General features: G+C 61.8%; 101 protein-coding genes and 2 pseudogenes (2 of these 103 cut by a window edge). 49 read left to right on the forward strand and 54 right to left on the reverse strand.

The window, feature by feature from the left end; all coding sequences use genetic code 11:
* On the forward strand, window positions 1–678 hold the end of the coding sequence (locus JOD78_RS25805; RefSeq protein WP_121037427.1) for a methyl-accepting chemotaxis protein. The gene continues 1020 nt to the left of window position 1, outside the view; only the last 678 of its 1698 coding nucleotides appear in the window; the start codon falls outside the window, past its left edge; the stop codon is at window positions 676–678.
* A 72-nt stretch (window positions 679–750) separates the two neighbouring features.
* Here the strand turns inward: JOD78_RS25805 and JOD78_RS25810 are convergent, their stop codons facing one another.
* Window positions 751–1407 (reverse strand): HD domain-containing protein, encoded by a 657-nt coding sequence (locus JOD78_RS25810; RefSeq protein ID WP_134137676.1) that lies wholly within the window; start codon window positions 1405–1407, stop codon window positions 751–753.
* A 371-nt stretch (window positions 1408–1778) separates the two neighbouring features.
* Between JOD78_RS25810 and JOD78_RS25815 the strand changes: the two genes are divergently transcribed.
* Entirely contained in the window at window positions 1779–3635 is a 1857-nt protein-coding gene (locus JOD78_RS25815; RefSeq protein ID WP_209569988.1) for an ABC transporter ATP-binding protein, read from the forward strand.
* Between the two features lie 120 nt (window positions 3636–3755).
* On the opposite strand, the gene bglX is transcribed toward JOD78_RS25815, so the two are convergent.
* Window positions 3756–6110 (reverse strand): beta-glucosidase BglX, encoded by a 2355-nt coding sequence (gene bglX, locus JOD78_RS25820; protein ID WP_209569986.1) that lies wholly within the window; start codon window positions 6108–6110, stop codon window positions 3756–3758.
* Window positions 6111–6369: 259 nt separating this feature from the next.
* Between bglX and JOD78_RS25825 the strand changes: the two genes are divergently transcribed.
* On the forward strand, window positions 6370–7926 hold the full coding sequence (locus JOD78_RS25825; protein ID WP_209570022.1) for a glucan biosynthesis protein G: 1557 nt from the start codon (window positions 6370–6372) through the stop codon (window positions 7924–7926).
* Between the two features lie 87 nt (window positions 7927–8013).
* On the opposite strand, the gene JOD78_RS25830 is transcribed toward JOD78_RS25825, so the two are convergent.
* From JOD78_RS25830 to JOD78_RS25895, 14 genes are all read right to left on the reverse strand, one after another.
* Window positions 8014–8925, reverse strand: a complete 912-nt coding sequence (locus JOD78_RS25830; RefSeq protein ID WP_034335237.1) for a ParB/RepB/Spo0J family partition protein — start codon at window positions 8923–8925, stop codon at window positions 8014–8016.
* Between the two features lie 124 nt (window positions 8926–9049).
* Entirely contained in the window at window positions 9050–9820 is a 771-nt protein-coding gene (locus tag JOD78_RS25835) for a ParA family protein (protein WP_039789186.1), read from the reverse strand.
* Between the two features lie 20 nt (window positions 9821–9840).
* The gene (gene leuE / locus JOD78_RS25840) at window positions 9841–10473 is read right to left on the reverse strand and encodes a leucine efflux protein LeuE (protein WP_039789187.1); all 633 of its coding nucleotides are present in this window, start codon (window positions 10471–10473) and stop codon (window positions 9841–9843) included.
* Window positions 10474–10542: 69 nt separating this feature from the next.
* Complete coding sequence (locus tag JOD78_RS25845) at window positions 10543–11094, reverse strand: lipocalin family protein (RefSeq protein ID WP_121037416.1); 552 nt, start codon at window positions 11092–11094, stop codon at window positions 10543–10545.
* Window positions 11094–11756: a 16S rRNA (guanine(527)-N(7))-methyltransferase RsmG gene (rsmG, locus tag JOD78_RS25850; protein WP_121037413.1), complete on the reverse strand. Its 663-nt coding sequence runs from the start codon at window positions 11754–11756 to the stop codon at window positions 11094–11096. Before rsmG ends, JOD78_RS25845 begins: the two co-directional genes overlap by 1 nt.
* Before the next feature lie 52 nt (window positions 11757–11808).
* Window positions 11809–13737, reverse strand: coding sequence for a tRNA uridine-5-carboxymethylaminomethyl(34) synthesis enzyme MnmG (mnmG, locus tag JOD78_RS25855; RefSeq protein ID WP_209569984.1), 1929 nt, complete (start codon window positions 13735–13737; stop codon window positions 11809–11811).
* 306 nt (window positions 13738–14043) lie between these two features.
* Window positions 14044–14805, reverse strand: coding sequence for a TSUP family transporter (locus JOD78_RS25860; RefSeq protein WP_039782929.1), 762 nt, complete (start codon window positions 14803–14805; stop codon window positions 14044–14046).
* A gap of 298 nt (window positions 14806–15103) precedes the next feature.
* The gene (locus JOD78_RS25865) at window positions 15104–16084 is read right to left on the reverse strand and encodes a branched-chain amino acid ABC transporter permease (protein ID WP_121037407.1); all 981 of its coding nucleotides are present in this window, start codon (window positions 16082–16084) and stop codon (window positions 15104–15106) included.
* Between the two features lie 12 nt (window positions 16085–16096).
* Complete coding sequence (locus JOD78_RS25870) at window positions 16097–16981, reverse strand: branched-chain amino acid ABC transporter permease (RefSeq protein ID WP_034335261.1); 885 nt, start codon at window positions 16979–16981, stop codon at window positions 16097–16099.
* Between the two features lie 140 nt (window positions 16982–17121).
* A complete protein-coding gene (locus JOD78_RS25875; protein WP_121037405.1) occupies window positions 17122–18330 on the reverse strand; it encodes an ABC transporter substrate-binding protein in 1209 nt (402 codons plus the stop codon).
* Between the two features lie 184 nt (window positions 18331–18514).
* Window positions 18515–19243, reverse strand: a complete 729-nt coding sequence (locus JOD78_RS25880) for an ABC transporter ATP-binding protein (RefSeq protein ID WP_034335281.1) — start codon at window positions 19241–19243, stop codon at window positions 18515–18517.
* Window positions 19244–19272: 29 nt separating this feature from the next.
* Window positions 19273–20043 (reverse strand): ABC transporter ATP-binding protein, encoded by a 771-nt coding sequence (locus JOD78_RS25885; RefSeq protein WP_209569982.1) that lies wholly within the window; start codon window positions 20041–20043, stop codon window positions 19273–19275.
* A 211-nt stretch (window positions 20044–20254) separates the two neighbouring features.
* Window positions 20255–21874, reverse strand: coding sequence for a GMC family oxidoreductase N-terminal domain-containing protein (locus JOD78_RS25890; RefSeq protein WP_209569980.1), 1620 nt, complete (start codon window positions 21872–21874; stop codon window positions 20255–20257).
* A gap of 80 nt (window positions 21875–21954) precedes the next feature.
* A complete protein-coding gene (locus tag JOD78_RS25895) occupies window positions 21955–23466 on the reverse strand; it encodes a CoA-acylating methylmalonate-semialdehyde dehydrogenase (RefSeq protein WP_204726318.1) in 1512 nt (503 codons plus the stop codon).
* 293 nt (window positions 23467–23759) lie between these two features.
* Here JOD78_RS25895 and JOD78_RS25900 point away from each other — a divergent pair, with 293 nt between their 5' ends.
* The gene (locus JOD78_RS25900; RefSeq protein WP_121037532.1) at window positions 23760–24644 is read left to right on the forward strand and encodes a LysR family transcriptional regulator; all 885 of its coding nucleotides are present in this window, start codon (window positions 23760–23762) and stop codon (window positions 24642–24644) included.
* Between the two features lie 449 nt (window positions 24645–25093).
* Complete coding sequence (locus tag JOD78_RS25905; RefSeq protein WP_134137672.1) at window positions 25094–25396, forward strand: 2Fe-2S iron-sulfur cluster-binding protein; 303 nt, start codon at window positions 25094–25096, stop codon at window positions 25394–25396.
* Between the two features lie 829 nt (window positions 25397–26225).
* On the opposite strand, the gene JOD78_RS25910 is transcribed toward JOD78_RS25905, so the two are convergent.
* Window positions 26226–28262 carry an AsmA family protein gene (locus JOD78_RS25910; RefSeq protein WP_209569978.1) on the reverse strand — a complete coding sequence of 679 codons (2037 nt, stop codon included), beginning with the start codon at window positions 28260–28262 and terminating at the stop codon, window positions 26226–26228.
* 129 nt (window positions 28263–28391) lie between these two features.
* Entirely contained in the window at window positions 28392–29351 is a 960-nt protein-coding gene (locus JOD78_RS25915) for a LysR family transcriptional regulator (RefSeq protein ID WP_034330421.1), read from the reverse strand.
* A 168-nt stretch (window positions 29352–29519) separates the two neighbouring features.
* On the opposite strand from JOD78_RS25915, the gene JOD78_RS25920 reads away from it, so the two are divergent.
* From JOD78_RS25920 to gyrB, 7 genes are all read left to right on the forward strand, one after another.
* The gene (locus JOD78_RS25920; protein ID WP_034330420.1) at window positions 29520–29753 is read left to right on the forward strand and encodes a hypothetical protein; all 234 of its coding nucleotides are present in this window, start codon (window positions 29520–29522) and stop codon (window positions 29751–29753) included.
* Between the two features lie 641 nt (window positions 29754–30394).
* On the forward strand, window positions 30395–30712 hold the full coding sequence (locus tag JOD78_RS25925; RefSeq protein WP_209569976.1) for a hypothetical protein: 318 nt from the start codon (window positions 30395–30397) through the stop codon (window positions 30710–30712).
* A gap of 220 nt (window positions 30713–30932) precedes the next feature.
* A complete protein-coding gene (locus JOD78_RS25930) occupies window positions 30933–31700 on the forward strand; it encodes a class II glutamine amidotransferase (RefSeq protein ID WP_209569974.1) in 768 nt (255 codons plus the stop codon).
* 397 nt (window positions 31701–32097) lie between these two features.
* The gene (gene dnaA, locus JOD78_RS25935) at window positions 32098–33498 is read left to right on the forward strand and encodes a chromosomal replication initiator protein DnaA (RefSeq protein ID WP_039782909.1); all 1401 of its coding nucleotides are present in this window, start codon (window positions 32098–32100) and stop codon (window positions 33496–33498) included.
* 97 nt (window positions 33499–33595) lie between these two features.
* Window positions 33596–34042, forward strand: coding sequence for a hypothetical protein (locus JOD78_RS25940; RefSeq protein ID WP_134040104.1), 447 nt, complete (start codon window positions 33596–33598; stop codon window positions 34040–34042).
* A gap of 137 nt (window positions 34043–34179) precedes the next feature.
* Complete coding sequence (gene dnaN / locus JOD78_RS25945; RefSeq protein WP_039782907.1) at window positions 34180–35286, forward strand: DNA polymerase III subunit beta; 1107 nt, start codon at window positions 34180–34182, stop codon at window positions 35284–35286.
* Between the two features lie 136 nt (window positions 35287–35422).
* Window positions 35423–37921, forward strand: coding sequence for a DNA topoisomerase (ATP-hydrolyzing) subunit B (gene gyrB / locus JOD78_RS25950; protein ID WP_121037393.1), 2499 nt, complete (start codon window positions 35423–35425; stop codon window positions 37919–37921).
* A gap of 938 nt (window positions 37922–38859) precedes the next feature.
* Here the strand turns inward: gyrB and JOD78_RS28155 are convergent.
* From JOD78_RS28155 to JOD78_RS25985, 7 genes and pseudogenes are all read right to left on the reverse strand, one after another.
* Window positions 38860–39183, reverse strand: a pseudogene (locus tag JOD78_RS28155) (helix-turn-helix domain-containing protein); the annotation flags it as partial.
* A gap of 106 nt (window positions 39184–39289) precedes the next feature.
* Window positions 39290–39687: pseudogene (locus JOD78_RS25960) on the reverse strand (recombinase family protein); the annotation flags it as partial.
* 714 nt (window positions 39688–40401) lie between these two features.
* Complete coding sequence (locus tag JOD78_RS25965) at window positions 40402–41019, reverse strand: YitT family protein (RefSeq protein ID WP_134137670.1); 618 nt, start codon at window positions 41017–41019, stop codon at window positions 40402–40404.
* 52 nt (window positions 41020–41071) lie between these two features.
* Complete coding sequence (locus JOD78_RS25970; RefSeq protein ID WP_134137669.1) at window positions 41072–41524, reverse strand: RidA family protein; 453 nt, start codon at window positions 41522–41524, stop codon at window positions 41072–41074.
* A gap of 56 nt (window positions 41525–41580) precedes the next feature.
* Window positions 41581–42501, reverse strand: a complete 921-nt coding sequence (locus JOD78_RS25975; protein WP_209569909.1) for a pyridoxal-phosphate dependent enzyme — start codon at window positions 42499–42501, stop codon at window positions 41581–41583.
* A gap of 6 nt (window positions 42502–42507) precedes the next feature.
* Window positions 42508–43845, reverse strand: coding sequence for an MFS transporter (locus JOD78_RS25980; protein WP_209569911.1), 1338 nt, complete (start codon window positions 43843–43845; stop codon window positions 42508–42510).
* 27 nt (window positions 43846–43872) lie between these two features.
* The gene (locus JOD78_RS25985; protein WP_209569913.1) at window positions 43873–44934 is read right to left on the reverse strand and encodes a succinylglutamate desuccinylase/aspartoacylase family protein; all 1062 of its coding nucleotides are present in this window, start codon (window positions 44932–44934) and stop codon (window positions 43873–43875) included.
* 144 nt (window positions 44935–45078) lie between these two features.
* Between JOD78_RS25985 and JOD78_RS25990 the strand changes: the two genes are divergently transcribed.
* From JOD78_RS25990 to JOD78_RS26000, 3 genes are all read left to right on the forward strand, one after another.
* A complete protein-coding gene (locus JOD78_RS25990; protein ID WP_166675621.1) occupies window positions 45079–45966 on the forward strand; it encodes a LysR family transcriptional regulator in 888 nt (295 codons plus the stop codon).
* Window positions 45967–46461: 495 nt separating this feature from the next.
* Window positions 46462–47319, forward strand: a complete 858-nt coding sequence (locus JOD78_RS25995; RefSeq protein ID WP_245202307.1) for a hypothetical protein — start codon at window positions 46462–46464, stop codon at window positions 47317–47319.
* Window positions 47320–47364: 45 nt separating this feature from the next.
* Complete coding sequence (locus JOD78_RS26000; RefSeq protein ID WP_209569917.1) at window positions 47365–49698, forward strand: EAL domain-containing protein; 2334 nt, start codon at window positions 47365–47367, stop codon at window positions 49696–49698.
* A 22-nt stretch (window positions 49699–49720) separates the two neighbouring features.
* On the opposite strand, the gene JOD78_RS26005 is transcribed toward JOD78_RS26000, so the two are convergent.
* Window positions 49721–50011 carry a DUF4148 domain-containing protein gene (locus JOD78_RS26005; RefSeq protein ID WP_039784135.1) on the reverse strand — a complete coding sequence of 97 codons (291 nt, stop codon included), beginning with the start codon at window positions 50009–50011 and terminating at the stop codon, window positions 49721–49723.
* A 218-nt stretch (window positions 50012–50229) separates the two neighbouring features.
* Between JOD78_RS26005 and JOD78_RS26010 the strand changes: the two genes are divergently transcribed.
* Together JOD78_RS26010 and JOD78_RS26015 are read left to right on the forward strand one after the other, a co-directional pair.
* A complete protein-coding gene (locus JOD78_RS26010) occupies window positions 50230–50901 on the forward strand; it encodes a heavy metal response regulator transcription factor (RefSeq protein WP_034331353.1) in 672 nt (223 codons plus the stop codon).
* Window positions 50898–52313, forward strand: a complete 1416-nt coding sequence (locus JOD78_RS26015) for a heavy metal sensor histidine kinase (RefSeq protein WP_209569919.1) — start codon at window positions 50898–50900, stop codon at window positions 52311–52313. Before JOD78_RS26010 ends, JOD78_RS26015 begins: the two co-directional genes overlap by 4 nt.
* A gap of 193 nt (window positions 52314–52506) precedes the next feature.
* Here the strand turns inward: JOD78_RS26015 and JOD78_RS26020 are convergent, their stop codons facing one another.
* Complete coding sequence (locus JOD78_RS26020; protein ID WP_121037375.1) at window positions 52507–52767, reverse strand: helix-turn-helix transcriptional regulator; 261 nt, start codon at window positions 52765–52767, stop codon at window positions 52507–52509.
* Between the two features lie 258 nt (window positions 52768–53025).
* On the opposite strand from JOD78_RS26020, the gene JOD78_RS26025 reads away from it, so the two are divergent.
* Complete coding sequence (locus JOD78_RS26025) at window positions 53026–54303, forward strand: DUF445 family protein (RefSeq protein WP_209569921.1); 1278 nt, start codon at window positions 53026–53028, stop codon at window positions 54301–54303.
* Window positions 54304–54309: 6 nt separating this feature from the next.
* Here the strand turns inward: JOD78_RS26025 and JOD78_RS26030 are convergent, their stop codons facing one another.
* Window positions 54310–55968: an acyl-CoA synthetase gene (locus JOD78_RS26030; RefSeq protein ID WP_209569924.1), complete on the reverse strand. Its 1659-nt coding sequence runs from the start codon at window positions 55966–55968 to the stop codon at window positions 54310–54312.
* A gap of 374 nt (window positions 55969–56342) precedes the next feature.
* Between JOD78_RS26030 and JOD78_RS26035 the strand changes: the two genes are divergently transcribed.
* From JOD78_RS26035 to JOD78_RS26060, 6 genes are all read left to right on the forward strand, one after another.
* Window positions 56343–59009, forward strand: a complete 2667-nt coding sequence (locus JOD78_RS26035) for a type VI secretion system Vgr family protein (protein ID WP_245202308.1) — start codon at window positions 56343–56345, stop codon at window positions 59007–59009.
* A gap of 3 nt (window positions 59010–59012) precedes the next feature.
* Window positions 59013–60767 carry an alpha/beta hydrolase gene (locus JOD78_RS26040; protein WP_134137653.1) on the forward strand — a complete coding sequence of 585 codons (1755 nt, stop codon included), beginning with the start codon at window positions 59013–59015 and terminating at the stop codon, window positions 60765–60767.
* Between the two features lie 92 nt (window positions 60768–60859).
* Window positions 60860–61834, forward strand: a complete 975-nt coding sequence (locus JOD78_RS26045) for a T6SS immunity protein Tli4 family protein (protein WP_227022840.1) — start codon at window positions 60860–60862, stop codon at window positions 61832–61834.
* Window positions 61831–63552 (forward strand): alpha/beta hydrolase, encoded by a 1722-nt coding sequence (locus JOD78_RS26050; protein ID WP_209569928.1) that lies wholly within the window; start codon window positions 61831–61833, stop codon window positions 63550–63552. The genes JOD78_RS26045 and JOD78_RS26050 overlap by 4 nt, the downstream gene beginning before the upstream one ends.
* Window positions 63553–63560: 8 nt before the next feature.
* Window positions 63561–64649 (forward strand): T6SS immunity protein Tli4 family protein, encoded by a 1089-nt coding sequence (locus JOD78_RS26055; RefSeq protein WP_209569930.1) that lies wholly within the window; start codon window positions 63561–63563, stop codon window positions 64647–64649.
* Between the two features lie 85 nt (window positions 64650–64734).
* Window positions 64735–65001 (forward strand): PAAR domain-containing protein, encoded by a 267-nt coding sequence (locus JOD78_RS26060; protein WP_121037351.1) that lies wholly within the window; start codon window positions 64735–64737, stop codon window positions 64999–65001.
* 35 nt (window positions 65002–65036) lie between these two features.
* On the opposite strand, the gene JOD78_RS26065 is transcribed toward JOD78_RS26060, so the two are convergent.
* From JOD78_RS26065 to JOD78_RS26080, 4 genes are all read right to left on the reverse strand, one after another.
* Window positions 65037–66641 (reverse strand): methyl-accepting chemotaxis protein, encoded by a 1605-nt coding sequence (locus tag JOD78_RS26065; RefSeq protein ID WP_121037348.1) that lies wholly within the window; start codon window positions 66639–66641, stop codon window positions 65037–65039.
* A gap of 169 nt (window positions 66642–66810) precedes the next feature.
* The gene (gene rtcA, locus JOD78_RS26070; RefSeq protein WP_121037345.1) at window positions 66811–67842 is read right to left on the reverse strand and encodes an RNA 3'-terminal phosphate cyclase; all 1032 of its coding nucleotides are present in this window, start codon (window positions 67840–67842) and stop codon (window positions 66811–66813) included.
* 103 nt (window positions 67843–67945) lie between these two features.
* Window positions 67946–69199, reverse strand: coding sequence for an RtcB family protein (locus JOD78_RS26075; protein WP_209569932.1), 1254 nt, complete (start codon window positions 69197–69199; stop codon window positions 67946–67948).
* 349 nt (window positions 69200–69548) lie between these two features.
* The gene (locus JOD78_RS26080) at window positions 69549–71102 is read right to left on the reverse strand and encodes a TROVE domain-containing protein (protein WP_134137645.1); all 1554 of its coding nucleotides are present in this window, start codon (window positions 71100–71102) and stop codon (window positions 69549–69551) included.
* A gap of 198 nt (window positions 71103–71300) precedes the next feature.
* On the opposite strand from JOD78_RS26080, the gene rtcR reads away from it, so the two are divergent.
* Entirely contained in the window at window positions 71301–72902 is a 1602-nt protein-coding gene (gene rtcR, locus JOD78_RS26085; protein WP_121037338.1) for an RNA repair transcriptional activator RtcR, read from the forward strand.
* Between the two features lie 21 nt (window positions 72903–72923).
* A complete protein-coding gene (locus JOD78_RS26090) occupies window positions 72924–73376 on the forward strand; it encodes a GNAT family N-acetyltransferase (RefSeq protein WP_121037335.1) in 453 nt (150 codons plus the stop codon).
* Between the two features lies 1 nt (window position 73377).
* On the opposite strand, the gene JOD78_RS26095 is transcribed toward JOD78_RS26090, so the two are convergent.
* The 4 genes from JOD78_RS26095 to JOD78_RS26110 form a co-directional block, all read right to left on the reverse strand.
* Window positions 73378–73551: a hypothetical protein gene (locus tag JOD78_RS26095; protein ID WP_209569934.1), complete on the reverse strand. Its 174-nt coding sequence runs from the start codon at window positions 73549–73551 to the stop codon at window positions 73378–73380.
* A 58-nt stretch (window positions 73552–73609) separates the two neighbouring features.
* Complete coding sequence (locus JOD78_RS26100; RefSeq protein WP_134137644.1) at window positions 73610–74248, reverse strand: ATP-binding cassette domain-containing protein; 639 nt, start codon at window positions 74246–74248, stop codon at window positions 73610–73612.
* A 41-nt stretch (window positions 74249–74289) separates the two neighbouring features.
* Entirely contained in the window at window positions 74290–74541 is a 252-nt protein-coding gene (locus JOD78_RS26105; RefSeq protein WP_034333872.1) for a hypothetical protein, read from the reverse strand.
* Window positions 74542–74794: 253 nt separating this feature from the next.
* Window positions 74795–76030: an MFS transporter gene (locus JOD78_RS26110; protein ID WP_209569935.1), complete on the reverse strand. Its 1236-nt coding sequence runs from the start codon at window positions 76028–76030 to the stop codon at window positions 74795–74797.
* A gap of 134 nt (window positions 76031–76164) precedes the next feature.
* Here JOD78_RS26110 and JOD78_RS26115 point away from each other — a divergent pair, with 134 nt between their 5' ends.
* The 3 genes from JOD78_RS26115 to JOD78_RS26125 all read left to right on the forward strand — a co-directional run bounded on the left by JOD78_RS26115 (window position 76165) and on the right by JOD78_RS26125 (window position 79497).
* Window positions 76165–77139: a LysR family transcriptional regulator gene (locus JOD78_RS26115; RefSeq protein ID WP_134220984.1), complete on the forward strand. Its 975-nt coding sequence runs from the start codon at window positions 76165–76167 to the stop codon at window positions 77137–77139.
* A 245-nt stretch (window positions 77140–77384) separates the two neighbouring features.
* Window positions 77385–77582: a hypothetical protein gene (locus JOD78_RS26120; protein WP_245202309.1), complete on the forward strand. Its 198-nt coding sequence runs from the start codon at window positions 77385–77387 to the stop codon at window positions 77580–77582.
* A gap of 175 nt (window positions 77583–77757) precedes the next feature.
* Window positions 77758–79497, forward strand: coding sequence for a methyl-accepting chemotaxis protein (locus JOD78_RS26125; protein ID WP_245202310.1), 1740 nt, complete (start codon window positions 77758–77760; stop codon window positions 79495–79497).
* Between the two features lie 86 nt (window positions 79498–79583).
* Here JOD78_RS26125 and JOD78_RS26130 read toward each other — a convergent pair whose 3' ends face one another.
* Window positions 79584–81086, reverse strand: a complete 1503-nt coding sequence (locus tag JOD78_RS26130; RefSeq protein WP_209569939.1) for an acetyl-CoA hydrolase/transferase family protein — start codon at window positions 81084–81086, stop codon at window positions 79584–79586.
* A gap of 183 nt (window positions 81087–81269) precedes the next feature.
* Between JOD78_RS26130 and JOD78_RS26135 the strand changes: the two genes are divergently transcribed.
* From JOD78_RS26135 to JOD78_RS26145, 3 genes are all read left to right on the forward strand, one after another.
* Window positions 81270–82169, forward strand: coding sequence for a LysR substrate-binding domain-containing protein (locus tag JOD78_RS26135; protein ID WP_039788456.1), 900 nt, complete (start codon window positions 81270–81272; stop codon window positions 82167–82169).
* A gap of 176 nt (window positions 82170–82345) precedes the next feature.
* Window positions 82346–84589 (forward strand): FUSC family protein, encoded by a 2244-nt coding sequence (locus JOD78_RS26140; protein ID WP_348534286.1) that lies wholly within the window; start codon window positions 82346–82348, stop codon window positions 84587–84589.
* Between the two features lie 87 nt (window positions 84590–84676).
* On the forward strand, window positions 84677–85804 hold the full coding sequence (locus JOD78_RS26145; protein WP_121037321.1) for a mechanosensitive ion channel domain-containing protein: 1128 nt from the start codon (window positions 84677–84679) through the stop codon (window positions 85802–85804).
* 92 nt (window positions 85805–85896) lie between these two features.
* On the opposite strand, the gene JOD78_RS26150 is transcribed toward JOD78_RS26145, so the two are convergent.
* The 3 genes from JOD78_RS26150 to JOD78_RS26160 form a co-directional block, all read right to left on the reverse strand.
* Window positions 85897–86187, reverse strand: a complete 291-nt coding sequence (locus JOD78_RS26150) for a DUF4148 domain-containing protein (protein WP_121037318.1) — start codon at window positions 86185–86187, stop codon at window positions 85897–85899.
* Window positions 86188–86684: 497 nt separating this feature from the next.
* Window positions 86685–86975: a DUF4148 domain-containing protein gene (locus tag JOD78_RS26155; RefSeq protein WP_034332278.1), complete on the reverse strand. Its 291-nt coding sequence runs from the start codon at window positions 86973–86975 to the stop codon at window positions 86685–86687.
* Between the two features lie 563 nt (window positions 86976–87538).
* Window positions 87539–87943: a DUF4148 domain-containing protein gene (locus JOD78_RS26160; RefSeq protein WP_204726266.1), complete on the reverse strand. Its 405-nt coding sequence runs from the start codon at window positions 87941–87943 to the stop codon at window positions 87539–87541.
* A gap of 481 nt (window positions 87944–88424) precedes the next feature.
* On the opposite strand from JOD78_RS26160, the gene JOD78_RS26165 reads away from it, so the two are divergent.
* Entirely contained in the window at window positions 88425–89168 is a 744-nt protein-coding gene (locus tag JOD78_RS26165; protein WP_209569941.1) for a glutamine amidotransferase, read from the forward strand.
* Between the two features lie 4 nt (window positions 89169–89172).
* Here the strand turns inward: JOD78_RS26165 and JOD78_RS26170 are convergent, their stop codons facing one another.
* A complete protein-coding gene (locus JOD78_RS26170) occupies window positions 89173–90099 on the reverse strand; it encodes a LysR family transcriptional regulator (protein WP_209569942.1) in 927 nt (308 codons plus the stop codon).
* A gap of 150 nt (window positions 90100–90249) precedes the next feature.
* On the opposite strand from JOD78_RS26170, the gene JOD78_RS26175 reads away from it, so the two are divergent.
* Both JOD78_RS26175 and JOD78_RS26180 read left to right on the forward strand, forming a co-directional pair.
* Complete coding sequence (locus JOD78_RS26175; RefSeq protein WP_209569944.1) at window positions 90250–91269, forward strand: NAD(P)-dependent alcohol dehydrogenase; 1020 nt, start codon at window positions 90250–90252, stop codon at window positions 91267–91269.
* A gap of 344 nt (window positions 91270–91613) precedes the next feature.
* The gene (locus JOD78_RS26180) at window positions 91614–91970 is read left to right on the forward strand and encodes a hypothetical protein (RefSeq protein ID WP_034332285.1); all 357 of its coding nucleotides are present in this window, start codon (window positions 91614–91616) and stop codon (window positions 91968–91970) included.
* 83 nt (window positions 91971–92053) lie between these two features.
* On the opposite strand, the gene JOD78_RS26185 is transcribed toward JOD78_RS26180, so the two are convergent.
* Window positions 92054–93322 (reverse strand): MFS transporter, encoded by a 1269-nt coding sequence (locus JOD78_RS26185; protein ID WP_204726353.1) that lies wholly within the window; start codon window positions 93320–93322, stop codon window positions 92054–92056.
* A gap of 149 nt (window positions 93323–93471) precedes the next feature.
* Here JOD78_RS26185 and JOD78_RS26190 point away from each other — a divergent pair, with 149 nt between their 5' ends.
* A complete protein-coding gene (locus JOD78_RS26190) occupies window positions 93472–94371 on the forward strand; it encodes a LysR family transcriptional regulator (RefSeq protein WP_209534901.1) in 900 nt (299 codons plus the stop codon).
* Between the two features lie 14 nt (window positions 94372–94385).
* On the opposite strand, the gene JOD78_RS26195 is transcribed toward JOD78_RS26190, so the two are convergent.
* On the reverse strand, window positions 94386–94862 hold the full coding sequence (locus JOD78_RS26195; RefSeq protein WP_209569946.1) for a hypothetical protein: 477 nt from the start codon (window positions 94860–94862) through the stop codon (window positions 94386–94388).
* A 248-nt stretch (window positions 94863–95110) separates the two neighbouring features.
* Here JOD78_RS26195 and JOD78_RS26200 point away from each other — a divergent pair, with 248 nt between their 5' ends.
* The 4 genes from JOD78_RS26200 to JOD78_RS26215 are packed head-to-tail and all read left to right on the forward strand — an operon-like array spanning window position 95111 to window position 97696.
* A complete protein-coding gene (locus JOD78_RS26200) occupies window positions 95111–95296 on the forward strand; it encodes a hypothetical protein (RefSeq protein ID WP_209569948.1) in 186 nt (61 codons plus the stop codon).
* Window positions 95297–95343: 47 nt separating this feature from the next.
* Complete coding sequence (locus JOD78_RS26205; RefSeq protein WP_034332290.1) at window positions 95344–95589, forward strand: ferrous iron transport protein A; 246 nt, start codon at window positions 95344–95346, stop codon at window positions 95587–95589.
* Entirely contained in the window at window positions 95586–97412 is a 1827-nt protein-coding gene (locus tag JOD78_RS26210) for a ferrous iron transporter B (RefSeq protein ID WP_209569950.1), read from the forward strand. The genes JOD78_RS26205 and JOD78_RS26210 overlap by 4 nt, the downstream gene beginning before the upstream one ends.
* Complete coding sequence (locus JOD78_RS26215; protein WP_209569952.1) at window positions 97409–97696, forward strand: DUF6587 family protein; 288 nt, start codon at window positions 97409–97411, stop codon at window positions 97694–97696. The genes JOD78_RS26210 and JOD78_RS26215 overlap by 4 nt, the downstream gene beginning before the upstream one ends.
* 33 nt (window positions 97697–97729) lie before the next feature.
* On the opposite strand, the gene JOD78_RS26220 is transcribed toward JOD78_RS26215, so the two are convergent.
* A complete protein-coding gene (locus JOD78_RS26220; protein WP_034332296.1) occupies window positions 97730–98935 on the reverse strand; it encodes a threonine ammonia-lyase in 1206 nt (401 codons plus the stop codon).
* Window positions 98936–99295: 360 nt separating this feature from the next.
* Here JOD78_RS26220 and JOD78_RS26225 point away from each other — a divergent pair, with 360 nt between their 5' ends.
* Window positions 99296–99652: a hypothetical protein gene (locus JOD78_RS26225; RefSeq protein ID WP_039782899.1), complete on the forward strand. Its 357-nt coding sequence runs from the start codon at window positions 99296–99298 to the stop codon at window positions 99650–99652.
* A gap of 126 nt (window positions 99653–99778) precedes the next feature.
* Complete coding sequence (locus JOD78_RS26230; protein WP_034332298.1) at window positions 99779–100351, forward strand: methylated-DNA--[protein]-cysteine S-methyltransferase; 573 nt, start codon at window positions 99779–99781, stop codon at window positions 100349–100351.
* Window positions 100352–100404: 53 nt separating this feature from the next.
* Here the strand turns inward: JOD78_RS26230 and JOD78_RS26235 are convergent, their stop codons facing one another.
* Genes JOD78_RS26235 through JOD78_RS26250 form a run of 4 tightly spaced genes read right to left on the reverse strand, consistent with a single transcriptional unit; the run spans window position 100405 to window position 104186 of the window.
* Window positions 100405–101271 (reverse strand): ABC transporter permease, encoded by an 867-nt coding sequence (locus JOD78_RS26235; RefSeq protein WP_039782903.1) that lies wholly within the window; start codon window positions 101269–101271, stop codon window positions 100405–100407.
* Between the two features lie 15 nt (window positions 101272–101286).
* Entirely contained in the window at window positions 101287–102159 is an 873-nt protein-coding gene (locus tag JOD78_RS26240; protein WP_121037285.1) for an ABC transporter ATP-binding protein, read from the reverse strand.
* The gene (locus JOD78_RS26245) at window positions 102140–103117 is read right to left on the reverse strand and encodes an ABC transporter substrate-binding protein (RefSeq protein ID WP_209569954.1); all 978 of its coding nucleotides are present in this window, start codon (window positions 103115–103117) and stop codon (window positions 102140–102142) included. The genes JOD78_RS26240 and JOD78_RS26245 overlap by 20 nt, the downstream gene beginning before the upstream one ends.
* A gap of 40 nt (window positions 103118–103157) precedes the next feature.
* Window positions 103158–104186 carry an ABC transporter substrate-binding protein gene (locus JOD78_RS26250; RefSeq protein ID WP_121037278.1) on the reverse strand — a complete coding sequence of 343 codons (1029 nt, stop codon included), beginning with the start codon at window positions 104184–104186 and terminating at the stop codon, window positions 103158–103160.
* A 460-nt stretch (window positions 104187–104646) separates the two neighbouring features.
* Between JOD78_RS26250 and JOD78_RS26255 the strand changes: the two genes are divergently transcribed.
* A complete protein-coding gene (locus JOD78_RS26255; protein ID WP_121037275.1) occupies window positions 104647–106548 on the forward strand; it encodes a potassium transporter Kup in 1902 nt (633 codons plus the stop codon).
* A 79-nt stretch (window positions 106549–106627) separates the two neighbouring features.
* Here the strand turns inward: JOD78_RS26255 and JOD78_RS26260 are convergent, their stop codons facing one another.
* On the reverse strand, window positions 106628–107104 hold the full coding sequence (locus JOD78_RS26260) for an Lrp/AsnC family transcriptional regulator (RefSeq protein ID WP_039790529.1): 477 nt from the start codon (window positions 107102–107104) through the stop codon (window positions 106628–106630).
* Window positions 107105–107234: 130 nt separating this feature from the next.
* Here JOD78_RS26260 and JOD78_RS26265 point away from each other — a divergent pair, with 130 nt between their 5' ends.
* From JOD78_RS26265 to JOD78_RS26285, 5 genes are all read left to right on the forward strand, one after another.
* Window positions 107235–108278 (forward strand): ornithine cyclodeaminase, encoded by a 1044-nt coding sequence (locus tag JOD78_RS26265; protein ID WP_209569955.1) that lies wholly within the window; start codon window positions 107235–107237, stop codon window positions 108276–108278.
* Window positions 108275–109183: an arginase gene (gene rocF, locus JOD78_RS26270; RefSeq protein ID WP_209569957.1), complete on the forward strand. Its 909-nt coding sequence runs from the start codon at window positions 108275–108277 to the stop codon at window positions 109181–109183. The genes JOD78_RS26265 and rocF overlap by 4 nt, the downstream gene beginning before the upstream one ends.
* 212 nt (window positions 109184–109395) lie before the next feature.
* Window positions 109396–110175 carry a basic amino acid ABC transporter substrate-binding protein gene (locus JOD78_RS26275; protein WP_034332167.1) on the forward strand — a complete coding sequence of 260 codons (780 nt, stop codon included), beginning with the start codon at window positions 109396–109398 and terminating at the stop codon, window positions 110173–110175.
* Window positions 110176–110339: 164 nt separating this feature from the next.
* Window positions 110340–111092, forward strand: coding sequence for an amino acid ABC transporter permease (locus JOD78_RS26280; RefSeq protein ID WP_034332175.1), 753 nt, complete (start codon window positions 110340–110342; stop codon window positions 111090–111092).
* A gap of 5 nt (window positions 111093–111097) precedes the next feature.
* On the forward strand, window positions 111098–111820 hold the full coding sequence (locus tag JOD78_RS26285; protein WP_034332173.1) for an amino acid ABC transporter ATP-binding protein: 723 nt from the start codon (window positions 111098–111100) through the stop codon (window positions 111818–111820).
* Between the two features lie 64 nt (window positions 111821–111884).
* Here JOD78_RS26285 and JOD78_RS26290 read toward each other — a convergent pair whose 3' ends face one another.
* From JOD78_RS26290 to JOD78_RS26300, 3 genes are all read right to left on the reverse strand, one after another.
* Entirely contained in the window at window positions 111885–112730 is an 846-nt protein-coding gene (locus tag JOD78_RS26290; protein ID WP_209569959.1) for a DMT family transporter, read from the reverse strand.
* Window positions 112727–113422 (reverse strand): methyltransferase domain-containing protein, encoded by a 696-nt coding sequence (locus tag JOD78_RS26295; RefSeq protein WP_209569961.1) that lies wholly within the window; start codon window positions 113420–113422, stop codon window positions 112727–112729. Before JOD78_RS26295 ends, JOD78_RS26290 begins: the two co-directional genes overlap by 4 nt.
* Before the next feature lie 135 nt (window positions 113423–113557).
* Window positions 113558–113815: a DUF3567 domain-containing protein gene (locus JOD78_RS26300; RefSeq protein ID WP_034332163.1), complete on the reverse strand. Its 258-nt coding sequence runs from the start codon at window positions 113813–113815 to the stop codon at window positions 113558–113560.
* An 89-nt stretch (window positions 113816–113904) separates the two neighbouring features.
* Here JOD78_RS26300 and JOD78_RS26305 point away from each other — a divergent pair, with 89 nt between their 5' ends.
* The gene (locus tag JOD78_RS26305) at window positions 113905–114234 is read left to right on the forward strand and encodes a hypothetical protein (RefSeq protein WP_204726254.1); all 330 of its coding nucleotides are present in this window, start codon (window positions 113905–113907) and stop codon (window positions 114232–114234) included.
* Window positions 114235–114300: 66 nt separating this feature from the next.
* Here JOD78_RS26305 and JOD78_RS26310 read toward each other — a convergent pair whose 3' ends face one another.
* On the reverse strand, window positions 114301–115050 hold the full coding sequence (locus JOD78_RS26310; protein ID WP_134137614.1) for a response regulator: 750 nt from the start codon (window positions 115048–115050) through the stop codon (window positions 114301–114303).
* A gap of 167 nt (window positions 115051–115217) precedes the next feature.
* Window positions 115218–115343 carry the 3' end of an ATP-binding protein gene (locus JOD78_RS26315; protein ID WP_209569963.1) on the reverse strand. The gene runs 2151 nt beyond the window's last position, so 126 of the gene's 2277 nt are visible here — the last part of the coding sequence; its start codon lies off the right edge, out of view; the stop codon is at window positions 115218–115220.

Here is a 115343-nt window from a genome sequence, read left to right on the forward strand (position 1 = left end):
CGCAACGCCTCCGACATCGCCAAACAGGGCGGTGCCATCGTGGAAGAAGTGGTCGATACCATGGCGGCCATCAACAGCTCCTCGCGCAAGATCGTCGACATCATCGGCGTGATCGACAGCATCGCTTTCCAGACCAACATCCTGGCCCTGAATGCCGCCGTGGAAGCGGCCCGCGCCGGCGAACAGGGACGCGGCTTCGCGGTGGTGGCCACCGAAGTGCGCAACCTGGCCCAGCGCAGTGCCGCCGCCGCCAAGGAGATCAAGCAGTTGATCGATACCTCGGTCGGCAATGTGGACACCGGTACCCGCCTGGTGGAACGCGCTGGCGAGACCATGGAACAGATCGTGGCCAGCGTGCAGCAGGTCACCGATGTGATGGGCGAAATCTCGGCGGCCAGCCACGAGCAGAGCCTGGGCATCGAGGAAGTCAACAAGGCCATCGCGCTGATGGATCAGGTGACCCAGCACAATGCAGCGCTGGTGGAAGAAGCCACTGCCGCAGTGGCTACGCTGCAGGAGCAGGCCGTGAACCTGACGCGCGCAGTCGGTGTGTTCCAACTGGACGCGCCCGATGCAACCGGCGTGGTGGCAACCCCGGCACTCGCGCCCGTGCTCAACACCGTGCAGGTTCCGCTGCGCGTGGTGCCCAAGCTGGAAGTGGTGCGCAAGGCCGCGTGATCCAAAGCAGCAGTCAGCGTGATTCGTCGCACGGCGCAAGCAGGCTGACTGCACAACGGGCGAGGCTCTACATTACAGCTCGCCCAGGAATTGCTCCACAAACCCGCGCATCTTCTCCTGACGCGCCTGCGCCATGGCGGCACCGGCAGCCGTCTGGAATCCTTCCTGCAAACGGAACAACTTGGCAGGGAAATGATCCAGCGCATAGCGCGTATCCTGCAGCGGCCGTTGCTGCGCCTGCGGATCGAGCGCTTCATAGAGGCTCGATCCCATCCTCCCCGCTACATAGAAACAGCGCGCCACGCCGATGGCCCCGATGGCGTCCAGCCGGTCGGCATCCTGCACGATCTTCGCCTCCAGCGTCAGCGGCGTGATCTGCGCCGAATAGCTGTGGGCCTGTACGGCATGGGCCACGCGCTGTGCCTCCTCCTGCGTCCACCCCAGGGACAACAGGATCTCCTGCGCACGTTGGGCAGAGAGCGTGGACGCCTGGCTGCGCAGCGGTGAATTCTTCTCCACCCGCACGCAGTCATGCAGAATGACGGCCGCCAGCAGAATGCGCAGGTCGCCGCCCTCCTCGGCCTGCAGGCGGCGGGCGTTGTTCCATACGCGCAAGAGATGCGAGAGATCATGCGAGCCATCGCCGGCGTCATCCTCGACCTGCGGCAACAATTGCGCGGCCAGCGTGTCGAAGGGGCGGAAGGCGGCGGCAACCTGGGAAAGATTCATGATTCAAACAGATACAAGGGTGACAATTCATCAGTATCGCAGATCAATCGCAAGGGCCGGAAAACGCGGCCTGGTTTACCATTCCGATTTTCCGACAAGTGTTTTCCCAGGGCTCTGCTACACGCAAGCCAGTCGCATGTGAGATGATGCGGCTTCCATCAATTTCGCGGCCTGCCCCGGGATCACGATAGCGGCCCTGCTGCCGCAGCGATCTGCCCGCCGCGCATGAACGGCGTACCGCCACGCGCAATATTCCCTTCCGGTATGCCACAGTAACAACGCCCGACCGCGCCGCTACGCTGGTGGCTGCCTCGCTGGCAGTCTGGCTGTCGCACCGCCGTCGGCCCTGATCCGATTTTTGGAGTTCCCTGATGTTCAGCTGGTTTGAAAAACTGGTCCACCCCTACCCCGAGTCGCAGCCGATGCCGCCGCCGCGCGGCTTCATGCGCTTCATCTGGTTCTGTACCAAGGGCGTGCGGCCCTACATCGCCGCCATGACCTTGACGACGGCCATCATCGGCATCTTCGAGGCACTGCTCTTTGCTGCGCTCGGCCGCATCGTCGACTGGCTGTCCAAGATCGAGCCGGCGCAGCTGTGGGCGCAGGAAGGCCATACCCTGGTGTGGCTGGTGGTGATCCTGGCGGCCAGTCCGCTGCTGATCGCGCTGCAGACCATGTACAAGCACCAGACCCTGGCGGGCAATTTCCCCATGCTGCTGCGCTGGAATTTCCATCGCCTCATGTTGAGCCAGAGCATGAGTTTCTATCAGAACGAGTTCGCCGGACGTGTCGCCACCAAGGTCATGCAAAGCGCGCTGGCGGTGCGCGACTTCTGCATGATCGTGGGCGACATCCTGGTCTTCATCGCCATCTACTTCGCTACCCTGATCGGTGTGGTCGGCAGCTTCGACATGTGGATGCTGGCCCCCTTCTTCATCTGGCTGGCGGCCTTCGCGGTGGCCTTGCGCTACTTCGTGCCGCGCCTGTCGGCAGTGGCACGCAACCAGGCCGATGCGCGCTCGCTGATGACCGGGCGCATCACCGATGCCTATACCAACATCGCCACCGTGAAGCTGTTCTCGCATGCCGGGCGCGAGGCCGATTACGCCCGCAGCGCCATGCGCGAATTCCTCACCACGGTCAATCGCCAGATGCGTCTGGTGTCGGGCTTCGAGGTGGTCAATCACATCCTGAACATGGTGCTCATCATCGGTGCCACCGGGGTCTCGCTGTATCTCTGGACCCAGGGCAAGGTCGGTGTCGGTGCGGTGGCAGCCAGCACGGCGATGGCGCTGCGCCTGAACGGCATCGCGCACTGGGTGATGTGGGAAATGTCCTCGCTGTTCGAACACGTGGGTACCGTGCAGGATGGCATCAACACCCTGGCGCGTGCGCACGAGGTCAAGGATGCAGCCGATGCCAAACCCATCAAGGTCAGCCAGGGCGAACTGCGCTTTGAGGGCGTCAGCTTCAGCTATGGCGGCTCGGCCCCGCGCCCGGTGGTGGACAAGCTGGACCTGGTGATTCGCCCCGGCGAAAAGATCGGCCTGGTGGGCCGCTCCGGTGCCGGCAAATCGACCATCGTCAACCTGCTGCTGCGCTTCTACGATATCGAGGGCGGCCGCATCACCATCGATGGCCAGGACATCGCCCATGTCACGCAGGACAGCCTGCGCGCGCAGATCGGCATGGTCACGCAGGATACTTCCCTGCTGCATCGCTCGGTGCGGGAGAACATCACCTATGGCCGTCCCGATGCCAGCGATGCCGAGATGATCCACGCCGCTGAACGGGCCGAGGCGCATGACTTCATCGGTACCCTGGCCGATGCCAAGGGCCGCACCTGTTACGATGCGCATGTGGGCGAGCGCGGCGTGAAGCTTTCCGGTGGCCAGCGCCAGCGTATCGCCATTGCCCGCGTGATGTTGAAGGATGCCCCCATCCTGCTGCTGGATGAAGCCACCAGTGCGCTCGATTCGGAAGTGGAAGCAGCCATCCAGACCTCGCTCTACAAGCTCATGGAAGGCAAGACCGTGGTGGCCATTGCGCACCGCCTCTCGACCATTGCGGCGATGGACAGGCTCATCGTGCTGGACCAGGGCCGTATCGTGGAGCAAGGCACGCACGCTGAATTGCTGGCCGCCGGTGGTTTGTATGCGCGCTTGTGGTCGCATCAGAGTGGCGGCTTCCTCGGTGAGGAGGAAGAGGATGCAGCCGTGATGGCGTGATGGCGTGATGCCGCAAAGGCGTAACGCCTGATTTTTATAAATGATTTAGATCATTTTTGGCTGCTGCAAAAAAAAATGGGCGCACTGTCGAGTGCGCCCATTTTTCTTTTCTGTCCGGCTTTATTGCAGATTGAACGATGCCGTTTTCACGTCCTTGGAGTCCAGCCCGATCTGCACCTGGAATTCGCCCGGCTCGGCCACGTATTCCAGCTTGGCGTTGTAGAAGGACAGCGCCTTGCGGTCGATGCTGAACTGCACCTCTTTCTCTTCACCCGGCTGCAGCATCACCTTGCGGAAATCCTTCAACTCCTTGACCGGACGCACCACTGACGCGGCCACATCGCGGATGTACAACTGCACTACAGTCGCACCCGCACGGCGGCCCGTGTTCTTCACCGTCACGCTGGCCTGCACCTTGCCATCCGCCGTCATGGTCGGCTGCGACAGGCGCACTTCGGAGAGCTTGAACTCGGTATAGCTCAGACCGTATCCGAACGGATATAGCGGGCCATTCGGCTCATCAAAGTACTGCGAGGTGTAGTTGCCCGGCTTGCCTTCGGTATAGGGACGGCCCACGCGCGGATGGTTGTAGTAACTCGGGATCTGGCCAACCGAACGCGGGAAGGTGATGGGCAGCTTGCCGGAAGGATTGACGTCACCGAAGAGCAGGTCGGCAATCGCATTGCCGCCCTCGGTACCGGTGTACCAGGTTTCCAGAATCGCCGAGGCATTCTCGCGCGCCCAGTTCAGATCCAGCGGCCGGCCATTCATCAGCACCAGCACCAGCGGCTTGCCGGTGGCCTTCAATGCCTTGAGCAGATCCAGCTGGCTCTGCGGCAGCGACAGCGAAGTACGGCTGGAAGATTCATGCGACATGCCGCGCGATTCGCCCACGGCGGCCACGATCACCTCCGCATTGCGCGCCGCCTTGACGGCCTCATCGATCATGGCCTTGGGGCTGCGCTTGTCCTGCACCACTTCCGGATCATCCCAGTTCAGGAAGTTGAGGTAATCGACGATGTGCTTGTCTTCGGTGATGTTGGCACCGCGTGCGTAGACCAGCTTGCCCTGCCCTCCCATCGCCGCCTGCAAACCTTGGCGCAGCGTGATGGTCTGCTTGTCCTTGCCGGCGGCGGACCAGCTGCCCAGCATGTCGATGTGCGAATCAGCCAGCGGGCCGACGAGCGCGATGCGTGCGTTCTTCTTCAGCGGCAGCGCAGCGTTGCGGTTCTCCAGCAGCACCATGGACTGCTGCGCCACTTCGCGCGCATCGCGGCGATGCAGGCGGCTGTCGGCATAGACGTCGGCCGGATCATCGGCCGCACGGCCGATGCGCACATACGGATCCTTGAACAGGCCCAGGTCGTACTTGGCTCCGAGGATGTCGCGCACGGCGTTGTCCAGCTCCTGCTGCGAGACCTTGCCCGAGCGCACCAGCTCCGGCAATTGCTTGATGTAGACCTGGTCGGCCATGCTCATGTCGGTGCCGGCCTTCATGGACAGGCGCGCGGCTTCGGCATCGTTCTGTGCCACGCCATGATTGACCAGTTCGGTGATGGCACCGTGGTCAGATACGGTCAGGCCCTTGAAGCCCCAATCCTTGCGCAAGAGGTCCTGCAGCAGCCAGGTGTTGGAGGTGGCCGGTGCGCCGTTGATGGAATTGAGTGCCACCATGACGGCCCCCGCGCCTGCATCGATGGCGGCGCGATACGGCGGCAGGTAGTCGTTGTACATGCGCTGCGGATCCATGTTGACGACGTTGTAGTCACGTCCGCCTTCGACCGCACCGTACAGCGCAAAATGCTTCACGCTGGCCATGACGCGATTGGCGGCGATGGGCTTGGTGTCGCCCTGCAGGGCGCGCACCGAGACCTCGGCAATGCGCGAGACCAGGTAAGGATCTTCACCAAAGCCTTCAGACGTGCGGCCCCAGCGCGGATCGCGGCTGATGTCGACCATGGGTGCAAAGGTCATGTCGATGCTGTCGGCCGCGGCTTCCTCGGCGGAGATGCGCATGGCGCGTCCGACGATGTCCATGTCCCAGCTGGAGGCCAGCCCCAGGCCGATGGGGAAGGTGGTGCGGTGGCCATGGATGACGTCATAGGCGAAGAACATCGGGATCTTCAGCCGCGAGCGCATGGCCCCGTCCTGCAAAGGACGGTTCTCGGGACGGGTCACGGAATTGAAGGTGCCGCCGACGCGCCCGGCGGCCAGTTCCTCGGCCAGTTTCTTGGCGGGCATGTCAGGACCGATGCTGATCAGGCGCAACTGCCCGATCTTTTCTTCCAGCGTCATCTGGCGCAGCAGGTCGTCGATGAAGGCAGTCTTGTCGCCGAGCAAGGCGGGATTGGCTTGCGCGTGGGCGGCCGGGCCGGTGAGCGCGGCGCTGCAGGCCAGCGCGCACAGGGTCATGGCCAGGGCCAGGCGGGGACGGCGCGCGGACGCGGCTTGCCGCTCGGTAAGCTTGTGGGACACGGGTTTCCTCTCTCTTTTTTAAACTTTGGCGGCAGTCTGCCCTCTACTCTGTGACCTGCACAAGCGGGACAGCAGCCGGAGCGGCGGGAGCAATTATTGCTAGCGTTGTTTGATGCTTAGCCAGCCGGACGGTTCGCTATATTATTCTGTTTTGATGCCTGCGGGACACGCAGGCGCATGGCGGCGACCCGGGTTCCAACGTCCGCGCGCCGCTTCTTCATGGAGAAATGCATTGATCAGACATGGATTGAAATGGCCCCTGCTGCAGGGCCTGGTACTCGCGGCATCCCTGCTGACGGCCTCGGTACAGGCACAGAGCGCGCAGGGCTTCGACCTCAACCAGGCGGTGGCACGCGCGAAGGAACTGGCCGCCAAGCCCTATCAGAAACCGGTGAGCAATCTCTCGCCGACCTTCGCGGCGATGCAGTTCGCCGATTACATGAAGATCCAGCCCAAGAGCGAGAAGTTCGAATGGCGCGACCAGAAGACGCCCTTCAAGCTGGCCTTCTATCACCAGGGCATGCAATTCAATGCCCCCGTAGCCATCCACGAAATCATCGATGGCCGCGTGCAGGACGTGGGCTACAGCACCGACCGCTTCAACTTCGGTGACCTGGCGCTGGCCAAGGACAGCACGGCACACCTGGGCTATGCGGGCTTCCGCGTGGTCTATCCCCTCAATCGCGATGACAAGGAAGACGAAGTCATGAGCGTGCTGGGCGCGAGCTACTTCCGCGTGATCGGCAAGGGACAGGTGTACGGACTCTCGGCACGTGGACTGGCGATCGATACCGCCATGATGAGCGGCGAAGAATTCCCGCATTTCACCGAGTTCTGGATACAGCGTCCGGCCCCGGGCGAAAAGCAGCTGACCTTCTACGCGCTGCTGGATTCGCCGCGTGCGACCGGCGCCTACAAGTTCACGCTCACGCCCGGCAAGGATGCCCTGCTCGATGTGCAGGCCCGCGTGTTCCTGCGCGCCGAGGTGGGCCGTCTGGGCATTGCGCCGCTGACCAGCATGTTCCTGTTCGGACCGAACCAGCAATCCTCGCGCCGCAACTTCCGTCCGGCCATTCATGATTCCAATGGCCTGGCGATCCATACGGGCAATGGCGAGTGGCTGTGGCGTCCGCTGAACGATCCGCAGAACGTGGAAGTGAGTTCCTTCGAGGTCACCAATCCGCGCGGCTTTGGCCTCCTGCAGCGTGGCCGCGAATTCTCTTCCTATGAAGACCTGAAGGACCGCTACGACCTGCGTCCCTCGGCCTGGATCGAACCCAAGGGCGACTGGGGCAAGGGTGCCGTACAACTGGTTGAAATCCCGACCGCCGACGAGACCAATGACAACATCGTGGCCTACTGGGTGCCTGCACAACAACCGGCACGCGGCACGCCGCTGGCTTATGACTATCGCATCCACTGGACCATGGATGAACCCTCCATCCTCAACAATGAAGTGGGCTGGGTGAAGCAGACCTTCCATACCGATGGCGAACTCACGCAAGCCAACCTGATCCGCGCCTTTGATGGCACCACGGCCTTGCTGGTGGACTTCACCGGTGGGCCGCTGGGTTCCCTGCCCGCAGGGACAGCGGTACAGCCGCAGGTGAATGTTTCCAACAATGGCGAACTGATCGATGCCCAGCTGCAGCCCAATCCGGCCATCAATGGCTGGCGCCTGACGCTGCGGGTGAAGATCCGCAACGTGGCGCAGGCAGTGGAATTGCGCGCAGCGCTCACGGCCAACGGCAAGCCGCTCACCGAGACCTGGAGCTATCAGCTGCCGCCGCGTTCGGATGTGCAGCGGACTTTCTGATGTCGGCGTAAATTATTTATATCAATAAAAAAGGGGCTGCTCCGAATGGAGCAGCCCCTTTTGCTTTGATGCGCAAAGCCGATGCGATCAGCTCTCCACCGACTCCCCGCGCAGGCGTGCGATGACACCATCGAGCGCATCGAGGTCGTTGAAGTTGATGATCAACTGGCCCTTGTTGCGGGCACCGGTCTTGATGCTGACCTGGGTGGCCAGCAGGTCCGAGAGTTCTTCTTCCAGGCGCGCGATATCGCGCGACTTGTCCTTGGCTTCGCGCGGCTTGGCGGCCTGCTCGGCGCTGGCGCGGGTGACCAGTTTCTCGGCATCACGTACCGACATGCGCTTGGCCACGATCTGGTTGGCCAGCTGGATCTGGGTCGCGGAATCGACGGCCAGCAGCGCACGGGCATGGCCCATGTCGATGTCGCCGGCCATGAGCATGGTCTGCACCGGCTTGGCCAGGTTCAACAGGCGCAGCAGGTTGGAGACCGCACTGCGCGAACGTCCCACGGCCAGTGCCGCCTGCTCGTGGGTGAAGGCGAAATCGGTGATGAGGCGATGGATGCCCTGGGCTTCTTCCAGGGGATTCAAATCCTCGCGCTGCATGTTTTCGATCAGCGCCATGGCGGCCGTGGTCTGGTCGTCCACGTTCTTGACCAGCACCGGCACCTCGGTCAGCCCGGCGATCTTGGCCGCGCGGAAGCGGCGTTCGCCGGCGATGATCTCGTAGGTATCTTTCCCGTTCTTCTGGCCGATGGCGCGGATCAGGATGGGCTGCAGCAAACCCTGTTCCTTGATCGAGGCCGCCAGTTCATTGAGCGCGCCTTCATCCATGCGGGTACGCGGCTGGTACTTGCCGGCCTGCAGTTCGGTCACGGCCATCACCGTGGGCAGGCCCTGCGCGGCTTGCGCCTGGGCTTCTTCAGTGATGTCGGAGGAGCCGCCGAGAAGCGCGTCCAGTCCGCGTCCCAGACCCTTGGATTTTTTCGGTAAAGTTGCCATGCGATTGCCTGATGAAAACGATGCGTGATTACGGCGTTGGGAGGTGCTGCCATTGGAGCGTGAATTCAAGCGTCAATTCGCGTATGAATTCACGCCTGAATTCGCGCTGTGATCAGCGCCTGAATTACAGCGTCTTGATGCGTTCAACCATTTCCGCGCCGAAGGCGATGTAAGCCTGTGCGCCCTTGGACGAAGGATCGAAGGTCACCCCCGGCAAACCATACGAAGGCGCTTCAGCCAGTCGCACATTGCGCGGGATGACGGTCTTGAAGACCTTGTCGCCGAAGTGCTGTTCCAGCTGGTCCGAGACCTGCTGCGACAGCGTCATGCGCGGATCGAACATCACGCGCAACAGGCCGATGACTTTCAGCTCCGGGTTCAGCTTGGCGTGCACCTTCTTGATGGTGTTGACCAGGTCCGACAAGCCTTCGAGCGCGTAGTACTCGCACTGCATCGGGATGATGACGCCATGCGCCGAGCACAGCCCGTTCAGGGTCAGCATCGACAGCGCAGGCGGGCAGTCGATGAGGATGAAGTCATAGTCCTCGGCGACGGCGGCGAAGGCGATCTTCAGGCGCGCTTCGCGCTGTTCCAGCTCCACCATTTCCACTTCGGCACCGGCCAGTTCGCGGTTGGCGGGCAGCACGTCGAAGCCGCCGGCTTCGGAACGCTTGCGTACGGCGCGGATGTCGGACATGCCCAGCAGCACTTCATAGATCGAGCCTTCCAGCGTCGACTTGTTGATCCCCGCCCCCATGGTGGCATTGCCCTGCGGATCGAGGTCGGCCAGCAATACGCGCTGGTTCAGTTGTGCCAGTCCAGCCGCGAGATTGACTGCGGTAGTGGTCTTGCCTACGCCACCTTTCTGGTTGGCGACACAAAATATTTTTGCCATAGTTCGTTCTTATGAGTGCGTTATTGCGTGGTCAACTTGATGCCGAAACCGATCAGGAACACGCCGGCTGCCCGTGAGGCCAGCTTGGCGATGGTGCGATTGCGGGCCATGCGGCGCGCGGCGGCATTGCCGACGATGACCAGCAAGCTGCCATACAGGAGGGTGCAGCTGCTGATGACTGCGCCCATCGTGAAGAAGGTCAGCGCGCCTTGCTGCGTGGCCGGATCCAGGAACAGCGGGAAGAAGGCCATGTAGAACACGATGGCTTTCGGGTTGAACAAGGTGACCAAAAAGCCGCGCCGGAAATCTGCGGCATTGGAAAAGGGTACGACTGTACCACCGCCCTCGCCTCTTGCAAACAGGAGACGTCCGCCCAGGTAGGCCAGATAGGCCGCGCCCAGGTATTGCAGGCCATGGAACAGCAAGGGATTGGCATGCAGCAAAGCGGCCACGCCGGCTGCAGCCAGGAACATCAGCACGATGTCGCCCAGCATGAGACCCGCCTGCGCCATGAAGCCGCCGCGCAAGCCGCCCTTGGCCGCGCAGGTGAGCACGCAGAAGGTACCGGGACCAGGCAGGAGCAGGAACACCATGGTGGCCGCAATCAATTGCCAGATGTCGGTGATGCCGAGGGAATGAAAGATCGCCTGCATGGTGGGTCTCCTTGAATGTGAGCGGCCCGGGTTGCTGCCCGGGCCGCTCGCCTGATGTGAGGTACCGTGTTACGGCTTGCTCTTGACCACCCGCGCGGTATCGAACCCTTGCTTGGTGGCGTTGTTGAGTGCGTTCTCGTATTGCTCGTCACTGATGGTGGGCGTGCGCGAGAGGATCCACAGGTATTCGCGCGAGGGGCTGCCCACGGTGGCCAGGGTGTATTGATCGTCCAGGTCCATGATCCAGTAGTCACCCCACACCATCGGGATCCAGGACAGCCAGGCCGGCGCAAAGCGCACTTCCAGCTTGCTGTTGTTGCTGCCCGGGACCACCCGCGCCACGCCCTTGGCTTCCTCCGTGCCATCGGCCGTCTTGCAGCGGTTGACGACATCGATCATGCCATCATCGCGCGCGGAATACTCTGCGCTGGTGCCGGAAATGCATTTTTTCTGGAAGCTGTTGGGAATCTTGGCGATTTCGTACCACTTGCCGGCGTAACGCTTCAGGTCCACCGAAGGGACCGTCTTGACCTCCTGAGCAGAGGCGGATGCCATGCCCAGGCCGCCATAGGCTGCCATCGAGACCATGGTGGCCACCAGGGCCAGTTTAAGTTTGTTCATCAGGTCGTTCTTTCCATGAAGATGAGATGCCGTTCGGCATCCAGGCCCGGTACCTGCAGGGGCTGCACTTGCTGCACCTTCCACCCCGCCGGCAACCGGTCGATTTCCTCTTGCGGCAGCACGCCCTTGAGCGCGATGTACTTGCCACCTTGTTGCAGGAGGTGGTTCGACCATGTGACGAAGTCCTTCAGTTCCGCAAAAGCACGTGAAGTGATGACATCGTATTGTTGCTCGACAGGCAACTGCTCGACCCGCGCATGCAGCACCGTCACATTGCCCAGGTGCAATTGGGCCTTCACCTGATTGAGGAAAGCGGTTTTCTTCGAAACCGTATCGACCAGGGTAATCTGCATCTGCGGCTGCGCCTCGGCCGCCCAGATGGCCAGCACGATGCCCGGCAGGCCGCCACCGGCACCCACATCCAGCACACGCTGGGCACCCGCGAAGGCCGACACTGCCGAGAGCGAATCCAGCAAGTGGTGCGTCACCATCTGCGCCGGATCACGCAAGGCCGTCAGGTTGTAGACCTTGTTCCACTTGGCCAGCAGAGCCTGGTATGCCATCAGCTTGTCGATCTGGGCAGCGGAGAGCGCCAGGCCCATGGCCTGGGCGCCTTCCTTCAGGGTGCGGGTCAGATTGTTCAGGTCTGCAGTGTTGCTCATCCGTGATGCCTTGGTATTGATCTGGTTCGGGACGGGTGTCCGGTATTTTTCTTCACGCCGCTTGGTTGTCAGCGCCAGTAGCCTGTTTCAGGCCCCCCTTCTTCAGGTGCACCAGCAGCAGCGACAGCGCCGCCGGGGTCACGCCGGAAATGCGGGAAGCCTGGCCCAGGGTTTCCGGGCGATGCTTGTTGAGCTTCTGGCGCACTTCGATGGAGAGTGCCTTGACGTCCATGTAGTCGAGGTCGGCCGGCAGCTTCAGGTTTTCATTGTGATCCTGACGGCTGATCTCGTTGGCCTGGCGCGCGATGTAACCGGCGTACTTGACCTGGATCTCGACCTGTTCACGCACCGGGCCCTCTTCGATGCCGGGGCCGGCCAGCGCCTGGCCTTCGGTGCCGGTCAGGCCCATGAGGCTGTCATAAGTCACGTTGGGACGGCGCAGCAGGTCCAGCAGGTTGTATTCGCGCTCGATGGCCTTGCCCAGCACGCGCTCGGCTTCCGCTGCGGCCAGGATGCGCGGGTTCACCCAGGTCGACTTCAGGCGTTCCATTTCACGTGAAACGGCTTCACGCTTGCGCTCGAAGGCTTCCCATTGCGCATCGCCGACGCAGCCGAGTTCGCGGCCGATTTCGGTCAGGCGCAGGTCGGCATTGTCTTCGCGCAGCGAAAGGCGGTATTCGGCGCGGCTGGTGAACATGCGGTACGGCTCCTGCACGCCTTGGGTGACCAGGTCGTCGACCAGCACCCCGAGGTAGGCTTCATCGCGGCGCGGGGTCCAGGCTTCACGGCCCTGGGTCTGCAGGGCGGCGTTGATGCCGGCCAGCATGCCTTGGGCGGCCGCTTCTTCATAGCCGGTGGTGCCGTTGATCTGGCCAGCGAAGAACAGGCCCTGGACCTGGCGGGTTTCCAGCGAAGACTTCAGGCCGCGCGGATCGTAATAGTCATATTCGATGGCATAGCCGGGACGCAGGATGTGGGCGTTTTCCATGCCCTTCATCGAGCGCACCAGTTCCAGCTGCACGTCGAATGGCAGGCTGGTGGAGATGCCATTGGGGTAGAACTCGTGGGTGGTCAGGCCCTCGGGTTCCAGGTAGATCTGGTGCGAATCCTTGCTGGCGAAGCGATGGATCTTGTCTTCGATGGAGGGGCAGTAACGCGGGCCCACACCTTCGATGACGCCGGTGTACATCGGGCTGCGATCCAGCCCGCCACGGATGATGTCGTGGGTGCGGCTGTTGGTATGGGTGATCCAGCACGGCATCTGGCGCGGGTGCATGGCGGCATTGCCCATGACGGAGAACACCGGAACCGGATCGAGATCGCCCGGCTGCTCTTCCAGAATCGCCAGGTTGATGGTGCGGCCATCGATGCGCGGCGGGGTGCCGGTCTTCAGGCGACCCTGCGGCAGCTTCAATTCCTTCAGGCGTGCCGACAGCGAGACCGCAGGCGGATCACCGGCACGGCCACCGGAATAATTGTTCAGGCCAACGTGGATCTTCCCGTCCAGGAAAGTACCGGCGGTCAGCACCACGGCGTGGCCGGCAAAGCGGATACCGGCCTGGGTAATGGCACCGACGACGCGGTCGCCTTCGAGCATCAGGTCATCCACGGCCTGCTGGAACAGCCACAGATTGGGCTGGTTTTCGAGGCGCGAGCGGATCGCCGCCTTGTACAGGATACGGTCGGCCTGGGCGCGGGTGGCACGCACGGCCGGGCCCTTGGAGGAATTCAGGATGCGGAACTGGATGCCCGCCTCGTCGGTGGCAATCGCCATCGCCCCACCCATGGCATCGACTTCCTTGACCAGATGGCCCTTGCCGATCCCGCCGATGGAGGGATTGCAGGACATCTGGCCCAGGGTTTCGATGTTGTGCGTCAGGAGCAGGGTTTTCTGGCCCATGCGTGCTGCGGCCAGTGCAGCTTCGGTGCCGGCGTGACCGCCGCCAACGACGATGACGTCAAATTGTGTGGGGAATAGCATGATGCGGGCCTCGCGTAGAGGTGAGAACAGAGGCGAGATTATAAGACCTTTTATCTGGCGGGGTCCGAGGTGGGGTCGGTAGCTGTTGGTTTACCGCACTTCCCTGCCCTGCCAGACACTATCGGCCGACCGATTCGATAGTCTTGGCTGATCAATGAAACATCGATGGGGATTGTTTCACGTGAAACAGCGGGCTGGATTTTGTGGCTGAAGCAGGAATATGAATGAAAAAACGGAGCATCGCGCTCCGTCTTTTGGGTCGGGGGTCGGATGTTTCACGTGAAACACCCGGTGAAGTTTTTTGCCCTACTTGAGGAAAGCGTCGTAACCCGACTTCAGGATCAGCGCTCCCACCACCACCAGGAACAGCTTGCGAACAAAGACGCTGCCATGCTTCATCGCCAGTCGTGTGCCCACCAGCGAGCCACCGATGTTGAACACGGCCATCAGCAAACCCAATTGCCAGATGACGTGGCCGCTGTACCCGAACCAGCACAAGGCCGCCAGGTTGGTCGCAATATTGACGAACTTGGAGACGGCCGAGGCTGACAGGAAGTCATAGCTGAAAACGCGCACGAACAGGAATACCAGGAAGCTGCCCGTACCTGGACCGAACACGCCGTCATAAAAGCCCACTGCCCCACCGATCAGCGCGGCGTAGATGATTTCCCTGGTGCCGCTCAGCGTGGGCGCATGGGTGGTGCCGAAGTCCTTCTTCTTCAACGTGTAGAGTGCAACGGCGATCAGGACGAAGGGCAAGGCCTTGCGAATCAGGTCGGTCGGGATATGGGTGACGACATAGGCCCCAAAGAAGGAAAAAGCAAAGGCTGCCATCGCGGCTGGTGTCACGGTGCTCCACCTCACCGCGACCTTGCGCGCGAAGTTGATGGCAGCAGCACTCGTGCCCATCACGCCGGCCACCTTGTTGGTCCCCAGCAAAGTCGCCGGAGCAGTATTGGGAAAGACTGAGAACAGCGTCGGCACCAACACCAGTCCGCCTCCTCCCACCACGGCATCGATCAAGCCGGCAACGAAGGCCGCGCCACACAACACTACATAATCCAGCATCACTTGCCCTCCCCGGTCGACGTGACGAAATGAACTGCCAGATCGGCAAAGGATGAAACAGGGCTGAACATGGGATGAGGGGGATGGATAAACGGTGAAATGAAGAATGGATCAGGCGGGCCACATTCTACCGCCCTGCCCCGGCTGGCATCAGCCACAGAGATGACGCTTTGGGCACTGTTGCGGAACACATCCCTGCTGTTCTGGCTGGCCCGTCATGAAGCAAAAAATTACCGCCGGGAAATCACCCTCAGGTGACTTGCCGGCGGCAGATGAAGTTTTAAGCTTAAGCGAAAAACTAGTGCGATCCCTTGGCTTGCCCCTTCCCGGCCAAGGCCAGGATCTCGCCCACGATGCCTTTTCGGAAAGCCAGCACGCAGACGATGAAGATGAAGCCGGTCACAATCGTCACCGAATCTCCCAAGGTGTTGAACCAGTCGATGCTGGTGACATTGGCCAGCCAGGCACCGATATCACCCAGCTTGTTCTCCAGCATGATGATGATGATCGCGCCGACGATGGGACCGACGATGGTGCCCAGGCCACCCACCAGGGTCATCAGGACCACCAGGCCGGACATGCTCCAGTGCACATCGGTCAGGGTCTCGAAGCCCAGCACCAGCGTCTTGGTGGCACCCGCCAGACCCGACAAACCGGCCGACAGCACGAAGGCCAGCAGCTTGTAGCGCGCCACGTCATAGCCCAGCGAGATGGCACGCGGTTCGTTCTCCTTGATGGCCTTGAGCACCTGGCCAAACGGGGAATGGATGGTCCGCACGATCAGCGCAAAGCCTGCCACCGCGATCGCCAGCACGACGTAGTACAGGGTCATGTCGCTGCCCAGGTCGATCACGCCCAGCAGCTTGCCGCGCGGCACGCCCTGCAAACCATCCTCGCCACCGGTGAACGGTGCCTGCAAGGCCACGAAGAACAGCATCTGCGCCAGCGCCAGGGTGATCATGGTGAAGTAGATGCCCTGGCGGCGAATCGCCAGCAACCCCATCACCAGGCCGATCAGAGCACCGGTCAGGGTACCGATGATCAGTCCAAGTTCAGTCGGCAAACCCCACACCTTCAGCGACTGGCCGCACATGTAGCCGGCCCAGCCGAGGAAAGCCGCATGGCCGAAGGACAACAGGCCGGTGTAGCCGATCAGCAGGTTGAAGGCGCAGGCGAACAGCGCAAAGCACAGCATCTTCATCAGGAACACCGGGTAGATGCCGAACGGTGCCGCCAATAACAATATTAGTAAAACAGCAATTCCGATTTTCTTGTTCATGCCGGTCTCCGATTATTTCTCTTTGCCGAACAGGCCGGCCGGACGGACCATCAGGACGATGGCCATGATGATGAAGACCACGGTCGCCGACAGCTCCGGGTAGAACACCCGGGTCAGGCCCTCGATCAGGCCCAGCACCAGGCCGGTGATGATCGAACCGAGGATGGAGCCCATGCCGCCGATGACCACCACCGCGAAGACGGTAATGATCAGGTTGGAACCCATCAGCGGCGAGACCTGGATCACGGGCGCGGCCAGCACGCCGGCGAAGGCCGCTAGGGCCACGCCGAAGCCGTAGGTCAGGGTCACCATCAGGGGCACGTTGATGCCGAAGGCTTCCACCAGCTTGGGGTTCTCGGTACCGGCGCGCAGGTAGGCACCCAGGCGTGTCTTCTCGATCACGAACCAGGTGGCAAAGCAGATCACCAGCGAGGCCACCACGACCCAGGCGCGATAGTTGGGCAACACCATAAAGCCGAGGTTGGTCGCACCCTGCAGCAGGTCAGGCACCGAATACGGCTGGCCCGAGACGCCATAGATGGAGCGGAAGATGCCCTCGATCATGAGCGTGATGCCGAAAGTCAGCAGCAGCCCGTAGAGGTGGTCCAGCTTGTAGAGCCAGCGCAGCATGGTCTTCTCGATCACGATGCCGAACAGGCCCACCAGGATCGGTGCCACGATGAGCATGACCCAGTAATTGAGTCCCAGATAGGTCAGGCCCATCCAGGCCAGGAAAGCGCCCAGCATGTAGAGCGTGCCGTGCGCGAAGTTGATCACGTTGAGCAAGCCGAAGATCACCGCCAGGCCCAGCGAGAGCATGGCGTAGAAGGAGCCGTTGACCAGGCCCAGCAGCAGCTGGCTCAACAAGGCTTGCAGGGGTATGCCGAATAGTTCCATAAAAACCCGTTCATCCAGATGGGTGAAGAACGCCACCGCTTACAGCAAAAATCTGCCATCCCCGCGTGAACAGAAATGACAGATTTTGCTGGCTGTGCGATGGCCTTACTGCTTGATGCATGCAGCTCGATGCGAAAGGATCACTTCCAGGCCGCGCACTTGGATTCGGCCTTGGTGGTCCACGCCTGCTCTGCCGGAATGGTCTGCACCAGCTTGTAGTAGTCCCACGGGTACTTCGAATCCGCCTGGGCCTTCACCTGATACAGGTACATGTCGTGCACCACGCGGCCGTCAGCGCGCAGGTAGCCGTTCTTCTGGTACAGGTCGTTGAACTTGGCCTTGCGCAGCGCAGCCATGACCTTGTCGGAATCATCGGTACCGATTTCCTTGACGATCTTCAGGTACTGCAGCGCGGCCGAGTAATCGCCGGCCTGCAGGGAAGACGGCATTTTCTTGCGCACGGCGAAGTAGCGCTTGGCGAAGGCACGGGTTTCCTCGTTGGCATCCCAGTACCAGCTGTCGGTCAGGTACAGGCCTTCGGTGTTCTTCAGGGTCAGCGAGTGCACGTCGTTGATGAACACCAGCAGACCCGCCAGCTTGGCCGTCTTGGTGATGCCGAACTCGTTGGCGGCCTTCACCGAGTTGATGAAGTCGCCACCGGCGTTGGCCAGGCCGATGATCTGGGCCTTGGAGCTCTGTGCCTGCAGCAGGAAGGAGGAGAAGTCGGAAGCGCCCAGCGGGTGCTTGACCGAGCCCACCACGGTGCCGCCGGAGGCCTTCACGACGTTGGCGGTATCGGATTCCAGCGAGTGGCCGAAGGCATAGTCAGCAGTCAGGAAGAACCAGCTCTTGCCGCCCTGCTTCACCACCGCCGAACCAGTGCCCTTGGCCAGGGCCACGGTGTCGTAGGCGTAGTGCACGGTGTAGGGCGAGCACTCTTCATTGGTCAGACGGGCCGTGCCGGCACCGACCGAGAAATACACCTTCTTCTTTTCGGCTGCGACCTTGGCGCTGGCCAGGGCGGTGCCGGAGTTGGTGCCACCGATCAGCACATCCACGCCCTGCTGGTCGAACCATTCACGGGCCTTGCTGGCGGCCACGTCGGCCTTGTTCTGGTGGTCGGCCACGACCAGTTCGATCTTCTTGCCGTTGATGGAACCGCCCATGTCGGCGATGGCCATCTTGATGGCTTCCGCGCCACCCTGGCCGTCGATGTCCGAATACACGCCCGAGATATCGGTAATGAAACCGATCTTGATCACATCCCCCGAGATCTGTGCCGAAGCCGGCGCGGTCGCGAATGCCGCAGCTGCTGCGGTAACGGCCAGTGCCATTGCCTTGAGTTTCATTTTCATCTCCTCTGTTATGAAGCCCGCTTGATGATTTCGATGCGAGACAACTTGGTGGAACGGGGAGAGGATCGCTCACCCCGCGGACGTACTTGTTGGCAGTACTTCTAGTCGTGAAGCTGGTGATACCGGAAAAATCTGGAAGCCGGTCCCGGCAGCGCAGTGCATTGCCGGGACGCGATGCTTAAACGCCGAGCAGTTCGTTCAGGGTCTGCATCTTCGCTTCCAGCTGGGAGGAAGCGAAGGATTCGACGATCTGGCCGTGTTCCATCACATAGAAGCGATCCGCCAGCGGCGCGGCGAAGCGGAAGTTCTGCTCGACCATGACGATGGTGTAGCCCTTGGCCTTGAGCGTGGTGATCATGCGGGCCAGGGCCTGCACGATGACCGGCGCCAGGCCTTCGGAGATCTCGTCGAGCAGCAGCAGGCGGGCACCGGTGCGCAGGATGCGGGCCACGGCCAGCATCTGCTGTTCACCACCGGACAGGCGCGTGCCCTGGCTGTTGCGACGTTCCTTCAGGTTGGGGAACATCTCATAGATCTCGTCGATGGACATGCCCTTGTCGGTCTTGGAGACGAAAGGCGGCAGCATCAGGTTTTCTTCGGCCGAGAGCGAGGAGAAGATGCCCCGCTCTTCCGGGCAGTACCCCACGCCGTAGTGGGCGATCTTGTGGGTGGCCAGGTTGATGGTTTCCTGGCCGTTGATCTTGATCGAGCCCTTGCGGGTACCGACCAGGCCCATGATGGAACGCAGCGTGGTGGTGCGGCCGGCGCCGTTGCGGCCCAGCAGCGTCACCACTTCGCCCTGGTGGACGTTGAGGTTGACGTTGTGCAGGATGTGCGATTCGCCGTACCAGGATTGCAGATCACTGATCTGCAGCACCAGCGGCGCGGAAGAAGAAGACGTCGTCATGGCAGCAGCATTCATGGTGGCGGTACTCATCAGTGAGCCCCTTGCAGTTCGACCGAGGTGCTGCCCATGTAGGCTTCCATCACCTGCGGATTGCGCGAGACTTCTTCATAGCTGCCTTCGGCCAGCAGCGCGCCGCGTTGCAGCACGCTGATGCGGTCGCAGATGCCGGAGATCACGCTCATGTTGTGCTCCACCATCAGGATGGTGCGGCCGGCCGAGACCTTCTTGATCAGGGCGGTGACGCGATCCACGTCTTCGTGGCCCATGCCCTGGGTCGGTTCGTCCAGCAACATCAGTTCCGGCTCCATGGCCAGGGTGGTGGCGATCTCCAGGGCGCGCTTGCGGCCGTACGGGAGGTCCACCGTGGTGGTGCGGGCAAAACTGGTCAGGTCCACTTCTTCCAGCAGCTGCATGGCGCGCTCGTCGAGCTGCTTCAGGCTCTCGCCGTTCTTCCAGAAATGGAAGGACGTACCGAGCTTGCGCTGCAAGCCGATGCGCACGTTTTCCAGCACGCTCATGTGCGGGAAGACAGCAGAAATCTGGAAGGAGCGAATGATGCCCTGGCGCGCGATCTGCGCAGGCGCATCCATGGTGATGTCTTTGCCGTTGAACAGGATCTGGCCCGAGGTCGGGACCAGGAACTTGGTCAAGAGGTTGAAGCAAGTCGTCTTGCCGGCACCGTTGGGGCCGATCAAGGCATGAATGTGACCGCGCTCAATTTGCAGGTTGACCGCGCTTACTGCCGTGAAACCCTTGAATTCCTTCGTCAGGTTTCGTGTCTCCAGAATGACGTCTGTCATGGTCTCTTCTTTCCCTTTGATGCCCGCGCCGGTGGATCCGGTCGTCAAGGCCTGCCTGCTGCAGAACACTGAATCTTTTGGATTCAGGAACCGCTTTGTTTACCTGGCGAATCGAGAAGCTAGTTTTAATATTTGGCGCATAGTAGCCGGTTCGTACCATTCATACAATACGTATAAGTACCGTATGGTCCAGCGCCTGAGAATTGCCGTCTTATGCCCGGGAAAGCAGGCTGGACGCGACTTTCTCGGCGATCATGACGGTCGGGGAATTGGTGTTGCCGGAGGTGATGGAGGGCATCACGGAGGCATCGGCCACACTCAATCCTGACACGCCACGCACCCGGCATTGGGCATCGACCACGGCCATTGCATCATCGCTGCGCCCCATGCGGCAGGTACCGACCGGATGGAAGATGGTGGTGCCCACTTCACCGGCGGCGCGATACAAATCGGCTTCACTTTCATACTGTGTGCCGGGCTTGTATTCCTCCGGGCGATAACGCGAGAGTGCGGGTGAGGCCGCGATGCGGCGGGTCAGGCGCAGGGCGTTGGCGGCGACCTTGAGGTCTTCTTCGGTGGAGAGATAGTTGGTGGTGATGCGCGGGGCCAGTGCGTGATCGGTGGAGCCCAGGCGTACATGGCCGCGCGAGGTCGGACGCAGGTTGCACACGCTGGCGGTGAAGGCCGGGAAGGCGTGCAGCGGGTCGCCGAATTTTTCCAGCGACAGCGGTTGCACGTGATACTGCAAGTTGGCGCTGGCCTGCTGCGCATCGGATTTGGCAAAGGCGCCCAGCTGCGAGGGCGCCATCGACATCGGGCCGCTTTGCAGGAGCAGATATTCCAGTCCGATCTTCATCTTGCCGACCAGAGTGGACGCCATGGCGTTGAGGGTCCTGGCACCATCGACCTTGAAGACCATGCGCATCTGCAGGTGATCCTGCAGGTTCTCGCCCACGCCCGGCAGCGCGTGCACCACGGGGATCTGGTGCTGCTGCAACAGGACCGGATCAGCGATGCCCGACATCTGCAGAATGTGCGGCGAACCGATGGCACCGGCACAGAGGATGGTCTCCTTCGCTTCGGCAAACCAGGCACTGCCCCCGCCGGTGAATTCGACGCCGGTGCACACCGGCCCCTGCTCGCCCTGCTCCATGCGCAGGCGGCTCACGTGGGAGCCGGTCATGATGGTGAGGTTGCCATCCTTCATGGCAGGCCGCAGGAAGGCCTTGGAAGCGTTCCAGCGCACGCCGCGCTTCTGGTTGACGTCAAAGTAGCCAGAGCCCTCGTTATCGCCGCAGTTGAAGTCCTCGACCTTGGGGATGCCATTCTCGGCGGCCGCATCGCGGAAGGCATCCAAGATGTCCCAGCGCAAACGCTGTTTCTCCACGCGCCATTCACCGCCGGCACCGTGGAACTGGCTCGCACCGAGGTGATAGTCCTCGCTCTTCTTGAACAGCGGAAGCACGTTCTGCCAGCGCCAGCTGTCGTCACCCGTGACTTCGGCCCAGTGATCGTAATCACGCGCCTGGCCACGCATGTAGATCATGCCGTTGATGGAAGAGCAGCCGCCCAGCACCTTGCCGCGCGGGTAGATCAGGCTGCGGCCATTGAGGCCCGGATCGGCCTCGGTGCGGAACATCCAGTCAGTGCGTGGATTGTTGATGCAGTAGAGATAGCCGACCGGGATGTGAATCCAGATGTAGTCGTCCTTGGCCCCCGCTTCCAGCAGCAGCACCTTCTTGCCGGTCTGGCGCGAAAGCCGGTTGGCCATGACGCAGCCGGCGGTGCCGGCACCAATGATGATGTAGTCGTATTGCCCTGCCGATTGCATGGTGTCTCCGCTGGCTTGTTCTTGTGATCTTGTCGTCTGCCGCCGCCCCCTGCCACGGCAAGAGGCGGCCGGCGCCCTGCTTACTTCGCCACCGGCATGGTGAACTCAGCCCCCTTGCCGATGGTGGCCGACCAGCGCTGCATGATGGACTTGTAGCGCGTATAGAAGCGAATGCCCTCTTCGCCATAGGCATGGGTATCGCCGAAGAGCGAACGCTTCCAGCCGCCGAAGGAATGCCAGGCCATCGGCACCGGGATGGGCACGTTGATGCCCACCATGCCGACCTGGATGCGGCGCGAGAATTCATGCGCGGTATTGCCGTCGGCCGTAAAGAGCGAGACGCCATTGCCGTACTCATGCGCGTTGATCAGTTGCACAGCCGACGCGAAGTCCGGCACGCGCACCACGCACAGTACCGGACCGAAGATTTCTTCCTGGTAGATCTTCATCTCGGTCGTGACATTGTCGAAGAGCGTGCCGCCGATGAAGAATCCTTCCTCATGGCCCGGCACCTTCAGGCCGCGGCCATCGACCAGCAGCTTGGCACCTGCATCCACGCCGCTCTGGATATAACCCTCCACCTTGGCCTTGTGGGCGGCGGTGACCAGCGGGCCCATCTCGGCGTCCTCTTCCATGCCGTTCTTGACCTTGAGTGCCTTCACGCGCGGGATCAGTGCGTCCACCAGCTTGTCGGCCACGCTGCCCACGGCCACCGCCACCGAGATCGCCATGCAGCGCTCGCCGGCCGACCCATAGGCCGCACCGATCAGGGCATCGACGGCCTGCTCCAGGTTGGCGTCGGGCATCACGACCAGGTGGTTCTTTGCACCGCCCAGCGCCTGTGCACGCAGCGGGAAGGTGCCCGCACGCTCGGTGGCCTTGCGGTAGATGTATTCGGCAATCGGGGTGGAGCCGACGAAGGACACTGCCTGCACCTCCGGATGCTCCAGCAGCGCGTCCACGGCCACCTTGTCGCCCTGAACCACGTTGAAGACGCCATCCGGCAGCCCAGCGCGCTTGAACAGTTCAGCCAGCATCAGCGAAGGTGAAGGATCGCGCTCGGAGGGCTTGAGCACGAAGCTGTTGCCGGTCGCAATGGCAATCGGCGCCATCCACAGCGGCACCATCACCGGGAAGTTGAACGGCGTGATGCCGGCCGTCACCCCCAGCGGCTGGCGCAGGTTCCAGTTGTCGATGCCGCCGCCGATGTTGTCGGTGAACTGGGTCTTGAGCAATTGCGGAATGCCGGTGGCGAATTCGACGATCTCCAGGCCACGCGTGACCTCCCCTTTCGCATCCGAAAACACCTTGCCGTGCTCCAAGGTGATGGCCTTGGCCAGCGCATCGTGATTCTGCTCGATCAGCTCCTTGAACTTGAACAGCACCCGCGCCCGCTTCAAGGGAGCCGTCTCGGCCCAGGCCGGTGCCGCCGCACTGGCTGCTGCCACGGCCGCATTGACTTCCTGCACCGAGGCCAGCGAGACCTTGGCGGTGGCAGCACCGGTGGCCGGATTGAAGACATCCTGGCTGCGGCCGCTCTCGGAGCGGGAAATCTGGCCATTGATGAAGTGATCGATGTGCGGGAGGCTCATAAGGTTTCCTTTGGTGTTTTCAATGAAGGTGGAAGGCGCTGTCTCCTGCTCCCTCCTGCAATCTGGCCAGTCCGTCACCCCGACGGACCCATGGCATGGATGAGCAAGAATAGTCGCCCACCCGCCGGACATCCAATGAGGAATTATCAAGAGCAATATAAAGATTGCTTATAATCTGGACTTTCTTGTACACACGCTACCCACAAGATCCTCACAGCCTGGTCACAGGGATATCCACGGGTTTATCCACACCCAGGATCGTGAAGAAGAAGGATCAATTGCGGGAGAAGACGATGGATCTGACCCAGTTACGCGCATTTATCACAGTCGCCCATGAGGGCAACCTGACCCGGGCCGCTGAAAAACTGCATCTAACCCAACCCGCAGTGAGCCTGCAGATCAAGGCCTTGCAGGAAAGTCTTGGCATCGGATTGTTCAATCGGAGTGCATCCGGCATGGTCCTCACCGCCGAGGGCAACACATTGTTGCCGCTGGCCGAGCGCGTCCTGTCCGATGTCCAGGCTTTACGGCGGCACGCGACCGACTTGCGATCGAGTGAAAATATCGTGTCCGGGACATTGGCCATCGGCACGATCCTGGATCCGGAGTTCATCCGGCTCGGCGCTTTCCTGAAGTTGCTGGTCGAGCGCCATCCGCAATTGTCGACTCAGCTGGCGCATCACATGTCGGGATCGGTCCTCAATGAAGTCCGGGCTGGCCATCTGGACGTGGGATTCTTCCTGGGCGACCCCGGCAAAGGTTTTCATGCGATGACGCTGACCTCGTTCAGCTACAACGTCATCGCGCCCGCGGGCTGGAAGAACCGCGTCTCGGGCAAGGGATGGAAGGAACTGGCGCGGTTGCCGTGGATCTGGACGCCGCCAGAATCCGCACATCATCGTCTATTAAGCAAGATCTTCGCTCAACATCAGATAAAACCACAGACTGTAGCCTTGGTTGACCAGGAATCATCGATGCTGGATCTGGTGAAATCGGGGGTGGGATTGTCCTTGGCGCGCGAATCGATCGCGCTCAACCAGGCTCACGCGCATGGCTTGGTCATTGCAGATGCGGTCGAACTGTCGACTGAACTCAGCTTCATTGCATTGGAAAAACGACAACATGAAGCAGCGATCAAGGCGGTTTTCCAACTGTTGCAACAAGTCTGGCAGAACTGAGCGCGACTAGAAAGTTGCCGCATTGACATCTCAATGGGTTGCATTAAAGCAATTTCTTTCAGAAATCTCCTTCTTCCTGCCGAACCTAAAGGACTTTTCATCCGTATCAGGAGCTTGCCAAGGCCTTTTGGTGAGGTTTTTGGGGTTGAAAGCCAATTTTTTGGAAAGATGTCCACTGCGCACGCGCTTTCGGTTCTTTAATTCAGATGTGGATATATATAAGTAGTAGTAGTAGTTAACGCCGCCAAAAACTGTGGATAACTCGGTTTACACGAAAAAAATCAAGACTTTAGCTTTCTGATAAACGCTTGGTAAGCTTCTGCATTATCCAGGCACAGATTCTGGACAAAAATTCGGCCGTGGATAAATCGGCGAGATATACCCAAAACGCCCAGCGGATATGCAGAGACTTATCCACAGGTGGTCTCCAAACCCCACAAAATTACGGCATGGACTCCAAAAAACCTTTCCTGATCGCAATTCAGCCTTCGGGTTTGCAATTTGAACAAGTCGCCGGACTCTCGGTGTTGCAATCAGGCTTGCGCGCCGGCATCCGGCTGCCCAATTCCTGCCGGAATGGCACTTGCCGGACTTGCATGTGCAAATTGTTCACAGGCGAGATCGCTTATCAGATCGAATGGCCCGGCCTGACGCGAGAAGAAAAGGCCGAAGGCTGGATCCTGCCTTGCGTGGCCGAGGCCCAAAGTGACCTGGTGCTCGACGTTCCAGCCGCCGTCGACCTGAAGGCTTGATGTTTTATCCACAGCGGTCCCCGGGACCGGTCGGTTTTTAGCCGACAAACCCAGATTACCTCTCCCTGTGGATAAAAAAAGCCGCCCAAGGCGGCGCGGAGCCCGCTGGCAGCATTTCTTTTCCACAGCGCTCTGCACCCTGCGTTCTCTCTGACGGCGTCGCCCAGGACGTCATTCAATGCCGTTGCCGACGATCAGCTGTAAAAACACCCGCACAGCAAGCTTTTCCTGGTCGACAAGCGCCTTGATCCACGAACACTTTTGTTTTGCCCACAGCCGGTAGCGGTCCTGATGGCCTGCAAACCAAGCCGCGTCGCGTGCGAAAGCTCGCGCGCTTAGGCTTTAAATCTAAGCTGTTTATAAGATTAGTAGTGATGGTTAACGTCCGGCTGACATTGTGGATAACCTTGATTACGCGTGAAAAATCAGCTGTTTACGAAAAGGACAAGGCCTTGGGCAAGGTCTGTATGAAGTCATAACCGATCTTGGATAAAAATCCGCCTTTGGATAACTTTTTGACTTTTCCCCAAACGATGAAAAAGTTATTCAGAACTTTATCCACAGGCTGAGCGGAAATTGATGGATTCGCGTCGTGAAGGCAGGGAATTTCGGGATGTCACCGATTTCAGGCAATTCGACCCCGATTTAAGTCCTTGGCATGGGGGAAACAGGGGGCAGGAAGGGGGATTTCGGGAAATTTGCCCACAGGTGAAAAAAGCAAACGGGAGCCGAGGTCCACTGCGACTCATCCGAAATCACACCAAAAGCCAGCGGGCCAGGAAAGTTATCCCCTGGCCCGCCGGCTTTTTTCATGGTGTTTTGAGGCTGCCTATTTTTTAGGCGTCGACTTCAACGGCAGGGATTTTCCCGGTGGCGGGGCCTGCGGCGCCTTCTTCACCTCCTCCAGCAGCTGGCCACATTCGGCCTTCTGATCACCATCGATATTGATGAGGGGCAGGATGGCCGTTACCGGTGCCAGCAGGCCGAGCGCCACCGCACCGCCAGCACGCAGTGCCAGCACACCCTTGTTCACGCCGACATCCGGATTCTTGAAGCTGCCCTTCACGTACAGCGGCGAGCGCAGCGAGATGATGCGCAAGCCCTTGCTGCGTGGATGCACGTTCAGGTCCAGCTGTTCGTGCTTCATGTCGATGCTGCCATCGACCACGATCAGGGCGTCTTCGGTGTCCAGCAGCAGGGTCTTCACATTCATGACGCCATCGCGCACCGGCAAGTCGCCGGCCAGGCAATTGAGCCTGACCTCCTTGTCGCCAAACAGCTTGCTGATGACCACGTTGCCCACGTTCAGGCCCGCCGCTTCCAGCAGGAATTTGCTGATCGCACCCTGGTTGACCAAGGTCTTCACTTCGCCATTGGCCGAGCCCAGCATGGCGGCGACCGAATTGCCCGTCGCGCTCAGCTTCGCATCGCCGTTGATCTCGCCGAAGCTGGTGCGCGAGGCATCGAGCTGGGGATAGAGTTTCTGGATCTTCAGCTTGCGTGCAGAAAGCTTCATCTCGGACTTCATCCGGGCGGCCTGGCCATCCAGCCGGATGGTGGAGGTCAGGTTACCGCCGGCCACGCCGAAATTGAGGGGATCGAGCGTCAGCACCTTGTCCTTGAGGATCAGATGCGCCTGCAGGTCGCTGATGGGCAGTCCCTGCTGGCGCGTGATGCTTTTGCCGGTGAAGCGCACATCCGCATCCAGTGCGCCCCAGGCATCGGTACTGAAGGTCTTGACCGGCAACACCTTGTCGCCGGGCTGGCGCTCCTCGGCACCGCGCTGGGCTTTCTCCGCATTGGAGTCGGCACCGATCAGCGGCGCCAGATCATCAAAGCGCAGCACGTTGGAGGTCAGCGCTCCGGTCAGTTGCGGGCGTGCGCCCCCGGTCAGGTAGTCCAGGCTGCCGTTGAGATCGCTGTCGCCGACCTTGCCGCTGAAGTCCTGGTAATGCCACTCGCTGCGATCCGGGGAGATCTTGCCGATCAGGCGGCCCTCGGTGGCGAAGGGCGGCGTTTCCGGCAGCAGCACGCCGGTCAGGGGATAGAGATTGCCCATGCTGGCCCCGGCAATCGACAGCCGCAGGTCCAGCGCGGCCAGTTCGGCCGGCTTGGTCAGGGTGCCGCGCACACCGATGGTGGTCTTGCCGACCTTTACCTGGGCTTGCAGCGGATACGGTTGCTGCTGGTCCTGCAATGACAGCACGCCGCCGGCCTTGCCTTCACCTGCAACCGGCGCGCCGTTGAAACTGCCGGTCAGCTTCCAGCCCAAGCCATAGACCTTTTCCTTGTCGGGATCGAGGGTGTCGATGTCGGCCTTGATGTTGATCTTTTGCACAGCGTCGTTGAGGGCCAGCTTGCCCTGGCGCAGGCTGATGCGGCCCAGCTGCAGCTGCCAGGCCGATGGAGTGCTGCTATCGGTCTTGAAAGTCCAGTTGTTCACAGTCTCGCGGTTGCGCAGCAGAGAAACTGAAGGATCCTGCACCTCCAGCGACGGCAGGGAAATCTTGTGCACCAGCAGCGGCAAGGGATTGAGCGTGAAAGTGACTTGTCGCACTGTCGCCATCTGGCCTGAGGACGCGAACGCTGCGGGATTGCCCAGACGCAGATTTTCCGCCTGCAAGCGCGGCCACGGCACCCAGCGCGCCCAGAAGCCAGCCGGCGGCGTGGTCGGCTCAGGTCGTTGCCAGTGCAGGGAGAGATTGCCGTCGATGGCGAACTCGCGCCCGGTGGCGGCCGAGACGCGGGTATTGATCCAGGGCTTGGCCCGGTTCCAGTCGAAGGTAAGAATGAAAATGACCGCGGCGGCGATCACGAGGACGAGGCTGGCAAGCAGCCAAAGGAGGATTCTGGTCAGGCGCGGCATCGGGTCGGCTTCCCTGGTTGGGGTTATCAACAGGCGCCGATGCGCGCGGACGGGGGCTTTCCGGGCGTCTGTCTCCTGGACGCCTGTGGATGAGTCAGATCGGGAAAGCCGTTGTCCGCACGCGCTGCATCAGCGCTTCATGTTGATACGACCGAATTCGTCATGGGTTGTTGCAGACAAGTGCGCACGCAGCCACTTGTGGGCGGGATTGCGGGCGTCTCGTTCATGCCAGAGCATGTCGACGTGCTCCTCCGGGGTTTGGAAGGGCAATTCCTTCACCACCAGCGCTTCGGCCATGCCGGTGGCCGCCACCAAGTGGCGCGGCAGCACGGTGATGAGCTCGGAGCTGGCCACGATGCGCCCGGCCGTGAAGAACTGGTTCACCGTCAGCAGGATCTTGCGCTCGCGGTTCATGCCCGCCAGCACGTCATCGATGACGGCATGGGGTTTGCCGGACAGGCTCACCAGCAGGTGATCAGCGCTGCAGTAGCTATCCAGCGTCAGCGGCTGGCCGGCCAGCGGATGGTTCTTGTGCATCACGCACACGTACTGGCCGGTGTAGAGCCGCGCATGGCTGATCTGGCTCTTGGCCATGCCCTGGCCATCGGCCAGCTGCGCGGTCACGCCGGGGAAGAAGCCCACGGCCAGGTCGATGTCCCCGCGCAGCAGCATGGCGCGCGGATCGCGGGTGGTCAGCGGCATCATGCGGATCTTGATGCGCGGAGCGTCGCGCATGATGGTGCGCACCAGCGAAGGCAGCCACAGCGCGGCCGTGGCATCCACCATGGCCATGCGGAAGGTGTTCTGGGCACGCGAGATGTCGAAGCTTTCCGGCGCAATCACCGCTTCCAGCTCGGACAGCGCCCGGCGCACGGTCGGCCACAGCTCTTCAGCGCGCGGCGTGGGCTTGACCCCGTGGGCGGTGCGGATCACCAGGTCATCGTTGAGGGTGTCGCGCAGGCGGCGTAGCGCATTGGAGACAGCCGGCTGCGTCATGGCCAGCAAATTGGCGGCGCGCGTGAGGTTCTGCTCGGTCATGACGGCGTCGAATACGCGCAACAGGTTCAGGTCCAGGGTGAGAAAGCTCATAGGGCGGGCCTTTGCGGCGGTAAGGAGAGGCAGTATGGACGCCGGTGATCGCCGGCAGAAAGATTATTCACAGATTATATAACTGATATCCGAAACGGAAAGTGGGCAAACAAATGTGAGTTCACTACACTGCAATGCAACATAACACACAACGTCAAGGATCGAATCATGGCAACCATCGCACAAAGCACCAACAGCACCTTCAAGAGCAAGTTCGCCGCCGTCATGCGCAACATCTTCATCCACTTCGTCAAGGCCCACGAGCTGCAAGCCGTTGCTCTGGTCGCCGCCGAACAGGATCGCGCTACCGGTGCCCGCCAGCTGAACCGCATGGCCGACAAGTTCGAAGCCACCCAGCCGAACCTGGCTGCTGAACTGCGCTTCATCGCTTCGCGCGGTTAATCGAAGGTTTCTGCTTCACCAGATTCAAGTTTTACCGGTCGCGCATGACTTCTGCGTGACCTTGGCATCAGCCCCGAGCGGCGGATGCCGGTAGTGAAGGATTTCGGTAGTTCCCGGCGCGTACGGCGCTTATGTTGACGCTGATTCGATCAACGCGTCAGGACACCGATCCGTTGTCTCCTCCTCCCTCTTTAGGAAGGATTAACCCCGCAGGCTCAGCCTGTGGGGTTTTTTTTCGTGGGTCCGCTGCAAGCCACGTCCGGTGGGCTTCCTGCCTTTGCAGGCTTCATTTCCGGATGGCCGGATGTGAGCGTTTTGCCCGATTTCCCTATGCCAGATATTCAGCGCGTACGGGCTTGGCGTCAAACGGCGTTGTAAATCCGCATCGGTTCCGTCAAGAAAGGTGTGGCGGAGCGACTGCATCGGCGGCCCATGACCGGCTTGTCTCCCGCTTGAAGCGGGTTCCAGGACGATATGAAGCATTGGGGGCGCTGGAACCGCTTTATTCACAAACGCTATAACTGATATGAGAACTCTAAAGTAGTCATACAGGGTCCCAACCATCATACTGCGACGCAACAACAGTGAACTTGAATGCCGCGCAATCGTGTCGCGGCCTGATTATCAGAGGTAGAAATATCATGTCCTTCCTGAACCTGGCCTTTCCCGCAGAAGTAGCCCTGCCCTTCGCGCAGTCCTTCTTTGGTTTGATCGCGGCTTATGTCCGTCCGGCGCTGGGTCTGGGGGCACTGGTGACCCTGGTGATGGTCTTCAAGCCGCTGATCCTGGGACTGGCACAAGCCGCCGTGCTGCTGGTCAAGCCGCGCAAGTCGCTGGAGCAACGCATCCTGGCGCACAAGTTCAGCGGCAAGATGATGCTGAACCGCATGGCCAATGAATACAGCCTGTCCCAACCGAGTTTTGCCGCCGAACTGCGCAACATGGCCGCGCGTGACTGATCCAGTCCCCGCCTGACCGTAGTTCGAGGCCCACCGGCTTCTGGTCGTGTAGTAGAAGTTTTGTAGGTCGTACTGTGTCTCCTCCTCCCTCTTTAGGAAGGATTAGCCCCGCCAGCGCAAGCTCGCGGGGCTTTTTTTTGTCCACAGCCCGCGTCATGGCCGGCGGCAATCGTGATAACTTGTTCATCTGACTATCATCACAGCCTCACCGCAAGACATCATGTGCCAGCTTCTCGGAATGAACTGCAACACCCCCACCGATATCGTCTTCAGCTTCACCGGCTTTGCCACCCGTGGCGGGCTGACCGATCATCATCGCGATGGCTGGGGGATCGCCTTCTTCGAGGGCTCCGGGGTGCGCACCTTCGTGGATCACCAGGCCGCCGTGGAGTCGCCGGTGGCCGAGCTGATCAAGCGTTATCCGATCAAGTCGCAGCACGTCATCGCCCATATCCGCAAGGCCACGCAAGGCCGCGTCACGCTGGCCAACTGCCATCCCTTCGTGCGCGAGCTTTGGGGCCGCTATTGGGTATTTGCCCACAATGGTGACCTGAAAAACTTCACCCCCACGCTGGACGGCCCTTTCCGGCCGGTCGGTACCACCGATAGTGAACTGGCCTTCTGCTTCATCCTGCAGGAGATGCGCAAGCGCTTCGGCGACACCCTGCCCTTGCTGGCCGACCTGCGCGCGGCGCTGCGCGAGATCGTCGACGCCATCGCCAGCCATGGCACCTTCAACATGCTGCTCTCGGATGGCTCGGCGCTTTATACCCACTGCTCCACGAATCTCTATTACATCGTCCGCCAGCATCCCTTTGCCAAGGCCAAGCTCTCGGACGAGGATCTTTCGGTCGACTTTTCCGAAGTCACCACCACCAATGACCGGGTGGCCGTGATCGTCACCCAGCCGCTGACCGACAATGAAGTCTGGACCCAATATCAGACTGGTGAAATGAAGGTCTTTGTCGATGGTGCCGTGGTCGACTGAGGCCGGCCTTTTTGTCTTATCCACAGCCGGAATTTTCCTTCAGTTCATGTTGCCCACAGGGGAAATCGGGGACAGAAGTCGTCCCGATTTCCGGTTTTGCACAGGCTGTTACAAAAAACCTCGTCCCCAAGGATGAGCTTGTCTTGTCCACAAGCGCGCTACTCTGTCCCCCTATCACCCGCCCCTCAAGCGCCTTTGCGTGAATGCCATGAAGACGGCTGCTGCGCAGCCTGTGGATAGATGAAGTTTTTCAGGGTTTTTTGCCGGTTCGCCTGTGGATAACTTAAGTTTACCGGAGTAAAATGCGTCCCTCGTTTCGCGCCCGGACGACTTCGTCCACCGGCCCGTCCTTTGGACGCGGCAGTCGGGCGCCGCAATCATCCGACAAGAAAGCTTCATGGAAAACTTCTGGCAGGCCTGCTCCCACAAACTTGAGCAGGAGCTGACGCCTCAGCAATACAGCGCCTGGATCAAGCCGCTGGTCCCGCTCGACTTCGAGGACGGGCTGCTGCGCATCGCCGCGCCCAACCGCTTCAAGCTGGACTGGGTCAAGACGCAGTTCGCCAACCGCATCACGGCGCTGGCCTGCGAGTTCTGGGACGCGCCCACCGAAGTGCAGTTCGTGCTGGACCCGCGCGGTAACCAGGGCCGCCGCCCGGCCGCCAATGCGCAAGCCAATGGCGGTGGCGCCAGCGGCCTGGGTTTGCCCAACCACGAGCAGCTGCACCTGGATCCGGAACCGGCCCAGCCGGTGCGCGCGGTCGCCCCGCGTCAGGAACAGTCGCGCATCAACCCGGTGCTGACCTTCGACAACCTGGTGACCGGTAAGGCCAACCAGCTGGCGCGCGCAGCGGCTACCCAGGTGGCCAACAACCCCGGTACCTCCTACAACCCGCTGTTCCTGTACGGCGGCGTGGGCCTGGGTAAAACCCACATCATCCACGCCATCGGCAATCAGGTGCTTGTGGATAACCCGGGCGCCAAGATTCGCTACATCCACGCCGAGCAATATGTGCGCGATGTCGTGACGGCTTACCAGCGCAAGGGCTTTGACGACTTCAAGCGTTATTACCACTCGCTGGACCTGCTGCTGATCGACGATATTCAATTCTTCGGCGGCAAGAGCCGCACTCAGGAAGAATTCTTCTACGCCTTCGAAGCCCTGATTGCGGCCAAGAAGCAGATCATCATCACCAGTGATACCTATCCCAAGGAAATCAGCGGCATGGATGACCGCCTGATCTCCCGCTTCGACTCCGGCCTGACGGTCGCCATCGAGCCGCCCGAGCTGGAGATGCGGGTGGCGATTTTGATGAAGAAAGCTTCCGCCGAAGACGTGGTGCTCTCCGACGACGTCGCCTTCTTCGTGGCCAAGCACCTGCGTTCGAACGTGCGCGAGCTCGAAGGCGCGCTGCGCAAGATCCTGGCTTACTCCCGTTTCCACGGCAAGGACATCACCATCGACGTGGTCAAGGAAGCCCTGAAAGACCTGCTCTCGGTGCAGAACCGCCAGATCTCGGTGGAAAACATCCAGAAGACCGTGGCCGATTTCTTCAACATCAAGGTCGCGGACATGTATTCCAAGAAGCGCCCGGCCAACATCGCCCGTCCGCGGCAGATCGCCATGTACCTGGCCAAGGAGCTGACCCAGAAGAGCCTGCCGGAAATCGGCGACCTCTTTGGCGGGCGCGACCACACCACCGTGCTGCACGCGGTGCGCAAGATCGCCGCCGACCGCGCCAAGAGCCCGGAATGCAACCACGAGCTGCACGTGCTGGAACAGACCCTGAAGGGTTGATCCGCTCAACACGCCACAGGCGCTAAAACACCTGTGGATAAATCGACATGCCGCCCGCTTCCAGCGTGAACCGGGCGGCATTTCTTTTCCACAGGGCATGGCGAAGAGCGCAGGTGTATTTCGCCAAAATCGCCTGTGGATAATTGAAAAAAGCCGCCTTCGGCGGCATATGAAAGAAAAGACAACACGGCCTGTTGCCCATCCTTTTTTCCCTTCCAACGACCTCGCCTGCCCCCTGCCGCACTACTCTGAAGAGGGGATGATTGGTACAATGGAAGGCGTTATTTCGCAGGCGGACGCAAGGGCCGGCCATGGAGCAGGAAATCCGCGAAGTATCACGGAAACATCGAATAAAACCCCGGCAAGTTCCGGTAAAAGTATTCAAATGTTCCAAACGTATAGCCAAGTGGTTCTGGCTGCCCGGGTTTGTCAGGCGCAGATGGACAATGCCGGGTCGCTGTATCACCAGCTCTTCGGGAACGGGTATCGGACCGGCAGCGGCCGGTCATGCACAAGCAGGAGCGTTGCGTATTTCAGGAAGTGAGTTCAGCAGTGCGTGAGGCAGGTTGCACTGCAGGCAGCAGCTGTTTTTCACCAGAGGAGGAACACGCGCGACATGGGCATGACTGAACGCCGGCCAACGGCGCCCTTTAAACCACTATTAGCAAGGACAAACTGACTATGCAATTGGTTAAAACCCAACGAGACACGCTCCTGCGTCCTCTGCAGATCGTGAGTGGTATTGTCGAGCGTCGGCACACATTGCCGATTCTGGCCAATATTCTCATTCGCAAGGACGGCGAGAAGGTGTCTTTCCTGTCCACCGACATCGAAGTGCAGATCACCACGCACGCTGACGTCGGTTCGGGTAGCGAGTCCACGGCCACCACGGTCGCGGCCCGCAAGCTGCTCGACATCCTGCGCGCCCTGCCGGATTCCGGCGAAGTGTCGGTCTCCCTCTCCAACAAGCGTCTGACCGTGCAATCCGGCAAGTCCCGCTTTGCCCTGCAGACGCTGGCCGCCGAAGAATTCCCGACGGTGGCCCAGGCCGAGCACTACAACGCCCAGGTCAACCTGCCGCAGAAGACCCTGAAGCACCTGTTCAACATGGTTCACTTCGCCATGGCCCAGCAGGACATCCGCTACTACCTGAACGGCCTGTTGCTGGTAGTGGAAGGCAAGAACGTCATTGCGGTCGCCACCGACGGCCACCGCCTGGCCTTCTGCCAGGTCGAGACCGAGCAGGACTTCCCGCGCCAGGAAGTCATCATCCCGCGCAAGACCATCATCGAGCTGCAACGCCTGCTCGACGACAGCGATGATGAAGTCCAGCTGCAGATCGCCAACAACCAGGTCAAGCTGACCTTTGCCGACATCGAGCTGATTTCCAAGCTGGTCGAAGGCAAGTTCCCCGACTACACCCGCGTGGTGCCCAAGGGCTACAAGAACAGCTTCACCATCAGCCGCGACCAGCTGCTGCGCTCGCTGCAACGCGCGGCCATCATGACCAGCGACAAGTTCAAGGGCGTGCGCTGGGTGATCGCCCCAGGCAGCCTGAAGATCAGCTCCACCAATGCCGACCAGGAAGAAGCGGTCGAAGAACTGGAAATCGACTACGGCGGCGACACCGTCGACATCGGTTTCAACGTCAGCTATCTGCTGGACGTGCTCAACAACCTCAAGAACGACTACGTCAACATCGCCCTGGGCGATGCCAACTCGTCGGCCCTGATCACCATCCCTGACAACGCCGACTTCAAGTACGTCGTCATGCCGATGCGGATCTGAGCAAACCCGCTCCACGCGCACGAGGGGCCGTCCCAGACGGCCCCTCGGTTGCTTTTAAGAATTCCAAAGATTCATCCCCAGAATTCCGTTTTTTGCAGCTCCCTAGTCGTTTGGCTAGCATTTTCAGAAGGTAACCATGTCCTCCAGCCCCGCAGACAACACCAATTCCGCGCAACAAAGCTATGGCGCTTCTTCCATCCAGATCCTGGAAGGCCTGGAGGCGGTGCGCAAGCGTCCCGGCATGTACATTGGCGACACCTCTGACGGCACCGGCCTGCACCACCTGGTGTTCGAAGTGCTGGACAACTCGATCGACGAAGCCCTGGCCGGCTACTGCAGCGAGATCCACGTCACCATCCACGCCGACAACTCCATCTCGATCACCGACAACGGCCGCGGCATCCCCACCGGCCTCAAGATGGACGACAAGCACGAACCCAAGCGTTCGGCGGCCGAGATCGTGATGACCGAACTGCACGCCGGCGGCAAGTTCGACCAGAACTCTTACAAGGTCTCCGGCGGCCTGCACGGCGTGGGCGTGTCCTGCGTGAATGCCCTGTCGAAGAAGCTGAAGCTGACCATCCGCCGCGACGGCAAGGTCCACGCGATGGAATTCGCCAAGGGCATCGTGCAGAACCGCGAACTGGAGATGGTGGACGGCGTGCAGGTGTCGCCGATCAAGGTCGTGGGCGAATCCGACAAGCGTGGCACCGAAGTCCACTTCTGGGCCGACGAAGAAATCTTCACGCACGTCGAATTCCACTACGAGATCCTGGCCAAGCGTATCCGCGAACTGTCCTTCCTGAACAATGGCGTTCATATCAAGCTGACCGATCAGCGTACCGGCAAGGAAGAGGACTTCGCCTTCGAAGGCGGCACGCGCGGCTTCGTGGAATACATCAACAAGAACAAGAGCATCCTCAACCCGACCATCTTCCAGGCTACCGGCGAGAAGCAATCCGACCAGGGCACGCTGGTGTCGGTGGACGTGTCGATGCAATGGAACGATGCCTTCAACGAGCAGGTGCTCTGCTTCACCAACAACATCCCGCAGCGTGACGGCGGTACTCACCTCACCGGCCTGCGTGCGGCCATGACCCGCGTCATCAACAAGTACATCGAAGAAAACGATCTCGCCAAGAAGGCCAAGGTCGAGATCTCCGGCGACGACATGCGCGAAGGCCTGACCTGCGTGCTGTCGGTGAAGGTGCCGGAACCGAAGTTCAGTTCGCAGACCAAGGACAAGCTGGTCTCCAGCGAAGTGCGCGGCCCGGTGGAAGAAATCGTCGCCAAGACCCTGACCGACTTCCTGGCCGAGAAGCCGAACGATGCCAAGATCATCTGCGGCAAGATCGTCGAAGCCGCGCGCGCCCGTGAAGCTGCGCGCAAGGCACGCGAACTGACGCGCCGCAAGGGTGTGATGGATGGTTTGGGTTTGTCTTCCAAGCTGGCTGATTGCCAGGAACGCGACCCGGCGCTTTGCGAGCTGTACATCGTCGAGGGTGACTCCGCAGGCGGCTCGGCCAAGCAAGGGCGTGATCGCAAGTTCCAGGCCATCCTGCCGCTGCGCGGCAAGGTGTTGAACGTGGAGAAGGCGCGCTTCGAGAAGATGCTTTCTTCCGAGCAGATCACGACGCTCATCGCCACCCTGGGCACCAGCATCGGTGCTGACGAATTCAATCCGGACAAGCTGCGTTACCACCGCATCATCATCATGACCGATGCGGACGTCGACGGCGCCCACATCCGCACGCTGCTGCTGACGCTCTTCTATCGTCAGATGCCGGCGCTGGTCGAACGCGGCCACATCTACATCGCCCAGCCGCCGCTGTACAAGGTCAAGGCGGGCAAGGACGAGCGCTACCTGAAGGACGACTTCGAGGAAGCGCAGTACATGATGCAGATCGCCCTGAACGATGCCGAGATCAAGCCTTCTGAAGGTGCTGCGCCGATCAGCGGCGAGGCGCTGGTGGAACTGGCACGCCAGTACAACACGGCCAACGCGATCATCATGCGCCTGTCGCGCGCCATCGATGAATCGGCGCTGAACGCCATCATGACCGGCGGCGTGGCCCTGAAGATGGACAACATCGAGCAGGCCACCGCCACTGCGGAAGAACTGAAGAAGGCCATCAACGACATCAACATCGACGTGCAGGCGCGCGTGGATGAGCATAGCGAGAAGGTGGCGCTGCATATCCATCGCCGCCAGCATGGCAACATCAAGGCGACCGTGATCGATGCGGACTTTGTGAGCGGTCCGGATTACCAGCAGCTGTCGACGGCGGCCGAGACCTTCAAGGGACTCATCGGCAAGGGTGCCATCGTGGCACGCGGCCAGGGCGAGAAGCGCAAGGAATCGGTCATCACTGAATTCCGCCAGGCCATGTCGTGGCTGCGTGATGAGGCCGAGCGCGGCGTGAACAAGCAGCGTTACAAAGGCCTGGGCGAGATGAATCCTGAGCAGCTGTGGGAAACCACCATGGATCCGACCGTGCGCCGTTTGCTGAAGGTGCAGATCGAGGATGCGATTGCTGCGGATCAGATCTTCATGACCTTGATGGGCGATGATGTGGAGCCGCGTCGGGCGTTTATTGAATCGAATGCGTTGCAGGCGGGGAATATTGACGTTTGATTCGCTGTCGGATGACACCGAAAGTGAAAATTTTGCCAATTTAGTGAAAATAGGTTGACGCGAGTATTGAAAATATCCGTCTGTCAATAAATAAAAACGCCCGGCTTGCCGGGCGTTTTTATTATTTGGCCTTTGATTCGTAGAGTTTTTTATAAGGAGTCACGATAAGTGAAAATATCGTCACTCCCGTAAAAACGAACAGTCATAGTTTAGAAAATGTCCCACCTTACTGTATTTCAAAGATTGCTTCGACAATTCGACTATGACGCTACTAATTTTACGCTTCTAGAAATTCGTTGGCAGGGCTACGAACGAACAAACTTTAGAACCAGTATTGATGATTGTTTCTCCGGCTCTCTGACAACACCTCCGCTGAGCGAACTATATGGAGAGCCATAGGTGTTGGTCGTAATGACCACAGACCTTTTATGCTCCTCCGAAATCCCATCTAGCTGGACCATTGGGAAAGCATCTTTCGCGGTAACGCTCTTCATATCTTCCTCTGGAAGAATATGATCGAACCAAAGAAGATTTTTTACCCAATTTGGCCTCCCCAGTATTTTGTTAAGAGCAATCGACGCCGGCTCATTTGGGTTGTTCTTTACCCATTTTTCTACGCTTCGCCGGATTCTGCTGACGACAGCATCATCGATCATATAAAGAATATGTTTACCATCAGCGCTTGGTGCTGCTGCCGCGGCAGCAGAATCCTTAAGGCTCTTATTATCAAGAGCATGCCATTTCTCTCCCTTAGCGACCAAAACCTCAATCCCATGAGGAATGAGTCTGTCTGGTGCGCGTTGAGTACCGACTCGACTCATGTTGTTCATCAATGAGTGTTGTAATTGGAGAGCATAAACTGGGCGTAGTCGACCGACGCGCTGCCATGGCGGTGTTGATTTGCTCGCAGATTTGACCCTCTCCATTTGACCCACCTTCCACCGCCTACCAAAGGCGGCCACACGGTCATACGACCCTTCATATCCCAGTTCTTTTAGATCCAGGAACATCTGTTTCAGGGTTCTTCGTTGCTTTCGAGATTTAACGGACTCAGCGCTCAGCCAAGCGGAGAGCCTGGGAGCAAACTCATCAAGAGAGCTCGGTGAATGCCTTGCTGGGTATGCTGGTTCGATCGCGTCCGACCGGATATAACGGCGAACCGTATTGCGGGAGATGTCCAGGCGGCGGGCGATTTCCCGGATTGAGATATGGTCTCTAATGTACCAGCGTCGAATAATTCCAAGTAGGGCCACGTTTATCACTCCGTTCTCCCGCTCGCTGTCATGAGCAGGATTGTGGTCTAAACATGGGTCAACTTAGGATGCAAATTTCCTGAGAAAGTGGGTCAGATTTAAATGCAATTCAACAACGTCCCCATCTGCTGACGTCGTAGACTAAAATAACCCCGAATTCAGCGACTCCAGACTCTACGTCAATCAAAAGTGACTTCAACTGGTCACGACCTTCTAGTCGTAATCCACTCTTGCCCGCATCCGTGTAGACCTTAGTAATTTCCAGGTTTCGTGACAGAGCGAACGCTGTTATTACCTCGAGCTGATTTTCGGTCGAATATTGCTGGTGCTCAGTGGACATACGTACATACGCAGCAGCACGCTGCTGAGTAGCTTTGTCCTGGGTGCGATTTGCGGGTCTGTTTGAAGACATCGCCTTCACCTCATCTAGTCCATCTGCGCTATGACCTAACCTCCTATGTTTGGGATCAATATACTTTCGCTGAGGTGAAATATGTTGCGAGAAGCACGCAAAAAATTGCGGAATCAAGCTCCCAAAAATTTAACATCTCATGAATATGCGATAGCGATTGAGGTCGCGCTCAAGCAAGAGATTGGAGCATCTCGGCACGCTGTGAAGACGCTGTGTAAGCTTACGAACGCAAGCGAGAGGACTGTGCAGAACTGGTTGTCCGGCGTCAGGGGGCCGAGTGCTGTGCATCTGATTTTGCTGGCGCAAAATTTTTCTTCCGTCCGATCTACGTTCATGTTTCTCTCCGGGCAAGAAAGCCAGTATGCCGTTGGATCGGAAATAATCGTTGACCTGTTATTTGAGGCCATTGCACTACTGACACAGCGTTAGGGGTTTAACGAACCGAATTGAGCGGTCGGCGTCGATGCATACGCGAACAGAGGGAAATGAAGAAATAATCGATAATGGTCAGCAAATAGCGGTGACCGTGCTAGAGGGGCATCCCCAATTTCATTATCTGTGACGCATATTCATTTTTTTTTCAGTTAATCTGATTCTTTGCAGCTCCGGCGCATATTCACGATTGTGAAAAAAGCCTTTGAAATCAGTGCCCTGGATTTTCACTTACTGTGACTCCCTACATGTCGGGTGACAAAGAGGGTGACCCCACTGCCAGCTAATTGAAGGTCCGTGTCGTCATCAATGACAAAAGCCAACCTGTGGGTTGGCTTTTGCATTTGGAGCTTGGATAGTCAGTAGCTTGGCGCCGTCGTTGGTCATCTTGCGATGTACCAATCCGGCCGATGATTCCATGCAACTAAGGTGTTGAGCACCGATGCTCCAATCAGGGAGAGCAAAACGCGTGATGGCGCCAATACACCGAGCGCGGCGCCGAAGAGAGCGACGTCAAATAACAACTGGCTCCAGCCCGCCTTGAAGTTAGTTTTATCCTGAACATACAGTGCCAGAATCCCTATTCCTCCGCTGCTGGACCCGTGACGAAATAATCCGATCAGCCCTAGTCCGATGACTAGCCCCGCCAGTATCGAACCAATTAAGGGGTCGAAGCTTTGATAGGAAATTCGATGGATGAAGAGGTTGGTGAGCACTGAGATCGAAGACACTGCCAGCAGTGTCTTGAGGGTAAATCTCATGCCCATCCGCAGCACAGCAAGCAGGTAAAACGGGATGTTGACCAGAAAGAACGACAACCCGAATGATATCCCCGTTGCATAAGACAAGAGAAAGCTCAGGCCAGCGGTCTGTCCAGTAATGAGGCCCAGACTGGCAAGCATGGACATGCCAAATGAGATGGCTGTTATCCCGATGAACTGTCCCTGCACGTTATCGAGAAAGCTATGTCGGGCAAACTTTTTCTCTTCTTGAGTTTTCATTTCTCTACGAAGGCGGGACCCTGGCCCCTCTCCCCTGCTGGCGGTTCCAAGTTCAAAATTCCACAATCAATTCAATTTCAATGCACGCCCCAAAGGGAATCTGGGCGACACCAAATGCGCTACGGGCGTGGCTGCCGGCACTGTCAAACACTTCAGCAAAGAGTGCGCTTGCGCCGTTGGCGACCACATGGTGGTCCGTAAAAGTGTCTGACGAATTGACCAATGCCGTCAATTTGACCACCCGCTTTACTCTGTTGAGGTCACCCAGCGCTTCGTGAACTGTACCCAGCAAATCAATCGCGACCGACCTTGCGGCGGCGGCACCGTCCTCCACTTTCATGCTGGTGCCGAACTGACCAACCCACGGAGAACCATCCCTTTTCGCGATATGACCGGAGACGAACAACAGATTACCCGTTGCTACCCATGGCACATAAACGGCCGCAGGCGGCGCTACTTTGGGAAGCTGGATACCCAGCGCAATCAATTTCTCGTAAATATTCATTTGAAGCTCTCTGAATGATTGGACCATCCGAATGAATGGCATCTTGATCGTCCAAATTATGCGAAGTCAGCATGCCACGCCTGTAGCTGACCGATGGTGGTACCAATACCACCGCAGGCAATGACGACAACGCGTTTGGCTTCAGGGAATAGATGCTTGATTTCACCAAGGGCCGCGACCGAGACACCGCATGCGGGCTCCGTCAGAATTCGATGGAAATTGAGTAGGTCGACTGAACCTTGCACCGCTGCCTTGTCAGTCAGAGCACAGGTTTTTACGTTGAATTCAGAAGCAAGTTCGTAGGTACGGCGGCTAACAGTCTTGGCACCCAGAGAAGTCGCAACCGTGGCAATTTCTGGCAGGCTGACAATACGCCCCTCCGCCAAGGATTGATGCAATGACGCGGCACCAACAGTCTCTGCAGCTACGATACCTACATCGCTCCAGCCGATGTTCTTCATCCCTTCGATGATGCCGTTCAGCAGGCCGCCACCGCCCACAGAACATACGATGACGTCTGGTTTCTCCCCTTGCGCTGCCAGTTCCTCGACCAGCGTGGAATGCCCCTTCCAGAGCAGTGGGTCATCGAACGGATGGATGAAGACGGTCCGCTCGTCCAGAAGTGTTTGGGCTTTTTCATTTGCCTCAATCCAGGAGTCACCGAAAACCACGACCTCCGCTCCCTGGGAAGCAATCAACTTCTGCGCATGCAGTGAGGTCGTCACGGGAACGACCACAGTAACGGGCACGCAGAGCTGCTTGCCTGCATAGGCAACGGCGTAGCCGGCGTTGCCGCCAGAGGAAGAGACGAATCGGCTTGCCCCTTCTGCATAATAGGTTTCACATGCATGCCCGATGCCGCGAATCTTGAAAGAGCCGGACGGTTGTACCGCGTCAAGCTTCAGGAAGACCTCAACGTCGAACTTTGCAGAGAACTCCGTGGACAGGACAAGGGGGGTAATTGTATGTAGGGCCATATCTGTTCAATTGATTGGTGAGATTTCTTTATCGCGCAGAGCAGGCAGCATGAAGGAGCCCGCAACGGCCAGACAAGCTGCAAACGCAACGTACCAGACAGGTGCCAATGGGCTACCTGTGAAATTAATGAGCCATGTGGCGATCAGGGAAGAGAACCCGCCGAACAGCGTTACCGCCAGATTGTAGGCAATGGAAACACCCGTGGAGCGTACGTCAGCGGGGAACAACGATGCCAGCGTACCGCCGGCAGGCCCCGTGAACGCCGACAGCGTGACCGAAAGAATGCATTGCACGATGACCAAGGTTGAAATTGTCGGTACCTGAGTGAGCCAGAGCATGAGTGGATAGCAGCTGACCAGCAGAGAAATTGAGGCAAGCTGCAACAGCAACTTGGGCCCATGCTTGTCTGCCAATGCGGAAAAGAGTGGGCCACAGATCATTGCTGCGGCAAGTGCAGCGGAATTGCTCAGCAGCGAAGTTGATGCTGGAAGATGCAGCTCGCGCATCGCGTATGTGGGCATGTAGACGAGAAAGAAGTAGGTTCCAACAGTCCATAGCACGGTGATACAGAATCCCGAGATGGTTTCTCGCGGATACTCGCTGATGGTTCGAATGAATGTGGGACGGTGCCGGCCTTCCAGCCTGCGCTTGACCAAGGCTTGCTCGAACTCTTCCGATTCGGCTGTATGGCGACGGATGTACCATCCCACGGGACCGATAAGCAAGCCGATGCCAAAGGGAACTCTCCATCCCCACGACTCCAGCGTCTCGGGGCTCATCCATGCGTTGATAGCCGCGCCTACCAGGGAGCCAATGAGAAGAGCACTGACCTGCATCAGTTGCTGGAAGCTGGCAAATAAAATTCGGTGTTTCCTGGGAGCCTTTTCCAGCAAGAAGGCCACAGCGGTCCCCATTTCGCCGCCTGAAGAGAAGCCCTGGATGAGACGAGCGACAACGATCAGTAAAGGTGCCGCAATACCGATAGAGGCGTAGGTGGGACAGAACGTGATGATGCATGTCCCGATGACCATCGTGGAAATCGTCCAGCTCAGCGCAATCCTGCGCCCTTTCTGGTCTGCGATCGCACCGAGAACGATGGCGCCGACAGGACGCATGGCGAAACCGACTCCAAACGTTCCAACTGTCAGGAGAAGCGATACATAGGCTGAGTCCGCAGGAAAGAACAGGCGGGAAATCAACACGGAAAAGTAGCCGTACAAGGCGAAGTCATACCATTCGAGCATACAGCCGACCGTCGCGGCGAGGACCGCTTTCTTGTCTGCTTTCTCTTTTTTTGTCTGGTCAGGCCCAGGTCTATCGCTACCGAATCTTGTATCGTTCATGTTCTTCTCTCGATTGGTTTGGCTTTTTTAAGTCCGTGGTGTGGCTATCACCGCGCATGAGGTACCGGGCGCAACAGTCCCCAACTGGCGAAGGCTGTACACGATTCCAGATTCTTTGAAGTGCAATGGAGCGGGGGCCTTGTGTGGCGCACTCAGAAAATGGATATATCCAGCCAGAGCGCCAACCTCAACCTGGTCTCCCAGTCGAACGGCAGGCTCAAAGACGCCCGTCTCGGTCGCCAGCACATAGGCGTTCGCACCCGTCATCGCATAGAATTTCGTCGTTGCGGGCCGCTCCTTTGAGGATGTCTTTTCAAGAACGCCCCAAAACGCAAGAACGTCACGCACCCCCTCCCGGCACAACTCAAGCGCCTCGATATTGACCCTGCCGCCCCCGGCCATTTCTGTGCAAACACAAGTCAAGCCAGCTGACATGGCAGACGAGACGCACAGTCGACTGTCTCCGAGGTTATCCATCACTACGCAGACCGGTGCGCCAAAACGGCTAGCTGCGAGCTTGCAGCGCTCAAACTGGTCAGCGTTGTCGGAGGGCTGAACAATCGTGCTTGGAATAATTTCCAGGGAGGAACCACCGGAGTGCAGGCTGAGTAGTGCATCGGACCGGGAAATCAGCTCGTCGTTGACGAACGCCGCAATCTGCTCCGTGATCGTGCCTGCGTGGTCGCCAGGAAAGACCCGATTCATGTTCTTTCCGTCGACGGGTGATGTGCGATGTCCAGCATCTACCGCGGGTGTGTTGATTGCGGGAACGATGATCAAACGTCCATTGATATCTTCCGAACGCAACGTACGTATCAGCTCGCCCAGGGCAATGGGCCCTTCATATTCATCCCCATGATTTCCTCCTTCCAGTAGCACCGTCGGACCATCTCCATTTCCGATAACTGCAATTGGAACGCGCACAGTTCCCCATGCATCTTCATGTGGCGAATGAGGGAAAAAGACGAAGCCAGATTGGTGCCCATCACCGTCGAGATCAATGTCAGTGAAATAAGTTGACGATTCTCGGTGCAGGGCAGCAGGGACCCGCCCTTTGGCGGTGCGAAGTGCATTTTTCGGGTGCATCATTCTCAACTCTCTCGATTTGACGGGTTCCTGAAGCTCTACGTCCAAGATGAGTTCATGCTAGTGAGCTTGAGCAAATCAAACAAATACCAGTTCAATATAGAGAGCTATACTTCCGCAGCATAGCTATTCGTGGAGATGCTAAAAATGGAGCTAAAACAGCTTAAGTATTTTCTTGCGGTATGCCGATACGGAAGCATTGCGCATGCTTCACAAGAAATTCATATCGCCCAGCCGGCCTTGTCACGCCAAATTTCATCGTTGGAAGATGCATTGGGAGAGACCCTTTTCATCAGAGGACCGAAGGGGGTAGCGTTGACACGCGCGGGGGATGAATTGAAGCTGCGCGCAGAAGACATTCTTGCGCGCTCCACGGCACTTTCTTCACAACTCAAAATTGCTTCATCGGGTCTGACCGGCCGACTTCGGATTGGCGTTCTTCCTGGCTATAGCTGGTTGCCCAGTCTCGCCCAAGCCATTGCGTCGCTGCGGAAAACAGCGCCGAACGTAGAGGTATTGGTTGAATCGATGTTCTCTGCAGAGCAGCTGACCCGCTTGTCCCGCCACGAACTGGACCTGGGCATTGTAGGTTGGCGCTCGCCATTCAACGCCGATTTCATTGGCCAGAAAATACATTCAGACCGTATGGTGCTTGCGGTACCCATGCGTACAGCGTTGGCGAAGCGGCGCGGGAAACTGAGGTTGAAAGATATTGCGCAACAAAGGCTGATCATGTTCCCACGTGAGCGGTCACCGGCACACCATGATGCGATTTCTGACGCATTCTCCGCAGCGGACCTGGCGTTGTCTGCGCAATCGCAAATATTGGTGGCTGATGTGGCTACTGCAGCGGGAATGGTCGCTGCTGGTGTCGGATGTGCATTCGTTCCCGCATCATTTAAGGAGCAGTGGGCAGGGAGCATTGCCTTCAAGCCGATAGATGACCTCGAAGTGGTTTTTAATATTGAAATCGTACGACATGCGCGAACGGAGGATTCACTGGTAGATAGATTCTTGCGAGGGTGGCCAAGATAATGAAGATCCGGCTAACTGTTTGTGGTAGACCGTTATTGGAATTCGGGTTCGGTGACTCGGGGGTGATTTGCGTAAAAAATAATCTCAAGTCTTGTTCCTTCAAGCTCTCAAAGAATACTTTCTGCTGCCCCGCAAAGCTCGAGTCATGGCCCGCCATGTTCCGTCCTTCGCCTTGCCACCAAGATGCAGAAAAAAATGAGGAAACGAGAAGCGCTTGCGAGGCCTCCGACAAAGGCCTTGCCCGAGTCACAGATTTGGCATTTTGCAATATAAATAGTCGCAATCCCTCACACCCAAATCCGCACCCGCTCTACGTTTCCGCCCGACACCCCCCATCGCTGCCCCTACACCACAAAATCCTCACCACCCCACACAAATCCTTGCGATTCCCTCCCCGCTTGCATAACATCATCTGAACAATTCGAGCTCCCCACCGCCATGAGTAGAGACAAGTCGAGCGCCCGAAGCGTAGTCGCGGTCTTGCTCGTCCTGGCGATGAGTCTGCTCTGCGCCGCCTCCGCCCGCGCCCAATCGCCTGCCGCCAATGCGCAAGTCATCGAGATCAAGCTCGCCGATCTCCATGAGGACAACCCCCTGATCAACTACCGCAAGGCCGTCCTCGAACTGGCCATGCGTGCCAGCGGCCGGCCCTTCTCCATCAAGGGCTGCCAAGTCGCCAATGTCGCCACCTCAGACCAGCGCTACGTGCAGCTGATCCAGGCCGGCCAATACTGCAACCTCATCACGACCTCCGCCGGCAGCGGCATGACCCGCACCCTCGAATCCATCCCCTTCCCCATCTATCTGGGCGGCGGCTATCGGGTGTTGCTGGCCAACCGCGAAAGCTTCGAACGCGCCCGGTCCATCCGTACCCTGGACGACCTGCGCGCCTTCACCATCGGCTCCGGCATCGGCTGGGTCGACACCAGCATCATGCAGGCCAACCAGCTCAAGGTGGCGCAAGGCAACTACCTCAATCTGTTCGAGATGCTCAAGGCCGGCCGCTTCGACTTCTACAACCGCTCCATCTTCGAAGCCACCAGCGAACTGGAAACCTATGATCCCGGGCATCGGCTGGCCATCGTCCCCGACCTGGTGCTGTACTACCCGACCGATCTCTTCTTCTACACCTCTCCCGGGCGCGACGATATCCGCGATGCGCTGCTCGACGGCCTGAAAAAAATCCATCGCAACGGTGCCCTGCTGGACCTGATCCAGAAACACAGTTCCACCCGGCAAGTCCACCAGGCCATGCGCGGCACGCGTCCGCGCGTGATCGAGTTGCACAACGACAGGCTGACCCCCATCGAACGCCAGGCCATCGAGACTTACAGAATGGACTGGTTCAAATAGGTCCACGCCGCCCTTCCATCCACCTCCTGACCCGCACGGCCCGCCATGATCAAGAAGACTACCAGCCTCGGCCTCTACATCGCCTGTGCCATGCTGTTGGCCATGAGTCTGCCAGTGGTGGTGGCCCTGACCATCCTCAACGGCACGCGCGAGCAGCAGATCAGCCAGGAAATGACCACCCTGGTCGATGAGAAAAGCCAGACCCTCGCCCACAGCCTGGTGCTGCCGGTCTGGAGCCTCGACCAGAACGACATGATGGCTCTGCTGCAAGGACGCATGCTCGATACCCAGGTGGTCTCTGTGGAAGTGCGCGACCCCGAGGAGCGTGTCCTCGTGCGCAAGGAAGAACCGCTGCGCCGCGCAGGCAGCCTGCTCACGCGTACCTTGCCGCTGACCATGCAGCAGCCGGACCGCATGGTCACGCTGGGCAGCGTGCAGGTGGTGGTGTCTGATGCCCAGCTGCAGCGCAAGCTCGCCGCAGACAAGCGCTTCCAGACGCGGGTGCTGCTGGCGCAGGCAGTGGTGGCGCTGCTCATCATCGGCCTCCTGGTCTATCGCCGTATCCTCGCGCCCATCCGCAAGCTGACCGTCGCGGCCGGCCGCATCGAACGCGGGCACTTCGATACCCGTATCGCACTCACGCAAAAGGATGAGATCGGCCTCCTCGCTCACCGCATGGAAGCCATGCAGACCAGCCTCAAAACCCTCTTCGATGAGCAGGCGGCCATCCTGGGCAATATCCCGGCGGGCGTGCTGTTCGTGCGCGATGGACGGATCGCCTTCGCCAATGATGCTGCGCAGTCCATGCTTGCGCTCAATGGCGCGGGACTCACCACGCTGGCCAGTGCGCAGATCTTCGAGGATGCGCAGCAGCAAAGCCTCTACATCAACCAGACGCTGCTGCGCCCGCATGGCGCGACCGGCGAGATCGTATTGCTCAAGCGTGCCGATGGCCGCAGCTTCCCGGCCGAACTGCATACCTCGCTCATCGATGGCACGGGTCAGCACGACCAGATCTGGGTCATCATCGATGTCTCCGAACGGCTGGAAGCCGAGAGCCGCATCGACCGCCTGGCCTTCTATGATCCTGTCACCGATCTGCCCAACAAGAAGTTGTTCCTCGATCGCCTGCGCCGTGGCCTGGGACGGCAGCAGGCACACGGCCTGCCGCTGGTGGTGTTCTACATGGAAATGCATCGCGCCGATCTGTCGCACGGCCTGGTCAAGGCCGATGATGCAGACCGGCTCTTCAAGGAATGTGCGCGACGTCTGGGGGCCTGTGTCGCCGCCGACCAGACGCTGGCGCGGCTCGATGGCGAACGATTTGCGCTGGGATGCGATCTGCCGGTGAGCGACCTGGCCGAAGGCATCCGCTTCTGCGAAACGCTCGCACACCGCCTTATCGCCGCGCTGGCCGAACCGCAGGGCAGCACCGTGAGTTTCCCCTACTCTCTCAACATCGGCATCAACATCCTGCGCGGTGACGTGCAATCGGCCGAGGAAGCGGTGATGCAGGCCAAGTTGGCCATGGTGCAGTCACTGGCAGCAGGCCGCAATGTGTTCCGCTTCTTCGATCCGGCCATGCAGGCCCTGGCCAGCCAGCGCAGCGCACTGGAAGTGGAATTGCGCACGGCGGTGGCGCAGCATCAGTTCGTGGTGCATTACCAGCCGCAGGTTACCTTTGAGGGCAAGGTGGTCGGGGCTGAGGCGCTGGTGCGCTGGAAGCATCCGCTCAAGGGCATGGTGCCGCCGGCGCTGTTCATTCCGGTGGCCGAAGAATTGGGATTGATGGAAGAGATCGGCCACCAGGTGCTGGAAGCCATCTGCCGCGATCTCGAATCCTGGCAGCGCGAAGGACTGGCCAGGGAGCTGGTGGTGGCGGTCAATGTGTCGGCGCAGGAATTCAAGGTGGACCACTTCGTGGCGCGCTTCCACGAAACCATTCGCCAGCACCGCATCAGCTCCAAGGCGGTGAAGGTGGAACTGACCGAAAGCATGATGATCGACAAAATCGATGAGGTCATCGAAAAAATGAATGACCTCAAGTTGCATGAGGTCTCGATTTCGCTGGATGATTTCGGGACCGGGTATTCGTCCCTGTCCTACCTGGGACGCTTCCCCATCGACCAGCTCAAGATCGACCAGAGCTTCGTGCGCCGGATGCAGGATGATGCGGCCACGGCCAGCATCATCCGCAGCATCATCATGCTGGGCCAGAGCCTGGGGCTGTCCATCATCGCCGAAGGAGTGGAAACGATGGAACAGCGTGACCTGCTGCATGCGCAGGGTTGCACGCTGTATCAAGGCTATTGGTACGGCCGGCCCATGCCGGGAGAACAGTTCACGGCGCTGCTGGAGGGCCGGCAGCGCGCGTCCTGAGCACAGACCCGGGCAGGTGCGATCACGCGCCGCTGTAGAGCGAGGTGTCGAGCGCCTGGCCCTGGGTGCTGCTGTCGGAGACCGAAGGCTTGGTGCCGGTGTTCTGCATCGGTTCGCCCAGGCGTGCAGCTTGCAGCTCGGCGACGACATCGGCGCGCGTCTTGCTGCCCTGGAATTGCACCACCGGATAGTTGCTGCGGGCGTTCAGGTTGGCCTGATCGCGTGCGGCTTCCGTGGTCACGGTCGATTGAGCGAAGGCCGACAGGGAAAAGGCGGTGGCCAGTGCGCCGAGGACGAGGTGCGAGGTTTTCATGATCAGATTCCTTTGAGTGCGTTTTCACAAGATCCCTGGTGCTGCACAGGATGTGCGCTGCCAGGGATGGCGCGATCGCCGTGCTTGGTTGGCGAGTCGTTGGAATGGATTCTAGGGAGGGGGGCCGTACAGAAACATTGCCCAGTCATTACACATTTGTAATGAATGCCGCATCCGGCTGCGTCACAATACGGACTTGTCCGTCAGGAATTCCGATCATGCACATCTTGTTGGTAGAGGACGAGCCCAAATCGGGCGAGTACCTGCGTCGCGGCCTGACCGAGTCCGGCTTCGTGGTGGACTGGGTGCAGACCGGTGTGGACGGCCTGCACAATGCGCGCACGCTGGACTACAAGCTGATCATCCTGGACGTGATGCTGCCCGGCATGAACGGCTGGGATATCCTGCGCGAACTGCGCCGCACGCATGACACGCCGGTGCTCTTCCTCACCGCCCGCGACGAAGTCGAAGACCGCGTCAAAGGCCTGGAGCTGGGTGCCGACGATTATCTGGTCAAGCCCTTCGCCTTCACCGAACTGCTGGCGCGCGTGCGCACCCTGCTGCGGCGCGGTCCCAGCCGCGAGGCCGATCTGATCGAGTACGAGGATGTGGTGGTGGATGTGATCCGCCGCAAGGTCACGCGCGCCGGACAGCGCATCGATCTCACCGCCAAGGAGTTTGCCCTGCTGCACATGCTGATCCGCCGTCCGGGCGAGGTGCTGTCGCGTCCGCAGATTGCCTCGCAAGTATGGGATATGAATTTCGACAGCGATACCAACGTGGTAGACGTGGCCGTGCGCCGTCTGCGGGCCAAACTGGATGAAGGATTTGACCAGAAGTTGCTGCACACCGTGTGGGGCATGGGTTACGTGTTCGAGGTGCGGCGGTGAGACGAGCTACCGCGTCGATGAGCCTGCGGCTGGTGGTGCTGTTCGGATTGCTGGCACTGGTGCTGTTCACGGCCGTCGGCAGCTATCTGTCGCACTCGCTGCACATGCAGCTGGAGGCGCGCGACGATGAAGAGCTGGCCGGCAAGTGCCGCTCCATCAATCACCTGGTCGAGCATGCGGCGTCACTGGATGACATCCTCGCTCGCCGCCACCTGGTGCTGGACACCCTCTCCGGTCATGACCAGCTGCTGGTGCGCATCGCCCGCGCCGATGGCAGCACCCTGCTGGAAAGCCATGACCCCACGCGCACCTCGCCGGATGTGGACCTGTCCACCGTCAAGATCCGCAGCTGGGACCACATCGAGGCCTTGCGCATGGGCGACCTGCGCGCGCGCTACATTGCCAGCATGCCGGTCACTCGCTCGGGCGAAAAGGCCATCGTGCTGGTGGTGCGTACGGCCTCGGATCGCATGCTGCTGCTGGCGGACTATCGCGCCGATGTGTGGTGGGCGGCGGCCATCGGCACCGTGCTGGCAACGCTCTTGAGTTACTTCCTCGTGCGCAGCGGCTTGCGTCCGCTGCGCATGATGGCGGCACAGACGCGCGCCATCTCGGCCAACAAGCTCGATACCCGGCTCGATCTGCAGGCCGCGCCGCGTGAACTGCACGAGATCGTACAATCCTTCAACGACATGCTGGACCGTCTGCATCGCAGCTTCCAGCAACTGAGCCAGTTCTCTGCCGATCTTGCGCATGACGTGCGCACCCCGCTCAACAACCTGATGGTGCAGACCCAGGTGGCGCTGGGCAAGCCGCGCAGCCTGGATGAATACCAGGCCCTGCTCAGTTCCAACATCGAGGAATACGAACGCCTCTCGCGCATGATGGAAAGCATGCTGTTCCTGGCCCGCGCCGACAACGCCCACGTGGTGTTGCAGATCCAGCCGCTGGACGTGGCCGAGGAACTCAACCGCATCGCCGACTATTTCGAGGGCATCGCCGAAGAGGCGCAGGTACGCATCGCGGTGGCCGGCAGCGGCATCCTGCACGCCGATGCCACCCTGCTGCGTCGTGCAGTGGGCAACCTGGTCGCCAATGCCATCCGCTATACACCGCCGCAGGGCGTCATCAGCCTGGAGGCCACCGTGGTGGCGGGCGCGACCCTGATCGGGGTGGCCAACCCCGGGCCGGGGATCCCGCCGGACCAGATCGAACGCATCTTCGACCGTTTCTACCGCGCCGATCCTTCGCGCAGCAGCGCCAGCGGTTCCAGTGGCTTGGGCCTGGCCATCGTGCGGACCATCATGGCGCTGCACGGCGGACAAGCCAGCGCAAGCAGCGAACCGGGACGACGTACCGTGTTCACTTTGCGCTTCCCCGAAGCTGCGGTAAACGTGCCGGACAAAGCGTGACACAGGTGGCGAACAACGCGCGTGCACTGTACCGGGAAACGTGCAGAGAGATGTACAGATGAACGTGCAGAAAAACGAACAACAAAACGAACAACAAACCTTGCAAGAAGACGGTCAACAAGAATCGAAAAGCGCAGCAGAAAGCAAACATGGCGCGCACGCGCCATGCAGCTTCAAGCCGGGATGCCGGGGGTCAGCGCGAATCCTCACTGGGCAGCGAAATCAAGCTGGTCCGCATGAGATCGGGCAATTCCATCTCCAGCGCGAGGGCCAGGGCCTCCATGTTGTCGACGGAAATATTCCTTTCCCCGCGCTCGACTTCGCTCAGGTAGGTGCGACTGATGTCAGCGCGGAAGGCCAGCTCTTCTTGTGACATCTCTTTAAGCCGGCGCACCCTGCGGACGTTCTGTCCGAAGATGACGCGGGCGCTCTGTGGAGTCTCTGATTTTTTCATGAGCGCAAGGATCAATGCGGCTAGGGGTGACGGTCGATTAGCTACAATTACAAACGCACAAACTATCGGTGACAATCACTTATACCCTCGAATGTCTTGGTGAATAATCGAAATTTATCGAGATTCCGATCCTAGTTTCAGCGCGTATTTTTCGAAATTGTTCTAGTGGCGATTCGAAATTTTTCAGAACTTCCCGCCTTGTTTTGACTCCTCGTCTCATGCTGCGAGCATGCCGCCGGAAATTTCTCACTCTCTGCCATGGATAAACAACAAGCCTTGCGCCGTACCAAGCGTCTAGCCCTGGGTTGTCTGCTGGGCTCGGCTGCGCTGTTCGTGGCTGCCTCGTTGGCAGCGCCCTCCACCTGGAGCGCGTTGCTGCGTGCCATGGCCGAGGCCGCCATGGTGGGCGCACTGGCCGACTGGTTTGCCGTCACGGCGCTGTTTCGTCGGATTCCGCTGCCGCTGCTGGCCCGCCATACCGCCATCATCCCGCGCAACAAGGATCGCATCGCCGACAACCTCGCCGTCTTCGTGGAAGAGAAATTCCTGAGTCCGCAGTCGCTGGCCGGACTGGTGCGCCGCCATGATCCGGCGCAGCGACTCTCGGCCTGGATGGCTGCGCCCGAGAATGCCGCGCGCCTGGGCGGCTACATGGCGCAGGCGGTCGGTGGCGTGCTCACGCTCACCGATGACCGCCGGATCCAGGCCTTTGTACGAGAAGCTCTGCAGACCGCGCTGGGCAAGCTGGACCTGTCACGCTCGCTGGCCAGCATTCTGGATACGCTGACACTGGATGGCCGTCACCAGCAGCTGCTGGACCGCGCCATCGTGGCCCTGGCCGAGCTGCTCAACCGCGAACAGACGCGTGCGTTCATCGCCGAACGCATGGTGGAATGGCTGCAGCGCGAATATCCCAAAATTGAAAAATTGCTGCCCTCGAACTGGATTGGCGAGAAGTCCGCCGATACCCTGGCCGACATTCTGGACAAGCTGCTCACCGGCATCGCCGAGGATCCGCGGCACTCGCTGCGCCAAGCCTTTGATCGCCAGCTGGCCGGCTTCGTGACGCGCCTGAAGGAAGACCCGGCCCTGCGCGAGCGGGCGGAGGAGATCAAGCGCGAGATCTTGCAGGGCGAGGCCGTCAACGCCTATGTGGGTAGCCTGTGGGACAGCCTGCGCCAGTGGCTGCGGCAAGACCTGGCGCGTCCCGATTCGGCCCTGCACGCCCAGGCCGGCGCAGCCACGCAGTGGATCGGGCGCGCCCTGCAGGAAGATGCCGAACTGCGCGCCTCGCTCAACGCCCATCTGGAACAGGCCATCGCCAGCCTCAGTCCGGATGTGGCCCAGCTGCTCACGCGCCACATCAGCGACACCATCAAGCAGTGGGACACGGCCGAGCTGTCACGCCAGATCGAACTCAACATCGGCCGCGACCTGCAGTACATCCGCATCAACGGCACGCTGGTCGGGGGACTGATCGGCGCGCTGCTGTTCGGCTTGTCGTGGCTGATGCAGTGGCTGGTGCACGGGGTTTGAGCGGCCTCAGGAGGATTGCTCGGCACGCTCCTTCAAGGCCTTGCGCATGATCTTCCCGGTGGCCGTGGTCGGCAGCGCATCGACAAAGGCAATTTCGCGCGGATATTCATGCGCCGCCAGCTGTGAACGGACATGCTGCTGCAGGGCCGCCACCAGTGCAGCGTCCGGGGCATGTCCTTCCTGCAGCACGACAAAAGCCTTCACTACCTCCGTACGCAGGGCATCTTTCACGCCGACCACGGCGGCGATCCGCACTGCCGGATGGCGCATCAGGCATTCCTCGATCGGAGCGGGGCCGATGCGATAGCCGGCACTGGTGATGACGTCATCATTGCGGCCCAGGTAGCGGATGTAGCCGGCTTCGTCCATGTTGCCCAGGTCTCCCGTGAGCAGGAAATCGCCGGCGAATTTTTCGCGCGTCGCTTCATCATTGCGCCAGTAGCTCAGGAACATCACCGGATCCGGTGCACGGATGGCGATATTGCCGACTTCGCCGCGCGGCAGGACGGCACCCTCTTCATCGACGATCTGCACATCGTGCCCCGGCACCGCGCGTCCCATGCTGCCCGAGGCACTGGGGTAGAGCCGCGAGGAGGACGATACGACGAGGTTGCATTCGGTCTGGCCGTAGAACTCGTTGATGGTCACGCCCAGCGCGCTGCGGCCCCAGGCGATCAGGTCGTCGCCCAGCGTCTCACCACCGCTGGCCACGCTGCGCAGCGCAAAATCCCATTGCGCACGTGGATCCGGCGTGCCGCGCAGCATCTTCAACGCGGTCGGCGGGAAGAACACGTTGCGGATGCCATGCCGCGCCAGCAATCCGAAGACGGTGGACGCATCGAATTTTTCCAGACGGCGCGCTACTACCGCCACGCCGTGATACAGCGACGGCAGCAGGACATCCAGCAGGCCGCCGATCCAGGCCCAGTCGGCGGGCGTCCAGAAGCGGTCACCGGGCTGCGGGAAACTGTCGTGCGAGACTTCCACGCCCGGCAGATGACCCAGCAGGACGCGGTGTGCATGCAGTGCGCCCTTGGCCTTGCCGGTGGTGCCGGAGGTATAGATGATCATGGCCGGATCGTCGGCCAGCGTCGTGACCGGTTCGAACGTGGGCGAGGCCGCATGCAGGCGGTCCCAGAAATCGGTAGTCTGCGGCAGCACGATGTCGGACTGCTCCACGCAGAACACCACTTTCAGTGCCGGCAGTTCTCCGGCGAGATGGACCTTGTCCATGCCCGATGCGTCGGTGACCAGGGCGGCGGCTTCGCTGTTGTCGAGCCGATAGGCGATCGATTCCGGGCCGAACAGGTAGAACAGCGGCACCGTCACTGCGCCCAGCTTGTAGGCGGCGATGTGAGTGATGACAGTTTCGATGCGCTGCGAGAGGTAGATCCCGATGCGGTCGCCGCGCCGGATGCCGGCCTCGCTCAGTACATTGGCGAACTGGTCGCTCAGGATCTTGAGCTGGTCGAAACTCCAGGTGGTGACTTTGCCATCGCCGTCCTCGGCAATGATGGCGGGACGGCCGCTGCCATCTGCCCAGCGGTCGCAGGCGGCGTGGGCGATGTTGAAGACCTCGGGGATCTGCCAGTCGTAGGCAGCGGTGGTATCGGCACGGTAGTGGGCCGGGGTGATCACGGGGCGTGGCGCGATGTCTGGGGGCACGTCTTGTCTCCTGTCGGGTGGCTGTGGGCCAGGCCTGCATCGGGCCGGGCTCCGGATGGCCGGTCATGCCGGCACGCCGCCTATCATAGCGCCCCCGGGGCGGATCAGCATGGCACAACAAAATGGCAGCCGCGCAATGCGGCTGGTCGAACTCTGACGAGTTTGCCTGACAACCTCGGCCACTTCCTCCAAGCGCGCGCAGCTCTCCTCTAGCATGGCCCTCCTCTCCCCTTCTGCCGTTTGATGCCGGCATCGCCCTGGTTCCGGGATGCTGCGCGGATGGCTATTCCAGCAAGGATGTCCGTATGCCCGACCGCACGTTTTCCGCGCTACTCCAACCATGGTCCCAACAGGCCCGCGCCCTCCGGCTGCGCTTGCCGCAATCGCACGCGGCCTTGCAGGACGCGCTGCTGATACAGCAGGTGACGGGCCGCGAAACGCTGTGTGGTGCCACTGAAGTGGAGGTGCTGTGTCTCTCGCCGCGCGAGGACTTGCCGCTCAAGGAATTCATGGCGGTGCCGGCAGAAATCCAGCTGGTGACGGACCAGGGTCTGTTGCGCACCATCTGCGGCTTCATCGCCGAGGTCCATGCGGGACAGATCGATGGCGAGCTGAGCAGCTATCGCCTGCTGTTGCGCGATGCCCTGAGCCTGATGGGCCAGCGCATCAACACCCGCGTCTTCCTGCACGCCAGCGAGGCCGATGTAACGCAGATCCTCATCAGCGAATGGCGGCAACGCAGCCCCTTGCTGGCCAGCAGCATGGAGGTGGATTGGTCGCTGCTGGGAGAACGCTACCCGGCACGCGAATTCATCATGCAGCACAACGAATCCGATGCCGATTTCCTGCGCCGCCTGTGGAAGCGGCGCGGCATCGGCTGGTGCATCCGTCCGGGCGAGCCGCCACTGCCGGGCCAGGCTGCTTGTCCGCGCCATGTGCTGGTGCTGTTTGACGATTCCATGCAGCTGCCGCGCAATGCGGTGGGCAGCGTTCCCTGGCGACGCGATCATGCGCCCGGCACGCAGGACGGCCTCCTGCGCTGGCAGGCCACGCGCCGCCTGCGGGCCGGCAGTGTCAGCCGCCATACCTGGGATCACGCGCAGGATGGGCCGCTACAACGGCATGTGAACAATCCGGCAGCGCAGGGCGAACTGGGCGACCGCTTTGCCCTGCTGCTGGATGACTATCTGGTCGAGGCCCCGCACATTGCCGACGATGGTGAAGATCTTGACCAGATTGCCCGGGCGCGCATGCAGCGGCTGGCGCTGGAGAGCAAGGAATTCGGTGCCGATTCCACGGTGCGTGCGCTGCGTGTGGGCGAGTGGATTGATATCACGGGGCATCCCGAGCTGGAACGTCATCCTCCGCATGAGCGCGAATTCGTCGTGACCCGGCTGGAGTTCCATGCCGAGAACAACCTGCCGGCCTCGCTGGAGGAGCGCCTGCAGCGCGCAGCGCCGCATCGTGAAAGCGGATTCGCCGGACTGGACGGCCTGCAGCGCCGTTGCCGCGAACAAGGCCTGCGCTATCTGAACCATTTCGCATGCGTGCGGCGTGGCATCCCGCTGGTACCGGCCTTTGATCCCCGCGTGGATCTGCCCCGGCCGCGTCTGCAGAATGCCCACGTAGTCGGCCCGGCGGGCGAAGAACTGTACTGTGACGCGCTGGGCCGCATCAAGCTGCGCTTTCACGGGACCCGCATGCAGGATCACCAGCTCGCCGGCGGCGCCAGCGACAGCGAACGCGATTCCGCCTGGGTGCGCGTGGCCAGTCATTGGGCCGGAAGGCAATGGGGCGCGATCAATCTGCCGCGCGTGGGTGACGAGGTGCTCGTCGATTTCCTCGGGGGCGATCCTGACAAGCCTGTCGTGATCGGCCGGTTGTACAACGGCCTGTCGCTACCGCCTGCCTTCAGCGGCGTCGGCAGCCTGCCCGGCAACCGCTTCCTGGCGGGCGTGCGCAGCAAGGAGATTCAGGGCCAGCGCTACAACCAGCTGCGGCTCGACGACACCCCGCGCCAGATCAGCGCCCAGCTTGCTTCGCAACACGGACAGAGCGAGCTGAACCTGGGCTGGCTCACGCATCCCCGCACCGAGGGACGCAGCGATGCGCGCGGCGAAGGCGCCGAGTTGCGGACGGACCAGGCGCTGGCGCTGCGCGGTGGACAGGGTGTGCTGATCAGCGCGAGCCGGCGCAGCCAGGCCAGCGGCGCGCAACTGGATCGGGCCGAGATGCTGGGGCTGCTGCGCGTGCTGCAGAACGTCCAGCAGGAACTGGCGGCGCTGGCCGAGACCCATCATGCCGGGCCGACGGCAGTGCAGTCCTTGAGCGCGTTGCGCACGCGGCTCGATGCCTGGGAGACCGGCAGCAACACGCAGGCCGAAGGCAGCGGTGGCGGCGAGCCGGTGGTGGCCGTGACTGCACCGGCCGGTGTGGCCATCACCAGTGATGAGGGCGTGGTCCTTGGTGCGCAGAAGGAAATCGACCTGGTCAGCGTGGGCAATACGCAGCTCTCTGCGGGCAAGAAGCTGTTGGTGCGGGTGGCGGAGAGTATCAGCGTGTTTGCGCAGCGCTTGGGGATGCGGCTGGTCGCGGCCAGCGGCAAGCTGCAATTGCAGACGCACGGCGACGACATCGAAGCCACCTCAGCGCGCCGCATCATCCTGACCGCTGTGGATGAGATCGTCCTGCAGGCTCCCCGGCTGAAGCTGCTGGCGCAGGGTGCGCAGATTGATCTGGGGGGCGGCGCGATCACGCAGCAGAGCAACGCGGATCACATCATCCGCTCGGCGAATTTCCATCATGTGAGTGGTGCGGACAGTGCGCCTCCTGGCGTGGAACTGCCTGCCAGCGCCATGCGTACCGACGAACGTTTCATCCTGGCCCGGCGCGGCAGTGGCCGGCCGCATGCGCGGCAGCGCTATCGCATCGAGCTCGATGACGGCAGCGTCATTGAAGGCGTCACTGATGAACAGGGACGTACGGCCTTGAGCCAGGACCAGGCCCTGCGTATCGCGCGGCTGCGGATCGTGAAGGAGTAGAGGATGAAGCAATCTTCCCTGCCGGAGCAGGCGGCAGAACCGACCCGGCTGGTCGGCACCGCCTGGGATGAAGACGGCAATGATGTGGCGCAATCGGTGCTGACCGGAGAGAACCAGAAGGTCAGAGCCTTGTGTCTGACCACGCCGGAGGTGGTGGTGCCCATTCTGTTCGTGCCGGGCATCATGGGGACGCGGCTCAGGGTCAGCAAACGCGACCAGGGGCCGGCCTGGCTGCCACCCGAGAACACTTGGGAGACGATCACGCTGGGGCTCACGCATCTGGTCCGCACGGCGGCAGACCGGCAACGTTTGCTCAATCCGGAGACCACTGAGGTGGATGATGGCGGTCCGGCTTTTCCTGATGACACGAGCAAGACCCTGCTGTCGCTTGCTCCCGGCCAGACCGATGCCGAGCGTATCAAATGGCGCGGCTGGGGACAGCTCCATGCAGACAGCTATCTCGGCATTCTTTCGCTGCTGGAGACCAGCATGGCGATGATCTTCGATCCTGCGAGCCAGGGCACCCGGCTCACCTCGCACTGGCAGGAGCTGGTGATGGATCGGCAGGATGCAGCCAAGCTGGGCGCACAGAAGCCCTTTGTTGCACTTTCGGAAGAACATCTGCGGGATGCCGCCGAGGTGCTTTATCCGGTGCATGCCGTGGGGTACAACTGGTTGCAGAGCAACCAGGTCTCCGCGCAGCGACTGGCTGACGAGATCGAGCGGATTACGGCGTATTACCGCAGCAAGGGAAAGCGCTGTGAGGGCGTGATCCTGATCACGCACAGCATGGGCGGCCTGGTGGCACGTGCCTGTGCGCGGCTGCCGGGAATGACTGAACGCATTCTGGGCGTCATCCATGGCGTGATGCCGGCCATTGGCGCGCCGGCTACCTACAAGCGCATCCGGGCCGGGTTTGAAGGCATGGCGCAGGTGGTACTGGGACGCGATGCGGCTGACTGTACGGCAGTGATGGCCAATGCGCCGGGGCCGTTGGAACTGCTGCCGACTGCGCAATACAAGACCTGGACCAATCAAGGAGAGCGGCACTGGTTGCGCGCCAGCTATCGCGCCATCGGCCAGCGCGGGATGCCAGAGGAGATGGACAGCTTTTTGGGCGAGGGGGATCCCTACGCGCAGATCTATCTGAACAATACGTCGGATTGGTGGAAGTTGGTACGGGAGGATTTGATTGATCCGGCGGGGAGGGAGGATAGGGAGCGGGCGGAGAGTGAGGGAAAGGTGCTGGTTCGTACGGGTGAAGAAACGTCTGACTTTGATCGGTATAGAAAAAAGATGGAAGTCGCACAGCTATTTCATCAACACATTAAAGACAGTTACCACCCCAATACCTACGCGTATTACGCCGCCGACCCACAGCAGCCTGCGTGGAACGAGATCAATTGGAAATGCAACCGCATGGTGTCCGGTGATCCGCTGAAGGCCCGGCTTGATGCCGATGATTTGAACGGCACGGTGACGCTGAGCTTCGACCAGTACCACAGCCATAACCAGTTTTTTATTTTGCAGCGTGGCACAGGCCCAGGCGATGGCACGGTTCCGGCTGAGTCGGGTCGATCCCCGCAGCCGCACGTCGTCCAGTTGTTCAAGCATGAAGGAAAGCTGAAGTCGCACGAGAGTTATGACCATCAGTTTTCTTTCAACGCCAAGGTTGCGCAGGCGACCACCTTCTATTCCATCATCAGAATCGTGAACACATCGGAGATTCTGAAAGCGCTTTCAGGAGAAAAATGCTGATGAATAAATCGTTTCGACTTATTCCCTGTCTGGTTATCGCTGTCAGTTTTCTTTTATCAGGATGCCTCTCACCTCAACCCAAGATTGCCATCATGAACAAAGTACAGGAAAAGGAAATTGATCCAACGATCTCAACTTTTTGTACCGGTCATTTCCTGGTCGATATGCCGGCAGGATCGGTACTCAGCGGCGGCAATTATCGTTACGACTTTGCGCGGTTGGAGCAACCTAAATCCATGAGTCTGGAAGAGTTCGAGGCCGAAATGGCGGCCAAGGAAAAGACGCTCAGATCAACGAAGCATAACGTCGAGCCTAGTCTGTTGCGGTTGTTGCTCAAACCGGATCTGCACTCGTGGATCTTCGTCTATTGGGAGCAAAGCGGTATTACATCAATAGCGCAGGTTGATGGACACCGTTGGATTGACGGCACTCGTTACGTGTTCAAAAAGGAGGCCGGCATGAGCAAACCCAGAACCGGAACAATGACCCGCCAGGACTACACCATCGATCGCATGCGCAAGATTCTCGCCAACCTGCAAAAACGGTCGACCCATAACATTCCGACTGAGCCCGGCTATTGCTTCGAAGACGGCTTCATCGCCAACCCCGAATGGGAAATGGAAGAAGCCGGCATTGACATCACCATCGCCGGCCATCCCGATGCCTTCGTTTCAGTCTGGTTCTACCCGCTCGCAAGGAGTGCCCACAGCAAGCCCTTGCTCGATCGCATGGGCGGGGTATTGCAGACGCTGGGCCAGATGGCGACCTCAGTGCACGTATTGCGCAAGGGCGAGCGGCAGGTCGGCCCTTATATGGGCCAGGAATTCCTGGCCAGCGCCCCCAGCAGTCGCGGCATGCGCGGCCACAAGTTCATCTGGGAGACCGAAGGCGACGGCACGCTCGACACGCCTGCGCTCAAGATCGAACTCACCACAGGCTATCGCGACAAGAACGGCAATCCGCAACAAACCAGGCTGACCGATGAACAGGCCATCAAGCTGTGGGACGACGTGCTCAACAGCTTCCGGCTGCGCCCCGTGCTGGATCCCCAAGGGAGTCGGCCATGATTGCTCCGGTTAAAGGACCCGCGCCAACGCGCCTGGTCCCGACCGCATGGGACGAGCAAGGCAACGAGATCGCCCAGTCGGTGCTGACCGGCCAGCGCATGAAGGTACGAGCCCTGTGCCTGACCAGTCCGGACATTGTCATGCCCATCGTATTCGTACCCGGCATCATGGGCACACGACTCAAGCTCAAAGGTCGCGACAAGCGGCCGGCGTGGTTTCCTCCGGAGGGCGGATGGGAAACCCTGGCGCTGGCGCTCAAGCATGTCGGCCGCACGGCGGCGGACCGACAGCGATTGCTCAATCCCGATAGTACCGAGGTAGACGAAGACGGTCCGGCCTTTCCCGACGACATCAGCAAGACGCTGCTGGCCTTCGCCCCCGGCAAGAGCGACGCCGAGCGCGTCAAGTGGCGCGGCTGGGGGCAACTCCACGCGGACTATCTGCCCATTCTTTCACTGCTGGAGACCAGCATGGCCCTGATCTTCGACCCTGCAAGCCAGGGGAAGAAGCTCACTTCACATTGGCAGGAACTCGTGATGGCACGACAGGATGCAGGCAAGCTGGGTGCGCAGAAGCCCTTCACGCCGCTGCAGGAAAAGCAGCTGCAGGAGGCCGCTGAACTGCTCTATCCGGTACACGCGGTGGGTTACAACTGGCTGCAGAGCAACAAGGTATCGGCACAGCGACTGGCCAAGGAAATCGAACGCATCACCGCCTATTACCGCAGCAAGGGAAGAAGTTGCGAGCAGGTGATCCTGGTCACGCACAGCATGGGTGGTCTGGTCGCCCGCGCCTGTGCGGAGTTGCCGGGGATGGCCGAGCGCATCCTGGGCGTGGTGCACGGCGTGATGCCGGCCCTCGGTGCGCCGGCGACCTACAAGCGCATCCGGGCGGGCTTTGAGGGAGCCGGGCAGGTCGTCCTGGGACGCAATGCCGCCGAGTGCACGGCAGTGATGGTCAATGCCCCCGGGCCACTGGAATTGCTGCCGACGGCGCAATACAAGACCTGGAGCAATCGCGGGGAACGGCATTGGCTGCGGGTGAGTTACGTGGGTATCGGGCAGCGTGGAATGGCTGAGGAAATGGAAAGCTTTCTGGGCGAGGGCGATCCCTACCGCAACATCTATCTCAACAATTCGGCGGATTGGTGGAAGCTGATTCGGGAGGATTTGATCGATCCAGCCGGTCGTGAAGATAGCAAGCATGCCAAGAAGGATGGAAAAGTGACGGTCGCAAAAACGCGACCCGCACCAGACTTCGACAGATATGCCAGGACCCTGAAAATCGCGCGCTCCTTTCACAAACAGATTGAAGACCGCTATCACCCGAATACTTACGCGTATTACGCCGCGGATGGACAACAGTTGGCATGGAACGAGATCAACTGGAAGTGCAAGCCGATGGTGCCTGGCGATCCGACGAAAGCGCAGCTGGTAGCGGATGATCTGAATGGAATGGTCGAGCTGCGATTTGGCGGCGAGGACAATCGCTACTGCATTCTGCAGGATGGCACCGGCCCTGGAGATGGAACTGTCCCTGCCGAATCGGGAGCCGCTCCGAAGCCGTTTGTCGTTCAGCTTTTCAAGCATGAAGGAAAGCTGAGGTCGCACGAGAGCTATGACCACCAGTTTTCCTACAATGCCGCAATTTCTCAGGCGGTCACCCTGTATTCAATAGTCCGTATTGTCAATTCTTCGGGGCTGTTGCGGAAATCTTGAGAAGAATAATGAGCATCAAAAAGTCTCCGCGCTTGAGAGTCGTCACGGCCATGCTGGTCTTGACGTCCTTGTCTGGAGACCTGACACCTTTCCAACGATTGACCATCATGAATAGTGCCCAGTCACGTCAAGCAACTCCAGCAGTCTCCACTTTTTGTACCGGCCGTTTTCTGCTCGACCTGCCAGCAGGTTCGACATTGAGTGGCGGTAATTATCGCTATGACTTCGCTCTTCTGGAGCAGCCAAAGGACATGAGCCAGGAAGAGTTTGAGAAGGAAATGGTTGCCAAGGAAGAGATTCTCAGATCGGCCAGGCACGATATCGAACCTGGCTTGTTACGCTTGCTGATCAAGCCTGATCAGTATTCGCGAATCTTTGTCTATTGGGAGGAGAGCTTTATCGAGGAAATAGTGCAGGTAGAAGGCTATCGCTGGATCGATGGCACCCGTTACTTATTCAGGACGGAGGCCGGCATGAGCGCACCGCCCGCCGGCATGCCGAGTTATCAGGACGACGCAGTGGAACGCATGCGCCTGACGCTGGCTGGCCTGCGTAAAAGATCGACGCATGACATCCCCACCGACCCCGGCTATTGCTTCGAAGGCGGCTTCATCGCCAACCCCGAATGGGAAAACGAAGAAGCCGGCATTGATATCGACATTGCCGGCCACCCGGACGCCTTCGTGTCCGTCTGGTTCTATCCCCTGGCGATGAGCAAGCACGACCGCCCGTTGCTGGAGCGCATGCACAGCGGACTGCAGACCCTGGGCCGGTTGGCTACTGCCGTGCGCGTGCTGCGCAAGGGAGACCGTCAGATCGGTCCCTACCAGGGCCAGGAGTTCCTGGTCACCGTCCCCAACAGCGGCGGCGGGCTCAGCCACAGCTTCATCTGGGAAACCGAAGGACAGGGCACGCTCGATACCCCCGCCATCAAGATCGAACTGACCACCGGCCATCACGACCAGAACAGCAATGCGCAACAAACCACACTGAACGATGCGCAAGCGCTGCAGCTGTGGGATGCCGTGCTGACGAGTTTCCGGCTGCGGCCAACGCAGGTAGCACCCGCATCAACCACGTCAGGTACGCCACCATAGCCGCCTGCAGCAACATTTCAGACCCCTCGCCCGACCTTCACCCTGGCCCCGCCTCCACTCTCACCCTGCTTGAAAGGAATCCACCATGCCCAACATCATCCGCCTCGGCGACGCCACTTCCCACGGCGGCAAGGTCACGCAAGTGAGCGCGACCCATTTCAAGGTAGGCGGCCTGCCGGTCGCGCGGGTCGGCGATGCCTGCAGTTGCCCCCGGCAGGGGCACGACAACTGCACCATCGCCGAGGGACACCCGCATCACAAGATCGATGGCATCGCCGTCGCCTACGACGGCCACAAGACCAGCTGTGGTGCCACGCTCATCGCCAGTGCGGGCAATTTCAGCGCGCAATAGCGCTATCCCTTTCGTGCGATCTTGCGTGAACGGTCTCACGCACAGGCCAGCCGCGCCGCCGTGGGTGCCGCAACGCGCTTGTGCTCCGGTGCCCCGCCCTCCAGCTTGAACACCGACACCAGCCTTGCCAGCTGCGCCGCCTGATCCTGCAAGGATTGTGCCGCAGCTGCGGCTTGCTCGACCAGCGCGGCGTTCTGCTGGGTCACCTGATCCATCTGCACGATGGCCAGGTTGACCTGTTCGATGCCTGCACTCTGTTCCTGCCCGGCGGCGCTGATCTCGGTGACCACTTCACCGACCCGCTGCACGCTTTGCACCACGTCCTGCATGGTGCGTCCGGCTTGCTCCACCAGCCGGCTGCCATTGCCGACCCGTGCCACCGAGTCGGCGATCAGCCCCTTGATCTCGTGCGCGGCGGTCGCGGAGCGCTGCGCCAGCGCTCGCACTTCCGAGGCCACCACCGCGAAGCCGCGTCCCTGCTCGCCCGCGCGCGCCGCTTCCACAGCGGCATTCAGGGCCAGGATATTGGTTTGGAAGGCGATCCCGTCGATGACCCCGATGATGTCCACGATCTTCTTGGAGGACGCATCGATGGCCCCCATCGTATCGACCACCTGGCTGACCACCTCGCCGCCCTGGCGCGCGATATCGGAGGCCGATCCGGCCAGCTGGTTGGCCTGGCCGGCATGACTGGCGTTCTGCTTGACGGTGGCGGTGAGCTGCTCCATCGACGAGGCCGTTTCCTCCAGCGAGGCCGCCTGCTCTTCGGTACGCGAGGACAGATCCAGATTGCCGCGCGCAATCTCGCTGCTGGCCGTGGCAATCGTATCGGTCGAGACCCGCACCTGGCTGACGATGTCCAGCAAGCGGTCATTCATCTTCTTGAGCGCACGCAACAGCATGCTGGTTTCATCGCGGCCTTGTGCCTCGATGGCCGAGGTCAGGTCACCGGCCGCCACCGTCTCGGCCACGCGCACCGCGCGATCCAGCGGCGCGGTGATGCTGCGCGTGATCATCCAGGCGATCGCCGCCGCAGCAGCCAGCCCGGCGGCCGCCAGCGCCAGCAGCAGCGTACGGGCCTGAACGTAATTGCTTTCGACTTCATCGCCGGCACTCTTCATCATGTCGTGCTGCTGCTTGATGAGGGCGTCGGCGGCGCTCATGGTGGCGCTCTGCACGGGCCGCACCTCGTCGATCAGCATGTCGATCGCACCTTCCTTGCCGCCCTGCTGCACCATGGCCAGCACCTTGTCGCGTTTTTCGAAGTAGGCGTTCTGGGCTGTCACCAGTTTCTTCAGCGCGGTGCGGCTGTCGTCGTCGGTAAGCAGCTTCTCCAGCTGTGCCAGGTCCTCGCGGATGGCACGGTCGGCACCGGTGATGCGGTCGTATTCGCTCTTGATCTGCGGTTCCCGCTTCAAGAGCAGAATGTTTCGTACCGAGCGCGCGATCAGGTTGAGCTGGTCGACGATATCGCCCGCCACTACGGTCTTGGGATACTTGTCGTGGATCACATCCTTCATTTGCCCGTTGAGCTGCCCCAGGCGGGCGATGCCGCTGGCCGCCATGGCCAGCATCAGCACCATCAGCAGACCGAAGCCCAGCCACAGGCGCACACGAATGGTCACATTGGAAAGTTGCATGGAATTCCCCCTTGTTATCGTTGATTGTCGGCAGGCAAGCCACTGGCGCGGCGTAACTGGAAAGCAACTAATGCGTGGCAACAAGTTGCGGCCTGCCCGCTTCAGCATAGGTGACGGGAGGGAGGAATCCAAGCGCGGCCGATGCCACGCAGCAGGAGTGCGGCTGGTCTCAGCCCGGCGCGGCCATGACCTCCACCCGTAGCGCTTGCGGCGCAGGAGAAAAACCGAAGCGCACTGGCAGAAAGGCCTCGATCACCTCGGCGTTGGAGGCCATGTGCGGGCTCAGTTGCGTGGTGGTAAAGCGCCCCGCGCCGGCCAGTGCCAGCGGCAGCATCAGTTGATCGGCCAGATGCTCGCCGACCGCCGCATTGCTCTGCAGATAGCGCTGCATGGGTCCCAGGGCATCCAGAGCAACCTGTTCGGCCGGCCGGGATTTGGCACCATGGCCGCAGAACAACTCGTCCACATGCGCATGCGTCACATGCAATTCGACCAGATTGCCCGGACCATCGCAGTCGCTCAGGGCGATCACCTTGCAATGATCCTGCAAGCCCTCCACGGCTTCGCCCAGGACCTGCAACTCCCGCTTGCCGATGGCACTCGGCAGATTGGCCACCAGGGCGCGCGCCCGCGTCTGCAGCAGCGCGCCGCGCTCCTCCAGGACCAATCCCTGCAAGCCATGGCCCGCCTCCACCTGCAGGCGCACTTGGCCGCCACCGGCCGGATGGAATCCGTGCCGCAGCAACTCCAGCGTGACCGCGGCCCCCATTCGCCGCAACAGCGGCAGGAAGCAGTGCTGCAGGAAATCGGCCGATGGGGCCAGGGGATTGTGCGTGCCGCCGCTGACTTCAATGCAGAAGCGCCCCGCTGGCGCGGCCAGCATGGCGGGCAGCAGGGTTTGCAGGACCAGCGTGGTACTGCCGGCCGAGCCGATGGCGAAACGGAAATCGCCGCTGCGCAGCGCACCGGGCACAAAGCGCAGCGCGCTGCTGCCGGGCTCGGCACCTTCCACGACGGCGTCGCACAAGGTGGCGGCGGCCGTCACGGCGGCCAGGTGCTGGCGCATCAGACCGGGTTTGGGGCGTTGCGCGCGGATCGCGCCGAGCTCGAACGGACGGCCGGTGATCATCGCCAGGCTCAGCGCACTGCGCAGGATCTGGCCGCCACCATGGCGGCCATCCAGGGTCAGAGGAGAGGACATGTTTGTTCTTTTCTTTCTTCGTATGTTGCGTTTTGTTGCTGTGCGCGAGCGGGCCTCACAGGCAGCGCACCCAGTGCGTAATACGCTCTCGGCGCGCTGTATTTCAGCCTTTCACGCAGACGATCTGGCGCAGCGTATGCACGACTTCCACCAGGTCTTGCTGGGCCGCCATGACGGCATCGATGTCCTTGTAGGCCATCGGGATTTCGTCGATGACGGCTTCGTCCTTGCGGCACTCCACACCTTCGGTGGCGCGGATGTGATCCTCTACCGAGAAGCGCTTCCTGGCCTCGGTACGGCTCATGGTGCGTCCCGCACCGTGGCTGCAGCTGTGGAAGCTCTCGGCCTCGCCCTTGCCGCGCACGATGAAGCTCCTGGCCCCCATCGAGCCGGGAATGATGCCCAGTTCGCCGGCACGGGCCGATACTGCACCCTTGCGGGTGACCAGCACATCCTGGCCGAAGTGATGTTCCTTCTGCACGTAATTGTGGTGGCAGTTCACCGCCTCCACATGCGTCTGGAAAGGCTTGGCGATCACGCTGCGTACGGCGGCGATCAGGTTCTGCATCATCACTTCACGGTTCATGCGCGCAAATTTTTGCGCCCAGCCCACGGCTTGCAGATAGTCGTCGTAGTGCGTGCTGCCCTCCTTCAGATAGGCCAGGTCACGATCCGGCAGGTTGACCATGTGCTTGCGCATGTCCTGCTGCGCCAGTTCGATGAAGTGGGTACCGATGGCATTGCCCACGCCGCGCGAACCCGAGTGCAGCATGAACCAGACTGCGCCCTCTTCATCCAGGCAGATCTCGATGAAGTGATTGCCCGACCCCAGCGTGCCCAGGTGCTTGTAGTGGTTGGTCTTCTCCAGCTTGGGCGTCTTCTGGCACAGCACGCCGAACTCATCCTTCAGCGTCTGCCATGCGGTATCGACCGGTGCCGGCGGATGTTCCCAGGAACCCTGATCGCGGCCGCGATGGCTGCGCGTACGTGGCGAGGAACCGTGCGGCACGGCGCGTTCGATGGCACTGCGCAAGGGACCCAGGTTGTCCGGCAGGTCGGCGGCGCACAGGGTGGTCTTGGCCGCCATCATGCCGCAGCCGATATCCACCCCCACGGCGGCGGGAATGATCGCGCCCAGGGTCGGGATCACGCTGCCGATGGTGGAGCCCTTGCCCACGTGCACATCCGGCATGACCGCAATGTGCTTGTAGATGAACGGCATCTTGGCCGTATTGCCCAGCTGGGTTTTTGCCTCAGCTTCCACCGGCACACCGCGGGTCCACATCTTGACCGGCTTGCCCTGCCCGGTGGCCAGGGTGTCGTAGGACGCTGGTGCGATGGTGTCGAGTTTGTCCATTTTCGTTACTTTCTTGCTGAACATGAGGGAAGGCGAGACGCGACAAGAGTGCCAGCGACGGGTTTTCCGTGAAGGTAGTCGCTTGCGCATTCGCGCCTCATCTGAAAAAGTCGGGGCTCCTGCCCCTCGGCGGCCCGGCAATTCCGGGCCGCCCGCTTCATTCCGACCAGATCGGCAGGATTTGCGCCGATTCTTGCGAACCGCCGCCCCGGAGTTGAACCGGGCTACCCAATGTAATCCTGCCAGCATTCGGAATGATCAGAACCACGTCCGCCCGACCAGAATGTGCGCGATACGGAGATGTAATCGCAACGGCATTCGGGCGGCAATGGCAACCTGTCTTGCACTATCAAAGCGGTGTGGACGCGATCTCCTGCACCCAGTGTCCCGCCTGCATCTGTCCGGCCGCAAAGCTGGCCAGCAGTTTGAAGACCTCATCGGAGAATCCGCCGATGTTGAGGATGTCGTCCGACTCCGGCGCCTGGCTGGTGGCATACGGCGCCAGATCGATGCAGACCAGGCGCGCCTTCGGATTGCGGCGCTTGAACTGCTGCCACTGGCGCATCGTTTCGGTCGCGCCGCTGGCGTGATGGCGCAGCCAGGACTCGTTGTCCGACACCAGCACCACCAGATCCGCGCGCTGCTGGCGTTCGTTCAGCCAGCGCAGCGGCGCACTGCAGTCCGTTCCGCCCCCGCCGATACGCGCCAGCCGCGCGGCGTTGGCCATGACCTTGTCATGGGGAACCAGCGGGCAAGGGACCACGCGCTGTTCGAACGGCAGCACGCAGGCCGCAGGATTCTTGCGCACGATGGCCGCGGCCAGCAATGCCGCCACGTCAATGCATCGCACCGCGCTGGTCCCACCGGCACGCATGCCGCTCACCGGGCTCGACATGGACCCCGACACATCCGGGCAGACCACGACCGAGCCTTCCAGCACCGGCACATTGGCCAGCGCGATTTCCATGGCGCTCTGCAAGGCGTCGCGCACCAGCTCCGGCACTGCCCCGGCAGCAGCCTGCCACGCGGCCATCAGCTGATACGGGAACACCCGTGCCGCGGCAATGGCCTGCGGATCACACAGCTTGGCGGCGATCAGCTCGGTCATGCCGGGCAGCTCGAACACGCCGTGGCGCGCGAAGCTGTTCAGGTTCATGCGCACCATGTGCCAGCCACCCTGCCGCGCCATCCCGGCCCATTCTTGCGTGCCCGGCTGCAAGGCAGTGAGCAACTGGAATGGCACCGCCGGTACCGGCTGGCTGCGGTCACGCTGGTAGGCCCGCAGGGCACGCGTCAGCGGCGGCAGCGCGGCCTCATCAAACGGACGGCCGATCAGCCAGGCGAAGAACGCGGCGCGCCACGCTTCAGCCGGCTTGGGGTGGACCATGCGGACCACGTCCGCCAACGATGGCGACTGCCCTACACAGGCGGCCAGCAGTTGCTGCTCCGTGGCCTGGTTCAGCCAGGCCTGCACCAGCTTCTTGGGACGAGTGCCCAGCGACTTGCGGCCGGTCACGCCGGAACGCAGGATCTGTACGAAATTGCGCAGCATCTTGCCCTGATCCACCACGCCGGCAAATGCCGGTGCCAGTTCATCGGCACCACGGGCCGCCAGTACGGCCAGCAGCAGCGCCGGCATGTCTTTCATGTAGCTGCGGCGCCGAGCGTACAGCGCGGTCTGGGCGATGAAGCGCGGGGCGATGTCCTGGCTCAGTTCCAGCACGGTGGCCAGTTGCGCTTCGGCACTGGCGTAGAAGGTGCGGTTCAGACAGCCGGTGGCCGCGTACTGCGCCAGGATGTGCTCCTTGCTCAGGGCATAGGCAGCGCCGCCGGCGTGATTCATCGCATCGGCTGCCGGCAGCAGGCGACGCTTCAGGGTCTGGAACAGTTGCACATTCGCCATTTTCTTTTCCTCGTTGATCGCTTGGTCTTGTTCCCTGTATTGCAACGGGTGTGCCAGCTCGGACGAGATGTGCGGAAACTCCTTTTAACTCATTGAATTGATTGAATAAATCTGATTTTGGCCTGATTTCCCGAGATTTGCCTGTACCCGAGAAAAACAGGATAATTTATCCATCAAGATAAGAAGTTATCTAAAAATATGGCAAAGAAAAAAGTCGTCATCGGTTTCGTCGGTACCCAGCTCGACCACGGACGTGGTGCGCCGCGCTGGGAAAAATGGCGTCCGACCATCGCGCTGACGCAGTACCCGGACGTGGTCATCGACCGTCTGGAACTGCTCTACATCGGCGAGCGCCATCTGGGGCTGGTCGGCCAGATCGGTCGCGACATCGCCAGCGTCTCGCCCGACACCGTCGTGCGGCCGCATGATCTGCCGATCCAGGACCCCTGGGATTTCGGTGAGGTCTACGCCAACCTGCTCGACTTCGCGCGCGCCTATCCTTTCGACACGGACAACGAGGAATACTGGATCCACATCACCACTGGCACCCACGTGGTCCAGATCTGCCTGTTCCTCATGACCGAGGCGCGTTACCTGCCCGGCGTACTGTTGCAGACCTCACCACCGCGCCGGCAGGCGGCGGGCTCTCCTGGCAGCTATGCCCTCATCGACCTCGACCTGTCGCGTTACGACCTGATCGCGCAGCGCTTTTCGAGCGAACAGCGTGAAGCGCTGGCCTTGCTGAAGTCCGGTATCCCCACGCGCAATGCGCACTTCAACCACATGATCGAGGAGATCGAGCGCGTGTCCATCCGCTCGCGCGCGCCGATGCTGCTGATGGGGCCGACCGGGGCCGGCAAGTCCTTCCTGGCCCGGCGAATCTACGAACTGAAGAAGTCGCGGCATCAGTTGGAGGGCCGCTTTGTCGACATCAATTGCGCCACGCTGCAGGGCGACGGTGCGGCCTCAACCTTGTTCGGTCACGTGCGCGGCTCCTTTACGGGCGCAGCCCATGATCGTCCGGGCTTGCTGCGTTCGGCGCACAAGGGATTGCTGTTCCTCGACGAGATCGGCGAACTGGGGCTGGATGAACAGGCCATGTTGCTCAAGGCTATCGAAGAGAAGCGCTTTCTGCCGGTGGGTGCCGATGTCGAGGCGCAGAGCGATTTCCAGCTCATTGCCGGCACCCATCGCGACCTGGCGCGCGAGGTCGCGGCGGGCCGCTTCCGCGAGGACCTGTTTGCCCGCATCAACCTGTGGACCTATGCCCTGCCCGGCCTGGCCCAGCGCCGCGAAGACATCGAACCCAACCTCGACTACCTGCTCGAACGCTTCAGCGCCGAGCATGGACAGGTGGTGCGTTTCAACAAGGAGGCCCGGATGCGCTATCTGGCCTTTGCGGCGTCATCGGCGGCCAGCTGGCCGGGCAATTTCCGCGACCTGTCGGCGTCCGTCGTACGCATGGCCACGCTGGCCGATGCGGGGCGCATCAACGATGCGCTGGTGGAGGAAGAGACTGCGCGCCTGCAGCGTCAATGGCGCGCCAGTGCGCAGCCTGCGTCGGGGGAGCAGGACGTTGATCTGGACGCCTTGCTGGGTGAGCACGCGCAAGCGCTGGATCTCTTCGATGCGGTGCAGTTGCGCGCCGTGGTCGCCGTGTGCCGCCGTTCGCGCTCGCTGTCGGAAGCGGGACGCACGCTCTTCGCGGTCTCGCGGGATGCCAAGGCAAAACCCAATGATGCGGATCGGCTCAAAAAATATCTGGCGCGCTTCGGCTTGGCTTGGGATGATGTGGCGTAGACAGAACCCGGAGCCACTAGCATGAACATCTCCCTGGAATCGCCCACCCTGCCAGAGGTCAGGCAGCTCATTGAAGCGCTGGACGCTTATCAGCAGCCCTTGTATCCGCCCGAAAGCCATCATGGCATTGATATCGATGCGCTGGCGGCCGATGATGTGCTGTTCGCCGTGGCACGTGATGAGCATGGCCAGGCGGTAGCTTGCGGTGCCATGCGACTGGAGGATGGCAGAGCCGAACTGAAGCGCTTCTTCACGCTGCCCGCACAGCGCGGAAAAGGAACCGCCCGCCAACTGCTGGCTTGGCTTGAAGCCCGGGCCTGCCAGCTTGGATACCGTGAATTCCTGCTGGAGACGGGCTATCTGCAGCACGCTGCCATCCGCTTCTATGAAAGCTGCGGCTATCTCCCGTGCGGACCCTTCGGCACTTACGTGGACGATCCCAACAGTGTTTTCATGCGCAAATGCGTCGCCTGATTCACTGCCCCTGCATCACCACATCCCGTAGCAACCGATCCAGTACCGAATATTCGCCCCGCGCATCCTTGTGCGGCGTGGGCACGTGCTCCAGCCGCTGCAATTCCAGTTCGATGAAACGATTGATCTCGGGAATGGCCGCGCCCTCTTCGGCTTCGCCCGCGCGCCTTGCCACCACGCCTTCCAGGGGCAACGCATCTCGCAGATTGAATGTGAACAGGCCCTGGTGTTTCTCAGTCCCCCAGATCGATCGTCCCCGCCAACCGCACCGCTTCCGGCGTCTCATACATGGCCACCACCCAGGCCTGATCGGCATCAGCTGCATGCGCGTTGAGCGTAGCCGCAACGAACTGGATGGAAGCACGATCCAGGCTGGCGTAGGGATCGTCCAGCAAGGTCAGCGTCGCGTGCGCCGCGAAGGCGGCCGCCAGGTAGACCTTGCGCTTGCTGCCGGTGGAGAGCATGAAGAGCTTTTTCTCCAGGTGCGGCGTCAGTGACAGACCTTCGGTGAGTGCCGGCAACAAGCCATGATCGAAATGTGGATACCGTTGCGCCAGGGCTGCGAAGACTTCCGGCGGCGTCATCTGGTCATAGGCCTCGGTCCGCGAATCGATGAAGAACACTTGCCGGCGGTAATTCTCGGGCTCGCCATCGAGTCGCAGACCATTCAACTCCAGCACGCCATCGCGCGCCGGCATCAAACCACCCAGCAGATTGAGCAGCGTGGTCTTGCCGCGGCCATCGCCGCCGCGCACCAGCGTCACGCCGGCCGTGATGCGGGCCGAGAAGTCCTGGAACAGGTCCAGGCCGGGATAGGAAAAATTCAGGCGCGATACCAGCAGCAGCGCTGCGCGGTCAGAAACTTGGGTCATCGGTGAGGGGCGTGGGGAATCGAAGGGAGAGCGGATGGCGCTCAGGAGCGCTGGCGGCGCGCCGCCTGGCGTTTGGCTTCCTCGGCGGCCTGCTTTTCCTTGCGGGCATCGGCCAGCATGGCCAGGGCCAATGCCAATGGCGGATACAGCAGGATCAGGCCGCTCCAGTCATGGTCCGACAGAAACATCAGCGCGGCAATGCACAGGTCGACCGCCATCAGGAACATCAATGGCCACCCCACGGGCGCACCCAGGAAGGTCTTCTGTCGCTTGTTCTTGAAATACAGTGCCATGCCGTTCACCCTGCTTTGTGTTTCGCTGCATGGCCGCCGGGCAGCGCCGCAGGGCGCATTGATGGGCGGGCAACATGCTGGCGATGGGTTGTCTCCTGCCCCGGATTATAAAAGATGTGGACCCGGGGAGGGAGCCGGCAGCACATCTTCCCATCCGGCAAAAATGGTCCGGCCTGTGGAAAAAATATAAAAAAAACGGTCCCGGCAAACGCCGGGACCGTTGTCCTTGGCAAGACCACCGCAGGGCGACAATTCAACGGGCCTTGGCTGCCCCCGGCCACATGCGTACCACCAGGGCCAGCACGGCCGCCGCCACTGCCAGTGCCACCACCGCGATCCAGCCCCACTGTGCCAGCGCCAGGCTGCCCAGCGCCGCACCGGCGGCCATGCCGATGAACATGCCCACGAACAGCACCGCATTCAGACGGCTGCGGGCACCGGGTTCGATGCTGTAGACGATGGTCTGATGCGCCACCAGCGTCGCCTGCACGCCCAGGTCAAAGCCGATGGCGGCCAGCGCCAGCAGGACCAGTTGACCTTGCGTCGAGAACCACGGCGACAGCGCCATCGAGGCGAAGGACAGCGCCGCCAGGCTCACACCCAGACGGGTCACCAGCTCCGGACCTTTCTTGTCCGAGATGCGGCCCGCCAGGGGCGCTGCCAGCGCACCAGCGGCACCGGCCAGGCCGAAGGCCCCGGCCGCCGCACTGCCGAGGTGAAACGGTGCGCCATGCAGCATCACCGCCAGCGTCGACCAGAAGGCCGAGAACCCGACCGACAGCAAGCCCTGGGCCAGCGCCGCGCGGCGCAACGCGCCATGCTTGCGCACCAGCGTACCCAGCGAGCCCAGCAGTGCGCCATACGACAGATGCGTGGTCGGATGGAAACGTGGCAGCCCGCGCCACGCGGCCAGGCCGATCAGCGCGATACTGGCCGAGGCCCCCACGAACATGGCGCGCCAGCCAAAGTGCTCGGCCACGAAACCGCTGACCACGCGCGACAGCAGGATGCCCAGCAGCAAGCCGGTCATGACGGTACCGACGATGCGGCCGCGATGCTGTTCCGGTGCCAGGGTGGCGGCGGCCGGGACGATGTCCTGCGCCAGCGTGGCCGTCAGGCCGATGGCCAGGCTGGCGGCCAGAAGGGTAGCGATGCCGGACGCCGCACCGGCCAGCAGCAGCGCCACCGTCAGGATGGCCGCCTTGATGAGGATGATGCGGCGGCGGTCATAACGGTCGCCCAGCGGTGCCAGCAGCAGGATACCCAGTGCATAGCCGAGCTGGGTCGACATCGGCACCATGCCCACGGCGCGCTCGGAGGCACCGATGTCATCGGCCAGCACGCCCAGCATGGGCTGCGAATAGTAGAGCGAAGCCACGGCCAGGCCGGCACCGGTGGCCAGCAGGCCGATCAGCCCGGTCGACAGGCCGTGGGCATGAGAGGAAGCCGCAGCGGGAGCGGCTGTATGCGGTTTGGGAATGCTGTTCATGATGGAACCTCAATAAGTGAGTCTGGCTGCCGGCCCGGAAAAATCCCCTTTCTGCCAGCGTTGGAACGGATTGTCCGCTTCCCGGCTCGCATCTGGTAGTAGCGCCTGCGGCAGAATTGTTATACGTTAGCCGTATGACCAAGCCCCTCTCCCCTGCCCCCAGTTTCTCCGCCACCGGCCTGACGGACCGCATCGAGCTGATCCAGACCTTCGTGCGCATCGTCGAGGCCGGCAGCCTGTCGGCAGCAGCGGCCCAGCTCGCGACCACGCAACCCACCGTCAGCCGCCGCCTGCAGGCGCTGGAGCGCTCGCTGGGGGTGCGCCTGCTGCAGCGTTCCACCCACGCCATGAAGATGACCGAGGATGGCGAACGCTGCTACGAGCGCGCCAAGGAATTGCTGGCCGGCTGGGATGAGTTCGAAAGCGAATTGCGCGGTGCCCGCCAGCACGCAGAAGGCACGCTGCGGGTCGTGGTGCCGCACGCCTTCGGGCAGAAGCAGCTGATCGCGCCCTTGTTGCAGTTCATGCAGCGCCATCCGCGCATCACCGTGGAATGGCTGCTGCATGACCGTGCCGCCGATTTCATCAGCCAGGGCATCGATTGCGCCATCCAGGTCGGCGAAGTCAATGATCCCTCGGTGGTGGCCATCCACCTGGCCGAGGTGCCGCGCATGACGGTGGTGGCCCCCGCGCTGCTGGAGGGTCGCGCCCTGCCGCGCCAGCCTGAAGAGCTGGCGGATTTCCCCTGGATCGCCATTCCCGCCTTCTACCGCCGAGAGATCACGCTCACCCACGCCACCAGCGGCGAACAGCGCCAGGTGGCTTTCCGTCCGCAGCTGGTCACCGACAGCCTGTATGCGTTGCGCAATATCGCCATCGAAGGCATGGGCGTGGCGGTAGGCTCATCATGGGTATTGGCCGAGGATGTGGCCGCCGGCCGCCTGGTCCAATTGCTGCCGGAGTGGGAGCCGGCACCGCTGCCGGTGTCGCTGATGTACCCCTATGCACGTTTCTACCCGGCCCGGCTGCGCCACTTCATCGACACCATGAAGGAAGCGATGCCCTCCGTGGTGCACCAGGCCGTGGGACGGGGTGCGCTGCAGGGGTGATGGCCGCTGCCCATGAAGCCTTGGCCCCGACACGCTCCACCCAGGCAGCGATGTTGTCATCTAGGGAAATGCCTGAGGTTCAAGGATGAGTTATCCGCTTATAGTGGGCTCAACATCTAGTCCTGCGCGGCCGTGAATGCCAATGGCGGCTTCCGGCCCAGGCAACGTTGGACAGGAATGATGTCCCCGCGCGCAGGCGCGCAGACGCGCATTCGTATCGATCATCCAAAGCGGGGAACCAGAAAATGGCCATCGAAAAAGAGGATGACGCTCTTGCTGAGCATCATTCCCGATCGCTGATCCACCAGCTCAACCGGCTTGAGCAGATCATGGAAACCCTCACAGCGACGTTTGAAGAGATCGCACTTCATGCCGACATCCGGACCGGGGATTCTTTCAAATCCCAGGCTGCTGATGCCATTGCCAAGGCCATGAAGACCTGATGCCATTGCGCATCGGGTACGCGCTCGCACTTCTTTTTTAACTGTTTGCATCAAAGACCCCGCCGCCTCGTGCAGAGCGCTGCGGGTACGCTGTCGCGCATTCCGGTGCGCGGCATTTCAACGTAATGACATGAAAACCAACCAGCGATGCGCTGGCAACAATGGGGTGAGGAAAATGTTTGGATCAATGACCGTCGGTCGAAAACTGGGGCTGGCCTTTCTCAGCATGGTGGTGGTGTCGCTGGCGGTAAGCAGCCTCTCGCTGTTCAACTTCAACCGGCTCGAAGGGGCCAGTGCCATGAATGTCCATACCTATGAGGTCATGGGCGCGGCCGACGACATGCTGATCAACATGGTCAACATCGAGACCGGCATTCGTGGTTACGTGGCCTCCGGCAACGAGGCGTTTCTCGATCCTTACCTTGGTGGGCGCAAGGCGTTCAGCAAGGCGTTTGATCAGGCCAAGGCACTGACCGCCGACAACCCGGTCCAGCAGAAGCGGCTGACCGAGATGCTGGAGCTGACCAACAAGATCGAAGAGGTCGACCAGACCCTGATCAGGTTGCGCAAGGAAGCCAATGCCAGCGCTTCCACCCAGGCTCTGCAAGCCTACTTCGGCGCCACCCACGACAAGGTCTTCATGGACCGCTTCCGCGGCCTGCAGAGTGAATTCGTGAAAGCCGAAGAATCGCTGCTCAAGGTACGCGCCGAGCAGGTCCGTGAGCTCAGCAGCGCCACCCTCGCGGTGCTCATCGGCGGCGGCGCGCTCACGGTACTGTTGGCCATTGTCGCCGGCCTTGCCATCACCCGCAGTATCCTCAAGGCCCTCGGCGGAGAGCCGGCCGCCGCCGCGCTGGTCGCCCAGCATATCGCCGCGGGAGACCTGACGGTACCGGTTCCCCTGAAGCACAATGACCGCACCAGCCTGATGGCCTCGCTGGCCAGCATGCGCGAGCAGCTCACCACCATCGTGCGTGGCATCCAGACCTCGGGGGAATCGATTTCGGTGGCCGCAGGCGAAATCGCCACCGGCAATACCGATCTGTCGCAACGCACCGAGCAGCAGGCGGCATCGCTGGAAGAAACCGCGTCGAGCATGGAAGAGCTGACCTCCACCGTGCGCCAGAATTCCGACAACGCCCGGCAGGGCAACGTCGTGGCCGAGGATGCTTCCGCGCTGGCCCTCAAGGGTGGCGAAGTGGTCGGCCGCGTCATCTCCACCATGAACGAGATTTCCGACAGTTCCAGCAAGGTGTCCGAGATCATCACCGTCATTGAAGGCATCGCCTTCCAGACCAATATCCTGGCGCTCAATGCGGCCGTGGAAGCGGCACGCGCCGGTGAGCAGGGACGCGGCTTTGCCGTGGTCGCCAGCGAAGTGCGCTCGCTGGCCCAGCGCAGCGCCGCCGCTGCCAAGGATGTGAAGGATCTCATCGTGCTGTCGGGGGAACGCGTACAACGCGGCACTCACCTGGTCAGCGAAGCGGGCGGGACCATCGATGAAGTGGTACAGGCGGTGCGCAACGTCACGCAGATCATGAACGAAATCTCCGCCGCTTCGCTGGAACAGACGGCCGGCATCGAGCAGGTCAACCAGGCGCTCGGCCAGATGGACCAGGTTACCCAGCAGAATGCGGCACTGGTGGAGCAGGCTGCGGCGGCGGCCCAGGCCATGTCTGAACAGGCAACCGAACTGCGCAGTGCGGTGGGGATCTTCAAGACCGCCGGCGGCGTGGTGCGGCCAGTGCCGGTGGTGCCTGCGGCTGCTGCCGCCAAGCCGGCCCCCAAGGCCGTGTCCAGGCCGTCGCTTCCGGTGGCACCTGCGCGCGCCGCCAAGGCACAGCCGGCTGCCGGGCAAGGCCCTTCCTCCTCCTACAAGAAGGATGCTGGCGAGGGCGACTGGGAAACCTTCTGAGGGGTTGTCCCGCTGACGGGCCCGCGTATCAACGTGAAAATGCCTGCATCACGCAGGCATTTTTTTTTGATGGCGCGTGGTGCACGTCAAGCCTGACGCTGATCCAGCCGCATGGTGCGCTGTTGCGCGTAATGCTGGTGCCAGGAGAACGCCTCGCCCAGCAGATGCGGCGTATGGCCACCGGCCCGGCAGGCGCGTTCGAAATAGTCGCGCAGCTGCGGCCGGTAATCCGGATGGCAGCACTGCTCGATCACCTTCACCGCGCGCTCGCGCGGTGCCAGGCCGCGCAGGTCGGCCAGTCCCCATTCGGTGACCAGCACGTCCACATCATGTTCGCTGTGGTCCACATGCGAGACCATGGGCACCACGCTGGAAATGGCGCCGTCCTTGGCCACCGACTTCGACACGAAGATCGATAGCTGTCCGTTGCGCGCAAAGTCGCCCGAGCCGCCGATGCCGTTCATCATGTGGGTGCCGCCCACGTGGGTGGAATTGACGTTGCCGTAGATGTCGAATTCCAGCGCGGTATTGAGCCCGATGATGCCCAGTCTGCGCACCAGTTCCGGATGATTGCTGATCTCCTGCGGACGCAGCACCAGCTTGTCGCGATAGCGATCCAGGTTGGCCAGGAAATGCGCATACTTGGCCTGCGACAGCGTGATCGAGGAGGCGGAGGCAAAAGCCAGCTGGCCCGAGTCGAGCAGATCGATGGCGCTGTCCTGCAGCACTTCCGAATACATCACCAGATTGCGGAACGGTGACTCCACCAGCCCGTGCAGCACCGCATTGGCGATCGTGCCGATGCCTGCCTGCAGTGGCGCCAGCGTATGCGGCAGACGTCCGGCTTCCACTTCGCATTCGAGGAAATGGATCACGTGACGCGCAATGGCCCGCGTCTCATCGTCCGGCGGCAGCACCGAGGAGGGGCTGTCGGGCGTCTCGGTGAGCACGATGGCCACCACCTTCTCGGGATCGAAGGGAATGGTCGGGTGGCCGATGCGATCGCCCGCTGCCGTCAGCGGGATGGGTTTGCGCTCGGGTCGTGCTGCCGGCAGGTAGATGTCGTGCAGGCCCTCCAGCGCCAGCGGCATGCTGGTGTTGAGTTCGATCACGATATGCCGCGCCTGCTCCACGAAGCTGGCCGAATTGCCGACCGACATGGTCGGTACGATACCCTCTTCGTTAATCGCCGCAGCTTCGATGACGGCGATGTCGACGCGCGAGGGCGTGCCGCTGCGCAATTGTTCGGCCGTCTCCGAGAGATGCTGGTCGATGAACATGACTTCGCCCGCATTGATCTTCTTGCGCAGCGTGGGGTCGACCTGGAACGGCAGGCGTCGCGCCAGCAGGCCGGCCTCGGCCATCAGGCCATCGCTGCCATTGCCCAGAGAGGCCCCGGTGATGACGGTGAAATGCAGCTCTTCCTGCGCGGCGCGGTCGGCCAGCGCACGCGGCATGGCCTTGGCATCACCGGCGCGGGTGAAGCCGCTCAGGCCGATGGTCATGCCGTTGTGGAAGAAGGTGGCCGCCTCGGCGGCGGACATGACTTTGCCGGCCAAGGCGGGCTGGCGAATGCGCTGGCTATCCATGAGAGTGTGCTCCTGCTCGGGTTCTTTAGGGAGTGAGAAGTGCATCCATGACGGACTTCTTGCATCTTGTTTGTCCCAAGTATAGGAGCCGGCAGGTATGCACTGTATGATTAAAATTCCGCCGTTCCAGTCGGAAAATGCATACTTCCCTGCCACCCTGAAACACCGCCGAAAGCCGCTGCCATGGACATCCGCGCCCTGCGCTACTTCACCGAGACGGTCCGCCTGGCCAGCTTCAGCCGCGCCGCCGATGCCTTGCACGTGACCCAGTCCACCGTCAGCAAGATGGTGCGCCAGCTGGAAGACGAGGTCGACGCCCCGCTGCTGGTGCGCGATGGCCGCCGCCTGCAGCTCACCGATACCGGGCGCGTGGTGTATGAGCAGGGCCAGCAGATCCTGGCCTCCATGCAGCGGCTGGACGCCGAGGTGCGCGATACCAAGGCGCTGCGCTGCGGCCGTCTGGAGATCGGGATTCCGCCCATGATCAACATCCTCTGCACCCCGGTGCTGAAGGCCTTCCGCGAACGCCATCCCGAGATTGCCATCGTCCTGAAGGAAGACACCGGCCCGCAGATCGAAGAGCGCGTGGCCAATGGCGAACTGGAAATCGGCATGACCGTCCTGCCCGCTGATCCGGAACTGGAATTGCAGACCCTGCCGGTGGCGCGCTATCCCATGTGGGCCGTGGCCCAGGCCGGCCGCTTCCAGAAGAACCGCGCCACCCTGCGTTGCGCCCAGCTCGATGGCATGCCGCTGGTGCTGCTCAACAACGAGTTCGGCCTCACCCGCAGCCTGCGCGGCATGTTCGGGGAATTGGGCATCCGGCCCGAGATCGTGGCCCAGAGCGCCCAGTGGGACTGGCTGGTGGCCATGGCCCTGGCCGGCATGGGGGCGGCGCTGCTGCCCGAACCCTTCATCCACCGCCTCGCCACCGACCAGCTGCAGGCGGTGCGGCTGGTGGAGCCGGAAGTGCAATGGCAGGTCGCCTATGTCACACGCGGCGGCGGTTATCTCTCGCATGCGGCGCGGGCGTGGATGGCCTTGAGCGAAGAATTGTTTGCGGGTGGCCGCGTGCGCAGGTAAAGAGAAAAGAGCGTACCGGAGCGCCTCGGTGCAAAAAGCGTCAGCATTCCATTTTGGAATGGAATCGGTGAATTTAAGTCATGCCATGAATACGCCCTGATTCCTATACTGGCCTTGCCGATACCTGCCGCCCCTCCTCACTCGTGAATTCGGAACCGGAATGACGTCTTGACGCCGTGAGTGCGCAGGTGTCGGCACTCTCCACGAGTGCCCTGCCCTCCTCCACCTGTCCGCTCGCCAGCACGATCATGCCGCCGCTCTTGTCGTCGCGTTTTTCCGTCCGTTTTTCCCTCTATCGATTCCTGCTGCTGCACTACTGCCGGCGCTGCCGCACCCGTGTCGAACGCTGGCGCCTGCAGTTCCCGCTGCGCCACGCCAACCTCTCCGAGGGCCTGCGTGCGGCCTGCGGAGCGGCGGCCATGCTGCTGCTGGGCGAGTGGCTGGGCAATCCCCTGTTCTCGTGGGCGGCCATCGGCGCCTTCCTGACCAGCCTGGCCGACAGCGCCGGTTCCAATCGCGCGCGCCTGGCCTCCATGGGCGGCTTCGCGCTGGCCTCGACGCTGGGCGGCATGATCGCCGCCAGCGCCGCCGGCTGGCGCGTGGAAGCGGGTTTGCTGACCATCATGGCCTGCGCCGGCGTGGCCGGCTTCTCGCGCATCTACGGTGCCGCAGCGGGTCTGGTGCTGATGCTGGCGGCGGGCGTCTCTGCCATCATGGCCGATGCGCCGGTGGTGCTGTGGCCGCTGGCGCAGAGCCATGTCCTGATCTATTTCGCCGGTTGCCTGTGGGCGCTGCTGCTGGGCTTGACGGTGTGGCGCATCCACCCCTTCGCCCCGGCGCGCCAGGCGGTGGCGCGCGCCTATGGCACGCTGGCTGAACTGGCCGCCCTCGCGGCCAATACCGATGCCGCCGATCCCGCCTATGCCGTGCATGCCGCCGATCTGGCGGCCCACACCCGCCGCCATGCGCGCTTCGATCTGGCCGCCGCCCATCGCACGCTCGATGCGGTGGCGGTCGAACGCACCGAGTCCCGTCGCCTCTACGAAAACCTGCTGGTGCGGCTGGCCCGCGCCGACGCTCTCCTCGATGGCATCACCGTGCTGGCCGATCTGCAGCTGACGCATTACCAGCCCCTGCGAGCGCGCTTGCGCAGTGCCCGCGTGCTGGGTGCGATTGCGCGCCAGCTGCAGGCCATGCAGCGCGAGATGCAGCGCGGCGAGGCGATTGCCGCCGATGAAGATGCGCGCATCATGCTGCGCCTGCGCCAGCTGGTGGCGCGCCTGCCCAGCGGCACCGGGCGGCTGTTGCAGCAGCTCGATACCCCGCTGGCCCTGGGCGCGGACGATCCGGCCCGCCTCAAGCAGGCCGCCCGCGCCGGACATCAGGCGCGCCACGGCATGTCTGCCCTGCTGCATCGCCTGCGCGCACTGGGGCGCAAGGCCGCGCTGCACGTGCGCGCCGGATCGGCGGAATGGCATCACGCCTGGCGCTGCGCGGCAGCGGCCGGGGCGACCTACCTCATCGTGCATCTGCTGGAACTGCCTTTCGGCTACTGGGCCACCATGGCCACCATGCTGGTCATGCAGCCCAGCATTGCCGACAGCTGGTCGCGCAGCATGGAGCGCGCCGTCGGCAGCGTGGTCGGCGGCGCGCTGGCCGTGGCCGTCTGCCTGGTGGTGCATTCGCCGCTGGGGCTGGCGCTGCTGGTGTTCCCGCTGACGGTACTGACGATGGCGCTGCGCCCGGTGAGCTATGGGCTGTATGCGACTTTTCTCACGCCGGTATTCGTGCTGGTGGCCGATGTCGGTGGCGATCCCGCGCATGAGCTGGCCAATGCCGCGCTGCGCGCGGGCAACAATGTCATCGGCGCGCTGGTGGCGGTGCTGGCCAGTTACCTGTTCTGGCCGCGCCGCCACGAGGCCGATCCACAGGGCCAGTTGCGCACCATGGCCGGTCTCAATCTGGCCTATCTGACGGCGGCACTGGCGGTGCACGACACGGCACCCGACAAGGCCCGCCTGTCGTCGCTGCATGCGCATCGCCGCGCGGCCTGCGTGGCCAACGTCGAGGCCGGTCTGCTGTTGCAACGCCTGGCGCGCGAACGCGGCTGGCCCGAACGCGATCACGGGCGCGGCCGCACGGCGGTGGCCCTGTCGCGCCGCCTGGCTGCGGCGGCCAGCCATCTGTGGGCGCATCCGCAGCCGGTCGAAGCGTCCCTGCCGGCCTGGCTGCTTGCCCTGGCGCAAGCCCTGCAGGAACAGGATGCTGCCGCATTGCACGCCCTCACGCGCCAGCGGCCGGCCCCGGTTGAGCTGGCCCAGGCGGCGGCGGTGGAGACCGCCTGCCTGCTGGTGGCGGCGCTGGAGGCCACGTCCGCTACCGGTTCGCCCGCATCAAGCGGGCCCATGCCAGGAAATTGACGGAAACAAATTCCCCCATCCCTGTTCGAACCGGAACAAGCGCCCCGCGCGTACCGCTTCAACAACACTCTGGATGGAAGGGAACGGATGAGCCTGGATCTCGATTTTCTGTACAACATGAACGAGGGGCCGCTGCGCTCCGGCCTGATCGTATTGGGCGTGGCCCTGGTGGCGGTGGTCGTCGGCATCGTCCTGCACCGCATGGGCATCGCCCTGGTACGACGCCTGGCGCGCGGCCGGCCCTTTACCACCACGGCCACGACCGTCACCTTCAATGCCAGCCGCACCTGCGTGATCCTCTTCATGCTGCGCCTGGTGCTGGCCGGTGCGCCGGACAATACCCCCGGCCTCACGCGCATCTCCTACCTGACCTCGGTGGCCTTCATCCTGGCGCTGACCTGGTTCCTCATGCGCTGCGTGAAATCGGTCAGCACCACGGTGGTCAACCTCAATCCCTATGATGTGGCCGACAACCTCAAGGCACGCCGCATCCTGACCCAGACCCGCGTGCTCTCGCGCAGTGCCTACTTCATCATCGCCCTGCTGGGCCTGGCCTTCGTGCTGCTGACCTTGCCCGGTGCGCGCCAGTTCGGTGCCAGCCTGCTGGCCTCGGCCGGGGTGGCCGGTATCGTCGCCGGTATCGCGGCCAAGCCGGTGCTGGGCAATTTCTTCGCCGGCCTGCAGATTGCCTTCTCGCAACCGATCCGCATCGATGACGTGCTCATCGTCAAGGGGGAATGGGGCCGTGTGGAAGAGATCACGGGCACTTTCGTCGTGGTGAGGATCTGGGATGAGCGGCGCATGATCGTGCCGCTGCAATGGTTCATCGAGAATCCCTTCGAGAACTGGACCCACACCTCCTCCACCATCCTCGGCACGGTCTTCCTGTGGCTGGATTTCGCCGTGCCGACGAACGCCATCCGCGCCGAATTCGAGCGCGTCTGCCAGACCCTGCCGCTATGGGACAAGCGCGTCTGCGTGATGCACGTGACCGATACCAGTGAGCGCAACATGCAGATCCGCCTGCTGGTCTCGGCCCGGGATTCGGGCTCGGCCTTCGACCTGCGCTGCCAGATCCGCGAGCACATGATCGGCTTCATCGCCAGCAATTATCCGGAAGCCCTGCCCCGCCTGCGCGCCGAGGTATCGTCGCGCAACCAGCCTGAGGCACTGGACACCATCATCGATGGCGCGCCGGGAGAGAAAACCGGCTGAACAAAACGAAGCGGGCCGCACTTGCGTGGGGCCCGCCTGGAGGGGAATCTGGCGCGCCGGCTGGTCCGGGGCGCCTTTTTTGCGACCGCAACTTACTGATTCGAGATGGCCAGCTCGCCATTGGCGCGGGCCTGGACCAGTTCGGCGCGGACTTCATCACGGCTCTTGCCGGAGGCCACGGCCTTCACGTCCTGGTCACGATCACTCACCAGCAGCTGGCCATTGGCACGGGCCTGTTGCAGCTCGGCCACGACATCGGCGCGGGTCTTGGTGGAGACGAAACGGGTTTCAGCGGGGTATTGGGCTTCAGCCATGGCAGCACCGACGGCGGTGGTCAGCAGCAGGCCGGCAAACAGGTTCTTGGCAATGTTCTTGGTGTTCATGATGGGTTCCTTTTTCGTGAGAGAGGATGCGCACGTCAACCCGTTCCGGTGGTGGTGGATCAGTCATCGCGTGCTGTCATCTTGGTGCCCAGTTTAGGGAAACACGGCACCGGGAGAAAGGTGAAAAACCGGAATTCATTGTTCCGAAAAATACTAACAATTCGATTTCTTCAGCGATCCCCTCGTGGTCACATGCATGACTGATAAATGAGAGCCAAATGATCGAGACAGTCGCGCAAGAAAAACTTAGAAACAGGAATGGACGTTTCTAAGACTTTGTTGCACCAGAAACTAAGTAAATGGGACTGCATGCTGTTGCACAAAAATGGCCAGCAAGCGATGAAGAGAGGAATGCGGAAGCGCAAAGGCAGGCGGGCCAGATTACCGGCGACCGAGGGGAGAGAACGTCGCTTTCATGAGGCCCGCCTGGGGAGAAACGCTGGCACCGGCGAGGCCGGTGCGAAGTGATGCCGATACGGAGACTGATGCGTCAGGGCTTACTGGTTGGAGATGGCCAGTTCACCATTGTTGCGAGCCTGGACCAGTTCGGCGCGCACTTCGTCGCGGGTCTTGGCGGAGGCCACGGCCTTGACGTCCTGGTCACGGTCGGTCACCAGCAGCTGGCCGGTGGCGCGGGCTTGCTGGAGTTCGGCGATGACTTCGGCGCGGGTCTTGGTGGAGACGAACTTGGTGTCGGGGACGCGCGAGGCTTCAGCCATGGCGGTACCGACGGCGGTGGTCAACAGCAGGCCGGCGAAGAGATTCTTTGCAATGTTCTTGGTGTTCATGATCGTTCCTTGGTGAGTGAGGAGATGAGCACGTCAACCTGGGCCGACGTTGGTGGTTCAGTCGTTGTGTGCTGTCATCTTGGAATCCAGTGTAGGCATCTGCAGCAAATCGATAAAGAGGCCAAAACGGAATTCATCATTCCGAAATACAGAACAAGCGGATGCAGAAAAAATTATAACTTGATATTCGCAAAACTTATAAATGTAAAAGTCGAAATTTAAGTTTTATGACAGTCGTGAAATTGTCGCTTTAAGTGCTTCTTCATAGGAGAAATGCCCTTCGAGACGAGGCAAATCGCCTTGCAGAAAACTTAGAAAACGGGATGAATGAAGCAGGCAGATTCGTGGTGGCGAAATCGCATCCATGCAGATCTGCAGAGGCCTGTTGACGACCGGTGGCCGCAGGCAGAAAAGGCAGGCGGGCCGCACTACCGGCGACCGAGGGGAGAGAACGTCGCTTTCATGAGGCCCGCCTGGGGAGAGACTGTCGCACCGGGATCGCCGGTGCGTTTGCTGCGGCCCTGGCCTGGCGCGTAGGCCGGGTCAGGACGGGATGGTGCGGGTTACAGCGAAGGTGCCTGGGTGTTGCTGACGGCGGTGCCGTCCTGGCGGGCTTGTTGCAGCTCTTGCTGCACCTGCGCGCGGGTCAGGGTCGAGTGGAAAGGCTTTTCCACCGGATATTGATCGCTCACCAGCAGTTCGCCATTGGCGCGGGCTTGCTTGAGCTCGGCGACCACGTCGGCGCGGGTCTTGGTGGAGACGAAGGGCTTGTCGACCGGATATTGGTCGGTGACCAGCAGCTCGCCGTTGGCGCGGGCCTGTTGCAGGTCGGCGATCACTTCAGCGCGGCTCTTGGTCGAGACGATCTGGGTCTCGGCAGGATACGGTGCCTCGGCCATGGCGGCGCCAACGGCGGAGGTGAGCAGCAGACCGGCAAACAGGTTCTTGGCAATATTCTTGGTGTTCATGATCGTTCCTTTGTGAGTAAGAAGATGAGCACTGCAACCTGTGACTACCCTTGTGGTTCAGTCGTTGTGTGCTGTCATCGTGGAACCCAGTTTAGGGATTTCCGCCGCCGGGAAAAACCGGATAAAGCGGAATACATCATTCCAGATATGCGAACAATCAGTTTTTTCGAGGCTGTACCGGCGATTTCACGCCGCAACTGCACATGAGATTTTGACAAGAAGTTGCATTTCTTCTCCTTGGATATTGGGCTCAAGTTATTGATTTAAAAGGGCTAAGGCGAAATTCCTTTCATATCGGCCTTTTAGCTGCCCCTCCATCTTTTGCGCCGCCGCAAAGCTTTTTCTATTTCATCAATAGAGAATACCAATGACTTGTTCAACAAATTTGAGCAAGTTTTTCAGGCAGTCGCTGTATACGATACGATATAGCGAATCCGGATTCTCCAGCTTTTCCCTTCATATCACTCACAGGAGCAGCCCGATGAAAACCGCCCTCGCCCTGCGTCACGTTGCCACCGAAGACCTGGGCCAGCTGGCCCCGCTGCTCACTGCCGGCGGTTACCAGATTCGCTATTTCGATGTCGGGGTGGAGTCCTTCATTGACGTTTCGCCGCTGGATGCCGAACTGGTCATCGTGCTGGGGGGCCCGGTGGCGGTGTATGACAGCGAGTCCTATCCCTGGCTGCGCGCGGAAGTGGCCTGGCTGCGGGCACGCTTGCTGGAAGATCTGCCGACGCTGGGCATCTGCATGGGTGCGCAGCTGATGGCGGCGGCCTTGCATGCACGCGTTTACCCGGGTAGTTGCGGCAAGGAGATTGGCTGGGCCAGCCTGCAGGCGGGCCAGCATCTGGCCGAGACCCCCTGGCTGCAGGAACTGGTGGAACAGCAGACCCCCGTGCTGCACTGGCACGGCGACACCTTCGACCTGCCGCCGGGGGCGCGTCATCTGGCGTCGTCGGCGCTGTATCCCAACCAGGCTTTCGCCTGGGGGCGACACGGGCTGGCGCTGCAGTTCCATCCCGAGGTGGACATGCGCACGGTCGAACACTGGCTGGTGAGCCACGCCCATGAGATCGCTCACACCCGCAACCTCAGCCTGGCCACCCTGCGCGCCGATGCCCAGCGCCATGGCCGCCAGTTCGAGCGGGCGGTACGGCGCTTCTGGCAAGGCTGGCTGGAGAGCCTGCCCGCTCAGTCCCCGGCAGCGGAACAACGCCGCGCCTGAGGTCTCAGCGCGCGGCGGCCGCGGTGATCTTGCGACGGTCGACCCGCAGCAGCGGTGGCAGTGCAGCGGCCAGCGCATCGATCACGGTGCGCACGCGCAGCGGCAGGTGGCGCGTGAGCGGCCAGGCCAGGTGCATGTCGATGGTGGCGAAGGAAGCTTCGGGCATCAGCTTCACCAGCCGGCCGGCCTTCAGATGGTCGCGGATGAGCCAGCACGGCAGGTGGGCCAGCCCGGCCCCGGCCACGGTGGCATCGGCAATGGCTTCCAGATCGTCGAAACGCAGCCGGCTGCTGACGGTGGCGATGCGCACTTCGCCCGTTTCATCGCGGATGGGCCAGCCGCTGGTCTTGCCGTAGAGGATGCCGTGATGCCGCGCCAGATCCTTGAAGTGGCGCGGCCGGCCATGCTGCGCGAGATAGTCCGGCGAGGCATACAGCATCATGGTCTGCGCGCCCATCCTGCGGGCGACCAGGTCACTGGTGTCGGGCATGGGACCGCTGCGCAGGACCAGGTCCACCCCCTCTGCGATCAGATCCACACGGCGGTCCGTGAAGGAGGCCACGATGTCCAGCTGCGGCCAGCGCCGCGCCAGTTCCACCAGCACCGGGGCCACGCACAGTCGGCCGAACAGGACCGGTGTGCTGATGCGTACCTGGCCAGCGGGCTCGCGCTGGCCATCGCCGACCAGTGCCTGGGCGCTTTCCAGTTCTTCCAGTGCGCGCAGGCAGCGTTCATAGTAGGCGCGTCCCTCGGCGGTCAGGCTCTGGCTGCGCGTATTGCGCTGGAACAGGCGCACGCCCAGCCGTTCCTCCAGCCGCGCGATGCTCTTGCCGACCGCCCAGCGCGTCAGGTGCAGGCGTTCCGCCGCGCGAATGAAACTGCCCGCCTCCACCGCCTGAATGAAGACCGAGATGCCGCTGAAGCTGTCCATGTGTTTCCTTTGAGCGCCCGGAACTTGTCCGCAGTGCCAGGTGATTGGTGAATCTGATTCTACAAGCAAGAGAAAAAGTGCCGCCACAAGCCGGGGCGCAATTTTTCTACACTGGCGCTCTTCTTTTTCTCTCGATCATCAGGAGCCACCATGGACCACACCATGCGCCGCTGGCATCTCGGCCAGTTCGGCAAGCAACACCTGCAATTGCAGACCGTCGCCATTCCCCGGCCTGGCCCCGGCCAGATCCTGGTTCGCGTGACCGCCGTCGCCCTCAACTATCGCGACAAGATGAACATCGACAACGGCACCGGCGGCGCGCAGGTGCAGCCGCCCTTCACGCCCGCTTCCGACATGGCCGGCGAGGTGGTGGCGGTGGGAGACGGTGTGCAGCGTTTCATTGCGGGCCAGCGCGTGATCTCCACGTTCTGGGGCGGCTGGCTCGATGGTCCCTGGCCGCAGGGCACGCTGGCACTGGGCGCGCCCGGTCCCGGCATGCTGGCCGAGTACGTGCTGCTGCAGGAAGACTGGGCCGTCGCCGCGCCATTGCACTTGACGGATGCGCAGGCCAGCACCCTGCCCTGCGCCGGTCTCACGGCGTGGATGGCGCTGGTGGAGCAAGGTCATTTGCACGCCGGGCAGACGGTGGTGCTGCAAGGCACGGGCGGCGTGGCGCTGTTCGGTGTGCAACTGGCGGCGGCGCATGGCGCGCGCACCATCCTCCTCTCGGGCGATGCCGGCAAGCTGGAACGCGCACGGGCGCTGGGTGCCACGCACGGCCTGCTGCGCAGCCAGCATCCGGAATGGCAGCACGAGGTGCGGGCCCTGACGGAAGGACGGGGTGCCGATCATGTGCTGGAACTGGTGGGCGGCGAGAACATCGGGCGCTCGCTGCAGGCCCTCAGGCAAGGCGGCCGCTTGTCGGTCATCGGCTTGCTGGGCGATGCGCAGTTGCAGACTTCGATCTTTCCGTTGCTGCTGGGTCGCCACACCATCCAGGGCATCGGTGTGGGACACCGCCGTGCGCTGGAAGACCTGGTGCGTGCCGTGGATCACCTGCGCCTGGTGCCGGTGGTGGAACAGGAATATGGATTCGCGCAGTTGCCCGAGGCACTGGCGCATCTGGAGCGTGGGCCCTTCGGCAAGGTGGTGGTGCGCGCGGACCGTTGAACGAAGCTGCCGTGATGCCCGCCGGAAAGTGAGTACAAGCCTTGCCGGGCGGGCAGTTCCCGCTTGTTACGATTGCTTGCAACGCTCACTGACGCTTGCACTTTCCTCCGAACCTTGTTGTGCGGGATGCGTTCAGAGCATCACGCATGACGCAAACCGAGCTGAGCGGCAGGTCACGAAACCGCTCATCAATTTGCGGCATCGGGGAAGCTGAGAATCAGACCTTGTCCGACATAGCGCAACAGCAAGCCTGCCTATAGTGATGGACATGGATCAACGATCCAGCGACCCGACCTTACTGAAAGCCTCGGGCTTTTTGATAAACACAACGCAAGGAGGTAAGCATGAAGACTCGTCACATCTTGATTTCGTCCCTGTTCATGGCCCTGGCCGGTAGCGCCATGGCCCAGAATGCACCGACCAACGGCAACGCCGTGGGTGCTGCACCGACTGCGCCGATGAGCGCCACCGCGACCACGCCGTCGGCTGTGCCGTCGAACGACCCGTTCGTTCAGAAGCGTCAGGCTGATGCCGACGCCAAGGCCGAGTACAAGGCGCAGAAGAAGGCTGCCAAGCAGGAGTACAAGGCCGACAAGAAGGCCGCCAAGGCCCAGTTGAAGCAGGAAAAGAAGGACTCCACTGCCCAGCGCAATGAAGCCCTGGCCACTTCGCCGGCCACCCCGACTGACAAGACTCCGTAATTTGACAGACTGAGGTCTTGAGGATTATCCCCGGCTGCGGCCGGGGATTTTTTTTGTCCGGGTCTTCTTGCCTGGTGGCCTTTTCAATTGCGTCCCTGCCGCCACAGACGCCGCGCCAGCCAGGCCGCCGTCATCACCTGCAACAGCATGAAGGCGGCCACCGCATTCCAGCCCGAGTGTTCCCAGAACCAGCCACCGGCCGAACCGAGGACACTGCCGCCCAGGTAGTAGGACAGCAGATAGAGCGAGGCCGCATGGCCGCGGCCGCTGCTGGCCATGCGTCCGACCCAGCTGCTGGCGGCCGAATGCGTGGTGAAGAAACCGATGGTCAGCAGCACGATGCCCGTGATCACCAGCGCCAGTGACGAGGTGCAGGTCAGGAACAGTCCGGCGCACGAGGTGGCGATGCCGGCCGCCACCAGCGGTGCGCGGCCATAGCGGTCGGCCAGCGAACCGGCCCAGGAAGAGGACACGATGCCGAAGATGTAGGCGCTGAAGATCAGCCCGGTCAGCGTGGCCGAGAGCGAGAACGGCGGGCTCATCAGACGGAAGCCCGCATAGTTGTACGACGTGGCGAAGATGCCCATGTTGAGCGCCGCGATGCCGAAGGTCAGCGGCAGGCGCGCATGGCCGAGATGGCGCTTCCACAGCGCGACGTGATCGCGCAACTGCATCGTGCCGTTGCGCACGAAGTTGCGCGAGGCCGGCAGCATCAGCACGAAGGCCACCGCCAGCGCCAGATCCAGCGCGCCGATGGCCAGCATGGCATGACGCCAGCCGATGTGCTCGGACAGGGTGCTCATCGCCACCCGCCCCACCATCCCGCCAAAGGCATTGCCGCCCACGTACAGCCCCATCGCATAGCCCAGCCCGCTGGCATCGATTTCCTCCGCGAGATAGGCCATCGCCACCGCCGGTACGCCACCCAGTGCGATGCCCTCCACCGCACGCACCACCAGGATCAGTTCCCAGTTTGGTGCCACCCCGGCCAGCAGGTTGCAGCAGGCCGCGGTGGCCAGCGAGGCGAACATCAGTTCCTTGCGGCCATAGCGTTCCGACACCATGCCCGCCAGCAGAATCGACACCGCCAGAAAACCGGTCGACAGCGAGAGTGCCAGCGATGCGCTCGCGGCACCGATGCCGAATTCCTGCGCGAAGGCGGGCAGCAGCGGCTGCACGCAATACAGCAGCGAGAACGTGGCGAAACCGGAACAGAACAAGGCCAGTACGATGTTGCGATAGGCGGCTGATCCGCGCACGGCTCCGCGCGGTAGAACGGTGGCGGGTTGCTTGACCGGCTTGCCGTGGAGGGCGCTGCTGCCGGTGGTGGAGGTATCGGAGACGGACTGCATGGCGATGCGCGCGCCAGGGATGGGCCGGCGCACGGGGTGTGTTGTGGAGGGAGGCAGTCTGGAATAATTCGGCTATATTGTCCAATATATGGCACCCACGCTCGCCATCTATAAAACAGATATCATCCACTCTTCACAGCGCGCCCGACATGGAACTCCGACACCTCCGCTATTTCCTGGCCGTGGCCGAACAGCGCAGTTTCACGCGCGCCGCCGAGAAGGTCGGCATCGGCCAACCGCCGCTGTCGATGCAGATCAAGGATCTGGAAGCCGAGATCGGCGGTGCCCTCTTCCTGCGCACCTCGCACGGCGTGGAGCTGTCCGAGGTCGGCCGCGTGTTCCTGCCGCACGCACAGAAAGCGGTGGACGATGCCGAGCAGGCCCTGCGTGCCGCGCAGCAGGCGGCCAGCGGCGAAGTGGGTTTGTTGCGCATGGGATTTACTTCGTCGGCGGTATTTCATCCGCTGGTGTCGCACGCCTTGCAGCAATTCCGCGAACGCCATCGCAAGCTGGAAATTTCCCTGAGTGAAGGCATCACCGAACAGCTGCTGGCCGATATCGCTGCCTCACAGCTGGATGCGGCCTTCGTGCGCATCGTCACCACGCCCTCGGCGGAGCTGGGCGTGGTCGAGCTGCCGGCGGAAAAACTGAAGGTGGCGCTGCCGCGTTCGCATCCGCTGGCGCGGCGCAAGTCGCTGCACTTGCAGGATCTGGCCGGGGAGAATTTCATCATGGTCCCGCGCGGCAAGGGCTCGGCGCTCTATGACAACATCTTCAGCGCCTGCCAGGCGGCCGGCTTCGATCCGCAGGTGATCCAGCTGGCCCCGCAACTGACCTCGGCCATCAATCTGGTGGCCGCGGGGCTGGGCATCTCCATCGTGCCCGAGGCGATCGAACAGGTGCAGCTGGCCCAGGTGCGCTATATCGACATCCGCGAGCCGGCACCGCGCGCGCAGCTGTCGCTGGCCTATCACCGGCAGTCGATTGCGGCCTCGCGCTTTGCGGCGCACTTGCAGCGTTCGCTCAAGCGCAGCGCGCCGGACAAGTGAGTTGAATAAACGTCCTAGTTGGACTTGAAGCGCCCCAGCACCGAGTTGGCCTGGCGCAGGAAGGCGCGCGGATGCGCCTCCACCAGCAGTTCCAGCGCGGGCAGCATGCGCTCCAGCGCGATGGTCAGCGCGATGTCGCTGATCTCCTCGCCCCACAGCACCTTCTGCACGAAGGCGGCCGGGCCGATCTCGGCGATCAGGCTCATGCTCATCTGGCGTTCCAGGGTGTCGGTGCGCGGCCCGAAGGTCTCGTCGAAGATGCGCAGGATGGCGTCTTCCAGGTCTACCGAGGGGGATGGATGGGCGGGGCTGGCATCGGCCTCGTCATCCTGCCTGCCGACTCCTGAGGGTGACGGGGCAACGGGTGCCGGCCTCTGGCTGTTGTCGATCAGTGCGCTGGCCTCGCCGGCCATGCGGCTCAGTTGCTGTACGTGCAGCGTCAATGCGCTGATTTCAGCCAGCAACGTGCGCAGCGGCATCGGCTGCGGCATGTCGGATCCGGCGGGCCCTGCTGGATGTGGAATCATCTTGTTGTTGTCACTCAGGCCGACAGGCCTGCTCCCGTGCAAGCTGCTTGAATCGATCGCACCGGCCCGGCCACCCCCACGCGGCCCTTCCGGCTCCCAGTCATCCGGCCTGCGCAGCCGGTCATGCATTTCCCTGTGGAAACAAAAATAAGTATAGTGCGCTGCAAAAATTTACGCATGGAAATTTCAACGGGATTCGGCGAAGAAGCGACATGATTGCCGAAATTATTGTTCAGATGATAAAAGAAAATGATGAAGTTGCGTTTCTTTCATTATCTTTAATACAACACTTGGGAGAGGATTGCGCGGCGGTCGCTGCGGCATATCGCCGCAGCCGCGCCGGACAAGGCCCGGCGGGGCGCTGCCGGTCAGCAGCCGTCAGGCGTTCATCAGGGTGAGGGAATATAATGAGAATCGTTCCTGAATCCTGATCAGAAGAAAAACCATGCGTCTTACTGAACTAGCCAAGGGGGTCGGTGCCATCGTCGACCAGGTGACTGACCTTCAACCCGCCGATGCCGTGGCCGCGCGCCTGCGCGACCTCGGTTTCGTGCGCGGTGAACCGGTGCGGGTGGTAGCCAGCGCACCCTTTGGCGGCGATCCCATCGTGGTCCAGATCGGCTCGACGCGATTTGCCCTGCGCCGAGCCGAAGCCGAGCGCGTGACGCTGGCTGCTGGAGCGGCGGCATGAGCAGCGCCGCCCTCAACATCGCCCTGGTGGGCAATCCCAATTGCGGCAAGACCGCCCTCTTCAATCAGCTGACTGGCGCGCGCCAGAAGGTCGCCAACTACGCGGGCGTGACCGTGGAGCGCAAGTCGGGTGCCTTCACCGCCCCTTCCGGACGCCATGTACGTGTGATGGACCTGCCGGGCGCTTACAGCCTGCAATCGGTGAGCCCTGATGAACGCGTGACGCAGGCGGTGCTGGCCGGCCGCTATCCCGGCGAGACGGTGCCGGACCTGATCGTCTGCGTGGCCGATGCCACCAACCTGCGCCTGCACCTGCGCTTCGTGCTGGAAGTACGCCGCCTGGGCCGGCCCATGGTGCTGGCGCTGAACATGATGGATGCAGCCGCCCGGCGCGGTATCCGCATCGACGTGGCGGCGCTGTCGCAGCGGCTGGGCATGCCGGTCATCGAGACCATCGCGGTCAGGCGCGGCGGCACGCGCGCGCTGGTGGCGGCCATCGATACGCAGGCCCCCGTGCCCTCCCCGGCCGCCGAAGAACCGGATGACTTGCACGTGGAAGTGCGCGCGCTGCTGGCCGATACCGTGGTGATGCCGGCCCCGACCGATCGCCGCGATGATGCGATCGACCGCGTGGCGCTGCATCCGGTCTTCGGGGTGCTGTTGCTGGCGCTGACCATGTTCCTGGTGTTCCAGGCGGTGTATGCCATCGGCAAGCCCATGACGGACGCCATTGCCGATGGTTTCGGCACGCTCGGCGGCGTGGTCGGCGAGTGGCTGCCGGAGGGGCCCTTGCGCGGGCTGGTCACCGATGGCCTGCTGGCCGGGCTGGGCACGGTGCTGGGTTTCCTGCCGCAGATCCTGGTGCTGTTTTTCTTCATCCTGCTGCTGGAGGAGTCCGGGTACCTGCCGCGCGCGGCCTTCGTGCTGGACAAGCTGATGGTCTCGGTGGGCTTGTCGGGACGTTGCTTCATTCCCCTGCTTTCCAGCTTCGCCTGTGCCATTCCCGGCATCATGGGCACGCGCAGCATCACCGATCCGCGTGACCGGCTGGCGACCATTCTGGTCGCGCCGCTGATGACCTGTTCGGCGCGCCTGCCGGTGTATGCCTTGCTGATCGGTGCCTTCATTCCGCATCGTCCGGTGCTGGGGATCTTCAACCTGCAGGGGCTGGCGCTGTTCTGTCTCTATGTGGCGGGGATTGCCGCCGCCATGTTGGTGGCCTGGGTGGCCAAGCGCATCGGCAATGCGCGCCAGGAGCGCGCGCTGTTGATGGAGCTGCCCTCCTATCGCCTGCCGAATTGGCGCGACATTGCGCTGGGCCTGTGGGAACGCGGTGCCATCTTCCTCAAGCGCCTGACCGGCGTGATGCTGGCGCTGACGGTACTGATGTGGGCCATCTGCACTTTCCCCTCGGCACCGGAGGGCGCGACCCGCGCCGCCATCGATTATTCCATCGCCGGTTATATCGGCCACAGCCTGCAAATGCTGTTCGCTCCGCTGGGCTTCAACTGGCAGATCAGCCTGTCGCTGATCCCCGCCTTCGCCGCGCGGGAGACCGCCGTGGCCACGCTGGCCACCGTCTATGCGGTGGGCGGTGAAGAAGGCGCGGCGCTGCAAAGCGCGCTGGCTGCGCATATCTCGCTGGCCAGTGCGCTGTCGCTGATGGTGTGGTTCGCCTTTGCGCCGCAGTGCATGTCCACGCTGGCCATCATCCGCCGCGAGACCCAGTCCTGGCGCATGGTGGCGCTGTCCTTCGGCTACATGTTCGTACTGGCCTATGCCGCGTCCTTCCTGACCTACAACATCGCGAGGTGGCTGGCATGAATCACACGCTGTGGTGGCAATACGCGGTCATTGCCGCGCTGGTGACGGCCAGTGCGCTCTACATGCTGCGCAAGCTGGCACCCTCGGCAAGCTGGCGCTGGCAGGCGCGGCTGGCGAGCTGGTTGATACGTCGTCGTGCGGGGATGTGGCAGGCCCTTGGCCGGCGCTGGCTGCCGCCCGCCAAGAGCGGTGGCTGTAGTGGCGGTGCGTGTGATGGCTGTGGCGATAGCGGTGAGGCCCTGCCGCCGCTGGAACAGAAGATCCGGTTCCATCGCCGCCGCTGAATCCGGGATCCGGCGCGGCGGCGAGGCTGGCGGTCAGTGCAGCTCTTCGGCCTCGAAGCCGGCCGCGCGCAAGGCTTGCAGCACCTGGGCCAGATGCGGACGGCCACGGGTTTGCAGCACCAGTTCGATATCCACGTTTTGCGCGGCCAGGAGCGTAAAGGCGCGTTGATGGTGGACTTCGTCGATGTTGGCACCGGCCTCGGCGACGATGCCGGTGATGCGCGCCAGCGTGCCGGGCACGTCGCGTGAACTGACCTTGACTCGGGCCAGCCGTCCGGCGCGCACCATGCCGCGTTCGATGATGGCCGTCAGCAACAGCGGATCGATGTTGCCGCCCGACAGCACCAGTCCCACGCGCTTGCCGCGGAAGCGGTCCGGATAGCGCACCAGCGCGGCCAGTCCGGCGGCACCCGCCCCTTCCACCAGGGTCTTTTCGATTTCCAGCAGCATCAGCACGGCCTGTTCGATATCGCCTTCATCGACCAGCAGCAGCTCGTCGGCTTCGCGCGCGATGATGGCGCGGGTCAGCGTGCCGGGCGTGCCGACCGCGATGCCTTCGGCGATGGTGCTGGCACCGACCGGGTGTTCCGTACCCTTGACGGCATTGACCATGGTCGGGAAGCGGCGTGTCTGCACGCCCACGATCTCGATCTCCGGCTTGATGGCACGCGCGGCCACGGCCATGCCGGCCAGCAGGCCGCCACCGCCGATGGAAACCACCAGGCAATCCAGGTCCGGCACCGCCTTCATCATCTCCAGCGCAACCGTACCCTGGCCGGCGATGATGGCTTCGTCGTCATAGGGGTGGACGAAGGTCAGGCCCTCTTTCTCGGCCAGTTCGTAGGCGTGGGTGCGGGCCGCTTCCAGGGTGTCGCCATGCAGCACGACATTGGCACCGAAGCCGCGTGTACGTTCGATCTTCACGCCGGGCGTGAAGCGCGGCATCACGATGGTGGCTGGCAAGCCCAGCCGCTGTGCGTGATAGGCCACGCCCTGCGCATGGTTGCCCGCCGACATGGCCACCACGCCGCGCGCACCGCCTTCGCTGGCGGCGACGTCGACCATCTTGTTGCAGGCGCCGCGTTCCTTGAAGGAGGCGGTGAATTGCAGGTTTTCGAATTTCAGGAAGACCTGGGCGCCGACGATCTGGGACAGCGTGCGCGATTCCACACAGGGTGTCTCCAGGATCTGGCCTTGCAGCCGCAGGGCGGCGGCTTCGATGTCGTTGAGCGTTGTCATGCTGAGATTGTAGAGCCAATGGGGTGATTTGTAGCAGTTCGGGCATGCAGCCGCTCAGGATGCCGCGAAAGCAAAGTCGTGGGCCGTTCTGCTTGCAAATTCGAAAATCCGTCGCGTAATTTTTTGCCTGGCCGATGATAACCAGTACCTGAGCAATTGCAGTCCAGACAACACAAAATTTCTTTGCGAGTGGCCATTGAAGTCCGTCGCTGCGCCGACTAGAGTAAAGACTCGTCGCGCCGCCAGCTGCTTCCACCAGGAGACAACAGCCAGCGCGGATGCGGCACCCGGAAGTGGCGCGCGCCCTTCCTTCTCACGCAGATCCGAACAGTCTCAGCAGTTCTCACCCAGGAGATACCCATGAGCATGGCCACCCGGCAACCGGATGTCCGATCGTCCCCGCCCCTGCCCTTCAGTCCCCTCGTTCCCCCGCGCGAACGCGCGCGCTACCACCAGCGCACCACACCCCTGCTGTTGAAACTGGTGGAACTGGATCCGCGCGAAGTCGTGGACGGCATCATGACCCCCAACGGCTTCCTGGCCGCCGAGGTCACGCCGGTGGGCCCGATGCGCGAGGCTTGCCCGCATTGCGAAGGCGTGGCGCTGCAGCTGGTGCTGCGGCACCATCATGTCAAGCGCAGCCATCTGTTTTGCCGCGTATGCACGCGGGTGTATGACGCGTTCAACGAGAGCGGGCATTCGGTGTTGACGGTGTGAAGCGAAGCATCCTCACGTGCAGGGCACTGCTGAAAAGCGGTGCCCTGTTTTCATTGGGAGAATGCCTCCCCATCTCGCTGCCGACACAGTAGAATCAGCCCCCTCAACGCAACAAACGAGATGCCAATGGAATACGCGTACAAGCTGATGGCCTCCCCGGCCGGTTTGCTCAAGCTGGTGGCCAAGGGGGATCACCTGGCGGCCATCCTGTGGGAGGACGACGATGCCCTGCGCGTGCGCCTGGGTGAGATGGTGGAAGATGAAGACCGTCCGGTCCTGATCGAAACCGAACATCAGCTGCGCGAATATTTTGCCGGTGAACGCGAGAGCTTCGATATCCCGCTGCATTTTGAAGGCACCGAATTCCAGCGCCAGGTATGGTCGGCCCTGCTCGACATCCCTTATGGACAGACCCGCACCTATCTCGATATCGCGCGCCAGCTCGGCAACGACAAGGCGGTGCGCGCCGTGGGTGCTGCCAATGGCCGCAATCCCATTTCCATCATCGCGCCCTGCCATCGCGTCATCGGTACCGGCGGCGAACTGACCGGCTTTGCCGGCGGACTGCACGTCAAGAAACTGCTGCTGGCCATCGAGGGCATTTCCACCGAAGGCCGCGATATCGGCCAGGTCATCGACCCGCGCCGCAAGGCGCAATCGCGGCGGCGCGAGGATCCCAACCAGCTGTCGCTGCTGTAAGTCCGAAAACGCAACTAACTCCTGAGCAACAGCCAGCCTGGCGTGCAGCGCGCTCAGCGCTGCATGCCCCACTTCTTTACGGTCACGCGTTCCAGCGTATTGAAGACCAGGTTCTCTACCAGCAGGCCAATCAGGATCACCATGGCCAGCCCGGCGAAGACCTTGTCGGTATAGAGTTCGTTGCGATTCTGGAAGATGTACCAGCCCAGTCCGCCTTTGCCGCTGGTGGCACCGAACACCAGTTCTGCAGCAATCAGCGTGCGCCATGCGAACGCCCAGCCGATGCGCAATCCCGCCAGGATGGAGGGCAGGGCGGCCGGCACCAGTACCTGCAGCACGAAGCCCAGGCCGCGCAGGCCATAGTTGCGGCCGGCCATGCGCAGGGTGTCCGAGACGCCCAGGAAGCCCGCATAGGTATTGACCGCCAGCGCCCACAGCACCGAATGCACCAGCACGAAGATCAGGCTGCCTTCGCCCAGCCCGAACCACAGCAGGGCGATGGGCAGCAGCGCAATGGCCGGCAGCGGGTTGAACATCGAGGTGAGCGTACCCAGCAGGTCGCGCCCGAATTGCGTCGACACCGCCAGCGTGGTCAGCACGAAGGCCGCCACGATGCCCAGCAGATAGGCCTTCAGCAGCACCTGCAGCGACAGCCAGGTCTTGCCGAACAGCTCGCCCGTCTTGAGGCCATCGATGAAGGCCTGGGCGGTCTGCAGGAAAGTCGGCAGCAGCAGGTCATTGTTCTGCCAGCGCGCGACGCCTTCCCATATCAACGCCAGCAGCAGCAGGATGGCTCCCTTGCGCACCCAGCCCTGTTGCCAGATGCGTTGCGGCAGCGAGAACTGGCGCTGCAGCACCAGGCCGGGCAGGGGAGTCAGCGGCAGTTCGTATTCGTCGCGGATAGGGGGAGTCTGGGGCATGGCGTATTTCGGTCTTTAGTAAGAAAAACGGACATCGCTGAAATTGATGACCGGTGCCGCTGTGCTGGCCGCGCTGTTCTCGCCGCCTTCATCGAAGAGCAGGCGGTGAATGCGCTGTGCGGTCTGCTGGAAGCCCACGCCGCCGAGGCTGGACAAGTCGTATTGATGGCTGTTGATCTCGGCGCGCACGCGGCCCGGATGGGGCGAGAGCAGCAGGATGCGGTTGCCCACCACCAGTGCTTCTTCGATGGAGTGCGTCACGAACAGCAGGGTGAAGCGCACCTCATCCCACAGCGCCAGCAATTCTTCCTGCATCTTGCGGCGGGTCAGCGCATCGAGGGCGGCGAAGGGCTCATCCATCAGCAGCATCTTGGGTTGCATCGCCAGCGCGCGGGCAATCGCCACGCGTGCCTTCATGCCGCCCGAGAGCGTGTGCGGATAGGCATCGGCAAAGCGCGCCAGGCCCACCTTCTCCAGGTAATGGCGCGCGCGCTCGGCGGCTTCGCGCTTGCCCAGCGTGCGTGAGGCCAGCAGCGGAAACATCACGTTCTGCAGCACCGTCTTCCACGGCGGCAACTGGTCGAATTCTTGGAACACCACGATGCGGTCCGGCCCCGGCTGATGCACCACCTGGCCGTCGAGACGGATCTCGCCGCCAGCCGGTGGCAGGAAGCCCGCGACCGACTTGAGCAGGCTGGACTTGCCACAGCCCGACGGGCCCAGCAGCACGAAGCGATCCGCCGGATGCACGTCGAAACTGACTTCATGCGTGGCCTGCACCACGGCCGTGGCGGTACGGTATTGCAGGCTCACGCGGTCCACCTGCAGCAGCGGCTGCAGGCTGGCTGCGGCGCTCACGCTGGCGGTTTCAGCTGCCGGGTTGTGCATACGCTTCCTCGAAGAAGTAATCCTTCCAGCTGCTGGCGCGATTCTTCAGCACGCCCAGCGCATGCAGCTGCTCGGCATAGACGAAGGTGCGCTCGGGCGAGACGGTGAAGTTGATTTCCGGGTCTTCCACGATCTTGCGCACGAACTCCGGCGAGAGCTTGGACTTCTGCACGCGGATGAAGGTATCGGCCGCCTTGGCCTTGTTGTTGCGCACGAACTCGGCCGCTTCCACCAGCGCCTTGTAGAAGGCGCGGTAGGTCTTGGGATTCTCGTCGTGGAATTTCTGCGTCGTGTAGAGTACGTTGAAGGTCGCCGGGCCGCCCATGATGTCGTAGGAGCTGATGACCTTGTGCACGTTCTTGTTTTCCAGCGCCTGGTACTGGAAGGGCGGGCTGGAGAAGTGCGCATTGATTTCCGAGCCGCCCGCGATCAGGGCCGCCGTGGCATCCGGATGCGAGAGGCTCACGCTGATGCTGTCGAAGCGCTTGAAGTCTTCCTTGCCGAACACCCTGGCGGTCTCGATCTGCAGCGTGCGCGACTGGAAGCCGACGCCTGCGGCCGGGACGGCGATGCGGTCCTTGTCGCTGAAGTCCTTGATGGTCCTGACCTTGGGATTGTTGCTCAGCAGGTAGTTGGGCATGGAGCCCAGCGAGGCAATCGCCTTGACGTTCTGGCGGCCGCGCGTGCGGTCCCACAGCACCAGGGCCGGCGGCGCACCGGCCGAGACCACGTCCAGGGCGCCGGCCAGCAGGGCTTCGTTCATGCCGGTGGCGCCCGACAGGCTGGTCCACTCGACCTTGATGTCCACGCCTTCCTGCTTGCCGTATTTTTCGATCAGCTTCTGGTCCTGCACCACGTCGAGGATCAGGTAGCCGATGCCGAATTGCTGGGCGATGCGGATCGTGCCTTCGGCGTGGACAGAGGCTGCGCTGCCCAGCGCGATGACGCCGGCCAGCATGGCTGCAAATGATTTATATGATTTCAGCGAAAAAGCCATTTCAGCTGCCCCCTTGCACGTGCGCATCATCAAAGAAGTAATCCTTCACCGAGGCCGGCTTGTTCTTGATGGCCCCCACGCGATGCATGAACTCGGCCAGGCCATAGGTATTCTGCGGGGCGATCTTGAACTGCACTTCCGGGTTCTTGATGATCTGCAGCAGCAGCTTGCGGTCGGTGTTGCCCTTGTTGACCTTCAGGTAGATGTCGGCCGCCTTCTCGGGATTGGCGCTGATGAACTTGGCCGCTTCATCCAGGGCGCCGAGGAAGGCACCGTAGGTCTTGGGATTGTCCTTGCGGAATTTCTCGGTGGCGTACAGCACGGTGGCCGAGGAGGGGCCGCCCAGCACGTCATAGGACTTCAGCACGATGTGCGCGTTGGGGTTGCCGGCCAGTTCCTGTTCCTGGAATGGCGGATTGCCGAAGTGGCCCGTGATCTCGGTACCGCCGCTGATGATGGCCGCAGTCGCATCCGGGTGCGGCACGGCGATGCTGATCTTGTCCAGCTTGTTGTACTGGGCGTCGCCCCACAGCTTGGCCGAGGCCAGCTGCAGCACGCGCGACTGCACCGACACGCCCACCGCAGGCACGGCGATGCGGTCCTTGTCGCCGAAATCGGCGATGGTCTTGACCTTGGGATTGTTGCTCACCAGGTAGTAGGGGAAGTTGCCCAGCGAGGCCACGCCGCGCACGTTCTGCTTGCCATAGGTACGGTCCCAGATGGTCAGCAGCGGGCCCACGCCGGCGCCGGCGATATCGACCGAACCCGAGAGCAGGGCATCATTGACGGCCGAACCGCCGGAGAGCTTGAGCCACTCCACCTTGATGTCGACCCCGGCGGTCTTGCCGTGTTTTTCGATCAGTTGCTGGTCCTGGGCCACGTTCAACAGCAGGTAGACGATGCCGAACTGCTCGGCAATGCGCAGCTGGCCTTCGGCGCGCGCCATCAGCGGGGCGCCCAGCAGCGACAGCGCCAGGGTGGTGGTAAAGAGACGCCGCAGGCGCCCTTTGGAAGAGAGTCGTGTAGTCATGGTGTCCTGTGCGGTGGAGGTCGGCCGGCTTCAGTGGAGAATCCGGCAGTGGATGTGCGGCTTCGGCTTAGAACCGTCATGGTGGTAAAACGCGGTTCTTTATTCGTTCGGAGTATATAAAGGGCAGAGGAGAAAGAAAAACTCGATTACCGCATATCGATATGCGGCCGCTGTATAGGCCGAAAAGCCTAGTCCCACGCCGGTTCCAGGCGATATGAAGGTTTTTGCGGCAGTGCAATTCCGGAACCGCGTCCGTGCGCGGCTGTCAAGTTCCGCAAGCCAGGCGAGAGGCGCGCGCGCAACGTCAGGGTGACGTCTGCGGCATTTTGAGCGCACCACGGGTAGAGTGCGCTAAAGTACGCGTCCTGCCCGGACAGTGGCCAGCCCTCCCCGCCGAGGGTGGCGTCTGCCCCCAGAACCTGTCCGCCGGCACTCTATTTGAAGAAGCAAAGGGAGCAAGATGGGTTCATCTCATACCAATTCAGGCCTTTCCCTCCGGTCGACCAAATTCCACCTGATTACCCTGGCCGCGCTGGGTGTGGTGTTCGGCGATATCGGTACCAGCCCGCTGTACGCATTGAAGGAATGTTTCAGCCCCGACCACGGCATCGCGTTTTCTCCGGGCGCAGTGCTGGGCATCATCTCGATGCTGTTCTGGTCGATCTCCATCGTGGTCACCATCAAGTACGTGATGTTCGTGCTGCGCGCCGACAACAACGGCGAAGGCGGCGTGCTGGCGCTGATGGCGCTGTCGCTGCGCTCAGCCATCTCAGGTTCGCCGCGCGCCAAGCTGCTGATGATGCTGGGCGTCTTCGGTGCCTGCATGTTTTATGGCGACGTCGTCATCACGCCGGCCATCTCCGTGCTCTCGGCGGTGGAAGGGCTGGAGATCGCCGCGCCGAGTACGGCGCATGCGGTCATTCCGCTCACGCTGGTGATCGTGGTGATCCTGTTCCTGATCCAGCGGCATGGCACCAGCGTGGTGGGCCGCTTCTTCGGGCCGGTGATGTTCCTGTGGTTCTTCTCGCTGGCGCTGCTGGGCCTCTACAACATCGTCAAGGCGCCCGAGGTGCTGGTGGCGATCAATCCGTATTACGCCGTGCATTTCATGGCCGAGCATTCGCTGCAGGCCTTCATCGTACTGGGCTCGGTGGTGCTGGTGCTGACCGGGGCCGAGGCGCTGTATGCCGACATGGGCCACTTCGGCATCAAGCCGATCCGCTACGCGTGGCTGTTTACGGTCATGCCGTCGCTGCTGATCAATTACTTCGGCCAGGGCGCCAACCTGATCGCCAATCCGGATGCGATCAAGAATCCCTTCTACCTGATGATCCCCGATCCGCTGGTGCTGCCCATGGTGGTGCTGGCCACCTGCGCCACCGTGATTGCGTCGCAGGCGGTGATCTCGGGGGCCTTCTCGCTGACCAGCCAGGCCATCCTGCTGGGCTTCGTGCCGCGCATGCGCATCCTGCATACCTCCGAGGATGAACAGGGCCAGATCTACATTCCCCTGATCAACTGGATGCTGCTGGTGCTGGTGGTCGCTGTGGTGCTGGCCTTCAAGAAATCCGACAACCTGGCCGCCGCCTATGGCGTGGCCGTGACCACCACCATGGTGATTACCACCATGTTGCTGGGCGTGGTGATGCGCCACATCTGGAAGTGGCGCATGCCGGCCGTGGTGGTGGCCATCGGCTGCTTCATGGCGGTCGACGTGGCCTTCTTCGCGGCCAACCTGCTCAAACTTACCGAGGGTGGCTGGTTCCCGCTGGTCATCGGCGGCGCGGCCTTCTTCCTGTTGATGACCTGGTACTCGGGCCGCATGCTGCTGCGCATGCGCATCAAGGATGACGGCATTCCCATCGAGCCCTTCATCGAAGGCCTGCTGGCGCATCCGCCGCATCGCGTGGGCGGGACCGCCGTCTTCATGACCGGCAACATCGCTACCGTCCCGGTCGCGCTGCTGCACAACCTGAAGCACAACCGCATCCTGCATGAGCGCGTGTTCTTCCTGAAAATCAGCATCTGGGACGTGCCTTACGTGGCCGACAGCGAGCGCCTGACCATGAAGGACCTGGGCGGCGACGTCTACCTGCTGCGCGCCGCCTTCGGCTTCAAGGAAGCACCGGAAGTGCAGAAGGTCATGACGCTGACCGAGCAGCAGTTCGGCCATCACTTTGACCTGATGGATACCTCCTTCTTCCTGGCGCGCGACACGGTGGTGCCGAGCAAGCTGCTGGGCATGTCGCTGTGGCGCGAGCGCCTGTTCGCCTGGATGTACCAGAACGGTGCCAAGCCGTCGGACTTCTTCCACATCCCGGCCAACCGGGTGGTGGAGCTGGGCACCAAGGTGGAGATCTGAGCGGCATGGCACACGCCGCGTGATGCAGAAACAGGGCCGTCCTTCGGGGCGGCCCTGTTTTTTTGTGGAGTGCCCGGACCTATCGCGGGGGCAGGGTGATGGGCAGTGGCGAGGTCGGCTTGACCTCTTCCAGGCAGATCATGGAGCGCAGCCCGGCCACGCCGGGGACCTGCATCAGGCGGTCGGTGAGGAAGTGCGACAGGCTCTTGAGATCCTGCGAGACTACCTTGAGCAGGTAATCGAAGTCGCCCGAGATGGTGTAGCACTCGACGATTTCAGGAAAGGCCTTGATCACCTTTTCCACTGCGCGCACCTGCTTGAATTGCGCCCGGTCCAGCGACAGCGAGACGAAGGCCGTGACATTGAGCCCGACCTCGGCCGGTGCCACCAGGGCGGCATAGCGGCGGATCACGCCCTGCTCCTCCAGCGCACGCACGCGCCGCATGCACTGCGGTGGCGAGAGGTGGATGCGCTCGGCCAGGTCGACGTTGCTGATCTGGCCGTCGGCTTGCAGCAGTTCCAGGATCTTGATGTCGATCTTGTCCATGAGATTCATCGCGACGAAATAATATTTCGTCATCATGGCAAATCATGACGAAAAACGAAAGCCTGTTTCGCTTGGTTGTGGATAAGATTTCATCCATCGCCACTGCCGAGGCAGCCTTTGCACAAGAGGCTGATGCATCATGGTCAAGTACATCGGAACGTCGGACCTGCAAGCCCATCTGGCCACGCATCCCTTGCCGGAGGTGATCGGTGGCATGGTGCAGTATCTGCGCGAGGACTTCCTGCGCTGGCCGCAATTCGACAAGAGCGCGCGCGTGGCCAGCCACTCGGCGCGCGGGGTGATCGAGCTGATGCCCATTTCGGATGGACGCTGGTATGCCTTCAAGTACGTCAACGGCCATCCCGCCAATACGGCGCAGGGTTTGTTGACGGTCACCGCCTTTGGCGTGCTGGCCGAGGTGGCCAGCGGCTATCCGCGCCTGCTGTCGGAACTGACACTGACCACGGCCTTGCGCACGGCGGCGACCTCGGTACTTGCAGCACATCATCTGGCGCGCCCGGACAGCCGCAGCATGGCGCTCATCGGCAATGGTGCGCAGGCGGAGTTCCAGGCCATCGCTTTCCATACCCGGCTGGGCATCACGGAAATGCGGCTCTTCGATGTCGACCCGGCCGCCACGGACAAGCTGATGCGTAATCTGCGCGATTGGCCTGCATTGCGCCTGATCCGTGCGCGCAGCACGGCCGAGGCAGTGGCGGGGGCTGACATCGTCACCACCGTGACGGCCGACAAGCGCCGGGCCGTGATCGTGCATCCGGACATGATCGAAGCGGGCATGCACCTCAATGCGGTCGGCGGCGATTGCCCCGGCAAGACCGAACTGCATCGCGGCGTGCTGGAGAAAGCGCGCGTGGTGGTGGAATTCGCACCGCAATCGCGTATCGAAGGGGAAGTGCAGCAGATGCCGCCGGACTTTGCGGTGACCGAACTGTGGGAAGTGCTGGCCGGCAAGGCAGCAGGCCGCCGCGATGCCCATGAGGTGACGGTCTTCGATTCGGTCGGTTTCGCGCTGGAGGATTTCTCGGCGCTGCGCTACCTGGATGACCATATCGATGCGCATCACGCGCAGCAGATCGATCTGGTCCCCGTACTGGACAACCCCAAGGACTTGTATGGCTTGGCCATCCCCGTTCTTCCCTACAAGGAGCAGGCAAACGCATGAACAAGATCAGGATGATGGGCGCCCCCACCGATGTGGGCGCCAGCCGCCGTGGTGCCTCCATGGGACCGGCCGCCCTGCGCGTGGCCGAGCTGCAGCGCAGCCTGCAGCAGCATGGACTGGAAGTCATCGATGGCGGTGACCTGGGCGGTCCGGCCAATCCGCAGCAGCCGCCGGTACAGGGCTTGCGCCATCTGGAACAGGTGGTGCAGTGGAACCAGGCCGTCTTCGATGCCGTATCGGGCAGCCTGGCCGAGGGTGAAGTCCCGCTGCTCATGGGCGGCGACCACGCGCTGGCGGTCGGGTCGATCACTGCCGTGGCGCGTCACTGTCGCACGCATGGCAAGGACTTGCGCGTGCTGTGGCTGGATGCCCATGCCGATGCCAACACCAGCCAGTCCACCCCGACCGGCAATATCCACGGCATGCCGGTGGCCTGTCTGCTGGGGGTGGGGCCCGAAGCGCTCATTCGCCTGGGTGGGCAGACGCCGGCCATGCAGCCGCAGCAGATCTGCCAGATCGGCATCCGCAGCGTGGACCGTGAAGAAAAGCGCCACCTGCGCGAACTGGGCGTGCGCGTCTTCGACATGCGCCACATCGATGAATACGGCATGCGCGCCACCATGCAGGAGGCGCTGGCCGGCATGGGCCCGGAGACCCATCTGCACGTGAGTTTCGATGTGGATTTCCTCGATGCCGCACTGGCACCAGGGGTGGGCACTGCGGTGCTGGGCGGGCCGACCTATCGCGAGGCGCAGCTATGCATGGAGATGATCGCCGATACCGGCCGCCTCGCTTCACTGGATGTGATGGAATTGAACCCGGCCTGCGATGTGCGCAACCAGACGGCGGAGGTGGTGGTGGACCTGGTCGAAAGTCTGTTCGGAAAATCCACACTGATTCGCTGAGTTTGGCTGATGGCTCTCATCGTCTGCAATTGGAGGTTGAAGGATTGCGGGCAATGCCCGATCATTCAGGGTTTTGTCGCGTCCGGTGGGCGGGTGCAGGGTAATCACCCCGCATTCCCGCGTACCGGGAAGCGCTCGCACGCCGGGGGCGACAGCGGGGTGCGCACGCATCTTGCTCTCCCGGATTACTCCTCCGTCAGAAAGAAGTCATCATGTCTCTCAAGAAATTCTTCACCGTGGCCGCCAGCGCGCTGGCCCTGTCCTGTGCTGCCGGCAGCAGCTTCGCAGCTGACCAGACCTACGTGGTCGGCGCCGGCGGTACCTATCGCCCCTTCGAATTCGAAACCCCGAAGAAGGAACTGGTCGGCTTCGACATCGACCTGATCAAGGCCATCTCGCAGGCCTCCAACTTCAAGATCCAGCTGGTGAGCACGCCCTGGGAAGGCATCTTCGCCACCCTCGGCCAGGGTGACCGCGACATCATCATCTCCGGCATCACCATCACCGACAAGCGCGCCCAGATGGTCGACTTCTCGCTGCCGTACTTCCCGGCCGAACAAGTCATCATCACCAACGCCGATGCCAAGATCGCCTCGCTGGCCGACCTGAAGAAGACGCAAGTGGCCGTGGTCAATTCCACCGCCGGTGACATCGTGGTCTCCGAAGAACTGGGCAAGGCCAGCACCGCCATCCACCGCTTCGACAACACCGTGCTGATGCTGGAAGAACTGTATCGCGGTGGCGTTGATGCGGCCGTGGGCGATGTGGGCGTGATCAAGTTCTACATCAAGAGCCATCCCGAGAAGAAATTCAAGGTGGTCGGTGACACCAAGTTCGTGCGCCAGTACTTCGGCATCGCCGTCAAGAAGGGCAACAAGGAACTGCTGGACAAGATCAACGCCGGCCTGAAGCAGATCGTCGCCGATGGCACCTACGCCAAGATCTACAAGACCTGGTTCGACGGCGAAGTGCCGACCCTGCCGCTGAAGTAAGCCTTCCGGTGCACCGGCCCAGAGGCCGGGCACTCGCCTGAAAGCGCCGCCCCGTGCCGTCTTGCGGGGTGGGCTGCTGGTGTTGCCGGGTTCGCCGGTATCGCCTGTTCCGCTTTTTTCCGCTTCTCCGCTTTTCTCAACACCTCCGTTTGAACGGATTCATCATGCATTCCTTCTTCCAATGGGAAATCATCGGCGAATACGCGCCGCTGTTCGTCGAAGGCACCTGGATGACCCTCAAGGCCGCGATCATCTGCGTGATCGCCGGCACCTGCTGGGGCCTGGTGCTGGGCGTGGGCCGCCTGGCCGAAGCACGCCATGGTTTCTGGAAATATTTCCTGTGCTACTGCGTGCAGTGGCCGATTCGCTTCTACGTCAGCTTCCTGCGCGGCACGCCGCTGTTCGTGCAGATCCTGCTGATCCACTTCGCGCTCATGCCGATGCTGATCAACCCCAGCGGCGGCCTGATCCTCTCGGGTGACCTGGCGCGCGAGATCCGCTCGCACTACGGTGCTTTCGCCTCGGCGGTGCTGGCCATCACGCTCAACTCGGGCGCGTATGTGTCGGAAATTTTCCGCGCCGGCATCCAGTCCATCGACCGTGGCCAGAGCGAAGCCTCGCGCTCGCTGGGCATGAGCTACCTGGGCACGCTGCGCCGCGTGGTGCTGCCGCAGGCCTTCCGCCGCATGCTGCCGCCGCTGGGCAACAATGCCATTGCCATCGTCAAGGATTCCTCGCTGGCCTCGGCCATCGGCCTGGCTGAACTGGCCTACGCGGCGCGTACCGTCTCCGGTGCCTACGCGCGTTACTGGGAGCCGTACCTGACCATCTCGGTGATCTACTGGGTCATCACGCTGGCGCTGGCGGCGCTGGTACGCCATCTGGAAGCACGTTACGGCAAGGGAGATGCACGATGAGCACGATGATCAAGGTCAATCAACTGCAGAAGCGCTTCGGCCAGGCGCACATCCTGCGCGGCATCGATTGCGAGATCCGCGCGCGTGAAGTGGTGTGCGTGATCGGGCCCTCGGGCTCGGGCAAGAGCACTTTCCTGCGCTGCCTCAACGGGCTGGAAGAAGTCAGCGATGGCGACATCTTCATCGAAGGCGTCAAGCTCAATGACCCCAAGGTCAACCTGAATGCCTTGCGCGCGGAGCTGGGCATGGTATTCCAGCGCTTCAACCTGTTCCCGCACATGACGGTGCTGGAAAACCTGATCATGGCGCCCATGCAGGTCCGGAAGCTGTCGCGCCGCGACGCGGTCCTGGTGGCCGAGAAGCTGCTGCAGAAGGTCGGCCTGCTGGACAAGATCGATGCCTTCCCCAACCAGCTTTCCGGTGGCCAGCAGCAGCGCGTGGCGATTGCCCGCGCACTGGCCATGGAACCGAAGGTGATGCTGTTCGATGAACCCACCTCCGCGCTGGACCCGGAACTGGTGGGCGAAGTGCTGACCGTCATGAAGCAGCTGGCCGAAGAAGGCATGACCATGGTGGTGGTCACGCACGAGATGGGTTTTGCGCGTGAAGTGGCGGACCGGGTCTTCTTCATCGACCAGGGCGTCATCATGGAAGAAGGTCCGCCGCAGCAGGTGCTGGGTGAACCGGTCCATGAGCGCACGCGCGATTTCCTGCGCAAGGTGCTGTAAGCCATCACGCAGTGCGCCGCAAACGAGAACGCCGGGAGCAATCCCGGCGTTTTTCGTTGCAGGCTCAGTGATGCGCCCCAAGCACGATGGCTCCTGCCGCAATGACCGCACAGGACAGCACGCGCCGCAGCGTCAGCTTCTCGCCCAGGAACAGCGTGCCGATCAGGAGCGCAAACAGCACCGAGGTCTCACGCAGCGCCGAGACCATGCCCATGGGGGCGAGCGTCACGGCCCAGATCACGATGCCATAGGCCAGCAGCGACATGACGCCGCCCGCCAATCCGATCCAGGTGTCCTTGTGCGAGAGCACCACCGGCGAGCGTCCATGCTTGTACTGGTAGAGCAGGGCCAGCGGGATGCTGTCGGCGACGAACAGCCAGCCCGCATAGGCGATGGCGTCGCCCGCCAGCCGCGCGCCGATGCCGTCGGTGATGGTATAGGCCGCGATGAAGGCTCCGGTCGCCAGGGCTGCCAGCGGGCCGGACAGGTGCTCGCGCCGGCGCATGGCGCGCAGGTTGGCCAGGCTGACGATGCCCAGCGAGACCAGGGCGATGCCGATCACCGTATAGATGCCCAACTGCTCGCCTGCAAAGACCGCCGCCCCCAGCGCCACCAGCAAGGGTGAGGAGCCGCGCGCAATCGGATAGGACTGGCCGAAGTCGCCAATGCGGTAGGCGCGGATCAGGAACAGGTTGTAGCCGGTGTGCAGCAGGCCCGAGAGCAGGATGTAGAACCAGCTCTCCGCTTGCGGCCACGGTCGCCACAGCACCAGCGGGATCGCGCCCAGCCCCGCGCCCAGGGTCATGAGCGAGAGTGACGCCAGGCGGTCGTGGCTGCTTTTGAGCAGGGCGTTCCAGGAAGCGTGCAGCAGCGCAGCGGCCAGGACCAGGGCGATGACGGGGAGCGTCATGCGCGGCGGTCCGTCAGTGCCTGCGCATCCAGATCGGCTGCGACGCGCCACAGCGTGTGGCCTGAGGCGAGATATTTGCGCTCGAAGGGCGTGATGGGCTGATCGGGTTGCCAGGCTTCAGTGCGGAAAGTGCCGCCAGATAGCTGGTTCAGGGCCGAAGTGAATTCTTCGACATAAATCTGCCAATTGCTGCGGCATTCCAGCTGTCCACCCAGCGCCACGATGAAGGGAAACACCGGATGGCCCTGCCAGCGCCGGGCCAGGTGGCCGATCTTGGGCCAGGGATTGGGGTAGAGCAGGTAGTGCCGCGCCGGCCGCAGCCCGGTTTCATGCGCCAGCCGCCAGTAATCGACCAGGTCGGCGCGCACGAAGCAGAGATTCGCCGGTTCCGGACCATCCCAATGCGTGTTGCGGGCCAGGCGGTCGGCCGACTGGTCGATGCCGATGACGAAATGATCCGGGTAGCGCGCCGCCAGGTGCAGCGTCGACAAGCCCACGCCACAGCCGGTATCGAGGATGAGCGGCGGCTCACCTGCGGCGCGCCAGGCCGCCATGCTGGCATCGAAGGCGCGCTGGTTGTAATCGGTGACGGGTTTGCGGAACGGATGGGAGGGATCGGCGTGGCGCGCCACCAGGGTGGCCAGATGCTCATGCACGCCGGTCTGGGCGCTGCTGATGGGGGATGAATTCACGACAAGGTGGTCAAGGCGGCAAAACGCCATTTTAATGGACGCCGCGTGCGCGCCGCTGATGGCAAGCTGACCAAAAGAAAACGCCGCGCGGGGGGCGCGGCGTCATTGCCTGTAAAGCGGGAGTGCTTGACCCGATCAGTGCAAGGTCATGGGATGACGCATCATCACGTCGTAACGGCTCAGGAAGTTGTCGATATCGTCCATGGTGGGTTCGGACGCGATCAGTTCCTGGACATCCTTGCGGAACAGTTCGGCCGCCGGGCCATCGATGTAGATTTCACGCTGGCCGGACTTGTCCATGATCTCGTAGCCGCCGAAGCGCAGGGCTTCGTGGTCGGAATCGGCACCGAATTCGACGACGCTGTACTGCTCACTGTTGTAGATCAGGTTCATAGTGACTCCTTATGCTGGAATACTGCTTCGAAAAGGAAGTGGCGCCTTCACCGTAAATTTCAAGACCCTTCACCTGGGCCGCGCCTCGTGTGCATCTCTGCTACTTCGATACAGCTCCCTCGGGCAACGCCGCGTCGCTTGCGTTCCTGAGTCTGTTGACGGCAGTTTGTCCGAAAAACTTTGATGCCTGCCGTATTGCCTTTCCGCATGCACGAAATCTTGCATGTTTCTTCATGATGCACCGTCACCTGCAGAAGATAGATGACAAGCCTGCCTGGAAGTTCATCGCGTTGCAGCAGGCCGGGTTGCGGCCTGGCAAGCCTCATCACGCCTTCAGCATGCCGCTGTCGGACGTAAAAGAACATCAGGAAATTTCTGACGCCGCCACACCCCTGTGGCGGACTGCCCCCAAAACGTGATCAGACTACCAAAAGAAACGGGACCGCGCTGCGATCCCGTTGTCCTGGTATTCATGCCGGTGCGGCTCAGTGATTCTTGCGCGCCAGCTTGCCCGGTTCCACGCCGAGCTGCTTGAGCTTGCGGTAGAGGTGGGTACGTTCCAGGCCGGTACGTTCGGCCACGCGCGTCATGCTGCCGTTTTCGCGCACCAGGTGGTATTCGAAGTAGGCGCGCTCGAAGGCATCGCGGGCTTCGCGCAGCGGCAGGTCGAAGGAAATATTGGCGGCATTGTCGGCCACCTGTCCGAAGGGTGCCGCGGCCGGCGTGCCGTGATGCAGCGGTTCGCTGCCCAATGCGGGCGCGTAGGTGGCCACCGGGGCGACGTGTTCGGGGGTGTGCAGGCCGTCGGCTGCACCATTGGCCACGGCGGCCACCGGGGCCGGGCGATAGCTGGCCGGACGCACCGCTTCGCGGCTGTGTGACAGCCCTTGCTGCACGGCCTTGAGCAGCTTTTGCAGCGCGATCGGCTTTTCCAGGAAGTTCAGTGCGCCGATGCGAGTGGCCTCGACGGCAGTGTCGATGGTGGCGTGGCCGGACATCATGATGACCGGCATGGTCAACAGGCCATCGCGTTGCCATTCCTTCAGGAGCGTGACGCCGTCGGTGTCGGGCATCCAGATGTCGAGCAGCACGAGGTCGGGGACTCCGGCCTGGCGAAGCTCGCGTGCCTGCTGCGCGTTTTCCGCAGTGGTCACGACATGCCCCTCATCGCCCAGAATTTCTGAGAGCAATTCGCGGATACCCATTTCGTCATCGACGACCAGGATGTTAGCCATGTGCTGCTTTCCTCGCTGCTAGTTCATTGTCCAAGTTTTCGATCTTGTTCCGGGCCGGCGCGCTCGACGCGGCGTTAGCGAGCGTGCCTTGATGAACTGCCGGGTCCCTCCCGGCGACTTGCTGTCGAATCTTGACCCTGGGGACGGTTTCCTGAGAAAACTGTCTCTTAATCAATAGGTGCTAACTTTACCAGCAAAATTACAATTTTTGCGCCTCGGCCATCGGTCCGATTCTGGATATCGATGCGACCGCCATGTTCCTCGACGATTTTCTTGACCATCGCCAGTCCCAG

Source organism: Herbaspirillum sp. 1130 (assembly GCF_017833835.1).
GTDB classification, from domain to species: domain Bacteria; phylum Pseudomonadota; class Gammaproteobacteria; order Burkholderiales; family Burkholderiaceae_D; genus Herbaspirillum; species Herbaspirillum huttiense.

Excerpts from the sequence above, each read along its gene's own strand:
- JOD78_RS25875 (WP_121037405.1), bottom strand. The coding sequence starts at position 18,330 with ATGAAACTCAAGGCAATGGCACTGGCCGTTACCGCAGCAGCTGCGGCA.
- JOD78_RS26180 (WP_034332285.1), top strand. The coding sequence starts at position 91,614 with ATGAAGACTCGTCACATCTTGATTTCGTCCCTGTTCATGGCCCTGGCC.
- mnmG (WP_209569984.1), bottom strand. The coding sequence starts at position 13,737 with ATGCTATTCCCCACACAATTTGACGTCATCGTCGTTGGCGGCGGTCAC.
- JOD78_RS25940 (WP_134040104.1), top strand. The coding sequence starts at position 33,596 with ATGGCGAAGAGCGCAGGTGTATTTCGCCAAAATCGCCTGTGGATAATT.
- JOD78_RS26120 (WP_245202309.1), top strand. The coding sequence starts at position 77,385 with ATGGCCATCGAAAAAGAGGATGACGCTCTTGCTGAGCATCATTCCCGA.
- JOD78_RS26215 (WP_209569952.1), top strand. The coding sequence starts at position 97,409 with ATGAATCACACGCTGTGGTGGCAATACGCGGTCATTGCCGCGCTGGTG.
- JOD78_RS26200 (WP_209569948.1), top strand. The coding sequence starts at position 95,111 with ATGATTGCCGAAATTATTGTTCAGATGATAAAAGAAAATGATGAAGTT.
- JOD78_RS26275 (WP_034332167.1), top strand. The coding sequence starts at position 109,396 with ATGTCTCTCAAGAAATTCTTCACCGTGGCCGCCAGCGCGCTGGCCCTG.
- JOD78_RS26105 (WP_034333872.1), bottom strand. The coding sequence starts at position 74,541 with ATGGCACTGTATTTCAAGAACAAGCGACAGAAGACCTTCCTGGGTGCG.
- JOD78_RS26150 (WP_121037318.1), bottom strand. The coding sequence starts at position 86,187 with ATGAACACCAAGAACATTGCCAAGAACCTGTTTGCCGGCCTGCTGCTG.
- JOD78_RS26185 (WP_204726353.1), bottom strand. The coding sequence starts at position 93,322 with ATGCAGTCCGTCTCCGATACCTCCACCACCGGCAGCAGCGCCCTCCAC.
- JOD78_RS26165 (WP_209569941.1), top strand. The coding sequence starts at position 88,425 with ATGAAAACCGCCCTCGCCCTGCGTCACGTTGCCACCGAAGACCTGGGC.
- dnaA (WP_039782909.1), top strand. The coding sequence starts at position 32,098 with ATGGAAAACTTCTGGCAGGCCTGCTCCCACAAACTTGAGCAGGAGCTG.
- JOD78_RS26125 (WP_245202310.1), top strand. The coding sequence starts at position 77,758 with ATGTTTGGATCAATGACCGTCGGTCGAAAACTGGGGCTGGCCTTTCTC.
- JOD78_RS26045 (WP_227022840.1), top strand. The coding sequence starts at position 60,860 with ATGAACAAAGTACAGGAAAAGGAAATTGATCCAACGATCTCAACTTTT.
- JOD78_RS26205 (WP_034332290.1), top strand. The coding sequence starts at position 95,344 with ATGCGTCTTACTGAACTAGCCAAGGGGGTCGGTGCCATCGTCGACCAG.
- JOD78_RS25920 (WP_034330420.1), top strand. The coding sequence starts at position 29,520 with ATGGCAACCATCGCACAAAGCACCAACAGCACCTTCAAGAGCAAGTTC.
- JOD78_RS25975 (WP_209569909.1), bottom strand. The coding sequence starts at position 42,501 with ATGGCCCTACATACAATTACCCCCCTTGTCCTGTCCACGGAGTTCTCT.
- JOD78_RS25980 (WP_209569911.1), bottom strand. The coding sequence starts at position 43,845 with ATGAACGATACAAGATTCGGTAGCGATAGACCTGGGCCTGACCAGACA.
- JOD78_RS25910 (WP_209569978.1), bottom strand. The coding sequence starts at position 28,262 with ATGCCGCGCCTGACCAGAATCCTCCTTTGGCTGCTTGCCAGCCTCGTC.
- JOD78_RS26060 (WP_121037351.1), top strand. The coding sequence starts at position 64,735 with ATGCCCAACATCATCCGCCTCGGCGACGCCACTTCCCACGGCGGCAAG.
- JOD78_RS26310 (WP_134137614.1), bottom strand. The coding sequence starts at position 115,050 with ATGGCTAACATCCTGGTCGTCGATGACGAAATGGGTATCCGCGAATTG.
- leuE (WP_039789187.1), bottom strand. The coding sequence starts at position 10,473 with ATGCAGGCGATCTTTCATTCCCTCGGCATCACCGACATCTGGCAATTG.
- JOD78_RS25915 (WP_034330421.1), bottom strand. The coding sequence starts at position 29,351 with ATGAGCTTTCTCACCCTGGACCTGAACCTGTTGCGCGTATTCGACGCC.
- JOD78_RS26290 (WP_209569959.1), bottom strand. The coding sequence starts at position 112,730 with ATGACGCTCCCCGTCATCGCCCTGGTCCTGGCCGCTGCGCTGCTGCAC.
- JOD78_RS26115 (WP_134220984.1), top strand. The coding sequence starts at position 76,165 with ATGACCAAGCCCCTCTCCCCTGCCCCCAGTTTCTCCGCCACCGGCCTG.
- JOD78_RS25835 (WP_039789186.1), bottom strand. The coding sequence starts at position 9,820 with ATGGCAAAAATATTTTGTGTCGCCAACCAGAAAGGTGGCGTAGGCAAG.
- JOD78_RS25925 (WP_209569976.1), top strand. The coding sequence starts at position 30,395 with ATGTCCTTCCTGAACCTGGCCTTTCCCGCAGAAGTAGCCCTGCCCTTC.
- JOD78_RS26025 (WP_209569921.1), top strand. The coding sequence starts at position 53,026 with ATGGATAAACAACAAGCCTTGCGCCGTACCAAGCGTCTAGCCCTGGGT.
- JOD78_RS26210 (WP_209569950.1), top strand. The coding sequence starts at position 95,586 with ATGAGCAGCGCCGCCCTCAACATCGCCCTGGTGGGCAATCCCAATTGC.
- JOD78_RS26235 (WP_039782903.1), bottom strand. The coding sequence starts at position 101,271 with ATGCCCCAGACTCCCCCTATCCGCGACGAATACGAACTGCCGCTGACT.
- JOD78_RS25860 (WP_039782929.1), bottom strand. The coding sequence starts at position 14,805 with ATGCTGGATTATGTAGTGTTGTGTGGCGCGGCCTTCGTTGCCGGCTTG.
- JOD78_RS26155 (WP_034332278.1), bottom strand. The coding sequence starts at position 86,975 with ATGAACACCAAGAACATTGCAAAGAATCTCTTCGCCGGCCTGCTGTTG.
- JOD78_RS26245 (WP_209569954.1), bottom strand. The coding sequence starts at position 103,117 with ATGCTGGCCGGCGTCATCGCGCTGGGCAGCGCAGCCTCTGTCCACGCC.
- JOD78_RS26175 (WP_209569944.1), top strand. The coding sequence starts at position 90,250 with ATGGACCACACCATGCGCCGCTGGCATCTCGGCCAGTTCGGCAAGCAA.
- JOD78_RS26055 (WP_209569930.1), top strand. The coding sequence starts at position 63,561 with ATGAGCATCAAAAAGTCTCCGCGCTTGAGAGTCGTCACGGCCATGCTG.
- dnaN (WP_039782907.1), top strand. The coding sequence starts at position 34,180 with ATGCAATTGGTTAAAACCCAACGAGACACGCTCCTGCGTCCTCTGCAG.
- JOD78_RS26090 (WP_121037335.1), top strand. The coding sequence starts at position 72,924 with ATGAACATCTCCCTGGAATCGCCCACCCTGCCAGAGGTCAGGCAGCTC.
- JOD78_RS25870 (WP_034335261.1), bottom strand. The coding sequence starts at position 16,981 with ATGGAACTATTCGGCATACCCCTGCAAGCCTTGTTGAGCCAGCTGCTG.
- JOD78_RS26160 (WP_204726266.1), bottom strand. The coding sequence starts at position 87,943 with ATGAACACCAAGAATATTGCCAAGAACCTGTTTGCCGGTCTGCTGCTC.
- JOD78_RS26260 (WP_039790529.1), bottom strand. The coding sequence starts at position 107,104 with ATGAATCTCATGGACAAGATCGACATCAAGATCCTGGAACTGCTGCAA.
- rsmG (WP_121037413.1), bottom strand. The coding sequence starts at position 11,756 with ATGAGCAACACTGCAGACCTGAACAATCTGACCCGCACCCTGAAGGAA.
- JOD78_RS26170 (WP_209569942.1), bottom strand. The coding sequence starts at position 90,099 with ATGGACAGCTTCAGCGGCATCTCGGTCTTCATTCAGGCGGTGGAGGCG.
- JOD78_RS26050 (WP_209569928.1), top strand. The coding sequence starts at position 61,831 with ATGATTGCTCCGGTTAAAGGACCCGCGCCAACGCGCCTGGTCCCGACC.
- JOD78_RS26280 (WP_034332175.1), top strand. The coding sequence starts at position 110,340 with ATGCATTCCTTCTTCCAATGGGAAATCATCGGCGAATACGCGCCGCTG.
- JOD78_RS25830 (WP_034335237.1), bottom strand. The coding sequence starts at position 8,925 with ATGGCAACTTTACCGAAAAAATCCAAGGGTCTGGGACGCGGACTGGAC.
- JOD78_RS25845 (WP_121037416.1), bottom strand. The coding sequence starts at position 11,094 with ATGAACAAACTTAAACTGGCCCTGGTGGCCACCATGGTCTCGATGGCA.
- JOD78_RS25900 (WP_121037532.1), top strand. The coding sequence starts at position 23,760 with ATGGATCTGACCCAGTTACGCGCATTTATCACAGTCGCCCATGAGGGC.
- JOD78_RS26040 (WP_134137653.1), top strand. The coding sequence starts at position 59,013 with ATGAAGCAATCTTCCCTGCCGGAGCAGGCGGCAGAACCGACCCGGCTG.
- JOD78_RS25880 (WP_034335281.1), bottom strand. The coding sequence starts at position 19,243 with ATGACGACGTCTTCTTCTTCCGCGCCGCTGGTGCTGCAGATCAGTGAT.
- gyrB (WP_121037393.1), top strand. The coding sequence starts at position 35,423 with ATGTCCTCCAGCCCCGCAGACAACACCAATTCCGCGCAACAAAGCTAT.
- JOD78_RS26010 (WP_034331353.1), top strand. The coding sequence starts at position 50,230 with ATGCACATCTTGTTGGTAGAGGACGAGCCCAAATCGGGCGAGTACCTG.
- JOD78_RS26145 (WP_121037321.1), top strand. The coding sequence starts at position 84,677 with ATGAGCCTGGATCTCGATTTTCTGTACAACATGAACGAGGGGCCGCTG.
- JOD78_RS25890 (WP_209569980.1), bottom strand. The coding sequence starts at position 21,874 with ATGCAATCGGCAGGGCAATACGACTACATCATCATTGGTGCCGGCACC.
- JOD78_RS26110 (WP_209569935.1), bottom strand. The coding sequence starts at position 76,030 with ATGAACAGCATTCCCAAACCGCATACAGCCGCTCCCGCTGCGGCTTCC.
- JOD78_RS26075 (WP_209569932.1), bottom strand. The coding sequence starts at position 69,199 with ATGGACAAACTCGACACCATCGCACCAGCGTCCTACGACACCCTGGCC.
- JOD78_RS25895 (WP_204726318.1), bottom strand. The coding sequence starts at position 23,466 with ATGAGCCTCCCGCACATCGATCACTTCATCAATGGCCAGATTTCCCGC.
- JOD78_RS26190 (WP_209534901.1), top strand. The coding sequence starts at position 93,472 with ATGGAACTCCGACACCTCCGCTATTTCCTGGCCGTGGCCGAACAGCGC.
- JOD78_RS25865 (WP_121037407.1), bottom strand. The coding sequence starts at position 16,084 with ATGAACAAGAAAATCGGAATTGCTGTTTTACTAATATTGTTATTGGCG.
- JOD78_RS25930 (WP_209569974.1), top strand. The coding sequence starts at position 30,933 with ATGTGCCAGCTTCTCGGAATGAACTGCAACACCCCCACCGATATCGTC.
- JOD78_RS26255 (WP_121037275.1), top strand. The coding sequence starts at position 104,647 with ATGGGTTCATCTCATACCAATTCAGGCCTTTCCCTCCGGTCGACCAAA.
- JOD78_RS25905 (WP_134137672.1), top strand. The coding sequence starts at position 25,094 with ATGGACTCCAAAAAACCTTTCCTGATCGCAATTCAGCCTTCGGGTTTG.
- JOD78_RS26225 (WP_039782899.1), top strand. The coding sequence starts at position 99,296 with ATGAGCATGGCCACCCGGCAACCGGATGTCCGATCGTCCCCGCCCCTG.
- JOD78_RS26195 (WP_209569946.1), bottom strand. The coding sequence starts at position 94,862 with ATGCCGCAGCCGATGCCGCTGCGCACGTTGCTGGCTGAAATCAGCGCA.
- JOD78_RS26300 (WP_034332163.1), bottom strand. The coding sequence starts at position 113,815 with ATGAACCTGATCTACAACAGTGAGCAGTACAGCGTCGTCGAATTCGGT.
- JOD78_RS25965 (WP_134137670.1), bottom strand. The coding sequence starts at position 41,019 with ATGAAAACTCAAGAAGAGAAAAAGTTTGCCCGACATAGCTTTCTCGAT.
- JOD78_RS26250 (WP_121037278.1), bottom strand. The coding sequence starts at position 104,186 with ATGACTACACGACTCTCTTCCAAAGGGCGCCTGCGGCGTCTCTTTACC.
- JOD78_RS26220 (WP_034332296.1), bottom strand. The coding sequence starts at position 98,935 with ATGACAACGCTCAACGACATCGAAGCCGCCGCCCTGCGGCTGCAAGGC.
- rtcA (WP_121037345.1), bottom strand. The coding sequence starts at position 67,842 with ATGTCCTCTCCTCTGACCCTGGATGGCCGCCATGGTGGCGGCCAGATC.
- JOD78_RS26100 (WP_134137644.1), bottom strand. The coding sequence starts at position 74,248 with ATGACCCAAGTTTCTGACCGCGCAGCGCTGCTGCTGGTATCGCGCCTG.
- JOD78_RS25995 (WP_245202307.1), top strand. The coding sequence starts at position 46,462 with ATGAGTCTGCTCTGCGCCGCCTCCGCCCGCGCCCAATCGCCTGCCGCC.
- JOD78_RS26240 (WP_121037285.1), bottom strand. The coding sequence starts at position 102,159 with ATGCACAACCCGGCAGCTGAAACCGCCAGCGTGAGCGCCGCAGCCAGC.
- JOD78_RS25990 (WP_166675621.1), top strand. The coding sequence starts at position 45,079 with ATGGAGCTAAAACAGCTTAAGTATTTTCTTGCGGTATGCCGATACGGA.
- JOD78_RS26135 (WP_039788456.1), top strand. The coding sequence starts at position 81,270 with ATGGACATCCGCGCCCTGCGCTACTTCACCGAGACGGTCCGCCTGGCC.
- JOD78_RS26065 (WP_121037348.1), bottom strand. The coding sequence starts at position 66,641 with ATGCAACTTTCCAATGTGACCATTCGTGTGCGCCTGTGGCTGGGCTTC.
- JOD78_RS26230 (WP_034332298.1), top strand. The coding sequence starts at position 99,779 with ATGGAATACGCGTACAAGCTGATGGCCTCCCCGGCCGGTTTGCTCAAG.
- JOD78_RS26020 (WP_121037375.1), bottom strand. The coding sequence starts at position 52,767 with ATGAAAAAATCAGAGACTCCACAGAGCGCCCGCGTCATCTTCGGACAG.
- JOD78_RS26265 (WP_209569955.1), top strand. The coding sequence starts at position 107,235 with ATGGTCAAGTACATCGGAACGTCGGACCTGCAAGCCCATCTGGCCACG.
- JOD78_RS26000 (WP_209569917.1), top strand. The coding sequence starts at position 47,365 with ATGATCAAGAAGACTACCAGCCTCGGCCTCTACATCGCCTGTGCCATG.
- JOD78_RS25810 (WP_134137676.1), bottom strand. The coding sequence starts at position 1,407 with ATGAATCTTTCCCAGGTTGCCGCCGCCTTCCGCCCCTTCGACACGCTG.
- JOD78_RS25815 (WP_209569988.1), top strand. The coding sequence starts at position 1,779 with ATGTTCAGCTGGTTTGAAAAACTGGTCCACCCCTACCCCGAGTCGCAG.
- rocF (WP_209569957.1), top strand. The coding sequence starts at position 108,275 with ATGAACAAGATCAGGATGATGGGCGCCCCCACCGATGTGGGCGCCAGC.
- JOD78_RS25985 (WP_209569913.1), bottom strand. The coding sequence starts at position 44,934 with ATGATGCACCCGAAAAATGCACTTCGCACCGCCAAAGGGCGGGTCCCT.
- JOD78_RS26285 (WP_034332173.1), top strand. The coding sequence starts at position 111,098 with ATGATCAAGGTCAATCAACTGCAGAAGCGCTTCGGCCAGGCGCACATC.
- JOD78_RS26080 (WP_134137645.1), bottom strand. The coding sequence starts at position 71,102 with ATGGCGAATGTGCAACTGTTCCAGACCCTGAAGCGTCGCCTGCTGCCG.
- rtcR (WP_121037338.1), top strand. The coding sequence starts at position 71,301 with ATGGCAAAGAAAAAAGTCGTCATCGGTTTCGTCGGTACCCAGCTCGAC.
- JOD78_RS26130 (WP_209569939.1), bottom strand. The coding sequence starts at position 81,086 with ATGGATAGCCAGCGCATTCGCCAGCCCGCCTTGGCCGGCAAAGTCATG.
- JOD78_RS26005 (WP_039784135.1), bottom strand. The coding sequence starts at position 50,011 with ATGAAAACCTCGCACCTCGTCCTCGGCGCACTGGCCACCGCCTTTTCC.
- JOD78_RS25885 (WP_209569982.1), bottom strand. The coding sequence starts at position 20,043 with ATGACAGACGTCATTCTGGAGACACGAAACCTGACGAAGGAATTCAAG.
- JOD78_RS25970 (WP_134137669.1), bottom strand. The coding sequence starts at position 41,524 with ATGAATATTTACGAGAAATTGATTGCGCTGGGTATCCAGCTTCCCAAA.